We start from the raw sequence: 115343 nt of genomic DNA on the forward strand, positions 1-115343 counted from the left end.
AGACAAGATTTCTAGCGCATCGGCAGGAGTACCGGCGCGCTGGGCCAACTCCACAAGTCGTTCTACCTCAGCAGTTAAGAGGGCAAGTAGAACCGCACTCTTATCTCGGTAATGGTTATATAAAGTGGCGCGAGATACTTCAGATGCATCGGCAATTTCAATCATGGAAACATTAGAAATGCCGAACTGGGAAATTAGTTTCTTTGTTCCTTCGAGGATTGCACTCTCAGTACGGCGGTGTATCCCGCCTTGCAGTAGGTACTTAGGCTGCGTCGACAACAGAGAGCTTTGCACTTTCACGAGATGCGAGTTCGTGAGTTACTCCGGTCATGACCGAAGAGAGAGTCAGGCCGAGCGCTTCGCAGATTGCATTGAGAAGTTCAGAAGAAGCTTCTTTCTGTCCGCGCTCTACTTCCGACAGATAACCCAGTGAGACGCGTGCTTCCCGCGCGACATCGCGAAGAGTGCGAGATTGAGCTGTGCGAGCGTTACGAAGTGTGTGACCAACTGCTTGGCGTAGAAGAACCATGGCAACGCTCCTTTTGAATTTCATGAGGTACTAAGCGCTAAGGATACGCGCAAAGGTACCGATTGCGCTGGATATAGCGCCTTGGCGCACGCCATCGCGCCCGCCATCCAGGGTAAGCGTCAGGCTTTGATTGATGGGCCCACGAATTGCGATCCAGACTGTTCCTTCGCGCACCCCTTGATAATCCCCGGGGCCGGCTACGCCCGTTGTTGAAATCGCCCAGGTAGTTGCAAACTTATTCTTTGCACCCTCTGCCATTTCAATCGCAACCTCTTCACTGACTACTTTGTATTGATCAATGACTGATTGCCCAACACCAAGTTCGTGCACTTTCACATCTGTGGTGTAGGAAATGATGCCACCAAGAAAAACCGCAGATGCACCCGGCACCTGGGTAAGTGCGAAACCAAGTCCCCCACCAGTCAGAGATTCAGCAACGGAAAGTGTCTGACCACGGGAAGTTAAGGTTTCAATAATTGATTGCGCCGGAGATTGTGTGGCCATCTATTTAACCTTGCCTTTGCCCGCACTTGTGCGCCAGGCGTTGATGTATTCATAGGCACTGGTGAGTGTCAAAATGATTGCCACTGAGATAAATGCGAACTTAAACCAATCAAGGGAAGCTGGCAGTGGAAGCACGAAGAAGCCCACACCGAAACCCTGGAAGAAAGTCTTTAACTTTCCGCCCTTGCTGGCAGGAATTACACCATCTCGAATAACAAGTAAACGAAAAATTGTGATTCCGATTTCACGAGCGAGGATAAGTATCGTCATCCACCACGGAAAGCGGCCAAGGATGGAGAGTGAAATCATCGCCGAGCCAATCAGCGCTTTATCGGCTACTGGATCTAAAAAGGTGCCAAGGGCTGTGATGCGATTCGATTGCCGCGCCCACTTTCCATCAACAAAATCTGTGAGTCCTAAGAAGAAGAATATGGTCCAGGCAATTATTTGATTGCCAGCGTTATCTCCCCCATCAAGAAAGAGAAAGTAGACACCCACCGGAATAAAAAGAATTCGAGTAACTGTCAGCCAATTCGGTGTGATGAATGAAGGAATTCTCATTGTGCCTGCGCCACCAAATCTGCGCCCATCGATTCAATAATCACCGCATCGACATACTCACCGACAGCAAATGAGGTGCCAATAAATGATGTTGTGCCATCTACTTCAGGCCCTTGATGAGCCGCGCGTCCTTCTTGTAGTTCGGCATCTTCAATGAGAACCCGCACATGTTCACCGATGCGAGCTTGTGCGCGCACTGAAACCATTTCATCAGCTAGTGAAGACAGTGACTCTACTCTTTGGCGAATTACCTCATCAGCGACTTTATCCGGAAGATCTATCGCCTCCGTATTATCTTCATCGGAATATCCAAATACTCCCACTGCATCTAACTTTGCTTCCGTTATAAATTCAGCTAAATCGTTGTAATCGGCTTCGGTCTCACCGGGAAAACCAACGATGAAATTTGATCTGATTCCGGCCTCGGGTGAGAGTGCGCGGATTTGCGTGATCAGGTGTAGGAATTTTTCTGAATCACCAAAACGGCGCATCCGACGTAACACTGTAGGGCTTGTATGTTGGAAGGAGAGATCAAAGTAGGGCGCAACTTTTTCGGTCTCAATCATCGCTTGCAGCAGTGATGGTCTCATCTCGGCAGGCTGCAGGTAAGAAAGACGTACTCGCTCAACTCCAGAGATTTCGGCAAATTCATGAAGAATCTTCTCCATCAACTTGATATCACCGAGGTCCTTGCCATAACTCGTGGTGTTCTCACTGACCAGAAAGAGTTCACTCACGCCATTATTGGCCAGCCATGTGGCTTCTTGCAGAATCTCAGTCGGCCTACGTGAGATAAATGAGCCTCTGAAATATGGAATTGCACAGAAGGAGCAGCGACGATCACAGCCTGAAGCAATCTTTAGTGGCGCCCAGGGTGCATCTCCTAGCCGCTTACGAAAGAGCGAACCACCAGCACCGACAGCTGATGCAAAACTTTCATCGCGCGCAGCTGCGCGTTCAACTGGTGCGATGGGAAGTAGTGCGCGACGATCGCGCGGAACGTGTGGCGTATGCGCGTTACCGCTAATAATTGATTGCAAGCGTTCTGAGATATCTTGATAATCATCGAAACCTAGAATTGCATCTGCCTCCGGAAGGGCTTCAGCCAGCTCTTTGCCATAGCGTTCTGCCATGCAACCCACGGCTACAACTACCTTTGTGGTGCCATGACCCTTAAGTGAGTTCGCGGCATATAGGGCATCGATTGAATCCTTCTTCGCTGATTCAATAAAACCGCAGGTATTAACAACTGCGACCTCTGCAGATTCAACGTCTGCGACCAGGGTCCAGCCATCGGCGGCTAATCTGCCAGCGAGTTCTTCTGAGTCAACATCGTTACGGGCGCACCCCATAGTGACAATAGCTACGGTGCGAGACATGAAGGTGATGTTACAGGGTTATCGGTGAGAAATCTTAATTAGCGAAAGGTGCGACGGATTTCCTGATTCTGTCCGCCGAGCGGGCTCAATAATTTTCCATTATGTGTCACATCCACACCTGCCGGATTACTCAGGTAAATGCTGACCGAGGTGGCACCAGTGTAACTCTTGGTTTCACCTTGAAATATTGAACCTTTAATAACACTTTTGCCATCAACGACCACATTGATAAATGAATTACCTCGTGAGGCTTCTAGTACTAGTGAGACAGATCCGGTTGAAGGCGATGCTGAGGTGGAAACGGTAGGTGCCGGAGTTGGTGTGGCCTCTGGTGTGACTGAGGCAACCGGTGATGGTTTAGCAACAACTTCCGGAGTTGTGACCGAGGATTGATTTGATACTACGATCTGAATAGAACCAGCGACAACCAAGATGGCGATAGAGATAAGCGCCGGTAACTTCCACGATATTTTTCGAGCCTCACGAGGGATTGTTCCAACATTGTTATCAAGGAGCTGATCGTGAATACCTCTATGTTCTGATGAGTGCTCAGCGTTGTACATTTCAACAAAATAATCTGCAGCTAAACCAAGTCGAAGCGCAATATTTTTAAGGTGTCCTCTTGCGTAGATGTCGCCACCACAATGTGAAAAATCATTGAGCTCCATTTGCGAGATTAATCCGGCTCGCACACTAATCAGCGAGGCTAACTGATCTTTAGAAATGCCAGCAGCCTCGCGTTGATCGCGTAGTTCGCTGCCTGTGCTCATGAAGGTCCTTCATCAAAGATGCCAATCAGGTGACAAGTTTAACAACTTATTATTCCGGTTGAGAACAGATTTGGCTGGTGAAGATAATTCTCACCCGCAAAAACCACACCAAATTTACCTGCTGTTAATAGTCGCGAAGCGTGGCAAGCACAGAGTCAATCTCATCTTGTTTGACCAGGACCGTTCTGGCCTTGGAGCCTTCAGAGGGTCCTACGATTCCCCTAGATTCCATCAGATCCATCAATCGTCCGGCCTTTGCAAATCCCACTCGCAACTTTCGCTGCAACATAGAAGTTGAACCAAATTGAGTGCTGACAACTAACTCAACGGCTTGAATGAGTATCTCTAAATCATCGCCAATTTCTTTATCAAGATTCCTATTTACCTGTGCCACCTGTGTAACGTCATCACGATAACGTGGTGAAAGTTGTTTCTTAACATGGGTTGTCACCGCTTCAATTTCGCGCTCTGACACATAAGCGCCTTGGATTCTTATCGCACGGCTTGCCCCCATTGGGATAAAGAGCGCATCACCTTGGCCGATGAGTTTTTCAGCTCCAGGGCTATCGAGAATAACTCGACTATCGGCGAGTGATGATGTTGCAAAAGATAGACGTGAAGGAACGTTCGCCTTAATCAGCCCTGTGACAACATCCACACTTGGGCGTTGTGTAGCTAGCACTAAGTGAATACCTGCAGATCTTGCCAACTGTGTGATTCGCACTACCGATTCTTCTACTTCGCGCGCAGCAACCATCATGAGGTCAGCTAACTCATCGATGATCACAAGTAGGTACGGATATGGCTCAACGATGCGATCTGAGCCCGGAGGCGTCACAACTTTTCCAGCACGAACAGCCTTATTAAAATCATCAATATGTCTAAAGCCAAAAGTTGCAAGATCTTCATAACGAAGATCCATCTCACGCACAACCCAGGTGAGCGCGTCCGCTGCCTTCTTCGGATTGGTAATGATCGGAGTAATCAGATGTGGAATACCTTCATAGGCAGTGAGTTCCACGCGCTTTGGATCTATCAAAATAAGGCGCACATCATCAGGTGTAGCACGCATCAAAATCGAGGTAATCATGGCGTTAATCATGGAAGATTTACCCGCACCGGTGGCACCAGCTACTAATAAGTGAGGCATTTTCGCAAGATTTGCGCAGACAAAATTTCCTTCAACATCTTTGCCAAGTGCAACCAGCATTGGGTGGTGATCTTGCCCGGCAACGCTAGAACGCATGACATCGCCTAAAGCGACAATTTCACGATCGGCATTAGGGATTTCAATGCCGACCGCAGATTTACCCGGAATCGGGGAAAGAATTCGCACTTCGTTGCTGGCAACAGCGTAGGAAATATTCTTCGATAATGCGGTTATTCGTTCAACTTTAACCGCATTTCCCAGCTCAACTTCATAGCGCGTCACAGTCGGCCCGCGCATAAAGCCTGTGACCTCAGCATCAATTTCAAATTGTTTAAATACTTCAGTCAGTGAGGCCACAACAGCTTCATTGGCTTTGCTCTTCGCCTTTGCAGCAGGTCCTAGCTTGAGTAGATCATGTGAAGGCAGCTCATATTTGATATCACTGGTGAGCAAGAGTTGCTCAGGACGCCTATCACTTTTAGGCGCCTCTTTAAGTTGTGCCTCCAAAGGAGCTCTGGGAATCTCAACGGTGAACTCTTCATCGAACTCTTCTTCATCAATCTCATCTTCGGCCTGATTCCAGGCGACCACAGGTGATTCAAAAGGTGGTGTATCTGAAATCTCAAACTCATCCTTGCTCCGTGATGGCTTTTTAGACCAGAGCCAGATGAAGATGACTTTAAGTTTTATCCCCACCTTTGAAATTGGGGTGGCAGTGATAATGAGAAGCCCAAAGAGAAAGATTGCAATCAGAACTGGATAAGCAAGCAGTGATGTCATCAGAGCAACCAACGGCAACGCTACCCAGTACCCAAGTAAGCCACCGCCTTCTCTGATTGCAGTAGCACCTGTGGCATTTACTGCCCCAAGTGAACCGTTAAGCAGGTGTGCTAAACCTGTGGTGCTTACTAATAACGTGAGTGTTCCAATAGTTATTCGACCGGTGACATGAGCATCATCAGGTTTTCTAAAGAGTCGCACTGCAAAGTAGAGCAGAACAAGCGGTGCTAAAACACCGATGCGACCAAATGCCCCGTAGAAAAATGAATAGAGATTGCGTCCCACATAGTTATCTGCCTGAAACCAAGTTCCAGCCAATGCTGCCAGTGAAGTTAAAAGAACTAGGAGCGCAGCGCCATCTCGATGATGTTCTGGATCTAAATCTCGCGCACCCCGTGCAACGAATCGAACTGATGCACCTAAAGATTTAGCAAGGTAGTGCCAGAGTATGGCTAAGCCGCGACCGATGGAGCCCAGTGCTGAGCGTGCGGATGTGCTTTTCTTTTTCTTAGCCACACATTCAATCTTAGGTGGAGAGTTTTTTTAGCGAGCGTAGGCGCGCCGCTTAGACCTCAATGACTACCGGAACAATCATCGGGCGCCGGCGATGTTTTTGGCCTACCCATCCCCCAATGGTGCGACGCACAACTTGTGACAACTGATGCGTTCCATTGACTCCCTCTGCAACTGCAGCAGCTAGCGCCTTTTCAATCTGCCCTTTCACCTCATCAAAGAGTGCGATGTCCTCATTAAAACCACGCGCATGAATGTCAGGTCCGGCAACAATTTTTCCAGTTTGCGATTCGATCACCACAATGACAGAGATGAATCCTTCTTCGCCCAGAATCCTGCGATCTTTGAGAGATGATTCGGTGATATCGCCAACGCTGCCACCATCGACATAGACAAAACCACATGGCACAGCGCCAACAATTTCAGCGTGGTGATCTATCAGGTCGATAACAATGCCGTTTTCAATAATGAATGCGTTCTCGCGCGGAACACCTGATTCGATAGCTAGCTCAGCATTAGCTTTCAGGTGACGCCATTCTCCATGCACGGGGAGGGCGTACTTAGGCTTGACGATGTTGTAGCAATAGAGAAGTTCACCCGCTGCTGCGTGACCAGAGACATGCACCATGGCATTAGCTTTATGCACCACTTTGGCGCCCCATCGAGTGAGTTCATTAATAATGCGAAAAACAGAATTTTCATTACCTGGAATCAGTGAGGATGCCAAGATGACGGTGTCCCCTTCTCCCACTCTGATCTGGTGATCACCGTTTGCCATCCGGGAAAGGGCTGCCATCGGTTCACCTTGCGAACCTGTGCAGATCAGCACCACGTTATCGTCGTAGTTTTCTAACTCGCGGGCGTCAAATAAAATCCCTGAGGGAACGGTGAGGTATCCCATCTCTTGTGCAATCTTCATATTGCGAATCATCGACCGGCCGATAAATGCAACTTTTCTATTGTGCAGGGCTGCTGTGTCGATAACCTGCTGCACTCTATGCACGTGTGAGCTGAATGAGGCAACAATAACTCGGCGCTTTGTTGATGAGATTACTCGGTTAAGTGCCGGCATGATTTCTCGCTCAGATGGCGTAAATCCAGGAACGTCGGCATTGGTGGAATCAACCAGGAATAGATCAACACCCTCTTCACCCAAGCGGGCAAATGTTCGCAGATCTGTAATGCGACCATCGAGGGGAAGCTGATCCATCTTAAAATCACCGGTGTGAAGAATTGTTCCAGCACTTGTGTGGATGGCAACGGCAAGTGCGTCTGGAATCGAATGGTTAACGGCAATAAACTCTAATTCAAATGGTCCGACATCTTCGCGCAGTCCTTCTCGAACTTCGCGCATCAGTGGAGAAATTCGATGTTCTTTACATTTAGCAGCAATGAGGGCGATAGTAAGCGCAGAGCCATAGACCGGAATATCACCGCGTTCACGCAGTAAGTATGGAACTGCCCCGATATGGTCTTCATGTCCATGGGTAAGAAAGATACCGACCACATCAGCAAGGCGATCTCGGATGTAGGAGAAATCAGGCAAGATTAAATCAATTCCAGGCTGATTATCTTCCGGGAAGAGAACTCCGCAATCGACGATGAGTAACTTTCCATTTGTTTCATAGACGGTCATATTGCGACCGATTTCAGAGATTCCACCAAGGGCGACGATGCGAACTCCCCCGGCGGCTAGCTTGCTAGGAGTTCCTAAGTTCGGATGCGGGTGTTGAGTCATACAGCCAAATTATTTTTTCAACGTGATTCCACCAGCAATAAGATCTTTACGTAATTGTTCGATCTGTGCTTCGGTGGCATCAACGAGTGGCAGACGAGTAGTTCCTCCTGGGAGTCCCATGAGAGACATCGCTGCCTTGGTCAAAATTGCACCTTGTGTGCGGAAGGTTCCAGTGAAGACTGGAAGAAGTTTCTGATGAATCTCAAGAGCTTTGGTTGCATCGCCAGCAAACCAGGCATTAAGCATCGCTTTGAGGTCTAAGCCAACGGTGTGGCCACAGACAGAGACAAAGCCGACAGCTCCAACAGAGAGGAATGGCAAGTTGAGAATGTCATCACCGGAATAGACCGGAATACCTGAGCGCTTAATTACCCATGATGTGGCTGCGATATTTCCCTTGGCATCTTTGAGGGCAACAATGTTCTTCACGCTTTCAAAGAGTTTGACGATGGTGTCAGATTCGATTTCAACACCGGTGCGACCCGGGATGTCATACATCATGATGGGCAGATCAGTTGCGGCGGCTACTGCGCGAAAGTGCGCTTCGATTCCAGCTTGGGGAGGCTTGTTGTAATAAGGAGTAACCACCAGCAGCGCATCTGCCCCCGCATCTTGGGAACGCTTAGCTTGCTCAACCGTATAGGCGGTCTCATTATCGCCAGCACCGGAAAGAACACAGATTTTTTCGCCAACGACGCTCTTGACCACTTTGATGATCTCAAGTTTTTCTGAAGACTTTGTGGTGGGAGCTTCACCGGTTGTGCCATTGACTGCAATTCCATCATGTCCGGTATCAACAAGATGTTGCGCCAATGTGGCAACGCCATCCCAATCGATTGCACCATCACTATTAAATGGGGTCACCATTGCGGTGATTAATCGACCAAAAGGAGGCTGGATACTCATCCGCGCATCTTATCGCTTAAGGCGCAATACGACCAGATTTTTCAAAGGCTCCGTATGTCAAAGGCATCAATTTCGCGAACTCGGCTTCCATTTTTTCGGCAACCATCTCGATTTCTCGCTGCGGATAGCTTGGAAAGTGCGAACCTTCACGAGATGTGCGCAGGGATAAAAAGTTCATCAGTGCGCGTGCGTTCATGGTGACATACATAGATGAATACGTTGCTACCGGCAAAACAACTCGCGCAACTTCGCGGGCAACGCCAGCCTCTAACATCTTTACATATGACTCATAGGCAATGACATATGCATCCTTCATCGCCTTTACAGTTATTTCAAATTGCTCTGCTGTTCCATCTTCAAATGTGTAGGCACCAGTCTTACCCACCTGAATAAGTTTGCGCTCTTTCGAAGGAATATAGAAAACTGGCTTGAGTTCGCGATAGCGACCAGATTCCTCGTTATAGGAAGCGATGCGATGGCGCATAAATTCGCGGAAGACAAAGATGGGCGCTGAGACAAAGAAAGTCATCGAGGTGTGCTCGAAGGGTGATCCATGGCGTTCGCGAGCAAGATAATTGATGAGCCCAGCAGATCGCGCTGGATCTTCACCTATTTCATCTAGTGATTGCTCACCGGCGGTTGATACTCGAGCGGCCCAAATGACATCAGCATCACTTGCACTTGATTTCACGAGTTCTACCGATACATCGTCTCTATAAATTACGGTCTCAGACATGGTCGCACCTTATCTATCTACCCCCCTCCACTTGCTGCATATCTAGGGCAGAATGTCCGCGTGTCCAGAGTGAACCGCACCACCGCATCCCAAAGCTTGAGCGTCTCCTTGACGGTGGGCCTTTATGGAACTGCATTTGGCGCCGCCAGTATCGCCGCGGGGTTCTCAGTTCTGCAGACTTGTTTACTCTCACTTCTGACTTTCTCTGGCGCATCTCAATTTGCAGTAGTGGGCGTCATGGGCGCAGGTGGAAGCGCCATTGCAGGAATCGCAACAGCTTCACTTCTTGGTGTGAGAAATATGTTGTATGCACTTCGCATGGCACCTCTTTTGAAAGTCTCTGGATTGCGGAAGGTAATTGCAGCGCAAGTAACTATTGATGAATCAACTGGTGTTGCCTTAAGTCAAGAAAAACTAGGGACTACGGCGATGAAGCAAGGCTTCTGGTTAACCGGCGTTGGTGTCTATATCTTCTGGAACATCTTCACCCTATTGGGCGCACTCGGTGCGAAAGCAATGGGAAATCCCTCCGCCTGGGGCCTGGATGCTGCAGTTCCAGCCGCATTCTTAGGACTTGTGTGGCCAAGGCTGACAAATAAATTAGAACGGGCGCTAGCGGTGTGCGCACTTGTCTTGGCAGTCCTTCTCAGTCCGGTACTCAGCGCCGGTCTACCAATAATTTCCACCGTCGTACTTGCCGTGATTTTTGGCTGGAAGGTGCGCCGATGAACGCGCTCTGGATAGGTGTTATCGGTTCCAGCATCGCACTCTTTGCCCTGCGGTATTCAGGTTACTTGATCCCTGAGAAATTTCTGACAAACCCCCGAATGTTGCGCATTAATACCCTGATACCAGTTGCACTGCTCAGCGCCTTGGTCGGAGTTCAAACGGTGACTGAAAAAGGTCTCTGGGTTATTGATCAGCGCCTTGCCGGTGTTGCTGTGGCACTCATTGCACTACTGCTCAAAGCGCCTTACTTTGTTGTAGTGATATCTGCAGCTCTTACTTCCGCGCTTCTATATCGCTTCTAGATAATTCCCAGCGAAGTTAGCTTTGCCTTCAAATCATTATCTGATGGCTCTGTTAGGTGTGTGCCATCTGAAAAGACAAGCACTGGAATTGACTGCGCTCCCCCGTTGATCTCACGGACCTTGGCTGCTGCAGATTCATCTACTTCAACATCAATATGGTTTACCTGAACATCAAGCTCTTCTAAAAGTCGCTTGGAACGACGGCAGTCTCCGCACCAGTCGGCTCCATACATCGTGATATCTACAAGTGCCATGAGAGTTCTCCCCTACTTACATAAAGTTTTCCAGGCCGAAAGTCAGCCCTGGATGTGTCACAACTTTTCGCACTCCAAGGAGTACTCCTGGCATGAAACCTACTCTGTCTATCGAGTCATGTCGTATTGAAAGTGTTTCACCAATTCCACCGAGTAATACCTCTTGATGGGCAACCAATCCGCGCACGCGAACCGAGTGAACTGGAATATCTCCCACAGTGGCACCGCGTGCTCCATCTAAAGAAGTAGTTGTCGCATCTGGCATCACAGGTAATCCGGCTTCTTTGCGTGCAGCTGACATGAGTTCAGCTGTGCGGGCGGCGGTGCCTGATGGTGCATCAACCTTGTTGGGGTGATGTAGTTCAATGATTTCAGCAGATTCAAAGTACTTAGCTGCCTTTGTTGCAAACTCCATCATGAGCACTGCGCCAATAGCAAAGTTGGGAGCAATTAATACCCCTGACTTTGAGCTAGCCAGAAGAGACTTAATCTTGGCAATGCGGGCATCATCAAAACCAGTTGTGCCCACAACCGCATTGATGTTGTGAGAGATCAAAAATTCGAGGTTGGCCATCACTGAATCAGGTGTTGTGAAATCAACCGCTACCGCAGCGCCACTGTTAAGCAGAGCATCGAGTGAATCTCCAAGATCAAGTTGCGCAACGAGTTCTAGATCCTTTGCTTCATTGACCGCCTTTACTACCTCAGAACCCATGCGACCACGCGCACCAATGACTGCAACTTTGATCATCGCTTTAACACCTTTTCAAATTTCGCTTCATTTTTAAATGGACCGACAAGAGCAAGGGTAGGCGTTTTGACCAAGAACTCGCTGGCAATTTCGCGTATGTCTTGAGCGCTCACTCGGTCAATCGAGGTGAGAATGTCATCGAAATCCATCACTTGGCCATACACAATCTCATTCTTGCCGATGCGGCTCATGCGCGAACCGGTATCTTCCTGGCTCAATACCAGGGATCCACGCACAGCGCCTTTGGCGCGATCAATTTCTTCATGGGTCATCCCGTTTTCGGCAACATCACTTAAGACGCTGCGAATAATTTCGACGACTTCCACAGCCTTAGACGGGTTACATCCGGCATAAAACCCAATGAGGCCAGAGCCAGCAAATTGTTGCGCATATGAATAGACAGAGTAGGCAAGCCCACGTTTTTCACGAATCTCTTGAAATAGGCGCGATGACATGCCGCCGCCGAGGGCCGCCGAGAGAACTCCCATCGCAAAGCGACGTTCATCTGCCCTTGCAACAGCTTCCATCCCATAGAACATATGAGCTTGTTCGCTCTTTTTATACATCAGACCAACAGATTGTTGCTTTGAATTCTTAATCGGAATATTGGGGCGAATGACAGGGGCGGCCATGACATCAAGGAAGTTATCGCGCGACAGGGCTTGCTCAACCATCGCAACCACGCGCTTATGTTTGATATTGCCGGCCACAGCAACAACCAGATCTTGCGGTAAGTACTTCTTCTTATAGTAGTTAAAGACTGTGTTGCGAGACATCGCATTAATTGAATCAACGGTTCCTAGAATTGGTCGCCCGATGGGGGTATCGCCATAGTAGGTATCGCTAAAGAGATCGTGCACCAGATCACTGGGATCATCATCGCGCATCGCAATTTCTTCAAGCACTACCTTGCGCTCGGCATCGACATCTAGGGCTGAGACAACCGAGGAAGTGATGAGATCGCTGACCACATCGATTGCCATGGGTAAGTCAGTATCAATTACGCGGGCGTAGAAGCAGGTGTATTCCTTAGATGTAAAGGCATTCATCTCACCGCCGACTGACTCAATGGATGAGGAGATTTCTAACGCTGTTCTACTTGTTGTTCCTTTAAAGAGAAGATGTTCCAGAAAATGAGAAGCACCAGCCGTAGCCGGTGCTTCATCACGAGAACCTACATTGACCCAAATTCCCACAGCAGCGCTGCGTACTGACGGAACTTCTTCCGTGACAATCCGCAGGCCACTTGCGTGAACTGAGCGTTTAACTGACATCTACTTATTCAGCAGCTGGAGTCGATCCATCTTCGAGAACCGGAACCAAAGAGAGCTTGCCCTTTGGATCAATCTCGCCGATTTCAACCTGAATCTTGTCGCCAACCTTCATGACCTCTTCTAGGTTTTCAATGCGCTTTCCACCATGCATCTTGCGAATCTGAGATACATGGAGCAGGCCATCTTTACCTGGCATCAATGAGATGAATGCACCGAATGTTGCAAGCTTCACAACAGTTCCGAGGTATCGCTCTCCCACTTCTGGCATTTGTGGATTAGCAATCGCGTTAATCTGCGCGCGAGCTGCTTCAGCCGATGGCCCATCGGTGGCACCGATGTAGATAGTTCCATCATCTTCAATGGAGATATCTGCGCCAGTCTCATCTTGAATCTGGTTAATAATCTTGCCCTTAGGCCCGATTACTGCACCGATCTGATCTACTGGAATCTTCACCGAGATGATGCGAGGAGCGTATTGGCTCATCTCATCCGGTGTATCGATTGCTTCATTCATGACATCAAGAATTGCTAAACGCGCTTCCTTTGCCTGATGAAGGGCGCCAGCGAGAACTGAAGCTGGAATTCCATCGAGCTTGGTATCAAGTTGAAGGGCGGTAATAAAGTCCTTCGTTCCGGCAACCTTGAAGTCCATATCTCCGAATGCATCTTCAGCACCGAGAATATCTGTGAGGGCAACATATTCAATCTTGCCATCAACATCATCTGAGATAAGACCCATTGCAATACCGGCAACTGGAGCCTTTAGTGGCACACCAGCTTGGAGCATTGACAGTGTTGATGCACAAACTGATCCCATTGATGTAGATCCATTTGAACCAAGTGCTTCAGAGACCTGACGGATTGCGTAAGGGAACTCTTCGCGAGTTGGAAGTACTGGAATGAGTGCGCGCTCTGCAAGTGCTCCGTGGCCGATTTCGCGACGCTTTGGAGTTCCTACGCGACCGGTCTCACCAGTTGAATATGGTGGGAAGTTGTAGTTGTGCATATAACGCTTTGATGTCTCAGGGCTCATTGTGTCGAGCTGCTGTTCCATCTTGAGCATATTAAGAGTTGTCACACCGAGAATCTGGGTCTCTCCACGTTCGAAGATTGCAGATCCGTGTACACGAGGAATTACTTCAACTTCGGCAGACAAGGCACGAATATCACGAAGACCGCGACCATCGATACGGATCTTGTCACGCAATACGCGCTGACGAACAAGCTTCTTTGTCAGTGAGCGAAACGCTGCTGGAACTTCCTTCTCGCGACCTTCGAAGGCAGCTGAAACTGATTCCTTTGTCGATGCAGAGATTTCATCAATCTTTGTCTCGCGCTCTTGCTTGCCTGAAATTGTCAACGCCTTTGCCAGATCATCTTTTGCAGCCTTCTCAACTGCGGCAAAGACATCATCTTGGTAATCCAAGAAGACTGGGAAATCTGCAGTTGGCTTTGCAGCTACTGCTGCCAGCTTTGACTGCGCTTCGCAGAGAATGCGAATGAATGGCTTAGCTGCATCGAGTCCTTGCGAAACAATTTCTTCCGTAGGTGCTGCTGCGCCACCGGCGATGAGACCGATTGTGCGTGATGTCGCTTCTGCTTCCACCATCATGATTGCTACATCGTCAGCCGTTACGCGACCTGCAACGACCATATCGAAAACAGCTTTCTCAACCTGTGAGTGATTTGGGAATGCAACCCATTGGCCTTCGATAAGTGCAACACGCACTCCACCGATAGGACCTGAAAATGGCAGACCTGCAAGTTGTGTTGACATTGATGCTGCGTTGATAGCAATCACGTCATACATGTGGTCAGGATCGAGTGCCATTACTGTCACAACGATTTGTACTTCGTTACGAAGTCCCTTGATAAATGATGGGCGCAATGGGCGGTCAATCAGACGGCAGGTAAGAATTGCCTCTTCTGATGGTCGGCCTTCACGACGGAAGAATGATCCTGGGATCTTGCCAATTGCATACATCTTCTCTTCTACATCAACTGTAAGTGGGAAGAAATCGAATTGATCTTTAGGTGTCTTTGATGCTGTTGTTGCTGAGAAAATCATTGTCTGATCATCTAGATACACAGCTGCAGCTCCTGCTGCTTGCTTTGCGAGGCGTCCGGTTTCGAACTTAATCTCGCGCTTTCCGTACTTTCCGTTATCGATAACGGCTACTGCTGTCTTTACGTCTTGACCCTCCATGGGTCCTCCTTTGATTCGTTTGTTGCATATTCCAAGGTGCATGAGCACAGCTTGGAAGCGGTAACTACTCGCAGGGCGAAACGAATGAATCTTCGATCGAAGTTCACAGATGCAAACATCTGGAAACCACTACCGAGGACCATTAGTCCCCCGGCGGGTAGTTCTTACTTAATTAGCGACGGATTCCGAGTTTCTCGAGAATTCCACGGTAACGATTGATATCTGTCTTTGCGAGGTACTGCAAGATGCGACGACGCTGACCTACGAGCAACAACAGACCACGACGGTTGTGGTGATCATGTGGGTTGGTCTTAAGGTGAGTCGTAATGTCATCGATGCGACGTGACAATAAAGCGATCTGAGCTTCAGGGCTTCCTGTATCAGTAGCTGATGAGCCGTACTTCGCAATGATTTCTTTCTTTACTTCTGGTGTTAGTGCCATTGGTTGCTGTATTCCTTTTCATGTTAAGTACATCAGTACTGTTCAAGAGGCTTCCCGGTTTGAATCACGGGAAATCACTTTCTCGTTGGACAGGGCAAAGTTTACCTGTGGGGTGTGGATAAGTGAAATTGAGGCTGAATTGCCCTTATTTCTCGGTTAATTCGCGTGCTTTATCGCAATCCTTCTTCATCTGGACCAATAGCTCTTCCAAGCTATCGAATTTCAGAGTGGGACGTAGATACCAACCAAATTCAATGGATGCATTCTTGTCATAGAGCTCTAGCCCCTCTTGATCAAGTGCATACGCTTCAACTTGTCTGGCGCGTTCTCCTGCAAATGTTGGATTGGTGCCAATAGAAATTGCCGCCGGCCAGAAATTAATTCCCACCGTCAACCACCCGGCATAGACGCCATCGGCAGGAATAGTTTGTCCTTCAATGTTTCCTAAATTAGCTGTGGGATAACCAATTTCCCGCCCGCGCTTTTCACCATGCACCACAACGCCATCTAGTCGATGTGGTCGCGATAGAAGCGTGCGCGCTTCTTCAACTTTTCCTTCAATTACTAGTTTACGTATGCGCGAAGATGAGATGACCTCGGTATCTGCTTTGAGCTCCTGCACATCAACTGTGAAATTATGTGTGCGGCCCTCGGCGATAAGTGATTCAACATTTCCAGCCGCTTTGTGTCCATAAGTGAAATTCTTTCCCACCACCACGGTGCTGGCATGAAGCTGGCCGACTAAGACATTGGCGACAAAATCTTCGGGCGACATTGCAGCAAACTTCTCATTGAACTTCATGACTGCAACTTGATCAGCGTTATGAATCTTTAAGAGTTCAACCCGATCAGCCAAGGTTGTCAGCGAGGTAGGAACCTTTTCGGGGGCAAAGACAGTTGTTGGATGTGGATCAAAGGTCAGGGCAACGATGGCACGCCCATTTGCAATCTCTTTTGCGCGATTAAGCAGTTGTTGATGTCCCTTATGTACGCCATCGAATACCCCAATGAGTACAACGTTAGTCTCGGACATATTCCAATCTTGCCTTACCTAGTTCGCTGCCGCAAAGACAGCGATGGGTTTTGCATGTATTCCATCATCTTTGAGCAGTGCGATGAGTCGATTATCTGGTGACATCGCAGCAGTGATGGAAGTCGTGCCATTTTTCGACAGGGGCCTGCCAAAAGATAACTCTGTGACTTCTTCCAGAGTGAGCTCGCGTACAGAAAAAGTCACTCTGGCCACATCTGCAAGCTTTAGTGGTGTGAATTTCTGATCTTTCAGGTCTTGAAAAGAGACCGCATCTCTTTCGCTAAAGCCAGCAACTCGCGTGCGGCGCAAGGCGCTGAGGTGTCCACCAACTTCTAACGCCTCCCCTAAGTCGCGGGCAATGGCGCGAATAAATGTTCCGGCTGAGCAGGTGACTTCAATATCAACTTCAGTTGTGGCAGCTAAATGGCGAATTGCCAGAATATCTAGTTGCGAGATTGTTATTTTGCGCGACTCCAGTTCAAACTTCTCACCAGCTCGCACACGATCATAAGCACGCTCTCCGCCAACTTTTACGGCCGAGACAGATGATGGGCGTTGGGCGATGGTGCCAACCATAGTTTTTAACACTCTTGCAATCTCGCCATCAGTAACATCTGCTGCATGGGTAGTTGCAATCACTTCGCCTTCTTTATCATCAGTGATTGTTGAGCTTCCAAGAACGATTGTTGCTCTATAGGACTTATCGCCATCGGTGATGTATTGCAAAAGGCGGGTGCCATTTCCGAAACCTAGGACCAATACTCCAGTAGCCATCGGATCAAGTGTTCCGGCATGGCCCACTTTGCGTGTGCCCAGCGCTTTTCGCCCCACTGCTACGACATCGTGACTGGTCATTCCCCCAGCTTTATCTACAACCAGGAATCCATCTGTCATTAGTTATCAAATTTGTTTTCTACGACGCGTGGGACTTTATAGGCATCTTCCACCACTGGCTTTGCATTCTCGCGCGCTTTCGCAACTTCAGCATCAAGTTGGTGAACTCGCTCTAAAAGTGAGTCAAGTGCTTGGGCAGATTCTGGAAGTCCATCAAGAATGAATTCAAGTGATGGCGTAATGCGGGTGCCTAAATCTTTTCCCACAGCGCTACGGATCACACCTTTTGCAGATTCCAGAGCAGCTGCCGTTGCGGCGCGCTCATCATCTCCACCAAGGACGGTATAGAAAATAGAGGCGTTCTGTAGATCTCCGGTCACCCGCGCATCGGTAACAGTGACAAAGCCAAGACGCGGATCTTTAATCTTTGTCTCAAGCAGCTGTGCCACTACTACCTTGATGCGGTCTGCAACCTTCTGGCTGCGGTGTGAATTTCCCATTTTTTCTTTTCGAAGCGTTATGCGCGCTTCTTCTCACGCATCTCAAAGACCTGAATGATGTCTCCAACTTGAAGGTCAGCACCCTTGCCTACGCCGATACCGCACTCAAAGCCCTCACGGACTTCAGTGGCATCATCTTTAAATCGCTTGAGTGATTCGATAGTTACCTCTTCGGCAATGACTGCTCCACCACGTATGACGCGTGCCTTTGCATTTCGGCGAATGATTCCATCGCTGACGACCGAACCGGCAATAGTTCCAACCTTTGAAGATTTAAAGAGATCGCGTACTTCAGCGCTGCCGAGTATGACCTCTTCAAACTCTGGCTTAAGGAGTCCCTTAAGTGAGAGTTCAATCTCTTCGATAGCGTTATAGATAACTGAGTAGAAGCGAACTTCGACGCCTTCTTGATCAGCATAGATAGCAGTCTGTGGCTCTGGCTTAACGTTAAAGCCGATAACAACAGCAGTCGAGGCAGATGCAAGCGTGATATCACTCTTGGTAATTGCGCCAACGCCGCGGTGAATAACGCGAAGATCTACTTCAGCGCCAACATCGAGCTGCATCAGTGCATCTTCGAGTGCTTCCACCGAACCAGAAACGTCACCCTTAAGAATGAGGTTAAGAGTTGAAATCTTGGATTGCTCCATGAAGTCTTCCAGTGAGACCTTCTTGCGCGCCTTCGCCAATTGCGCATTGCGCTCTGCAGCTTGACGCTTTTCGGCAATCTGACGAGATGTGCGGTCATCTTCGGCAACTAAGAAGGTATCTCCAGCATTAGGAACGGATGTGAATCCGAGAACCTGCACTGGACGTGATGGTCCTGCCTCTTCGACCGTATTTCCATCTTCATCATGCATAGCGCGTACGCGACCAAATGATCCTCCGGCAACGATGGCATCTCCAACTTTGAGTGTTCCGCGCTGCACAAGAACTGTGGCAACTGGTCCCCGACCACGGTCGAGGTGAGCTTCAATGGCAACACCGCGAGCAACATCTAGTGCCACGGCGCGCAGATCAATAGCAGCATCTGCTGTGAGCAAGATTGAATCAATGAGTTCATTGACTCCGACACCTGATTTAGCAGAGACGTTTACGAAGATTGTGTCTCCGCCGTATTCTTCGGCAATCAAGTTGTACTCAGTAAGTTGCTGGCGGACCTTATCTGGGTTGGCGCCTTCCTTATCAATCTTGTTCACTGCCACCACGATTGGCACATCAGCTGCCTGTGCGTGGTTAAGTGCTTCAATCGTCTGAGGCATGATGCCGTCATCTGCTGCAACTACGAGCACTGCAATGTCAGTGACCTTGGCACCACGTGCACGCATAGCGGTAAAGGCTTCGTGACCTGGTGTATCAATAAATGTAATTGCGCGATTGACGCCATCGTGATCATGGTGAATTTGGTAGGCACCGATGTGCTGTGTGATGCCGCCGGCTTCTCCCTTAATCACTTCAGTCTTACGGACCGCATCAAGGAGTGATGTCTTACCGTGATCCACGTGTCCCATAACGGTGACAACTGGTGGCCGGGCAGTGAGATTTTCCTCGTCGTAGTCGCTCATTTCGGCAGCGAGATCGATATCAAATCCCTGCAAGAGCTCACGATCTTCTTCCTCAGGTGAAACAACTTCGATGACATATCCAAGTTGGGCACCGAGAATTTCAAATGTGTCGGCATCAACAGATTGAGTTGCAGTCACCATTTCACCTAGGTGGAATAGCGCTGATACCAACGCTGCTGGATCTGCATTAATTTTCTCTGCAAAATCTGCAAGTGATGAGCCACGGCGCATGCGAATCTTTGTCTTGCCATCACCGTGCGGAATAACTGCTCCACCTAATTGTGGAGCTTGCATATTGTCGAACTCTTCGCGCAGCGCCTTACGTGACTTCTGCTTACGCTTAGAAGATTTACTTGCATTCTTTCCAAATGCACCTGCAGTTCCGCCACGACCTGGACCGCGATTGGGAGCACCGCCGCCTGGACGTTGTGGACCACCAGGTGCGCCACCTGCTGGAGCATTCCCTTGTGAACGATATGGACCTGATGAAGTTGGTGCACCACCTGTGCGTGGTGGATAGTTTCCAGTTCCAGTTCCAGTTCCAGCACCTGGCGGACGTGCACCACCAGGACGTGCTGCAAAACCTGGACGAACAGAACCGGGACGAGCACCTGCCATACCGGCACGTGGTGCACCCGTTGAACCTGCTGGTCTTTGCGGTGGGCGAGGAACGCTGCCACCTGTTGAAAATGGATTGTTACCAGGACGCGGTGGACGTGGAACTGCCGCTCCTGATGAAAATGGATTATTTCCTGGACGTGGCGCACCAGGTGTGGCAGGAGTAGTTGGTGCTGTTGGACTCTGCGCCTCTGCAGTTGCAGCAGCCTTCGCTTCTTCGTGGGCAGTTGCAGCAGCATCACGCGATGCTTTGAGGGCTGCAAGATCTACGCCGAGTTCGGCAGCTAACTCTGCTGCAAGTTCTGGATTTACTTCAGCAGTTTTCTTGGAGGCGGCAGTTTTCTTCGCTGCAGCCTTCTTCACAGGCTTCTTCTCTTCTACCGGTTTAGCATCTGGGTATAGCGCAACTAACTTGCGCACAACCGGTGCTTCCACTGTTGATGATGCTGATCGGACGAATTCGCCCATTTCTTGGAGCTTTGCAAGGACTTCCTTGCTCTCCATACCGAGCTGCTTTGCTAACTCGTGTACGCGGACCTTTGACACATTTCTCCTGTCTTGGCCCGCATTAAAATTTGTGGGATGCGAGCCCTAGTTGTTCGACCTCATGATGTAAACGAGCTCATTTGAGTTTCATATCTTTCGCATCCATTTCAGTAATTGCACTCACGCGTATGCGCTTATGCGATGGCCCCAGTCTAGCGAATGAGGTGAGAAATCCCTATTTCACGCGGGAGTATCGGGGTGAATATCTATTCGCCAGCCGGTAAGTCGTGCGGCAAGACGGGCATTTTGTCCATCTTTTCCGATGGCCAGCGATAGTTGGTAATCCGGAACAATGACTTTTGCAGAACGAATTGATTCATCAACGATAGTCACACTCGTTACTTTGGCTGGAGCAAGTGCGTGAGCGACAAACTTAACTGGATCTTCATCCCAATCGACGATATCAATCTTCTCTCCATGTAATTCATTCATCACGGCTTGTGCACGAGAACCCATGGGGCCAATCAGTGAACCTTTCGGTGAAACACCGGCGCGGTGAGAGCGCACGGCAATCTTTGTGCGATGTCCGGCCTCTCGCGCAACCGCCATAATCTCAACGATGCGATCTTGTATCTCCGGAACTTCTAGTGCAAATAACTGCTTCACCAGTGCTGGGTGGCTTCTCGATAACATGATTTCTGGACCCTTAAGTCCTTGCTTTACCTCAACCACAAAACATTTGATGCGATCGCCATGGTTAAAGACTTCCCCAGGAACCTGCTCCTGCGGTGGAATGCGACCTTCTGTTCGACCCAGGTTAACATTGATCATCTTAGGATCACGCCCCTGTTGCACAATTCCGGAGATGACATCACCAACGGAGGCGGTGAACTCGCCAACGATTTCAGCATCGTTAGTTGCACGCATTTGAAGTTTAATCACTTGACGAGCAGTCGAAGTTGCGGTGCGATCAAAGCCCTCCACCTCAAGCACCTTCTCGGCAATGCGCTCTCCTAGTTCATTGAACTCGGGAACAAATATCGCAATGTCTCCGGTTTCGCGATCAAGGTGCACGCGTGCATATCGATTTGGCTCGAGCGTCTCGGAATACGCGGTGAGTACTCCGGCTTCAATTGCCTGGATTAGCTGCTCTAGTGGCATCGCTTTGGCATCGGTGAGTTGCTTGAGCGCCTCAATATCAACGCCCATTACTTGTCACTCTCTTTCCGGTTAAATTCAATTTCAACTGTTGCGCGCTTAATATCAGCTAGCGCAATCACAACTTCTTTTACTTCCTTCTTCTCCGTTACTGACAGCGTGAGCTCAGTTTCAGTATTGCCAGAGATTCGGCCAGTAACGACCTCACCATCATTGCGCACAACCTTCAGTAAGCGGTCAACGTTTTTCGCAAAGTGACGTGGTTTAGTTAGCGGGCGATCAACTCCTGGAGAAGTAACCTCCAGCGTAAATGGCGCTTCTCCCATAAAGGCGGCTTCATCGAGAAGTTCTGAGATGGCGCGTGAGACGGCGGTGACCTGATCCATATTGAGGGAACTTTGGCCATCAACGATGCAGGTAACAATGCGATGTTTGCCGGGTGATACAAGTAAGACTTCTTCAAGGAAAAATCCTTGAGCTTCAACTGCAGGTGTAACCAGTTGCGCTATTTGATCCGTGATTGCCATTTCTAGCCCTTCATATTTAATTGTTCTTAAGTTGTAGGGCAGATTTTATCAGTGGTTGACCACAAACTGTTAACTAGGGCAGGGTTGGTAGCAGGGCTGCGATTGCATCAACTGCGCCCACTACGGCAATCTCTGACTTTTCACCACCCTTGCGCACCCGAATTTCCACGTTCCCATTTTCCAGCGCCTTGCCCACAACGACAATGACCGGAATTCCAATCAGTTCAGCATCTTTAAACTTAACTCCTGGGCTAGTGCCGCGTCGATCATCTAACATCACAGATATTCCGCGCGCCTCTAGCTCGGCGCCAATCTTCTCGGCTGTCTCAAAAATATTATCCTCTTTACCTGTGGCAACAACATGCACCTTGGCAGGTGCAACTTCTACCGGCCAAGAAAGTCCGATCTCGTCATAACTCTGTTCGGCAATGGCAGCAACTGCGCGCGAGACACCAATTCCATAGGAACCCATGGTGACAACTTGTGATTTTCCATTTTGGTCGAGCACAGTGAGGTTAAGTGCCTGCGCATATTTACGACCCAGCTGGAAGATATGACCAATTTCAATAGCGCGATCAATTACAACTGGGGCTGCGCACTTAGGGCAAGCATCTCCTTGGCGAATCTGCGCTGCTTCCACGTAATGATCCACGGTGAAATCTCGACCGCTCACCACATTACGTGCATGCTTATCTTTAACATTGGCACCTGTTACCCACGCCGTGCCGGGAGCAATGCGCGGATCGGCATAGACAGTGATGCCATTCTTCTTTGCATCTTGCGGTCCGATGTAACCCTTCACAAGTCCTGGAAACTTGGCAAAATCTACCTCTTCAAATACTCGTAAGTCATTGACACCAACAAGATTTGCTTGCAATCGCTTGAGATCAACTTCGCGGTCACCCGGAACAAGAACTGAAATCGCTTTCTCATCAGCCAACAGCATCACGTTTTTAAGAGTCTTTGCCCCGTCATATCCCCCGCCGAACTTGGCATTAAGCAGTTCAACTAATGTGTCGATGGTGGGAGTGTTAGGTGAGTCAAAGACTTCTTGTGCCGGCACTGTCGATGCATCACCTGGTGCAACAACGGTTGTCACCGCTTCCACATTTGCGGCATAACCACACTTTTCACAAAGTACATAGGTATCTTCACCGGTTTCACACGGTGCTAAAAACTCCTCTGATGCCGAACCACCCATCGCACCTGATACCGCGCTGACAATGTTGTACTTAAGGCGCAGCCGATCAAAGGTTGCAATATAGGCAGCGCGATGGCGCATGTAGGAGTCAACGAGACCTTCATCGGTGAGGTCAAAAGAATAAGAGTCTTTCATGACAAATTCGCGCCCACGAATAATTCCAGAACGTGGACGAGCTTCATCACGATACTTGGTCTGTATTTGATAGAGCGAGAGCGGCAGATCCTTATAAGAGGAGTACTCACCCTTAACCATCAACGTGAACATCTCTTCGTGAGTGGGCCCTAGTAAGTAATCTGCACCTTTTCGATCTTGCAAGCGAAAGAGATCTGGCCCGTAATCAGTCCAGCGACCAGTCTGCTCATATGCATCTTTGGGTAGGAGTGCCGGAAAATGAACTTCTTGAAAGCCAGCCTTATCCATCTCTTGGCGAACAATGTTTTCAATATTACGAAGTGTGATGACACCTAGCGGGAGCCAGGAATAGACCCCGGCAGCGATTCGACGAATATATCCAGCGCGTACCAAGAGGCGATGACTTGGAACTTCAGCATCAGCTGGGTCATCGCGCAAAGTACGTAAGAAGAGAGTGGACATTCGCAACATAATGCGAACCCTACCGGAGGATTACGAAGTAGTGACGGAAGGTACTCCTGATGCAACGCCGGCGGCTTCCATCTCTTCGGCTAAGCGCATCGCTTCTTCAATCAGAGTTTCAACAATCTGTGCTTCAGGCACTGTCTTGATGACTTCACCCTTAACAAAGATCTGCCCTTTTCCATTTCCAGATGCAACACCAAGGTCTGCTTCGCGAGCTTCGCCAGGACCGTTGACGACGCAACCCATCACCGCAACGCGCAGTGGAACTGTCATTCCTTGCAAACCTGCCTGTACTTTCTCGGCCAAGGTATAGACATCTACTTGAGCGCGACCACATGATGGGCAAGAAACAATCTCAAGTTTACGCTGACGCAAATTAAGTGATTCAAGGATAGAAATTCCAACCTTTACTTCCTCCACCGGAGGCGCAGATAGTGAGACGCGAATAGTGTCGCCAATACCTTCAGCCAACAATATTCCAAAGGCAGTTGCAGACTTAATCGTTCCTTGAAAGATTGGACCAGCTTCTGTTACCCCGAGGTGCAGCGGATAATCACATTTGGCGGCAAGAATTCGATAAGCGTTGACCATCGTGACCGGATCGTGATGCTTCACCGAAATCTTGATATCGCCAAAGCCATGCTCTTCAAATAGTGATGCTTCCCAGAGCGCTGATTCAGCCAAAGCTTCTGGAGTTGCCTTGCCGTATTTTGCAAGCAGTCGTGGATCTAGCGAACCAGCGTTAACACCAATACGAATTGGAATGCCGGCATCTCCGGCCGCCTTGGCAACTTCTTTGACCTTGTCATCAAACTGCTTGATATTGCCAGGGTTCACACGAACGGCGGCGCACCCAGCATCGATAGCGGCAAAGATATATTTTGGCTGAAAGTGAATATCTGCAATTACTGGAATCTGAGATTTCTTAGCAATCTGTGCCAGTGCATCAGCATCATCTTGTGATGGCACTGCAACTCGAACAATCTGGCAACCAGATGCGGTGAGCTCTGCAATCTGTTGCAAAGTAGCATTGACATCTGATGTGAGAGTGGTGCACATCGATTGCACACTTACCTGTGATTCGGAGCCAACCCCAACCGAGCCAACTTTGAGCTGACGCGTCTTGCGACGCGGGTGCAGCGTTGGCGGTGGAGCACTTGGAATTCCGAGATCAACCATGATGCGTATTCTGCCCTATCTCGCGCAATCTTGCTCCTGATGGTGAGTAGTGTGCGCTAGAAGTTGATTGAAATTGGATTGATGATATCTGCCACAAGAAGTATCAACGTCAGCACAGCTAAGACGCCAAAGACAGCCATGGTGATTGGTGTCATGACATTGACATCGATACCGGCTGGACGAGGCTTCCTGCGAATGCGTGCAAAGAGGGCGCGGACTTCATCGGCAATTGCGATGGCCATATGACCACCGTCGAGTGGCAGAAAGGGCAGCAAATTAAAGAGACCAACGAAAATATTTAAGCTGGCAACGATAAGAATGAAGGTGGAAACTCGTTCATTGCTATTAAGGTTCTGCGAACTCACCGCATCGCCAGAAACTCGAGCTGCGCCCACTATTCCCACAAGGCCATCAGGATTGCGCTCTTCGCCCATAAAAGTTTGGCGAATAAGTTGTGGCACTTTAGAAGGAAGAGTAAAGAGTGATTTCACTGATTCTTTGGTCAGCGTGACCGTGGCTTTAGCAGAGGCAGATATCGCAGGAAAAAAGCTTTCTCGTTTGTTTCCGATCTGAGTGACCACGCCCAGCACATATCGCTTCTGCTCTTGGACATATTGCGGTGTGGCAGTGAGAGTAAGAACCTCACCTGCACGCTCGATGGTAAATCGCATCTGCTTGCCTTGCGACTCGGCAATCTTGCGCGAATCTAGATACCAATCCTTAACTTTCTGGCTATCTACTTCAATGATTTTATCTCCAGCTAGAAAACCTGCTTTGGAGGCGGCAGAGTTGGGAGAAACTTGGGCAATATTAGAAAGTAGAGCGGTGTAACCAACTCCAAAGAAGATGGTGAAGATGAGCAAGAAGCCAATCAGGAAATGGGCAAAAGATCCTGCACCTAAAACAATTAACTTCTTACCTGATGAGGCGGTAAAGAAAGCTCGCGATTCTTCCCCGGCCGGCATCCGATCAGTAGGTGTCATTCCTTCGATGCGGCAGTAGCCACCAGCTGGAATCGCCTTCACGCCAAATTCAGTCTCGCCTTTTCTAAAGGACCACAACTTGGTACCGAACCCTAGGAAGAATTCAGTGACCTTCATATTAAATTTCTTAGCGGTGATGTAATGCCCGAATTCGTGCACCATTACAGAGAGAAGTAGCGCAACTGCAAAAGCTGAAATTCCAAGTACTTTCATCACAGAGCTACTTTCTTCACTAATTCACTGGCTATCTGGCGAGCATCATCTTCTGCGGCACTGACATCTTCCAAATCGCGCAGAGTTGTGGCCACTGATGCCCGAAGGTGATCCACGCTCTGACTGACAATGGCGAAAATGTCGGTAAATGAGATCTGCCCATCGATAAATGCTTGCACGGCAACCTCGTTTGAAGCATTAAAAATAGCTGGGAGTCCTCCCCCAATTTCACCGCAGGTGCGAGCAAGTGCGACCGCTGGAAAACGACTCTCATCAATCGGAGCAAAGTTCCAGGTGTGAGAAGTACTCCAATCAATTGGCTTCGTCGCCCCAGGAACGCGATGCGGATGGCTGAGCGCCAATGAAATTGGCCCCTTCATATTCGGCGGTGATGCTTGGGCGATAGTTGAACCATCGATGAATTCGACCATGGAGTGCACCACAGATTGCGGATGAATCACTGCCTCTATCTGTGAATAGGCAATGCCAAATAAATAGTGAGCTTCAATAATTTCAAGTCCCTTATTCATCAGGGAGGCTGAATTAATTGTCACAACAGGTCCCATGGTCCATGTGGGATGGGCAAGTGCTTCTTGCAAAGTCACGGTAGACAAGTCGGCGCGATCACGAAATGGCCCACCACTTGCGGTAAGAACTAACTTAGAAATTTCAGATTTCTTCTCACCCATAAGCGCTTGCCAGATTGCAGAATGCTCAGAATCAACAGGAAGTATCTGATCATCTTTAGCGTGGGAAATCACTAAATCTCCGCCAGCAACAAGTGATTCCTTATTGGCAAGTGCCACCCGATTGCCCGCTTTGATTGCAGCAAGTGTGGGTCCTAAACCAATAGAGCCAGTAATTGCATTGAGCACAACATCGCAGGTAGTTGCCGCTATTTCAGTTGATGCGTTGAGGCCATCTACTACCTGCACTCCAGGTAGTCCCTGGCGAATAATCTCACCGTTCTTTGTTACACCCACTAGCTTCACAGCAAACTTCTTCGCCTGATCAATAACCAACTGCGGATGAGTTCCAGCTGAAGTGATAGCAACTACCGAGAAGAGCTCCGGATTAGCCTCAACTATCTCAAGTGCCTGAACGCCGATTGAGCCAGTGGAACCTAGGATGACAAGTTCGCGGGTCATGAAACTTTGCGTTTACGTGTTACCAGCTGCCCAACAATCACGATGGCAAGTGCGAGGAAGAACATGGCTGAACCAATCACATTTGCTTGTGCCGGAATTCCGCGGGCGGCAGATGTGTAAATGAACTTTGGAAAGGTCGTCATGGTGCCGGAGTTGAAGTTGGTAATGATGAAGTCATCGAAGGAGAGACTAAAGGCCAAGAGCGCAGCCGCTGCGATTCCTGGAGCCACCAAAGGCAGAGTAACTCTGCGGAAAGTTTCTCGTTCATTTGCATAGAGATCCATGGCAGCTTGTTCTAGTCGAGGATCCAAACTAGCAATACGAGCTTTGACTGTGACAACAACGAATGACATGCAGAAAAGAACATGGGCAATGACCGTCGGCCAGAATCCTGGATTGATTTGAAAGACAAGGAAGAGTGAGAGCAGCGAGGCTCCAAGAACAATCTCAGGGGTTGCCATCGGCAAGAAGATAAGTAGGTTCGTTGATGAACGACCCTTAAATTTATGACGACCAATAGCAAAAGCGATCATTGTTCCTAGGATTGTGGAAAAGATTGTGGCAAGTAAACCGATCTTGATTGAATTTCCTAGCGCAGTACATACTTCAGGTGCACCACACGGGTTCTGCCAATTAGCCCAGGTGAAACCCTTCCAGATGAGATTGCTCTTGCCAGAGTCATTAAATGAGAAGGCAAAGGTGTAGGCAACTGGAATAAAGAGGTAGGTGAAGGCAACCACCGCGTAGATGCGAAGTAAGTTACGGCCAAACCAGCGCGAGAGTGTGTTCATACCAGCTCCTCGGTTCCAGCTTTACGCACATAGACGGTAACCAGAATCAAGATCGAGACCATCAGCGTAAATGAGAGCGCCGAAGCCGTTGGGTAATCAACAATTTTAAAGTATCTGGACTCAATCACATTGCCCAGCATCTTTGTCTGCGGACTACCCAGAATTGCCGCATTCACATAATCACCAGCTGCTGGAATAAATGTCAGCAAAGTTCCGGCGACAACTCCTGGCATAGAAAGTGGAAGGGTCACACGGCGGAAAGTAGTAAAGCCATTGGCATAGAGATCACCTGATGCTTCAAGTGTACGCGGGTCAATGCGATCAATGGAGGCATAGAGCGGCAAAGTCATAAAGGGCAAGAAGTTATATGTCATACCCATGACCACCGCAAAAGCGCTAGAGGTCAGGGTCGTGCTCTCGGAAATGATTTGCAGCGAGCGAAGTGTGGGAACCACAAAACCTTCTTCGCCAAGAATTTGTTTCCACGCAATGGTACGAAGTAAGAAGGAGGTAAAGAACGGAGCGATAACAAGTACCAGCATCACATTCTTAAATCGTCCACCCTTAAAGGCGATGGTGTAGGCAAGTGGATAAGCAATTGCCAGCGCAAGCACAGTAGCGATCAGCGCATAAAGAAATGAGCGACCAAATTGCTCTCTATTTTCCACAAAGGCATCGAAGTAATTAGCAAAGCGCCAGGTCTGTTCGTACTCACCTGTATCTCCCCCACCCACCCGAGTCTGAGTAGAAGTCTGAGCAAGGTTAAATAAGGGAAGTATGAAGAAGATGAAGAGGAACCCCATCCCCGGAATTAACAGGAGATACGGGGTGCTGATCCGAAACTTTTTTACACCAGTCATTCTTCTTCTAAATCCTCTTCGGGATTTACTTCAGTTCCGGCTTCAGCATCATCATCGCCACGCAGGGCAAAGGTAAAGACAGGTTCCCAAGAAATGTTCACATTCTCACCCACGCTAAATGGTGCAACACCATCATCGTTTTGTTCAAAGACCATCAGCTCTTGTCCCCACGGCATCAGCACTTGGTATTGGGTGGAAACGCCAATATAGGAAACATCTTCAATCTTGCCGCCGGTGAGCACATTTCCAGAAGTTGATGTTTCAAGACGTGAAATACGAAACTTCTCTGGTCTGATGCCTGCCAAAATTGAGTTATCAACTGCATGTGAGCGATCTTTTTGCAGGGAAATCTTCTGACCAAAGAGATCAACTATTTGATTGGCTCCATCGGAGCCAGTGATACTTCCCTTAATCAGGTTTGACTGCCCAAGGAAGTTAGCCACAAATGCGGTCTTGGGATTGTCATAGAGTTCTGCTGGCGAACCCATCTGCTCAATTTCGCCCTCATTCATCACCGCGATGGTGTCAGCCATAGTCATGGCTTCTTCCTGATCGTGGGTAACGTGCACGAAGGTAATTCCCACTTCTTTTTGAATCCATTTGAGTTCAATCTGCATCTGGCGACGCAGCTTAAGATCAAGTGCACCCAGTGGTTCATCAAGGAGTAGCAGCGCTGGCCGGTTCACAATGGCGCGAGCAAGTGCGATGCGCTGTTGTTGCCCACCAGATAACTGAGTTGGTTTGCGTTGGGCCAAATGTGGAAGTTCCACTAGATCTAACGCCTTATTGACCGCATCATCGACATCTTTAATACCGCGCCGGCGAAGGCCGAAGGCAATATTTTCAAAGATGGTCAGATGTGGAAAGAGGGCGTAGTTCTGAAAGACGGTATTGATAGGACGTTGATACGGCTTCGTATAGGTAATGTCAGTAGCACCCAAAGAGATAGTTCCCTGCGTAGGTTCTTCTAGCCCCGCAATCATGCGAAGCGTCGTTGTCTTTCCACATCCTGATGGTCCAAGTAGTGCAAAGAATGAACCTTCGGCAATGATCAAGGACAAATCATTAACGGCCGTGAAATCACCGTAACTCTTTGTTAAGTGTGAGAGCCCTAGATCTCCTCGCGCAGAACTTGCCGCATCTGACACTTAGTTTCCGGCAGCCTTCTGGAAAGCTTCAGTCCAGGTTGTCTCTTCCGTTGGTGTTAGAGCACGGAATACCGAAAGGTTGGCCATGGTCTTAGCAGTTGGGAAGATGAACTCACTTGCTGCTAGATCAGGATCAATCTTCTCCATCTCAGCTTGGGCGCCCTTGACCGGACAGAAGTAATTCACATATGCCGCAACTTCTGCGGCAACTGCTGGCTCGTAATAGTAATTAATAAGCTTCTCCGCATTGGCCTTTGCCTCAGGGGTTGCAGTTGATGGAATCAACATATTATCGCCAGAGATAGTTCCGCCTGACTCTGGGATGGCAAAGTCAAACTTTCCTTCATTTTCTGACTTTAGAATAAACATATCGCCAGACCAACCAATGACTGCAGTGGCATCACCAGAGGTGAGATCCTCTGCGTATTCGTTGCCCTTAACTCCGCGAATCCAACCATCGGCAATCTTCTGCGCTAGGAAGTCAACGCCATTCATAAACTGTGCTTCGGTCACTGTCTGTAGGTTGACACCTTGGGCCATCAAGATAATTCCGATGGTGTCACGCATTTCAGAGAGCACCACAATCTTTCCTTTATTCGATGGTGAGAAGAGATCATCGAGTGTGCGAATGCCCTTTGGATTCTTGGTGGTGTTCCAACCAAAACCACCCATGATGCCTTGCCAGGTCAGTGAGTAATCGCGGTTTGCATCATAAGAAGGTGCGGCAAGTGTGTCGACGATATTGCTCTTATTTGGAATATTTGCGGAATCAAATTTCTGCGCATAGCCGAGGCGAATCCAGCGCCCTGCCATCCAATCTGTTGGGCAGACTAGGTCATATCCAATATCTTTCTTTAATTTAAGTTGAGCTTGAACTTTTCCAAAGAACTCATCATTATCGTTGTAATCTTCCAAATACTTAACATCAATGCCACTGTCCTTAATGAATGCCTGCAGCGTTGGATAATTCTTACCTGAGTCATCAACATCTAGGTAGAGCGGCCAGTTGCCCCAACGAATGGCGTTCTCAGAAGATCCACCACCGGAACCACATGCAGCGAGCGCACTTGCACCAGCTACTGCGCCAGCGCCAGCTAAAACGGCGCGACGCGAAACTTTAGAATTGATGATTGAACGTGCTTCTGGAGAGAGCGGTTTTTTAGCCATGGTTAAGGCTCCTTTTTGGATTGCCGGAATAAGGGACGGTTGAGCAGGGCCAATTATGTAACTCTTTGCCCCCTAGGCCAAATATAAATCGGTTAATTTCTGGTGATTTTCTCACCCGATTTATGCCCCTGATGCTTAAGCGTTGAGGTTGCTCATCACATGCTTGATGCGGGTGTAATCCTCAAAGCCATAGCTGGAAAGATCCTTGCCATATCCACTGCGCTTGAAACCGCCATGTGGCATCTCCGCCACCAGTGGGATGTGGGTATTAATCCAGACACATCCGAAGTCAAAGGCCTTAGCCATCCGCATTGCGCGAGCATGGTCTTTGGTCCAGACCGAAGATGCCAGGCCATAATCCACGCCATTGGCCATCGCCACCGCCTCTGCCTCATCGGCAAACTTCTGAATGGTAATTACCGGCCCAAAGATTTCAGATTGAATCAACTCATCGCTCTGCTTCAGATCTGCAATCACAGTAGGTGCGATGAAGTAGCCAGCCAAGTTTGTTGGCGCTCCCCCTGCCACAACCCGAGCATGTGATGGCACGCGGGAGATAAAGCCACTAACCCGATCAAACTGGTTCTTATTATTTACCGGCCCCACCAGGACATCTTCTGACGGCATACCCATAGCAATCTGATTTGTGGCTTGATCGGCTAATAACTTCACCATTTCGTCATACACCCCGGCTTGCACAAGCACGCGAGTGGCTGCTGTGCAATCTTGTCCGGCGTTAAAAAATCCTGCGATGGCAATTCCTTCTGCCGCAGATGCTAAATCAGCATCGTTAAAGACAACAACGGGTGCCTTGCCACCGAGTTCTAAGTGCACGCGCTTGAGTGACTTGGCAGCACCTGCTGCAACTTCCATACCTGCTCGCACTGAGCCTGTGATCGAGACCATTGCAGGTGTTGGGTGATCAACTAACTGAGCACCTGTTTCACGTTCTCCGGTAACAACGTTAATAACGCCATCAGGTAAGAACTCACTCATTATCTGTGCCATAAATACTGTGGATGCCGGTGTGGTATCACTTGGCTTAAGAACAACGGTATTTCCAGCTGCAATAGCTGGTGCCCATTTCCAGACCGCCATCATCATTGGATAATTCCATGGAGTTACTTGCGCGCACACACCAATAGGCTCACGGCGAATAAAAGAGGTCATCCCCTTCATATATTCACCAGCTGATTTACCTTCCAAATTACGAGCAGCACCGGCAAAGAAACGAATCTGATCCACCATCGGTGGAACTTCTTCCGATGCGGTAAGCCCCACTGGCTTTCCACAGTTTTCAGATTCGATGGCAACAAATTCATCCGCCCTGGATTCAATGGCATCGGCAATCTTGAGCAAAGCTTTCTGGCGCTCAGAAGGGGTGGAATCTCGCCAATCAAGAAAGGCGCTACTGGCCGCCTTCATCGCTTTATCAATATCTGCTGAATTCGACTTCGGTGCGGTGGCAAAAGGCTGGGCGGTTGCCGGGTTAATTAGGGTGGTGACTTCACCGGATGCGCTATCAACTGATTCTCCATTGATGAAATTCTGTAACTTCTTCACCTTTTATGCCTGACCCTTCGTTGCCCTAACCATCTGATCACCATGATCATATGGATGTTTTGTATACGCCTCTAGCCATCTAGCCACAGTGAATTTACCGGACTCGGTGTGCTCGCCAAACTTTTCCAGATCACTGACCTCTAGCCGCTTGATCAAATCTAGTGAACTTGCGCGAACAGCTGCATAGACAGTGATTGCATTTCCCACCGGTGCATCGAGATAGCCTAGCTTTGCTTCATTAGCCCACGCCGATTCGTCATAACCTTGAATTATCGAACCATCAGGTTCTGCAATGAGCCTGCGCAACCGAGCATATGACTGTGCTTCCGAATCTGCCATGTGATGAATACATTGGCGAGCAGACCATTCATTTTCTGCGTGCACATCCAACAATTCTGGAGTTACTGCTCGCGCTAAGTTAAGAAAATACTGACTGGCTGCCTCATAGGCCGCTGTTGCTTCTTTCATATCCATATCGGGATACTAGTTAAATCTTCTCCTTCTCGCTAGCGGCCAACTGACCACAAGCTCCATCAATTTCTCGGCCACGAGTATCTCTCACCGTTACCGGAACACCGTAAGACTCAAGAATTCGCACAAATTCAGCTTCATCTTCCCGCCTTGAAGCAGTCCATTTTGATCCTGGTGTTGGATTTAGCGGAATCAAATTCACGTGAGCATTGCGATTCTTCAGCAATCTTCCCAATAAATCTGAACGCCAAGATTGATCGTTGATATCGCGAATAAGTGCGTACTCAATCGAGTAGCGGCGACCCGTCTTCTTCTCATAGGCATCGGCTGCTGCAAGTACTTCACGAACATTAAACCGATTATTAATTGGAACTAGAGAATCACGTAGTTCATCATCTGGTGTGTGGAGCGAAACAGCTAAGGTGCAGTTAATTCCTTCATCCATCAGCTTTTCAATTCCTGGAACCAGGCCAACAGTTGAAACAACGACAGAGCGAGCAGAGATACCAAGTCCATCAGGGTTGGGGTCAGTGATGTTGCGCAGCGTGCGCACCACTGCGTTGTAGTTTGCCAGCGGCTCACCCATTCCCATAAAGACAATATTGGAAAGTCTTGTGGGTCCACCTGGCATCTCACCATTGGCACAGGCACGAGCTGCGGCAACGATTTGGTCTGTTATTTCTGCCGCCGATAAATTGCGAGTAAGGCCAGCTTGGCCCGTGGCACAGAATGGACAGTTCATGCCACATCCTGCTTGGGATGAAATGCAGACCGTTGTGCGATCGGTATAGCGCATCAATACTGATTCAACGAGAACTCCATCGTGTAGCTTCCACAAGTCTTTGCGAGTCATGCCACCATCGGTCGTGCGAGTGGTGACTAGCTCAATCATCTTAGGAGTCAGCGCATCAGCAATTACTTGGCGCTCGGCTGCCGGGATATCAGACCAATCATCGGGTGTGTGCGACAGATGAGAAAAGTAATGCGTTGCAACTTGGGCGGCGCGAAATGGTTGGAAACCAAGTTCCTTCGCCCATGCTTTTCTATCAGCCGGTGCCAGATCAGCTAAATGCTTGGGAGCCTTCTTGCGTTGTACTGGCTCATCAAAGACTAATTTCAACTCTGAATTAGTTGTCATAACAGACCTGAATCTTGCGCACGTCGCACAATTTCAAGTGCGAGCCACAAGGCAGGGGCGGCAAAGAGAACTGAATCGAGGCGATCCATAACTCCCCCATGTCCAGGCAGAAGAGTTCCCATATCTTTAATGGCAACATCACGTTTCAGTGCAGATTCAATGAGATCTCCGGCTGTTGCGGTAAAGACGGTGAGTAATCCGGCCAAAACGCCAATCCAGTATTCAGAGTCCATGATGAAGTGGAAGGCGAGTGCGCCACCGATAACTGTGAAGATGAGTGAACCAATGAGGCCTTCAACAGTTTTCTTCGGGCTGATGCGCGGTGCTAGCGGATGCTTGCCGAATAGCACGCCAGTGAAATAGGCGAAGGTGTCGTTGCAGGAAACGAGAATGACGAAGGTCATTACTCTTTCTAAGCCATTTGAAGGTCGGGCGAGCAGAATTAGAAAACCAGCAAGAAATGGTAGGTAGATCAGCGCAAGTGCGGAAGCGGAAGCGGTCTTGACGAAGTTTTCAGTTCCACGCGGTAGCAAGAGAACTAGTAATGCCGGGAAGGAGATTGCAGTAGCAACAGCTAAACCAGAGACTCCACCAAACCAGGTTGATGCACACAGTGCAGTGGAGGCGGTAGTTAAGGACCAGAGTGGAATGTGAATATCTACGGCCGTAAAGGCGCGATTGATCTCACGAATTCCGAGTACGACTGCGCCAGTAACTAGAACTGCGAAAAGAACTCGGTAGGTAGAAAGTGATAACCAGACAAGGAGAAGGATTCCCAGGCTGACCAGGATGGAGGGCAGAAGTTTTCGACCAGCGCGCTTATTAATAGCCTCGTTAATCGAATGTAAATCAGACACGGTAAGTGAGCCTCAAGGAAGTCTTAGACTTCTAGAAGCTCAGCCTCCTTATGCTTTAAAAGGTCATCAATCTTGGCCACATGATCTGATGTGATCTTCTCAAGCTCTTTTTCACCACGGCTTAAATCATCTTTACCGATATCGCCATCTTTTTCTAACTTCTCCATCAATTCTTTTGCCGTGCGGCGGATATTGCGCACGGAAATCTTTGAATCCTCCGCCTTAGTCTTTGCCACCTTGATGTAATCCTTGCGGCGCTCCTCCGTTAACTGCGGAAAGCTCACCCGAATCACTGCGCCATCGGAAGCTGGGTTAACTCCTAAATCTGATTCCCGGATTGCTTTTTCAATTGAGGCACTTGCTCCCTTATCAAAGGGAGAGATGATTGCCATCCGTGATTCCGGGATCTGAATAGAGGCAAGCTGTGAAAGTGGAGTGTAGGTACCGTAGTAATCGACCATGATCTTGTTAAACATGGCAGGGTGAGCACGGCCGGTGCGAATAGCGCCAAAGTCATCTTTGGCAACTTCCACAGCCTTATTCATCTTCTCGGTCGCTTCATGAAGTGCGCTGGTTACATCTGCCATGGTCTGTGCTCCTTATGTATCTCTCGTTCTAAGAAACGAGAGTTCCAATCTTTTCACCACGTACTGCGCGGCCAATATTTCCATTGGTCATCAAGTCAAAGACAACGATAGGCAGGTGGTTCTCGCGACATAAGCTAAATGCGGCAGCATCGGCTACTGCCAGTGACTTCTGCAAGACTTCATCATAAGAAATTGTGTCAAACATCGTGGCGCTCTTATCTTTACGTGGATCTGCGTTATAAACGCCATCGACGCCAGATTTAGCGAGTAAGAGCGCGCCGGCTCCGATTTCAAGTGCGCGCTGGGCGGCAACGGTATCTGTTGTAAAGAACGGCATTCCCGCACCAGCTCCAAAGATCACAACTCGACCCTTTTCCAGGTGGCGAATAGCACGGCGTGGAACATAGGGCTCAGCAACTTGACCCATCGCAATAGCAGTTTGCACGCGAGTATCAACGCCCTCTTTTTCAAGGAAGTCTTGCAGTGCTAAACAGTTCATCACTGTTCCGAGCATTCCCATGTAGTCAGCGCGTGAGCGCTCCATGCCACGTTCTGATAGTTCAGCGCCCCGGAAGAAATTACCGCCACCGACAACGATTGCTACTTGGGTGCCACTGCGCACTACATCTGCAATCTGTTTTGCCACATCTGCTAAGACATCAGGATCAACACCGATGCCCTTATTGCCACCGAAAACTTCGCCAGAAAGCTTAAGGAGCACCCGCTGATACGTTCCTCTTGTACCTGGCACTGGTGCTCCCTTCGCTCTACTTCGTTTTAAATCCTTGGGATTTAGTTTACTGACCTACGCGGAAACGGTGGAATGCCTTGACGGCGGTTCCTGCCTCATCGAGGATCTGCTTCACAGTCTTCTTGGCATCCTTAGCAAAAGCCTGCTCGATGAGTGAAACTTCCTTCACAAAACCGGTAACGCGGCCTTCGATAATCTTTGAAAGTGAAGCCTCTGGCTTACCTTCTGCGCGAGCTGTCTCCTCAGCTAGTCGACGCTCAGTGTCAATGAGGTCTGCTGGAACATCTTCGCGATTAACAAAACGTGGTGCAAATGCTGCGATGTGCTGTGCCACATCTTTACCCACTTCTGCTGCTTCCTTTGCAAGTGAGACCAGAACGCCAACCTGTGGTGGCAAATCTGGACTTGTCTTGTGCAGATAAAGCCCAACTGGACCTTGAATTACCGCAACGTTGCGAATTTCAATCTTCTCACCCAGAGTTGCATTTCCTTCATCAATCACAGACTGCACGGTCTTGCCGTTAGCCATGGTTGATGCCAGGAATGTTGCCACATCTGCTGACTTAGCAGAAAGCAGGTGCTCGATCATTTCATCGCCAAGTGCGATAAAACGCTCGCCCTTTGCCACGAAGTCTGTCTCGCAGTTCAGCTCTAGCATGACACCAACGTCACCTGAAACCTTTGCCACGACCAAACCATTTGAAGTTAAACGACCTTCGCGCTTAGTAACGCCCTTTTGTCCCTTAACTCGAATGATTTCAACAGCCTTGTCATAATCACCGTCTGCTTCATCAAGTGCCTTCTTGCAATCGAGCATTCCTGCTGCAGTTGCTTCGCGAAGGCGCTTTACATCATTTGCTGAATAGTTAGCCAATTTACTTATGCCTCCACTGGTGCATCGGTTGCTGGTGCTGATGCTTGCAGGATCTCTGTCTCAAGAGCTTCTGCTGCGGCAGCCTCTGCAGTTGCAACTGGAGCTGGCGCAGCTGCGGTGCGAGCCTTAAGGCCCTCAACAATTGCATCAGTGATCACACGAGTAAGTAGCTCGATGGAGCGAATCGCATCATCGTTGCCTGGGATCTTGAAATCAACTTCATCTGGATCACAGTTGGTATCAAGGATGGCAATGACAGGAATGCCGAGCTTCTTAGCTTCAGCAACCGCTAGGTGCTCCTTCTTGGTATCGACAACCCAGATTGCGGAAGGCAACTTAGTCATGTGACGAATACCGTCGAGGTTCTTAAATAGTTTTTCGCGCTCACGGCGAAGCACAAGAAGTTCTTTCTTTGTGAGCAAGAGGTCATTTGCGGTCTCAAGTGCTTCTAGTTCTTTCAGACGCTGAATACGCTTGTAGACAGTTGGGAAGTTTGTGAGCATTCCACCTAACCAGCGCTCTGTAACGGTTGGCATGCCAACGCGAGCTGCTTGATCGATGATTGGCTTGTGAGCCTGCTTCTTTGTTCCTACGAATAGGACGTGGCCACCCTTAGCAACAGTGTCCTTAACGAAAGCGTACGCAGAGTCGATAAGTGCAAGTGATTGCTGGATGTCGATGATGTAGATGCCATTGCGTTCGGTAAAAATAAAACGCTTCATCTTTGGATTCCAACGACGAGTCTGGTGTCCGAAGTGGACTCCGCTGTCGAGGAGTTCGCGCATTGTTACAACTGCCATGACGGCACGCTCCTTCTTAGGTTTTTGTGCACAGCACAAGAACCTGCTCGGTTAATGTCTTAACTATTTGCTAAGACCGTCGCACCTACAACGCCGACCATGTCTTTCGACTAGGACCGAAGTGGCTTGTATTCCCTGAAAAGTCAGTTCATACATAGATGCTGAGATGTCACCAGTTTCGCAACTGGTGCGGGGCAAATCTTACCTGCCGCCAAGGGGTGCAAAATCCACGCCTCATTCACTGCCTAAGCGCGAGGATGAGCCTGCTTAAAGGCTTTCTGCAATCTTTCCGTCGATACATGGGTATAGATCTGGGTAGTGGCAAGGGATGCATGGCCCAATATCTCTTGCACGGTGCGAAGGTCAGCCCCTCCTTCTAGCAGATGTGTTGCAGCTGAATGACGAAGTGCATGTGGTCCCATGCGCTCGACACCTTCTAGTGCTGAGAGTGCTTCATAGACAACGGTGCGAACTGTGCGCTGGTCAATACGCGCACCGCGAGCACCTAAGAAAACAGCTTGAGCTGAGCCACTTCTTGCAATTTCTTCTCTGCCATTTTTTAACCAATCATCTAACGCCTTCATTGCTGGATTACCCAGCGGAATCATGCGCTGCTTATCGCCCTTACCAATTACTCGTATCGTGTTGCGCTGATAATCGATATCGCCAAGATCTAGGCCACAGAGCTCTGAAACTCGAGCACCCGATGCATAGAGAACTTCGACGATGGCGCAATCACGCTTGGAAAGTGGACTCTCTTCTTCGGCCACGCGCGTGGCAAGTGAATCCATGGCAGTGCTGGCATCACTAACAGTAAGCACATCTGGCAGGGTGCGATGGCCCTTCGGTGTAGCAAGGGTTGCCCCTATGTCCTTACTTAAGTAGCCCTTCTTAGCAGCCCACTTAGTAAAGAGGCGGATTGAGACCGATCTGCGTGAGAGAGTTGTGCGCGCACCGCCAGTTACTTGTTGGGTTGCCAGCCATGAACGAATATTTGCAATCGTTACCACAGAAATATCTGCCACGCCTTGGCTAGCAAGGCTGTCAAAGAAACTAGTGAGATCCCCTAGATAAGCACGAATTGTGTGCACTGAAAGCGTGCGCTCTTTTTCGAGATGGGCGGTGTATTGCGCCATGATTTTCTCGAAGTGTGACATAGATTAAGAATATCTCCCGTAGTCACGATATCCCCGTCATAAACCGATGCGGATAAGCAACATTTGGACTACCGTGTGAAGGTGCGAATCCGGGTTTCTGAGTCTGTCTCTGTTCCATCTATTTCTCGCAGCGAGAATGGCTCAGTTGAACTCCTGATTAATACCGAACTCTCCTATGAAGATATCAAGGCATTCATGGGAGATTTACTCACCGATGACGAGTACCTGATTTTCTACACCTTATGGGCTGATGATCTATCAAAGCGAAGTTTCATTCCGATTGAAGGCACTACCGACTTCTTTATTGAAAGCCGTTCGTAAACTAACGCTTATCTAGTGCGCCCAAGACAATCAATAAAGTCTCAGGCGAAACTTCTAGAACCTCACATAGCGGTGCAATCACATCGATTGATGGCCGGCGATCATGTCGGAAGTAGCGCGAGATAGTTCCGCGATCGAGTCCCACAAGATTGGCAAATTCTTCATAGCTGCGAATATCTAATTTTTTAAGTCTTTGGGCCAGCCACTCGGATGACTCAGTCTTGGTATATCTCCTACTGAGCGTTCTGGTCATGGGTAAAAAGTACAGGAGGTAGTAGAAATATCTACTCCGACTTGCGACCCTGGCGTAGTAGACCAAAGGTAAGGGCATCTTCCAGCGCCATAGCCGAGGCGGCAATAACGTTCTCGTGCACACCCACGGTATTCCACTCACCCTTTCCATCTGAAGTTTCAATCAGAACGCGAGTAACTGCCCCCGTGCCCAGGCGACCTTCCAGGATTCGCACTTTATAGTCAGTGAGTTCAAGTGCGGAAAGTTCTGGGTAAAGCTGATTGAGTCCGGCGCGAAGTGCAGTATCAAATGCGTTCACCGGACCATTACCAACACCAGAACATGCGATCTCTTTGCCTAGGGCGGTAACTGTTACCTCTGCTTTTGTCAGAATTACATTGTTGGCACCGCGTTCAGTTGTGGTGAGCCAGTGATCAATGGTGAAAAATGATGGGCGCTTTCCGGTTGCTTCTTCACGTAGCAAGAGTTCAAAAGAGGCATCGGCTGCTTCAAAGGTGAAGCCGCGAGCTTCCATCTCTTTAACCCGCTCCACAACGCGACCGATTAGTTCGCGGTCGCCATTGAGGTCAACTCCGAGTTCCATGGACTTTAATTCAACTGAAGCACGACCTGCCATATCGGAGACCAACATCCGCATATCATTGCCCACAGATTCTGGATCTTCATGTTGATATAGCGCCGGATCAACTTTAATGGCAGATGCGTGAAGTCCGGCCTTATGTGCAAAGGCAGAGACACCGGTATAGGGCTGGCGTGGTGATGGCGAAATATTGGTTACTTCAGCAACTGCATGGGAGATACGAAATGCCTCACGCAGTGCGTTCTGGGGCAGAACTTCTTTCTTCTTCTTCAATTCAAAGTTAGCAATGATTGTGACCAGGTCAGCGTTACCTGTGCGCTCACCATAACCATTGAGTGTTCCCTGCACGTGTGTCACACCGGCCTTGACTGCAGCCATAGAATTTGCAACTGCGCAGCCAGTGTCATTGTGGCAATGGATACCAAGTCGAGCAGAAGATGCACCAAGAATATCGTGCACCACATCTGCAATCTCATCAGGCAACATTCCACCGTTGGTATCACACAGTGCAATCACATCGGCGCCAGCTTCAGCTGCCACGCGAACTACTTCTAGAGCGTAGGCGCGATTGGCACGATAGCCATCAAAGAAGTGCTCGGCATCAAGAAAAACTCGCTGACCTTCTTGGCGTAAGTGCGTCACTGAATCGCGAACCATTTCTAAGTTTTCAGCCAGCGTAGTCTTCAGCGCAAGCTCAACATGTCGGTCATATGACTTCGCCACCAGTGTTACGGCAGGGGCGCCTGAGTCACGAAGTGCGCCAAGTAATACATCATCGGCAGCTTTCACATTTGGACGACGGGTGGCACCGAATGCCACAAAGGTGGCGTTCTTAAGTTTTAGCTCTTTCTTGGCCAGTGCAAAGAATTCAGTATCTTTTGGGTTGGCCCCTGGCCAGCCGCCTTCAATGAAGCCAACACCAAGATCATCAAGATGGCGGGCAATAGTGAGTTTGTCGTGAACTGAAAGGTTTAAGCCTTCTTGCTGTGCACCATCTCGAAGGGTGGTGTCATAGATATGAAAGGCATCGCTGATGCTCACAGTGCAACCTTTTGCATCCAACCGTGCTTATCTTCCGTGGTGCCATGTTGGATTGCCAATAAATGATTACGAATCTGCATCGTGATTGCGCCAGGTTCGCCGTCGCCAGTTACCCAGGTGCCCATCGCAGATTTTGCTTGACCGACAGGTGAAACCACAGCTGCTGTGCCGCAGGCAAAGATTTCGGTGATCTCACCGGAAGTCACACCTTCACGCCAGTCATCGATAGAGAGCATGACTTCCTCTGTCTTATAACCAAGGTCTTTGGCTACTGAAAGAATTGAGTCACGAGTAATTCCAGGCAACAAAGTTCCGGTTAATTTAGGAGTTATCACAGTGGCATCGGCGCCTTTACCTTTAACAAAGTAGAGGTTCATGCCGCCCATCTCTTCTACCCATTTACGTTCTTTAGCATCAATCCACACGACTTGATCGCAACCTTCTTTTGCGGCAGCTTTCTGGGCAATCAGTGAGGCTGCATAGTTTCCGCCACACTTTGCCTCACCTGTTCCACCTTGAGCTGCGCGAACATATTCAGTAGAGATCCAGACAGAGACTGCCTTAGATGGATCAAAATATGCTCCTGCTGGCGTGGCGATGAGCAGATAGGTGGCCTTATTTGCTGGCCGCACACCGAGTCCAACTTCTGTTGCAATCATAAATGGGCGAATATAAAGCGCTTCTCCGATTTTTCCTGGAACCCAACCAGCATCTTGTTTAACAAGTGTGTGAATTGTTTCTAGAAATAACGCTTCTGGCATTTCCGGCAGTGCCAGGCGATTGGCAGATTTAGCAAAGCGTCGAGCATTAGCTTCTGGGCGAAAAAGTGCGATGCCGCCATCAGGTTGGCGATAAGCCTTCATGCCTTCAAAGATTTCTTGTCCGTAATGAAAGACTGCTGTTGCCGGATCGAGAGTTATTGGGCCGTAAGGCTTGAGCTCTGGCTCTTGCCATCCCCCACTTTCAGTCCACTCACATACAACCATATGGTCGGTGTAATACTTTCCAAAACCACAGTTGGCGACTTTTTCTTCGCGCTCTGCAGCAGGAACAGCGTGTGGATTAAGAGTGATCTTCATTTACTTCACCAATGCTGCTAACGCTGAGCCCACTTCAGTGGTGCTGCGCTTTGTAGTCCCACGTGATGCGAGATCACTTGCGACAGCCTTTTCAACATCGCGCGCCGCATCATTGAGTTTTAAGTGATCCAGCATCATTGAAATAGACATCACTGTGGCAGTTGGGTCAGCGATGTTCTTACCGGCAATATCAGGTGCTGATCCGTGCACAGGTTCAAACATGGATGGGAATTGACCTGTTGGGTTGATATTGCCAGAGGCAGCAAGGCCGATACCACCACAGATTGCAGCTGCGATATCGGTCAGGATATCTCCAAAGAGATTATCTGTGACAACCACATCAAAGCGCTCTGGGTTGGTAACAAAGAACATAGAGGCAGCATCCACGTGCAAGTAATCGGTAGTTACTGTTGGAAATTCCTTAGCAACTTCATTAAATGTGCGAGTCCAGAGACTGCCGGAACGAGTAAGCACGTTGTTCTTATGAACCAGGGTGAGCTTCTTGCGTTCACGTGCAGCGGCTCGTGCAAAAGCATCACGAATAACACGCTCTGCACCCCGTCGAGTATTGATCGACTCTTCCGTTGCAATTTCAGAAGGTGTGCCTTCAGCAAGCACTCCGCCAGCACCAACATATGGTCCTTCGGTACCTTCGCGAACAACGATGAAATCGATGGGCGCCTTGGTGGCAAGTGGACCTGTAACGCCAGGCATTAACTTTGCCGGGCGCAAGTTGATGTAGTGATCAAATGCGAATCTAATCTTTAGTAGTAACCCGCGCTCAAGAATTCCACTGGGAACAGTGGGATCTCCTATCGCCCCGAGCAAGATGACATCTGACTTTGCAAGCTCTGCCAAAACGGAGTCTGGAAGCACTTCACCAGTGCGATGCCAATATCCGGCACCTAAGTCGTAGTGAGTCTTGTTGAAGGTGACGTCGTACTTGGCAGCAATGACATCAAGGACTTTAAGTCCTTCACCGACAACTTCAGTACCGATTCCATCCCCGGCAATAACTGCAAGGTTAATTGTGCGCGACATTAATTCACCAGCGTTACTGATCGAACAATTTCGGCGCCAGTCTCTTTCTTCACAGATTCAGCAACCGCATCAGAGACAGCAGAATCAACGGTCAGTGCCATGAGCGCACTACCGCCGGCAGATATACGAGCAACCTGCATTCCAGCAATATTTATCTTCGCACTACCTAGTGCATTACCTACCGCACCAACTACTCCCGGCTTATCTGCATAACGCAAGAAAAGTAGGTTTTCAGTCGGTGGCAGATCTAGGTCAAAGCCATCGATAGCAATGATTTTCTCTACCTTGCGAATACCCATCAGAGTTCCATCAACGGTAATTGATTTTCCGTTGTTAAGAGCTGCGCGCAGTGAAATCATGCTGCGGTATTCCGGGCTATCGGGTGTTGTTGTGACAGATGAAGTAACTCCACGTTCTGCAGCTAGCCCTGGTGCATTCACATAAGTAACATCTTCGGCACCTGATGCAACGAGGGCTCCCTTAAGAGCACTGATTGCAAGAATAGAAGAGTCATGACCGGAGATATCACCTTTAACGATGATCTCCATGGAGACTGGGGTTTCACCAGCAATAGCAGTTGCTAGTTGCGCCATCTTCTCCACAAGTGGAAGTGACGGACGAATCTCATCGTGAATAGCTCCACCTTTAACGTTGACCGCATCAGGAACGAGTTCACCAGCTAGTGCCTTGCGAACTGAAACAGCAACGGCAATTCCAGCACGCTCTTGTGCTTCATCAGTTGATGCGCCAAGGTGCGGAGTTGCGACAACTTGATCTAATTGGAATAACGGTGAGTCAGTACATGGCTCGGTCACATAGACATCAAGTCCAGCACCGGCAACGCGACCTTCAACGATGGCATCATAAAGAGCGCTCTCATCAAGTACGCCACCGCGTGCAGCGTTGATGATGCGGACTTCCTTCTTAACCTTCTTCAGCGCTTCTACACCAATGAGGTTGGCAGTCTCTTTTGTCTTAGGAAGGTGAATGGTGATGAAATCACTTCGCTTAAGAAGTTCATCAAGCTCTACTAATTCGACTCCTAATTGCGCTGCTTTCGCTGGTTGCAAGTAAGGATCGAATGCAATGATGTTCATGCCAAATGCCTGCATGCGATGGGCGACGAGTTGTCCAATACGACCGAAACCAACAACTCCAAGAGTCTTTTCAAAGAGCTCGGCTCCGGTGTACTTAGAACGCGCCCACTTGCCATTGCGAAGTGCCGCATGGGCTGGTGAGATAAATCGAGCGGAAGCAAGCAATAACGAAATTGCGAGTTCTGCCGCTGAAACAATATTTGAAGTAGGTGCATTAACAACCATGACTCCGGCTGCAGTTGCAGCTGGAATATCTACGTTATCAAGACCCACACCTGCACGAGCAATAACTTTTAGACCCTTTGCACCAGCAATTGCCTCTGCATCCATCTTGGTCGCAGAGCGAATCAGAACCGCGTCCACTCCGGCGCCCAGTGCTGCCAGAAGTTCAGCGCGGTTTGCACCGTCGCAATTGCGAACTTCAAAGTCAGGTCCTAAGGCATCTAGTGTTGCAGCGCTGAGTTCTTCAGCAATTAATACAACGGGTTTAGCCACGCGCGGCACTTCCCTCTTTGTAATCATCCTTATTTGAGCTCTTAATCCAGGTGAACATCTTGCGAAGTTCGCGTCCTACGTTTTCAATGATGTGGGTTTCACCCTTGGCACGTAGCGCCTTGAATTCAACTCCACCGGCTTCTTGATCATCAATGAAGCGCTTAGCAAATGCACCAGATTGAATTTCAGAAAGGATTGTCTTCATATTCTCTTTCACGCGTGGATCAATGACACGTGGTCCTGAGACATAGTCACCGAATTCAGCAGTATCTGACACAGACCAGCGCTGCTTTGCAATTCCACCTTCATACATAAGGTCAACAATGAGCTTAAGTTCGTGCAGGCACTCGAAGTATGCAACCTCTGGCTGGTATCCCGCTTCCACAAGAGTTTCGAAGCCATACATCACTAGTTGGGAAGCGCCACCACAGAGAACTGCCTGCTCACCGAATAGATCTGTCTCAGTCTCTTCAGTGAAGGTTGTAAGAATTCCACCGGCGCGAAGTCCACCGATTGCCTTTGCATAAGAAAGTGTGAGCGGCCAGGCACTGCCAGTTGAATCTTGTTCCACTGCAACGATGACAGGAACTCCGCGGCCGGCTGCATATTCGCGGCGTACTAAGTGACCTGGTCCCTTTGGCGCAACCATGCAGATATCTACTTCTGCAGTTGGCTTGATGTAACCGAAACGAATATTAAATCCGTGACCAAAGAAGAGGGCATCGCCCTTTTTTAGGTTAGGCAAGATTGAATCTGTGTAAATATGACGCTGCAAGTGATCTGGTGCAAGGAGCATGATGACAGTTGCTTCCTTAACCGCTTCGGCAACGCTTACAACACGCAAGCCTTCTGCCTCTGCCTTTGCACGAGATGGTGAGCCCTCTTTGAGACCAACGCGGACATCGACACCTGAGTCACGTAGGTTCAAAGCATGTGCGTGGCCTTGTGAGCCGTAACCGATGATCGCGACCTTGCGACCTTGGATGATTGCTAGATCTGCATCGTCTTCGTGATACATCGTTGCCACGGTATTTCTCCTTTAGTAGTTTCTTGCTTAGTTTTGATAGTCGGGTTGGGTACTTATTACTTCTGGTTTGCTGCCGGTCAAGACTTCCTTAATTGAAATCACGCTAATTAACTTATCGAGCTGGGCGATTACCTGCTCAAGTGAGTGACCTTCCACTCCAACGACGATAACCATCTTGGAAATTGTTGGGTCTTGGGTTGGTCCCACATTGAGCGAATCAATATTGAAGGCACGACGTGAGAATAGTCCAGCCACGCGAGCCAAAACTCCAGGTGAGTTTTCAACCAGAACTTCGAGCGTGTGTTGGCGCCGGGAGGCAGTAGTCATTAGAGCTCCTGTGAATCCCAGTCGGGGGCGGTAGCCCGAGCGATCAAGATTTCGTCATTTGATGTGCCAGCGGCAACCATCGGCCAGACCATGGCATCGCGGTGAACGCGGAAATCTACGACAACTGGTTGATCATTAATTGACATCGCTTTTTCAATTGTCTTATCAAGATCTTCTGGGCGATCACAGGCAAGTCCCACGCAGCCCATTGATTCGGCAAGCATCGGAAAGTTAGGAACGCGCTTGGACTCAAGTGATGTATTTGAGTAACGACTGTCATAGAACAGGGTCTGCCACTGGCGAACCATGCCGAGAGATTCATTGTTGATGATGGCAACTTTGATAGGAATGTTATTTAGCGCGCACGTTACTAACTCTTGATTAGTCATTTGAAAACATCCATCGCCATCAATAGCCCAGACAGTTGTATCAGGTGCTGCAACTTTTGCACCCATGGCAGCAGGAACGCCATAGCCCATAGTTCCGGCGCCACCTGAGTTAAGCCAGGTGCGTGGATGTTCGTAAGAAATAAACTGTGATGCCCACATCTGGTGCTGACCAACACCGGCGGTGAAAATGGTGTCGGTGCCAGAAATCTGTCCAAGGCGTTGGATAACCAGTTGTGGTGAAAGTGAACCATCATCTGGAATATCAAAACCCAATGGATAAGTTGATTTAAGTGAATTCATCTGACGTAGCCAGGCGGTGAGATCAGGCTTGATCTTAGCAAGTGCTGCCTTCAACGCTGGAACAAGTGCCGCCATTGTTTCTCTGACATCGCCCACAACGGCAACATCAGCATGACGGTTCTTACCTATTTCGGCAGGATCGATATCAGCATGGAGAATTTTGGCGTTTGGCGCAAAGGTAGAGAGCTTGCCGGTCACGCGATCATCAAAGCGAGCACCTAAAGTAATAAGTAGGTCAGCTTTCTGTAGCGCAGTTACAGCCGCAACTGTTCCGTGCATTCCAGGCATTCCCATATGCAACGGATGTGAATCAGGAAAAGCTCCGCGCGCCATCAAAGTAGTGACAACAGGTGCACCAAGAAGTTCCACAAGTGCGCGAAGTTCAGCCGCAGCATTTGCCTTGATTACTCCGCCTCCCACATAGAAGACAGGCTTAGAAGATTGCGCAATGAGGGCTGCTGCATCAGTGATTGCCTGCGCGTTCGGTGTTGACTGAGGCTTGTAACCAGCTAAATTAATTGAGGTTGGCCAATTAAAAGTTGTCATTTTTTGCAGCGCATCTTTAGCAACATCGACAAGAACTGGGCCCGGACGACCTGTTGTTGCAATGTGGAAGGCTTCAGCGATAGCTCCAGGAATTTCGGCAGGATCAGTAATCAAATAGTTGTGCTTTGTAAATGGCATTGTGATGCCACGGATATCTGCCTCTTGAAAAGCATCAGTTCCGATTGCCGCAGATGGCACCTGACCGGTGATTGCAACAAGTGGCACTGAGTCCATGGAAGCATCCATTAATGGCGTTACCAGGTTTGTCGCACCTGGTCCTGATGTTGCAATACAAACACCGGCGCGACCAGAAACTTGGGCGTATCCAGTTGCAGCATGGCCCGCACCTTGTTCGTGGCGCACAAGAATGTGGCGAATTGTTGAATCATAAATTGGATCGTAAGCAGGAAGAATGGCACCACCAGGAAGTCCGAACATTACTTCAACGCCAGCAGCTTCCAAGCTCTTCACAAGCGCAGTTGCTCCAGTCATCGCTGTGCCGTTTGCTGTTGGAACATGTGTGGTCATCTTCGTACTCCTTTCCCTAATCTCATCGTGCTTAATCTTGTTAAATGAAAAAACCCTCAGATATCTGAGGGCGCGTGTGACGTGAAGGCACGCGCTATCGAATCACCACCACTGAAATAACTGACGAACGTGTTGATTGCATGCACCCATTATCCAACGCAGGTGCCGTGTGAGTCAAGAGGTGAGATGCAGGTCTCAATTTATGAGACAGCCATTGGGCCAGGCGCTAAATTTAATCGCAGACCGCACCCTTAGATGCTGACCCAACAAGCTTTGAATACTTAGCGAGAACGCCACGGGTGTACTTATGAGGCAGTGGTTTCCACCCCACTTTGCGCGCTTCCAGTTCTGCCACATCTACCAATAAATCTAGTTTTCGAGTAGCGATATCTATTCGAATGAGATCGCCATCTTTAATAAATGCAATCGGTCCACCATCAACTGCTTCCGGTGCAATGTGTCCCACACATAGTCCGGTGGAACCGCCCGAGAATCGACCATCAGTAAGTAAGAGTGTTTTCTTGCCAAGACCAGCACCTTTGATTGCGCCAGTAATCATTAACATCTCGCGCATGCCCGGTCCACCCTTAGGACCTTCATAACGGATCACAACTACATCACCTTCTTTAATTGTTCCGTTTTCAAGAGCATCCATCGCCAACTGTTCGCGTTCAAAGACCCGAGCTGGGCCTTCAAATTTTTCAACGCCAATCCCGGCTGTCTTACTGACCGCACCTTCAGGAGCAAGTGAGCCATCAAGAATTGTGATTCCCACATCTGTGGAAAGTGGCTTATCAATGGCACGCAATACTTCACCGTCAGCCAGTGGCGGCTTGATGTCAGCTAAGTTCTCAGCCATGGTCTTGCCGGTAACAGTTAGGCAATCTCCATGTAGATAACCAGCATCGAGTAAGACGCGCAAGACAACGGGAATTCCGCCCACACGGTCAATATCGGTCATGACAAATTTTCCAAAAGGTTTGAGATCTCCAATAAGTGGAACCTTGGAACCAATGCGATGGAAATCTTCCAGTGTGAGGTCAACTTCAGCCTCGTGGGCGATTGCAAGTAAGTGCAACACAGCATTAGTTGAGCCACCCAGCGCCATCAAGATTGTGATGGCGTTTTCAAAAGCTTTCTTGGTCAAGATATCGCGAGTAGTAATTCCTTTTGCAATCAAATTCACTACTGCCGCCCCAGATTGCTCGGCAAATGCATCACGACGACGATCTACTGCAGGAGGGGCCGCAGATCCTGGAAGTGCTAAGCCAATAGCTTCGGCAATACTTGCCATGGTGTTGGCGGTAAACATTCCACCACAAGCTCCCTCACCAGGGCAGATAGCCTTTTCAATTTGGTCTACGCGATCTTGGGTGATTAATCCACGAGCACAGGCACCTACAGCTTCAAAGGCGTCGATGATCGTGACATCTTTACCATCAACCTGACCAGGAAGAGTGGAACCGGCATAAACAAAGACTGATGCCACATCTAGGCGCGCTGCAGCCATCATCATGCCAGGAAGTGATTTATCGCAACCAGCAAATGTCACCATGCCATCGAGGCGTTCTGCCTGCATCACAGTTTCTACTGAGTCAGCGATTACCTCGCGCGAGACGAGTGAGAAGTGCATACCTTCATGGCCCATGGAGATTCCATCGGAGACAGAAATAGTTCCAAACTGCATTGGAAATCCACCAGCATCGATGATTCCTTTACGAGAAGCTTTAGCAAGGCGATCTAATGAAAGATTGCATGGGGTGATTTCATTCCAGGAAGATGCGATACCAATCTGAGGTTTCACCCAATCTTCATCACCCATTCCAACAGCACGTAACATTCCACGAGCTGGGGCGCGCTCTAATCCATCAGTGACAAGTCCGGAGCGAGGTTTCATCTTTGACATGAGAGAATTCTACCCTTACCAACTCGATTTGAGACCAGCCTAAAAACAATTAAAAGGAGACACTCCTGTGTCAAAGCAAGAAACCGATACGAACCTTGACCCAACTAGATGGCGCACGCTTTTCGTCGTAGCCATATCCCAATTGATGTTGATTCTCGATAGCTCAATTATGAATATTGCGATTCCAAGCGCCAAGGTTGACTTGGGAATCTCTGATGCCAATCAGCAGTGGATTATCACCGCCTACACATTGGCATTTGGTTCACTGCTGCTTCTGGGAGGCCGCATAGGTGACTTCATGGGACGTAAGAAGATCTTCATTATCGGACTCCTTGGATTTGCCGGTGCATCAGCACTCGGCGGTATTGCCTCAACACAAGGTCTGCTCTTTGCATCCCGCGCTTTACAAGGTGTCTTCGGCGCCCTACTTGCACCGGCCGCTCTTGCAATTATCTCTGTGACATTTACCGTTCCAAAAGAGCGGGCAAAAGCATTTGGTGTCTTTGGCGCGATCTCTGGCGGCGGCGCAGCTATTGGACTTATCGTCGGCGGCGTTCTTACTGAATACACATCATGGCGTTGGTGCCTTGGCGTCAATACTCCAATCGCTATCCTCGCAGCCATCTTGGCAGCCAAGTTTGTGCATGAATCAAAAGCTGCTGGCGATAAGAAATATGACATTCCTGGCGTTGTGACAGCAACTGCCGGTCTCTTTGCACTCACTTACGGATTTAATGAAGCAGCTCGTGAAGGCTGGACTGATTCCCTCACGCTCACATTTTTTGCCGTAGCAGTAGTACTGCTTCTGGCCTTTGTCGTTATTGAATCAAAGGTGGCAAGTCCGCTGATGCCTCTTCGCGTTATTACCGAACGTAATCGTGGTGGTTCATACCTTGGTTCACTTATTGTGGGAGCCGGGCTATTTTCAATGTTCCTATTCCTTGGTCTCTACCTACAAGTGATTCTTGGATACACGCCACTTCACTCTGGCTTTGCATTCTTGCCATTCTCTGTGGGCATCATCATCTTCGCTGGAGTTGCTTCCCAACTACTACCGAAGATTGGACCAAAGCCGCTCATGGTTCCGGGGCTTATCTTCGCTGGGATTGGGCTTTTGATGCTCACCCGCATCACACCTGAAACTGGCTATGTCACACACGTTCTTCCATCACTTCTCATCATGAGCTCAGGTATGGCACTGGTGTTTATCCCGCTGACATCAACTTCACTCCATGGCGTATCTGGTCGTGACACCGGTGTAGCAAGTGCCATGGTGAACACTTCTCAGCAGATTGGTGGATCACTAGGAGTTGCGCTGCTCAATACCATTGCGGCAACTGCAACAACTGCCTATGCAGCAACACATACTGAACTTGGAAAGATGGTTCAACCATTTGCTGTGACGCATGGATTCACCACTGCATTTAAAGTCAGTGCCGCGCTCTTATTTGCGGGCGCAATCGTGCTCTTCTTCTTTATCAATATTGGTAAAGAGTCACTCGTTGAAACTGAAGGCGCAGGCGCGCACTAACTAGTTACTAGCCTTGACCTAAGTGGCCAAGTAGAAGCTCGCGAACTCGCGCCGCATCTGCTTGGCCCTTTGTCTCTTTCATGACTGCGCCAATCAAGGCGCCAGCTGCAGGTAAGTGTCCCCCGCGTACCTTCTCGGCAGTTTCTGCTTGTTCAGCACAAACTTTCTCAATAGCGGCCATGAGCGCACCATCATCGTTAACAACTTTAATGCCACGCTTTGCCACAACTTGCGCTGGTTTTCCTTCGCCAGCGATAACGCCCTCAACTACTTGACGAGCAAGTTTGTCGGTGAGCTCACCTGCTGCCACCAGTGCGATAAGTTCGGCAACATCTGCTGGAGTAATGGCAAGTTCAGTCACCGCAATATTTTGATCATTGGCGATGCGCGATATCTCACCGAGCCACCACGTGCGCGCCTTGGTGGGGTCTGCGCCGAGTAATACTGTCGCTTCCACAATATCTAAAACATCGGCGTTAATCATCGCCTGCATCTCTTTATCAGGCACGTTCCACTCTTCTTTGATGCGCTTGCGGCGTAGTGATGGGCGTTCTGGCAAGGTTGCACGTAGCTCTTCAATCCAGGTGGCAGCCGGTGTGACTGGAAGTAGATCTGGATCTGGGAAGTATCGGTAATCCTCTGCTTGTTCTTTCGAGCGACCAGAACGGGTCAGGCCAGTATCTTCTTGGAAGTGACGAGTCTCTTGCTTAACTTTCTTGCCTTCATTGAGTAGCTCTGCGTGACGAATCATTTCACCACGGATGGCGCGCTCGACCGAGCGAAGTGAGTTCACATTCTTTGTCTCAGATCTGGTTCCTAGAACATCAGAGCCAATTGGTTTAAGTGAAACGTTGGCATCACATCGCAGTGAGCCTTGCTCCATCTTCACATCAGATACTTTCAGGCCTCGAAGGATGTCGCGGAGTTCTGCCACATAAGCCTTTGCCACCTCTGGTGCGTACTTACCTGTGCCAGGAACAATCTTGGTAACAATTTCAACTAGTGGAATTCCAGCTCGGTTGTAATCAAGTAGTGAGTAGTCGGCGCCATGAATACGACCGGTAGCACCTCCAACGTGGAGTGACTTTCCAGTGTCTTCTTCCATATGTACACGTTCAACTTCAATCCGGAATTGCTTCGGACCTTCATCAGTATCAATTTCAACATCGACATAGCCATCAAAACAGATCGGTTCGTCATACTGTGAAATCTGGAAGTTCTTCGGCATATCTGGATAGAAGTAATTCTTGCGCGCAAAGCGACTATATGGCGCGATTTTGCAGTTCAGCGCCAGGCCAATCAGAATCGTTGATTCAATTGCTTTCTCATTGACCACCGGCAGGGCGCCCGGAAGTGCTAAACAGACCGGACAAGTTTGGGTGTTTGGCTCTGCGCCAAACTCTGTGGCGCAAGAACAGAACATCTTGCTATGAGTATTGAGTTCAACGTGAACCTCAAGACCCAGTACTGGATCCCACTTAGCAACTACTTCGTCATATGTTGGAAGCGCCATTACTTGCCCCCTGCCAACACTGGTGCCTGGGAAAGAATCGGTGCGCCCCACTTTGCAAGCAGCGCTGCTTCCAGTGCTGCCCCGGCTTGATAGAGACGTTGATCTTGCATGGCAGGTGCCATGATTTGGAAACCAACTGGCAAATTATCTTCTTCGGCTAAACCTGCCGGCAGTGACATGCCACAGATACCAGCAAGGTTTACTGGAATAGTTGCCACATCACCTAAATACATTGCCATGGGGTCATCAACTTTTTCCCCAATTTTATAAGCAGTTGTGGGAGCTGTTGGCGAGACTAGAACATCGGCTTTGGTAAATGCCTTTGCGTAATCTTGAATGATTAAGGTGCGAATCTTCTGCGCACTGCCGTAGTAAGCATCGTAATAACCAGATGAGAGTGCATATGTTCCGAGGATGATGCGGCGCTTTACTTCGCGGCCAAAACCAGCATCGCGAGTAGCGCTCATAACTGCTTCGGCCGATGCGCCAGCTGCATCTCCTGTGCGAAGTCCGTAGCGCATCGCATCAAAGCGTGCCAAGTTCGAAGAACACTCAGAAGGCGCGATTAAGTAATAGGCAGCAAGTGCGTATTCAAAGTTTGGACAATCTACTTCCACAATTTCAGCTCCCAGGGAAGCCAGAACCTGCAGTGATTCATCGAAACTTGCTTGCACGCCCTTCTGATATCCAGCACCTTGTAGCTGCTTAATCACGCCAATCTTCATCCCTTTAACATCACCGCTCTTTGCCGCAGCAACTACTGCCGGAACAGGTGCGTTAATACTTGTTGCATCTTTTGGATCATGTCCTGCCATCACTTCATGGAGAAGCGCGGTATCTAATACGGTGCGACCAAAGGGCCCGGCTTGATCAAGACTTGATGAATATGCAATCAAACCAAAGCGAGAGACGGCGCCATATGTGGGGCGAACTCCGACGATTCCGGTAAGCGCTGCCGGTTGGCGAATGGACCCACCAGTATCTGAACCCACGGCAAGTGGTGCTTGAAAGGCAGAGACGGCAGCAGCTGATCCACCGGATGAACCACCAGGTGTGCGAGTTAAATCCCACGGATTAAATGTTGGGCCATAGCCAGAGTTCTCAGTCGATGAACCCATGGCAAATTCATCCATATTTGTCTTACCTAATATCACAAGGCCCGCATCTTTAAGTTTGCTCACAACTGTAGAGTCATAGGGCGGGCGCCAGCCTTGCAAAATCTTTGAGCCAGCAGTTGTAGGAACTCCGCGTTGTGCCAACACGTCTTTAAGGGCTAATGGAATTCCGGCAAGAGGTGAAAGCTTTTCGCCACCCTTACGTTTTTCATCTACCGCCTTTGCTTGGGCAAGTGCGCCTTCGGCATCAACATGTAAAAAGGCTTTCACTTGACCATCAACGGCCGCAATCTGATCAAGGTGTGCCTTGGTTAATTCAACAGCAGTAGTTGATCCATCTGCCAAAGCAGCGGCCATCTGGGTTGCGTTCTGGCGAATCATTCTGCCTCACCAAGAATTTGTGGAACGCGAAAACGTTGCTCCTCTTGTGCCGGAGCACCAGAGAGCGCATCTGTTGGCGAAAGACTTGGGAGCACAACATCTGGACGCGCAATATTTTCTAGTAGCTGTGGGTGCGATGTTGCTTTAACCCCGGTCAGATCAACCTCTTGAACTCGTGCAACGGCATCAAGAATCATTCCAAATTGGGAAGCAAGGCTTACTAGCTCTTCCTCTGTCATTTCAATTCGGGCAAGGCCTGCAAGTTTTGCGACATCATCGCGGGAGAGGCTGCTCATGTGCTGGAGTCTATAAAAGGTTTGGTTTAAGAGCGAATCTGGCCAGTGCCGGTAACAATCCAGGTAGTAGTTGTCATCGCCTCTAACCCCATTGGACCGCGTGCATGCAACTTCTGATTTGAGATGCCGATCTCTGCACCGAATCCCATTTGTTCGCCATCGGTAAATCGGGTTGAGGTATTGACCATCACCGCAGCGCAATCAGAGAGGGCGATAAACCGAGCGGCGACCGCTTTATCTTCAGTGACAATAGCTTCAGTGTGGTTAGTTCCGTATTGCGCAATGTGATCAGCTGCAGCATCAACGGAATCTACGACCCCCACATTCATCTCTAGCACACCATATTCAGTCGACCAGTTTTCATCCGTTGCAATAGTTGCTGCAATGTTGAACTTCTCGGCCACCTTCTGAGCAGTGACATCAGTATGCAAAATGACCCCAGCATCACTGAGGGCTCTAAGTGCAATTGGCAAGAATGTGGGAGCGATTGCCTTATGCACCAACAAGGTCTCTGCTGCATTGCAAACACTAGGCCGATGCGTCTTTGAGTTAATAAGAATTGGAAGCGCCTTTTGAATATCTGCAAATTCATCAATATAGACGTGACATACGCCAGCGCCAGTTTCAATTGTTGGCACCGTTGATTCATCAACGACCATGCGAATCAGCGCAGCGCTGCCGCGAGGGATGACAAGGTCTACTTTCCCACGAGCTGTGAGCAAGGCTTTAGTCGTTGCCCGATCTTCGGATGGAACAAGTTGAATCACTTCAGGTGAAATCTTTGTATTACTTAAGGCGTCGCGCATGACGTTGACCAAGATTTCATTGCTATTGCGCGCCGATGATGAACCACGCAAGAGCGCAGCATTTCCTGACATCAGCAGAATTACTGCGGCATCGACTGTGACGTTAGGACGTGCCTCATAGACCATTCCGATCACACCGAATGGAACCGATACTTGTTGCAGATGAAGGCCGTTAGGAAGCGTACTTTCACGAAGTGTAATTCCGAGTGGATCTGCAAGGGCTGCCACTTGGCGCGCTCCCCCGGCAATACCTTTAATGCGTTCTGCGGTAAGTAAGAGCCGATCCTGCATCTGCGGATGCATCTGCTCTTTGCGCGCATTCTGCATATCAATTTCATTTGCCGCCAAGATTTCGGCGCTCCGCGATTCAATTGCCTGCGCAATAACTTCAAGTGCCGACTTTCGCTCGGCACCTGTGGCTGTAGATAAAGTGCGCGCAGCGATACGGGCTTTCTTTGCCAGCTCAGCAATGATTGCTTCGGCGCTCATAGGAGTACTAAATCATCTCTATGCACAAGCTCGCGCTCGTATTCCGCGCCCAGTGATGCTGCAAGTTCCTTTGTTGAACGCCCTAGCATTTGTGGAATTTCAGATGAATCAAATGCAACGAGGCCACGTGCAATAACTTTGCCAGCTTCAGAAGCAAGTTCAACAGTGTCACCCGAAATGAACTCTCCTTCAACAGCTGTGACGCCGGCTGGAAGTAAGGACACTCCTCTTTCAAGAATTGCCTTCACTGCTCCGGCATCGAGAATAAGGCGCCCCTGTGGCGTTGAAGCATGCGCTAGCCATAGTAGACGTGAGGTCGCCTTCGAACTCTGCGGGGCAAAGAAGGTTCCATAATCTTCACCCGCGATTGCATGACCGCAATGTGCAAGAGATGTAAGGAGCATTGCAATTCCAGCACTGGTTGCAATGCGCGCTGCCTCTACCTTGGTCACCATTCCGCCACTACCCACACCGGCAGAGCCTGCTCCACCTAAGACAATGGTTTCAATATCTGACATTGTGGCGACATATCGAATTGGTTGTGCACCACTTTGTGTTGGTGGTGCGTCATAGAGCGCATCAATATCTGAGACAAGAATGAGTAAATCAGCATGGATAAGCAGTGCAACAAGTGCTGCGAGCCGATCGTTGTCACCAAATCTAATTTCCTGGGTTCCAACAGTGTCATTTTCATTGACAATCGGAATCACACCCAGTGAGAGCAATTTAGTGAGCGTTTGCTGCGCATTTTGATAGTGCGAGCGGCGCACAATATCTTCAGTTGTCAGCAGAACCTGGGAAGAGATAACACCATGGGCAGAAAACTTCTCGTGATACTGGGCAATAAGTAAACCTTGTCCGACCGAGGCCGCCGCTTGTTGGGTAGCTAAATCCTTTGGGCGAACTTTTAAGCCCAATGGCGCCAACCCGGCAGCAATCGCACCAGATGAAACAAGGAGTACATCGGCGCCGCGCTTTTTCAGTGAGTAAGCAAAGTCAACAATTTTTGCAACAGCGTGTGGATCTAACTCTGACCCAGCAGCACCGGTGAGAGATGACGAGCCGATTTTGATGACGATGCGCTTAGCGCTGGTTAAAGCCTCGCGGTTCACTTGTCATGGCTTTCTTCTTCGCTCTCTTCTAGTTGAGCTAATGATAACTTTATTTCAGGATTTGTTGGCTCTTCCACGTTATATTCCCATTGACGGGCAATTTCGTCATCTGAAAGTTTATCTACCTCAGGCTCAACTGCGCCCCATGCACCTTCAAGCCGTGAATCTTCTCCGCGGCGATGTAAGAAGCCAGCAAGTTGCTCAGCGCCGGCTTCAATAGTTGGCTCCCATTCAAAGACAACTTCGTTATCACCAGAACCAATGCGCACTTCAGAACCTGCAACTGCGCCCTTCTTAAAGAGTTCCTTCTCAACACCTAACTGCGCCAGGCGATCTGCGAGATAACCAATAGCTTCGGCATTCTTAAAGTTTGTCTGGCGCACCCAACGAACTACTTTCTGTCCGCGCACGCTAAAGGATCCATCACCATTGAGTTGCACTGAGAACCCAGAATCATCGACTGCAACTGGGCGCAAGATGATGCGCGTACGTTCTTCTTTCGCAGCTTCTGCTCGCTCGCGTTGCACAAGTCGAGCCATGGCATACATAAGTTCAGGTAAACCTTCCCGGCTTGCTGCAGATACTGGGTAAACCTCGTAACCTTTTTCTTTCAGCTGCTCCTGCACCATATCGGCCATCGCTTTGCCATCAGGTAAGTCAATTTTATTGAGCGCGACAATACGAACGCGATCTTCTAGTCCGCCATAGAGTGCGAGTTCATTTTCAATAGCATCCAAATCATCAACCGGATTGCGATCTGTCTCCAGAGTGCCGCAATCAAGTACATGCACAAGTGCGACGCAGCGCTCTACGTGGCGCAAGAATTGAAGTCCTAGTCCTTTTCCTTGTGATGCACCTGGAATAAGTCCTGGAACATCTGCCACGGTAAAGCGGGTATCGCCAGCTTGCACAACACCAAGATTTGGAACAAGAGTAGTAAATGGATAGTCGGCAATCTTTGGTCGAGCCGCTGATACTGCAGCGATAAGTGAGGATTTACCGGCGCTAGGAAAACCAACGAGTGCGATATCAGCAACTGATTTAAGTTCGAGTGTGAGTCTGCGTTCTTCACCTGGCTCACCAAGAAGTGCAAACCCTGGTGCGCGGCGCTTAGAAGAAGAGAGAGCTAAGTTTCCTAATCCGCCGTGGCCACCACGTGCAGCAAGAAATGTTGTGCCGATACCAACGAGATCTGCAATTTGTGCCCCATTTTCATCATAGACAACTGTGCCATTAGGAACAGGCATGATGAGATCTTCACCTGATACTCCATCTTTACGATCACCGAATCCTTGGTGACCTGATGTTGCTTTGCGATGTGGTGAGTGATGGAAATCAAGCAAAGTTGTCACAGATGAATCAACAACCAAAATGATGTCTCCCCCGCGTCCGCCATTGCCGCCATCTGGACCACCGAGTGGCTTAAATTTTTCACGCTTAACAGAGACGCAGCCGTCGCCGCCTTTTCCGGCAGTGGCAAAGAGAGTGACGCTATCGATAAATGTTGTCATCTCATCTGCCCTTTCTAGCTACTTGTTGAAATATTTGTTAAATAAAAAAGCGGACCGCGATAAATGCGGCCCGCTCTTTGTAGAGAAACCTTAATTAAACTGCAGGGACTACATTCACTACGCGACGACCGCGAGCGCGACCGAATTCAACTGCACCAGCTGCAAGAGCAAATAGTGTGTCATCTTTACCGCGTCCTACGTTCTTGCCTGGGTGGAAGTGTGTTCCACGCTGACGAACGAGAATCTCACCTGCATTAACTTCTTGACCGCCGAAACGCTTAATACCGAGGTACTGTGGGTTTGAATCGCGACCGTTACGAGTTGAGGAAACACCCTTTTTACTTGCCATTTATTTGCTCCCTTAACCCTTACTTAGCACCGCTGATTGCGGTGATCTTTACGCGAGTGTGCTGTGCACGAAAACCTTGACGACGGCGATGACCTGTCTTGTTCTTGTAACGAAGGATGTCGATCTTTGGACCCTTTACTTCGTCAATCACTTCGCCAGTGACCTTGATGCTTGAGAGAACCTTTGGGTCTGTTGTGACACTTGCGCCATCAACGACCAGAAGAGCTGGGAAAGAAACTGATGAACCAGCAGCAGCGTCGATGCGATCAACGGTGATGGTCTCGCCAACAGTTACCTTCTCCTGGCGTCCGCCAGCTTTAACGATTGCGTACATGCTCATTGCCTCAGTTCTTCGTGTAATAGTTTCAAGCTTGATTCACGCATAGAGCGCGTTCAGGCAGACGCTAAGGGTACGGATTTCATACCCCATGGGTCAAATTGACCCCTAAATTCACTTCATTTGTGAGGCTAGGCGGTGATGACCCCGGAGCTAGCGGCCCTGCGGCGGCGCTTTCCCTTGGGGGTAACGACTGCTTCAGCTTCTTCTGCTGGACTCTCATCATTTAACGTTTCATGAAATTCATGATCCGTTGCTGAATCTTCTTCAACATCTGGATGATGTGATGACTGTGAATTCACTTGTGGCATCGGTGCCTTCATCTTCACTGGATCCATATGCACATGAATTCCACGTCCATTACATGAGTCACATGTGGTTGAGAAGGCCTCAATCAGGCCTTGTCCCACACGCTTACGAGTCATTTGAACCAGACCTAGTGAGGTTACTTCAGCAACTTGATGCTTGGTGCGATCGCGACCCAGTGATTCAACGAGGCGACGAAGCACGGCATCGCGATTTGATTCAAGAACCATATCGATGAAGTCGATGACCACAATTCCACCTAAGTCACGAAGACGAAGTTGACGGGCAATTTCCTCTGCCGCTTCTAAGTTGTTCTTAGTCACTGTCTCTTCCAGGTTTCCACCCTTACCAATGAACTTACCTGTGTTCACATCAATCACGACCATAGCTTCGGTGCGATCGATAACAAGTGAACCACCTGAAGGCAGATAAACCTTGCGATCAAATGCCTTGGCCAACTGCTCCTCGACGCGGTAATCAGCAAATAGATCTCCGCTGCCTGAATACTTTTCAATCTTGGCCACAAGTTCTGGAGCGATGGAGCCTAGGTAGGAAGTGATTTCATCCCATGCTTCATTGCCCTGAATGATGAGCTTACGGAAATCTTCATTAAAGATATCGCGGATAACGCGCACGGCAAGATCTGGCTCTGAGAGCAGAAGTGCCGGTGCATGGAAGTTTGGATTTTCTGACTTCTGGAAAATATCTTCCCATTGCGCTTTCAGTCTTTCCACATCTGCGGTGAGTTCAACTTCAGAGACACCTTCTGCTGCTGTGCGCACAATTACGCCAGCAGTATCAGGAATGAGGTTTTTAAGAATTGCTTTAAGGCGAGTGCGCTCTGATTCTGGAAGACGCTTTGAGATTCCACTCATGCCACCGCCAGGAACATAGACAACATATCGTCCTGGAAGTGAGATTTGACTGGTTAGGCGTGCACCCTTTTGACCAATCGGATCTTTTGTTACCTGAACAAGAACAGGTTGACCAGTTTTCAAAACCATTTCAATCTTACGAGGTTGCGATTCAGAGATTCCGGCTGCATCCCAATTAACTTCACCAGCATAGAGAACAGCGTTGCGTCCCTTACCGATATCAACAAAGGCTGCTTCCATCGATGGCAGCACGTTCTGCACGCGACCAAGATAGACGTTACCCACATAGGAGACGTTGGCATTTCTATTGACATAGTGCTCAACCATCACATTATCTTCAATAACAGCAATCTGGATACGATCTCCGATTTGGCGAACAACCATCTCGCGATCAACATTTTCACGACGAGCTAAGAATTCGCCATCAGTAATAATGGTGCCGCGGCGACGATATGGCTCGCGGTATTCACGAGACTCACTGCGCCCACGATCGCGATCACGGCGATTGCGTGTTCCACGCTCTGTGCGCTCACGTGCTGGACGCTCTGATTTTTCACGAACTTCGCGAACTTTAACGATAGTGACAACACCATCTTCATCAATGACTTCACCTGGTGTGATTCCTTCACCAGTTGCACGACGGCGACGACGGCGACGATGTGTGCCACCTTCTGCCGAACCATCCTCGGAATCGCCAGAATCATCTGTACCTTCTTCAGAATCTAAATCATCCGTTGTTTGACCATCAACTTGTGGCTTGCGACGACCGCGGCCACCGCGACGGCGACGGCGATTGCGTCCGGTGCGGGAATCTGAATCTTCAGAGTCCGCATCCGTTGCCGCTGGTTCAGCGCTCTCTTTTGTTGGCGCTTGCTTCTTGGCAGCTTTAGTTGCGCGCTTTGGAGCAACAGCGTCTGACGGAGCAGCTTGAAAGACCGGAACTGGGATCGCGGCAGCTTTCTTACGCGATTTAGGAGCAGCCTCTGTATCAGGTGCTGCACTTTCTGCTCCATCTGCAGTTGTATCAACTGTGGGAACGCCTAATGATTTCTTACTTGATTTCTTAACCGCACGTTTGCGCGGTGATTTTGGCTCGATAGCCATGGCACCAAATCCTTTAGTGCGTACCTGCTTTTTCAATTAGCGATACGCAATCTCGTGGCCCAAAATGTTGCCATCTTGAGCAAAACTCATGTTTTAATCTTTTGTGTAGTCCGCCGCAGGCGCGATAAAGATCGCTGGCCGCGCTGAACTGTTGGCATAATTATGACAGATAAGTTGGTAGAAAACCTATTTTGAGCGTGAATCAGCCGCGCTGGCGGGCGTGAACATTCTGTAAAAGCCCGATTCCGATGAGATTGGCAAACATGCTTGAACCACCATATGACAGGAAGGGCAGTGGAACTCCGGTCATGGGCATCAAGCCCAAAGTCATACCAATATTTTCAAATATTTGAAAAGCGAACCAGGCAATAACTCCGGTGCAGACCAGCGTCCCGTAGGGGTCCGTCGATCGTCTAGCAATTCCAAATGCTCGCATGAGAATAGTGAGCAGCAGCAGAATTATTACTGAGCAGCCAACAAAGCCGAGTTCTTCACCGGCCACGGTAAAGATGAAGTCTGTCTGTTGCTCTGGCACAAACCTTCCATTTGTTTGTGGACCATTAAACAAGCCGGTACCAATTAACCCACCAGAGCCGACTGTGATCCGCGCTTGGCGTAATTGATATCCCGCTCCCTGTGTGTCAGCGTTAGGGTTAACAAAGGATTGCAATCGCTTGACTTGATAGTCGTTAACAATGCCAGTTTTCGTTGCGACAAATCCACCGATGACTGCCAGCAATATCAGACCGACAATCCACTTCATGGGAGCACCTGAGACCGCCAGGATTGTGACAACTGATGCGCTAATGATGAAGACCGTGCCCATATCTGGCTGACGCAAAATAAGAAGGATGGGAAGGGCGGCAACAGCAAGTGCTTTGAGAATATCGTTCGTGCTCGGTTCATCTGAGTTATGTGTGCGCTCGGATAACAACATGGAAATTCCAATAATGATTGAGATCTTTGCAATCTCAGCCGGTTGAATCTGAAAACCTGCCGGAAGACGTATCCACGCTTTAGCTCCATTAATTTCACTGCCCACTCCTGGAATAAGGACAAGAATTAATCCAAGAACGCCAAAGCCCCAGATAAAGGGGGTGTAGGCACGAAGCAGTCGGTAATCAATGATGGTCGTTCCCCAGGCAAGTGCTAAACCAATGACAATGTTAATGACATGTCGCTTGAGGTAGTACTCGGGATCAAGGCCGTTAGCTGAATACCAATCACGCGTAGCTGCATATACCAACAGGGTTCCGATAATGAGTAGTCCGCCGACTGCTGCGCTAAGGATTGGGTCAAAGCCGGAGAAGAAAGACTTACTTCGAGCCCGACGATATGGATTGCGATTGAGGAATGTACTCATGGCTTTGTCACCGGTAACCCCTTCTTCGCTTTTTCTGGATTCAAAATTGAGGCAGCCGGCTTCTTGGCCGGTGAGATACGAGGCAACTTAATCGGTGGTTTTCCTTTAGGGAATAACGCTAGTTCAGGTTTAACAATATTGCCTTGCACACCGAAGAGAGTCTCATAAATTTCTCGCACACCGACTCCTGATGTGCTTGCTCCAAAACCACCTTGACTGACCATCATGACAACTGCATAACGTGGCTTCTTAGCGGGAGCAAAAGAGGCATACCAAGAAGTATCAGCTTTCTGTGTTCCATTTGAGTTTCTTCCAAAGACTTGGGCGGTTCCGGTCTTACCTGCTGTTGGCACCGGAAAACGTGAAAAAATTCCAGCGGAGGTTCCGGTTAGGGTTACCTCTTGGAGTGCATCATGTAAGAAGGCGATCGTTTGCGCATCGGCTGAGATATCCCCCAACTCCTTGGGTTCAAAAGTTTTAATTACCTCTCCTTGCTGACTCACCACAGCTTTGGCGATGGTGGGTTGCCAGATTGTTCCGCCGTTAGCTATCGCTGCATACATTTGAGCTAACTTAATGGGTGTAATCACAGTATCGCCTTGACCGATAGAGAAGTTCACCGCATCACCACCACGAACTTTATCTCCGTCTACGCAATTTTCTTGCGCTAACTGAAGCAGGAAGGGGGTTTGCTGCGCCTTTGTTGCGCGATCTCTGTAGTTACAGTAGAAATCTTTATTCTGTGCATACCAAGTCTTCTTATACTCGCGGTCAGCAAGTCTTCCCGCTGATTCAGAAGGTAGATCTACACCTGTTCTTACCCCCACCTGAAAGCCCTTGGCAGCGCTAAAGAAGTGATCATTTGGGTTTGATTTAGGCCGTAAACCACCATCTCGCACCCATTCGTCATATGCGATTTGATACCAGATAGTGTCACACGAAATTGCGATTGCCTTCTTCATCGAAATCGTTCCTTGCGCCTTACTTTCGAAGTTTTGGAAAGCACGAGTTCCCACTTGCACTTCCGATGGACACGAATAACTCTTATTTAAGTCATATCCCGCAGCTTTTGCCGCCACTACTGAAACTGCTTTAAAGGTAGAGGCCGGAGCATAGAGTCCCTGTAGCGCCCGGTTCAGTGCTGGTACACCGTTGTCTTCGCTATAAAGCGCCTGTGCTTCTTTGATTGTCAGTCCACGTTCAAAAGCATTGGGATCAAAAGATGGATAAGAAGCTAGCGCAAGAACTTGACCGTTTCGAACATCAAGAACGACTGCGGCTCCGCCATCGGCTCGATATCCCATCGAACGTGCACGCTTTACTGCTCCCTCCAGCGCTTTTTCACTGGCAGCTTGAAGTCTGACATCTAAACTTGTCACCAAGTGATTGCCGGCAATCGGCTTCGTATCCTGACTCGTGTTCGTCACCGCTTCTTTGCGGTCAACGATAAAAGTTTTTATTCCAGGAACACCACGTAGGTATTCATCGTATTCGATTTCAAGCCCGGTCTTACCAATGTATTCAGAGCGGAAGTAGGTGCGCCCATTAGCACCAGAAAGATCTTCCTCTGTCAGTGGCCCGACATAACCCAGAACATGACTACCGGTGACACCTAGTGTTTGCGGGTAACTTCTAATTGCAACAGGTGTGGCAGAGATTCCGGGATATCGATCTGATCTTTCGACAATGCGCAGCGCAAGTGCTGGATCGGCAGATTTAGTAATAGGAATAGGTTGGAAACGTGAACCTGTCCAGCAACCAGCACGCACTCCCTTGGGTAACTCACCACATAAGCGCGTGCGCTGCCAGACATCAGCGTATTGAAGTCCTAATAATGTAACGAGCTTTCGTAGCACTGCTACGCCCTTATCAGGCAACTTATCAATCACGGTGCGATCAACAGTAATTGCTAGTGCAACCTTGCTCAGCGCCAGCGGAACGCCGGAGGAGTCAACAATAAATCCGCGGTTTGCCGGGGTGGCAACATCTCGACTTTGAATACTAAGTGCGGCATCGCGATAGGTCGGACCTGCTGCAACTTGAAGATAGAAGAGACGGCCAAGGAGTGCGACCATGAGTGAGACAAAAAATATTTGAATCACGAGCAAACTTAAGCGTGAGCGTTGGTTCATAGGAGTGATCTGGTTCCAAAGACATTTGCATGTATGTAGGCGAGGATTTTAAGAACCAGTGGTGAGACTATCGCCGTCCAAAATGCTGATCCCGCCAGTAGAAATGCGATGTGGGAAATACTTCCTAACTCTTGACCGAGTAGAAATCCAAGTAATAAGAAAACAAATTGACTAGCCACGACTCCCACGGTTGTTATCAGAACGATGTTAATGGGATTAGAACGGATGTTGTCATCGCCATAGCCTAAAAATGCAACGCCATATCCGGCCAAAATCAGAACAAGAGTCCAGTGACCCATAGGACCAGGAGAACTTTGCGAGAGATCCATCAAAATGCCGGCACCGAAACCGGTAAGAGCGCCAATTTCTGGCGTGCTCAGCGTTGCCCAGATCAGGGTGGAGATGAGAAGGAGTGAGAAACCACCGAGTGGCAATCTGAGTTGAGTAATAAAAGCTTCTTGCAATACATAGATAAAGAGAAAGATTGGGATAGAGAGAAGATATCTACGGATTGTCATAGTTCCATCATGGCTCTGTGCTGGTAGATGGTGATGGAGAAGGTGTTGCATAAATAGTCACTGTGGGAAGTGGAGTTGGGACTGGCTTGGGTGGTACCAATGCATCTCGAGGATCAGATTCCGGCTTTGCAATCACCACTGCGACAACGCCCAGTGTGGAGAAGTTGGCATAGAACCTTACTTCGGCAGTTTGGGTGACAGCGCCCGGTGAATTATCAACCGAAGTTACTTCCCCAATTGGTACTCCCGGAACAAAGGGGCGTCCGCTATCACTTCCGCGCGCAAGGAGTGCGTCCCCCGCCTTCACGGTTGTGGTGTTATCTAGCAACTGCAAAACGCCGATGCGAGAGCCTTGGCCGCTTAAGATTCCGATTTGTTCTGACTTTGCAATACGTGCACCAATTCTAAATGCTGGATCTGATGCAAGCTGGACGAGTGAGCTATCTGGGTAGGCAATCTTCACAACTCCAACCAGACCATAGCCAGAAATCACCGTCATGTTGCTACGAATTCCTGAACTTGTACCGGCATCAATAGTAATTGTCTGCGTAAATGATGTAGTGGGGCCTTGTGAAATAACTTTTGCATTAACAACTTTATATCCACCGCCACCAGCAAGATTCAGAACGCTCTTTAATTGCTTCAGTTGGGCATCGGCAGTCTTGCGATTAAGTAGAGTGTTACGCAGCGTCTCATTTTCAGCCTTGAGTTTCTCAATTTGGTTGCGGGTGCGCCCCAAGTGAGTGACATCAGATGCAAAATTACGAAATGGAGTCAGCGCCCAAGAGCCAAATTTTTGCACCGGAGTGAGAGCGGTCTGTGTTCCTGTGCGCACGCCACCAATTACTGATACGCCACGTAAATCCAAAGTAATCAGGAAGAGTGAAGTAACAATTAATACGATGATGAGTAAGCGACCGCGGTTGTCGCCGCCGTAGCGCACTGTTAACTACCTATCGACGAGGCTCGGAGATCAAAACCTTTTCAAGGGCTTCAAACTCTTCAATGCATTTTCCGGAGCCTTCAACGACGGCGTCCAGCGGACGGTCTGCAATGTGAATTGGCATTCCAGTCTCTTTACGAAGTCGCTCATCGAGTCCCTTAAGAAGTGCGCCGCCACCTGTAAGAACGATGCCGCGATCCATGAGATCTGAGGAAAGCTCTGGTGGGCACTTATCAAGGGTTGCCTTTACTGCGTTAATGATTTGGTTGACCGGCTCTTCCAGTGCTTTGCGAATTTCAGCAGCTGTGACGACGATGGTCTTTGGAAGTCCGGTTGCAAGATCGCGACCGCGAATTTCAGCATCATTTTCACCCTGAAGTGGGTATGCCGAACCGATAGCCATCTTGATCTCTTCGGCGGTGCGCTCACCCAAAAGTAGTGAGTATTCGCGCTTGGTCCAGTTAATAATCGATTGATCAAGCTCATCGCCGCCAATACGAATTGATAGCGCTGTCACGATTCCGCCCAGTGAAATCACGGCAACTTCAGTAGTTCCACCGCCGATATCAACAACCATATTTCCGGTTGGTTCGTGGATGGGAAGACCAGCACCGATTGCGGCAGCCATCGGCTCTTCAATGATGTAGACCTTACGAGCACCTGCGGCATAGCCAGCATCTTTAACAGCGCGCTGTTCCACACCGGTAATTCCTGAAGGAACACAAACAACAATGCGTGGCTTAGCAAGATAGCTACGACGGTGCACTTTTTGAATAAAGTAACGGAGCATGCGCTCGGTTGTGTCGAAGTCTGCAATCACACCATCTTTAAGTGGACGAATGGCAACGATGTTGCCAGGTGTGCGACCAATCATCTTCTTAGCTTCAAGTCCAACAGCTAAAATGCCGCCAGTATCTTGGTTAATAGCAACAACTGAAGGCTCATTAAGAACGATGCCACGACCTCGAACATAAACAAGGGTGTTTGCAGTTCCTAGGTCAACGGCCATATCGCGGCCTATGAATGACATTCTGTTAGACATTTATTTCCCCTCAAAGAAGATAGCTATTTCACGTGCAGCAGATTCGGGTGAATCAGAGCCGTGAACAATATTTTGCACAACCTTAGTTCCTTGATCGCGGGCAAGATCTCCCCGGATTGTTCCGGGGGCTGCCACTGTTGGATCTGTAACACCTGCCAATGATCTAAATCCCTCTATCACGCGATTTCCCTGCGCAACGATGGCAACAATGGGACCTGACATCATGAACTCAACGAGTGGTTCAAAAAATGGCTTACCTTGATGTTCGGCGTAATGCTTTTCAAGAAGCGCTCGATCTGCTTGCAACATCCGCATCGCCGCAATGGTGTATCCCTTGGCTTCAATACGAGCGATTACTTCGCCAACTAATCCACGCGCAACACCATCTGGCTTAACCAGGACGAGGGTTTTTTCTAGGCTCACAGGGGTCAGTCTATTAGGCGTCAGGAGTGCGTGTCGCCATCAGCGCAGCGCGAGCAGCCTCACCCTTGCGACCCACAATGATGGCGGCAATCCAGAGTCCCCCGAAAATCAGGCCCACGATAGCCATCGATGGCACTACCACGGCATAACCGATCATCAAGATTTGCAAGAGAGAGCCAAGAATCCACCCGGCTCGTTTCTTTAATAGCCCTGGGGTGAGAAGAAGTAGTATCGCAATAACTGCGCCAGCCACAATTGTAGAAGCCTCGTGATTATCTTTGGCAAGCAGCATGGCAAAACCCATGATGAAAAATTCCATTACCAATACTGCCGAACCTAGAACGCGCATTACTTATCTACCTTTGCAAATTTCTTTCTCAGAATTCTACGCGCATCCCCTGCTGTGACAACAGAGCCAGTAACCAAAATCCCGATGGTGTCATCACTCAGCGGCCGGATCGCATCCTTAATCGCCTTGTCCAGGGCGTCAGCTAACTTCTCGTGCGCAAAGACCCGATCATGTCCGAAGATTTCAATTGCTATCTTTTCTAGCTCCTCAATATTTGTTGAGCGCACAGAACTATTGGTCGTCACGATGATGGAATCCATCACCTGCTCAAGTTCCAGCAAAATCCCCCGAATATCTTTATCACCCATCGGCGCAACTACTCCAATAATTTCATCAAAAGTAAACTCACTTTGAATCGTCTCGGCAATCGCTGCAGCCCCATGCGGATTATGCGCCGCATCTAAAATGATGGTCGGATCCCGGTGGAGCACTTCACAGCGACCAGGTGATGTCACAGCGGCAAATCCCGCGCGCACCGCCTCGATATCTAACTCTTGGTCGCCAAAGAATGCCTCCACTGCCACAAGTGCGGCCGCCGCATTTGATGCCTGGTGTTTGCCATGCAAAGGCAAGAAGATATCTTCATACGTATCTTGAGCCCCGCGAATAGTTAACAACTGCCCGCCGACTGCAACCGAACGTGACATCACTGCATATTCAATACCTTCGCGCACAACATCTGCGCCCACCGATGCTGCTCGCTTGAGTAACTCTTTCGCCGCTTCCGGCTCTTGTTGGGCAAGAACAATGAAACCAGATTCTTTAATGATGCCCGCTTTCGTCTGCGCAATCTCGGCCAGCGTTTCACCCAAATACTCAGTGTGATCTAGGTCGATTGGCATCAGAACTGAAACATCTGCCAGAACAACATTGGTGGCATCCCACTCGCCTCCCATGCCTACTTCAATCACACCAACATCGATCGGATGCTCGGCAAAAGCAGCGAAAGCAAGGGAAGTGAGGGCTTCAAAGTATGAAATGGGATGTTCGAATTTCGAATCCATCATGTCAATGTATGCGGCGATATCGTTGTAAGAAAAGATCAGTGCTTGCGCATCAATTGGTTCACCGTTGATTGCAATTCGCTCCACAAAACTTTCCAGGTGTGGACTAGTAAATCGCCCCGTGCGCAGCCCCATCTCAAAGAGAAGTGAATCAATCATGCGCGATGTGGTGGTCTTTCCGTTAGTGCCACCAATGTGAATTGTGGGATAAGTAAGTTGCGGAGACCCTAGAACATCGACAAGTGCGGCAATTCGCTCCAGTGATGGCTCAATCTGTGTTTCTGGCCAGCGAGTGAGCAGCGCCTTCTCAATTTTATCGAGGTGCACTTGGTCCTCGGGGGTAATCTCACTCATTTATTTGAGCGCTGCAAGCTGGGCTGTGATGCGTTCGATATCACTTGTTGTCACGGCAAGTCTTTCTTTAATTTCCTTCACCACATCAGCCGGTGCCTTGGCCATAAATCCCTCATTGTTTAATTTCACTTCAGCTGTCTTTAGATCTTTTTGGGCAGTGGCAAGGTCTTTGGTAAGGCGGGTGCGCTCTGCTGCCACATCTACCGTGCCAGAGAGATCGAGTTCAACTTTGATTGCGCCAATTTCAACAGAAGCACTAGGAGTGAACTCAGTGAGTTCTAATTTAAGCAAGAATGCCATCGCAGTTGCATAGGCAGACACATCAGCCGGTGCAATAAATCGACCCGGAATCTTCGCACTTGGTTTCACACCTTGGTCATTACGAAAGCGGCGAACTTCGGTAATGACTTTTTGAAGTTCTCCCACAAGTGTTTCTGCCTTCTTATTGATGTGGGCAGGAGCTGATACTGGCCATTGCGCTGTGACAAGAGTTTCACCACCCGCAAATGTGGTCCACAGTTCTTCAGTAATAAATGGCATCACTGGGTGCAGCAGGCGGAAAAGTGTGTCCAGCACATGACCAAGCACGCGCTGGGATGCAGCCGCGTTGCCGGAAGCAAAAGCTTCCTTAGAGAGCTCGAGATACCAGTCGCAGAGGTCATCCCAGGCAAAGTGATAAACCACTTCGCAGGCACGAGCAAACTCATAGCGTTCAACTAAGTTGGTGTATTCAGCAGTTGTTTCACTTAAACGCGAAAGCACCCACTTATCGATCTCTGACAAGCTTTCCATTGCTGGCAACGCACCTTGAACAGTTGCCCCGTTCATCATCGCAAAGCGTGTTGCATTCCAGAGTTTGGTGGCAAAGTTACGAGAACCTGCAATCCAATCTTCGGCCAGGGCCTGATCTTTACCGGGATTTGATCCGCGGGCCAAGGTAAAGCGCAGCGCATCGGCGCCATACTTATCAATAAATTCAAGTGGGTCCACCACATTGCCGCGAGATTTAGACATCTTCTTGCCATATTGATCGCGCACCAGACCATGTAAAACGATGGTGTGGAAAGGTGGCACGCCATCCATAGCAAAGAGCCCAAACATCATCATGCGCGCTACCCAGAAGAATAAAATGTCATAACCGGTAACAAGAACACTCGTTGGATAGAACTTCTTCACATCTGCTGTGTTATTCGGCCAGCCGAGAGTGGAAAAAGGCCAGAGCGCGGATGAGAACCAAGTGTCTAGGACATCGGGATCTTGGGTATAACCAGCAGGTGCTTTTTCACCAGGGCCAACTACAACTACTTCGCCATTAGGTCCATACCAAACTGGAATTCGATGGCCCCACCAGAGCTGGCGTGAGATACACCAATCATTTAAATTATCGACCCAATCAAAGTAACGAGGTGCCAGCTCTTCCGGTTCAATCTTGACCCGCCCATCCCGCACAGCATCGCCTGCTGCCTTCGCAAGTGTTTCCACCTTTACAAACCATTGCTTTGATAGACGCGGCTCCACTGTTGTTTCACAGCGAGAGCAATGTCCAACTGCGTGAATGTAAGGACGCTTTTCGGCAACAATCCGGCCCAGCTCGCGCAGCTTTGCAACAACTGCCACGCGCGCATCAAAGCGATCCATGCCATCGAATTCTGTGCCCGTTCCATCCATCACACCGTGTTCGTTCATGATGACAACAAAAGGAACGTTGTGGCGAAGAGCCATTTCAAAGTCATTCGGGTCATGTGCTGCAGTGACCTTAACCGCGCCAGTACCAAAGTCTGGATCAACTAATTCATCGGCGATGATGGGAATCATGCGATTAACCAATGGCAGCATCACTTCGGTGCCAATCAGGTGTTTGTAGCGAGGATCATCTGGGTGCACAGCCACCGCGCCATCGCCCATCATTGTTTCCGGACGCGTAGTTGCAACGACAATGCTCTTCTCGCCATCGCCATAGCGAACTGAGACAAATTCGCCAGCATCATCTTGATGTTCAACTTCAATATCAGAAAGGGCGGTAAGACAACGCGGGCACCAGTTAATGATTCGCTCTGCCCGATAGATCAGCCCTTGATCAAATAACTTCTTAAATATTGTTAATACAGCCTGCGAAAGATTCTCATCCATTGTGAAAGCTTCGCGAGACCAATCCACGCTATCGCCAAGTCGCTTCATCTGTCCGAGAATTTGTCCGCCAGATTCAGCCTTCCACTCCCACACTTTCTTCACAAACTCTTCGCGACCTAAATCATGGCGAGAAAGTCCCTTGGTTGCCAATTGTTTTTCCACAACATTTTGCGTTGCAATTCCAGCATGGTCCATGCCAGGAAGCCAGAGCGCTTCAAAACCTTGCATGCGCTTCATGCGGGTTAAGCAATCTTGCAGAGTTTGATCTAGGGCATGGCCGATATGTAAATTGCCAGTGACATTGGGCGGTGGAATAACGATGGTAAATGGTTCTTTAGATGAGTTGGCATCAGCTGTGAAGTAACCAGCGTCTAACCACTTTTTATAGAGCGGGCCTTCGATTTCACTCGGCGTAAATGCCGGTGCTAGCTCGCGCTTTTCTAAAGACATGGAGCGCAGTCTAGTTTACCTTTACGCGCTTTTCTCCTCTGTGTTCTTCTCGCGACGAGAAGCGCGCTTAGCAATATCACCGGTACGTGGCAGCAAGGTGGGGGCTGCGCTATCTGTGATGCAACTCTTTTCGATGATTACCTTGGCGACATCTGTGCGGCTCGGGATCTCATACATGACCCCAAGTAATACTGATTCCATGATGGCGCGTAGTCCGCGTGCACCAGTTCCGCGAATGAGAGCAAGGTCGGCCACCGCTTCCAGGGCTTCCTCTGAAAATTCGAGTTCGACATCATCTAGGTCAAAGAGCTTCTGATATTGCTTTACTAGCGCATTCTTTGGCTCGGTAAGAATCTGCATTAGAGCTGGCTTATCAAGATTTTCAACGCTGGTAAGAACCGGCAGGCGACCAATGAATTCAGGAATCATTCCAAACTTGAGCAGGTCTTCTGGCATGACATCGGCAAAGATGTCTCTGCGATTCTTCTCCTCCGCGCTCTGAAGTTCAGCACCGAAACCAACACCGGCAGAGCCACTGCGTGATTCAATAATTTTATCGAGGCCAGCAAATGCGCCACCGACGATAAAGAGAACGTTTGTGGTATCAATCTGGATAAATTCTTGATGAGGGTGCTTACGACCACCTTGTGGTGGAACTGATGCAACTGTTCCTTCTAAAATCTTAAGCAGCGCTTGCTGAACACCTTCACCTGAAACATCGCGAGTAATAGAAGGGTTTTCAGATTTGCGAGCCACCTTATCGATTTCATCGATATAGATGATTCCGGTCTCTGCCTTCTTCACATCGTAATCGGCAGCCTGCAAAAGCTTGAGCAAAATGTTCTCGACATCTTCACCGACATAACCTGCCTCGGTAAGCGCCGTTGCATCTGCAATAGCGAAGGGAACATTGAGCATACGTGCCAGAGTTTGCGCCATCAGCGTCTTACCGCAGCCTGTAGGACCAAGCAGGAGAATATTTGATTTCGCGAGCTCGACTCCATCTTCATTGCGAGAATCTCCAGATTGCACGCGCTTGTAGTGGTTGTAGACAGCAACCGAAAGTGACTTCTTTGCCCGATCTTGGCCAATCACATATTGATCAAGGAAATCAAAGATGGCGTGTGGCTTAGGAAGTTCACTTAAACCAAGTGAGGAGGCTTCGGAAAGTTCTTCAACGATGATCTCATTACAGAGTTCAATACATTCATCGCAGATATAAACGCCCGGACCTGCAATAAGTTTCTTCACCTGCTTCTGCGTTTTGCCGCAGAAGGAGCACTTGAGGAGGTCGTTAGCTTCGCCAATTCGGGTGGACATGGGTGTAAGGATAGTTTTTATGGGTAAAAATTGCGCGTGAAATCAAGCCTGACTTTGTTCGCCTATAGGTGAATATGGCGGCAATTTCGACTTCATCTCTTTCACTCCCGGCACCAGAAGTACCAATGCGCAGATTGCCAGATGGAAAACAGCGACGCCGATGAGCAACTCTTTCTCGCCAAAGATATTCACCAGCGGGCCAACTAAAGCCATACCCAGTGGCATCAGCCCCATCGTGCCCATGTAATCCAAACTAAATACTCGTCCCTGATATTCAGCCGGAACCTCACGTTGCACAGATGTTGACCAGAATGCTTCCCATGGTCCCACTGAGAAACCGGCGAGCAGATAGGCAAAGAGAATTAAGGGCGCAGAAGAAGGAAATGCCAGAATAAGAGGGGCAAAGATAAATAGCCCCCACACAACGACTGAGACCAGCCCTTCGTTTTTCACCTTCCACTTAATAAAGATGACTGCAGATATCGCTCCGCCCACACTGAAAAGTGCCGCCGAGGCTGCATATACCGATGCATCACCAAATTCACGCTTGGTAATGACAGGAAGCAGAACGTTCTCCACACCGATAACAAGCATCAATTGCACAGATGCCATCACGATCATCGCGGCAATCCACTTGTAGTACCAGACCACTCGAACACCCTCTCGCAAATCTTGCACGAAGTGGTTTTTCACATTGTCATTTTTCGCAATCGGACCTTCATCAATACGAACCAGGATTGCTGCCCCCGTCAAAAAGAAGATGGAGCAGGCAACATAGGTTGCATGAGTTCCGAAGGCGACAAGCAGTGCTCCGGCAACACCAGGACCGGCAATCTGTGATGTACGAAGGGCAATTCCGCGAAGCACATTTCCAGCAGGCAACAACTGATCAGGCAAGATGCTGGGCATGAGTGCTTGCGCTGCCGGTGCGCCAAAACCATCAGAGATTCCCATCAACACCACAATCAGACCCAATATCCACATCGAAATCTGCGCGGGATCAATAAAGACAACTACTGAACCGATGACTGCTCGAAAACCATCGGCTGCAATCAGAACTGTCTTTCTAGGTAATCGATCAACAACAACCCCACCTACCGGAGAAAAGAGAACGCCGGAAAGAACTCGCGCGCCCAGAATCAGACCCAGGGTGGTGATAGTTCCACCGGCATCAAGGATGGTGACAGCAAGTGCGATTGGAAAGGCTGACATCGCAAGAATGGTCAGGATCGTTGAGATCCATAGGTTGCGATATGCCGGGTATGAAAAAAGAGCGCCGGGTTCGAAATATTTCTTTAGCATTTTCGAACCAGACGCCCCTTTAGTGAAATTGTGTGCTTAAGGCTTTGCCTTACGTGAAGCCATCACCTTATCGATGATTCCGTATTCCACTGCTTCAGCAGCCGTCAGAATCTTGTCACGCTCAATATCTTTCTCAATTTCTTCCACAGTCTTATTGGAGTGCTTGGCAAGCATGGTCTCGAGTAATCCACGCATACGAAGAATTTCACGTGCTTGAATTTCAATATCTGATGCCTGTCCGCCACCTTCTGATGAAGGTTGGTGAATCAAGATACGTGAGTGCTCAAGGCCATAGCGCTTACCTTTTGTGCCACCAGCCAAGATGATTGCGGCAGCTGATGCTGCTTGGCCAAGACAAATTGTTGTGATGTCTGGGCGAACAAATTGCATCGTGTCATAAATTGCGGTGAGTGCGGTAAATGAACCACCAGGTGAGTTAATGTAGATCGAGATATCGCGATCTGGATCCATTGACTCCAAAGTCAATAGCTGGGCCATCACATCGTTTGCCACAGTGTCATCAATTGCCTGACCAAGGAAGATGATGCGCTCTTCAAATAACTTTGTATATGGATCTAAACGCTTAAAACCGTAGGCGGTCTTCTCTTCAATTGTTGGAAGAACGTAGCGGTTCGTAATTTCTTGAATGTGCTTCATTACTTCTTACCTCCCGCGATTTGGCCTTCATTTGATGCGATGTGATCGATAAATCCATAGGCAAGTGCATCCTTAGCATTAAACCAATTATCGCGATCTGAATCAGCAATAATCTTTTCTAGCGGTTGCCCGGTGTGCTTGGCATTGAGTTCAGACATCGTCTGCTTGGTAATAGCCATCTGCTCTGCCTGGATCCGAATATCTGTTGCAGTTCCGCCGATGCCACCTAGCGGTTGGTGCATCAAGATGCGCGCGTTTGGTGTTGCATAACGCTTGCCAGGTGCACCAGCTGTAAGAAGGAATTGACCCATTGAGGCAGCCATTCCCATGGCAACTGTTGCAACATCATTTTTGATGTAATGCATCGTGTCATAGACGGCCATACCGGCAGTTACTGATCCACCAGGTGAGTTGATGTATAGGTAAATGTCTTTCTCAGAATCTTCAGCGGCTAGTAACAACATCTGCGCACAGATGGCGTTGGCCATCTCATCGCGCACTTCACCAGCAAGAAAGATGATTCGCTCACGGAGCAAGCGACTATAAATCTGATCGCCTAGTCCAAATGGCTCTGAACCAACTGAGCGCGCTACAGGCGTGTTCTCCTGTGGGTTAATAAAATCCACGTTTCATCCTTCCAATAACTTTCCCTTGTATTGACCTTAACAATTACCGCGCCATATTGCTTCCCAAATATGAGAGATAGGCGTCAAAAACTCTGATGTTCGCTTACGGCTAAAGCGTTACTCGGCTTCGGGCGCTGCTGGCTGACCTTGTGCTGGGCGAAGGGCTTCAAGATCAATCACTTGGCCGGACTTGTCGACAACTGAGACACGACCTAATACTGATGCAAGTGCCTTCGCGCGAGTAACCTCAGCAACTACCTGGCTAATTTGTCCAGCCTTTTGTAGCTCCTGTGCAAATTGCTCCGGACCCATTCCATAACGCTGTGACATGCGAATGAGGTATTCAGTAAGTTCAATTTCAGAGACTTGAACTTGCTCCACCTTGACAATGGCATCCAGTAAGAAATCAGATTTAATTGAGGCGCGAACCTGGCCATCTACTTCAGCGCGGTGTTCGGCATCTTCCATCCGAGATTCACCCGTAAGGTGCTCATTTACTTCTTCCAGCACAATCTCATCTGGAACTGGAATATCAAGATCTGCCAGTAACTTTTCAAGTAGTAGGTCGCGTGCTTGCGCGCCTTGTTCCATCTTCTTCACTCGTGATAAACGCTCTGCGATATTCGCTTTAAGCTCAGCTAAAGTATCGAATTCAGATGCAAGTTTGGCAAATGCATCATCAGCTGCAGGCAGCTCGCGCTCTTTGACTGCCTTCACAACAATATCAACATCGCCCTTTTCGCCATCTTTTTGACCAACGAGTTGGGTTGTAAAAGTCTTGTTATCCCCCGCGCTCATTCCAACGAGTGCTTCATCTAGTCCGTCAATCATGCGATTGGAGCCGACTTCATAGGAAATCTCATTCGCTTTTCCACCATCTACTTCAGCGCCATCAATACGGGCTGTGAGATCGATAGTGACAAAGTCACCAGATTGTGTGGCACGCTCAACTGAATTTAAGGTTCCAAAGCGAGCGCGAAGCTCATCTACCTGCTCATTGATATCAGTATCTGCAACAACTACATCATCTACTGTCACAGTAATCTTGGAAAAGTCTGGAAGTGTCACTTCTGGGCGCACATTTACCTCAACGGTAAAGATGAGCTTGTCGTTATCGACAAATTCCTTCACATCAACAGTGGGGCGTCCCACAACGAGCACATCATGCTCACGAGCAGCTTTGCCATAGAACTCAGGTAGTGCGGTATTAATCGCCTCATCAATTACCGTTCCACGTCCCACGCGCTGATCAATCATCGCAGCCGGAACTTTGCCCTTACGAAAACCTGGGATGTTTACCTGTGTTGCCACCTTCTTATATGCAGCTGCAACATGGTTAGTTAGCTCTGCATAAGGAACTTCAACTTCTAAACGAACGCGAGTGGCAGAAAGTGTCTCAACGGTGCTTTTCACGAAGTGCTCCTATTAGTTAATGACAGCTGTAATACTGTGAAGAAATTCTGGTCGGGGCGGGGAGATTCGAACTCCCGGTCTCCTGCTCCCAAAGCAGGCGCGCTAGCCACTACGCTACGCCCCGAGGCGCAACAACGGAGTCTAGAGTAATTTTTTACTCTGAGTTACACACCCTGTACGCTCATCCTTCGCACCACTCGCGGGTGTAGCTCAATGGTAGAGCCCCAGCCTTCCAAGCTGGCCATGCCGGTTCGATCCCGGTCACCCGCTCCATGTTTTTAGTTAATGATTCCGACCTTCTGGAGAAAAATCCGGCCCGAAAAAGTAACTCCCGATTCCGCGGAAGACTCTCCAGTTACGTCAATGAGATTTACTGTCAAAGATGAAACTGTGCCTGCTGTCTTAATGGTTCCAGTTATTGTGACTCCATACACAGTGCTTTTCCCAGCCAAAGTTACCAACTTTGAGCGAGACGCAGAAAAATTGTAGGTTGGAGTCTCCCCTGTTGAGCTAACTCCGGCTGCAAAATCTAGATATGTTGCTGAAGCTTCCCCCGTCAAGTAAATCTGAAAGAAGTATGACGAGTTAATAGCAAGACTTCCGAAGGCTGATGACGAAGCCACTCCAAGAGGGGTGCTTGTGTTTATTGTGAAGTTGCCAATTGATATTACTTTTACCTCAGACGTACCCGCAGACCCAGCAGTCCCTGTTTCCCCTTGTGCACCAGCTGCTCCCGTTAAACCAGTTGCACCTGTTGAACCTGTTGGTCCACTTGGGCCGATGCTTCCCGCAGCACCTGATGCTCCGGTTGCACCCGTTGCACCTGCAGCTCCCGTTGCACCTGGTGTTCCTCCACCTGAACCAGAAGATCCTGCGGCACCTGCAGGTCCGGCAGGTCCGGCTGCACCTGTTAGTCCACGTTCACCTTGTGGCCCAACTGAACCAACGCTATTTGCATTATTGGTGCCAATTTTTGCATCGGATCCATTCTTTCCATCACTACCTGTGACACCTGTTGCGCCAATAGGTCCTTGCAAGTTCTGTGGCAGTGGCCATTTACCTTTCGCTTTTGGTCCATAAATGAGAAGACTTCGGGTATCAATATAAAAATCGCCATTGATGCCCAGTGAAGTAATTGGCAGACCTTTGCCATTAAGAATTGTGTTTGGAATTGAGGCTGCTGTTCTACCGGCAGCACTTGCTGAAATCACTGATGTGGATGTTGTAAGAATTGCAATAGTAACTAGGACGGCTATTCGTGATGCTCTCACTGGTGACCCCTTCACACTAGGTTGTCCACCCAGTGTGAAGTGGCACCAGGCTTGCCAGAATCGGAGAATCCCCTACCAGCACACAGGAAGGGCGTGCGTGTAGGGGAAAAACTCACAGATTTCACATGAAAACTCGCATGAGCCTCGCAGGCTATCCAAGTATCTTTCTGAGCCTAGGACGCTTTAGTACAACCAAGTCGAGGCGAGGGCTTTGGCACAGAGCAAGAGAGTGGGGGCATGCGAATGTCAACAAAGAAAAGGATTGCAACAATTGTTATTACAACTGTTGCACTTACTGCAGGAACTGTTGGTGTTTCAACAGCCTCAACAAAAGCAACACGTATCTCAATTACCAATCCAAGTGCTAACGGTGTCAAGGGTCCTCGAGGGATAGACCTTGCCGCCACACTTTCCGCACTTGTCACAAAGGGCACAATCACACAAGCACAGGCAGATGCAATCATTGCCGCGGCTGATGCAGCCAAGGTAGCTGCAGAAGCAGCCCGTGCTGCAGCCCGTGCTGCAGCAGAACTGGCTAAGCCTTTGAAGGCTGAAAAGATGGCAGAGCTTGCACTGATCTCAACAACAATCGGTATCGACTCAGCAACCATCAAGTCGCGCCTTGCCGCAGGAGAAACTCTTGCGACAATCGCGGGGCCTAAGAAAGATGCGTTGATTGCGGCACTGGTTGCAGATGAGACCAAAAGAATCGATGCTGCGGTCACAGCTGGGAAATTAACTGCCGCACAGGCAACATTCCTTAAAGATCGCCTCGTCGCTCACATAACTGAAGAAATCAATGAAGTTCGCACCGCAGGACCAAAGGGTGGCTTTAAAGGTGGATTTGGGCACAAGGGAAAAGGTGATTTTGAGAAGGCTCCAAGAATGCCAGCTCCAAGAGCAACAACTGCGGCAATCGCATAACTAGTTCAAATATGTAGTACCTCCTTGGGTAAAAACCCCGCCATGCGAAAGTGTGGCGGGGTTTTCACATGCCCGCCCCCGCACATGCTTAAATTGCGCATGCGCATTCACATCGGCAGCGATCACGCCGGCCTTGATTTCAAGAACGAATTGATTACACACCTCGTTGTTAATGGCCACGATGTGACTGACCACGGGCCCTATGAATATGACGCACTCGATGATTACCCAGATTTCTGCATCCCATGCGCCGAAGCTGTGGCTAAAGATTCCACCTCACTGGGAATAGTTCTCGGTGGTTCCGGTAATGGTGAGCAAATTGCGGCCAATAAAGTCAAGGGCGTGCGTGCTGCACTTGTGTGGAGCATCGAGACCGCCAAACTTGCCCGCGAACATAACAATGCAAATGTGATTTCCTTAGGGCAAAGGCTTCATGATGCGGATTTTGTAAAGCAGCTCATCGATACCTTCATCGCAACAAAGTTTCCTGGCGATGAACGCCATGTGCGCAGAATTGATAAAATCAGTAATTACGAAGTAACAGGTGAGATTTAAGCCTTAAAGTATCGAAGATCAGTTACTTGATGATCTTTAGTTATGCCTTGCCCCTCAAATCGCGTGACTGGTCTCCATTCAGGGCGCGCTACTACTCCCCCGGTAAATAAGGTGCTGGGCGTGAAAACTTCTTGAATATATTCGGCATAGGGCACCCAATCAGTTGCAATATGGATATAGCCGCCTGCTTTAATCTTGGGGTGAATAAGTTTTAAGAATTCATTGTTCACAATGCGCCGCTTGTTGTGGCGCTTCTTCGGCCATGGATCAGGAAAGAAGAGATGAATCGCATCTACTGAATTATCGGCAATCATGGTTTTCAGGATCGGGTGGGCATCGCCTTCAATAATTCTCACATTGCTTAATGCAAGTTCTTCAATTCGGGCCATCAATTTTCCAATGCCTGGCTTATGAACTTCAACTGCAATAAAACCGGTATCAGGAAAATCTCTGCCGATCAGGGCAGTTGCCTCGCCCATGCCGAAGCCGATCTCGAGAACTATTTTCGACGAGTCTGGAAAGAGGGCTGGGATTTCAATAAAATCTTCGGAGTACTGCATTCCATAAATCCCCCAGTATTTATCCAGGGCGCTCTGCTGTGGAGCGGTGATGCGAGACCCACGTAAGCGGTATGTGCGTACCGAATCTTGTTCCATTGCACAATCCTAACCTCTGACGAATCACCGAGTTGGTGGTTGGATATGCTCTCTTGCATCATGCACTGAAGGAGCACCCGTGCCAGGCACAAATATCAAGCAGGTAGAAGCCACCGAACGTTCGGCAATCATTAAGGTTGCTAGCTATGCCATTGATTTAGATCTGACTACTGGTGCGGAAAACTTTCGGGTAAAGACCACGGTGAAATTTGCTGGTCTTAAACCAGGTGCAACTACCTATATCGATTGCGTGGGTGCGCGGGTAATAAGTGCCAAGCTCAATGGCGCAGATTTTGACCCACGCTTTGATGGCGAGACTATTTATCTTCCAGCCCTTGCGGCAGAGAACATTCTTGAGATCGAACATGATGGTGTGTATTCCAATTCTGGTGAAGGCCTGCACCGATTTGTCGACCCAGCCGATGATGAGGTTTATCTCTATACCCAGTTTGAAACTGGCGATGCCCGCCGCATGTATGCCTGCTTTGATCAACCAGATCAGAAGGCGACATTTGCGATCAGCACCATCACTCCTGACCACTGGGAAATAATTTCAAACTACGCAATCGAATCAACAAAAGATCTAGGAAGTAAGAAGAAATTCACTCAGTTTGCTACTTCGCAAGTGATCTCTACCTACGTCACCGCCATTGTGGCCGGTGCCTATACCTCTGTGCACGATGAATACAAAGGTGAGAAGACGATTCCACTGGGCATCTATGCCCGTAAATCATTTTTTAAGCACGTTGATGCAGCGAACATAATTGAAGTCACCAAGCAGGGCTTTGCCTACTTTGAGAAGACTTTCGGTCTCGCCTATCCATTTGGAAAGTATGACCAAATTGCGGTCGCCGAATATAACTGGGGCGCCATGGAGAACGTGGGCTGTGTTACTTTCCATGAAGATGTCCTGATCTTTAGATCTAAGGTCACAGAGCGAAACTATGTAAGTAGGGCAACAACTATCCACCACGAGATGGCGCATATGTGGTTTGGTGACTTGGTCACTATGCAATGGTGGAATGACTTATGGCTCAACGAATCTTTTGCCGAATGGGCTTCCTATCAATCGGTCAGTGAATCAACTAAATACACCGAAGCCTGGACTGAGTTCAATTCACTACGTAAGAACTGGGCATATCGCGTAGATCAGCTCACCACAACGCACCCAATTGCTACCGAGATGGAAGATCTGGACGCTGTGCGCACCAATTTCGATGGCATCTCATATGCCAAGGGTGCTTCCGTATTGCAACAACTTGTGGCACATGTGGGCCGAGATAATTTCATTACCGGACTTCGCCGCTACTTTGCTAAGCACGCCTTTGGTAATACAACTCTCAAAGATTTAATTGATCAACTCGAAGCTGCCTCCGGGCGCGACCTCACTCCATGGGTTGCAACCTGGCTGCGCACCGCAGGTGTGAACACACTGCGCCCAGTGATTGCACTCAATGGCGATACCTACGCATCACTTTCTATCAAACAAGAAGTGCCAACCATGCCGGTGGGCTCTACTGAACTTCGCCCCCACAGATTGCATGTGGGTCTCTTTGATATTCAAGGCAGCAAGCTGGTGCGGCGCACAAGTGTGGAACTCGATGTTGCCGGCGCACTGACTGAAGTCACCGCATTTGCTGGCCAAAAATGTGCTGACCTAGTTCTGATCAACGATAAAGATCAGAGCTATGCAAAGTTGCGCTTTGATGAACGCTCCATTGCAACGATGAAGAGCCACCTAGGCTCACTCGATGATTCCTTAGCCCGTGGACTTATCTGGGCATCGCTCTGGGATTCATGTCGTGATGGCGAGCTCTCAGCAACTGATTACATCGCTATCGCACTGCCCGCTTTGAAAAATGAATCAGATATCTCGATTGTCAGCGCCACTTTGGGTCAGATTGATACTGCGCTCTGGGCATATGCCCATCCATCACACCGTGCGGCACTTCGCTTGCAAGTGGCAACTGCCATCGAATCATTTCTTGATGTAGCTGAGTCCGGTAGCGATCATCAACTGCAATTTGCAAAAGGCTTTGCCAACACTGCAATCACTCCAGCGCAACTAGAGCGCATCAAGGCCATTCTTGGCGGCTCAATCACTGGGCTCACCATCGATGCTGAACTTCGTTGGTTCCTATTCATTTGTGGCGTCAAGCACGGGGTATTTGGTCCTGCTGATATTGAAAAGGAATTGGCACTAGATAAGACAGCGCACGGCAAGCAATACGGTGCGATGGCTTATGCGCAAATTCCAACTAAAGATGCCAAAGCCAAGGCATTTAGCTCGATTACTACCGATGATTTATCGAACACGATTCATTCCTTTAAATGCCGAGGATTTAACGATCCGCTTCATACAGAAATCTTGAGCGACTTCGTTGATCAGTATTTTGATGTACTGCTCAAAGTCTGGGAGACTAAAGGCTATGAAATTGCTGAAACCACAGCGACTCTGCTTTTTCCGTCCTGGGTCATTAGCGAGGCAACTGTGAAAAAGGCCCAGCACTGGCTAGATGTCACAGGTAAAGATGCATCGCATTCGCTACGCAGAACGATTCTTGAATCACGCGATGCCATGGTGCGCGCGCTAAAAGCACAGGCTGCCGATCAGTAATTACTCGATATGAGTAATAGAAGAAGTGCTCTTACTCTTTTTCTTTTCGCCCGTAAGCGCCCATGAAATAAGTGAAATAAGAAGAAATAGTCCAACTGGAGCTGCCACAAAATAAGTGAAAGTTTCTACGGCCGTTAATCCTTCACCCGGCATCGCACCTGGCTCTTGGTTAATCATGAGCAGTTGAGAAAGCATTGGCAGAGTCTATGCAGTTGCGGCAGCGACGCCAAATGGCTCTAGGTATGGCAGCCAACGATTTTCGGTGCGACCTGTTCCGAGAATTCGCCAGGCAGCGCCCACTGGTTCGCGCGGTAGCGTGCGAAGTCGCCAACCAAGTTCTTTCAGTGGCTTATCAGCTTTGACATGGTTGCACTTATGGCAGGCACTTACGACATTCTCCCAATTGTGACCGCCACCACGAGAACGTGGAATGACGTGATCAATAGAAGTTGCTGGCGCTGTGCAATAGACGCAGCGTCCACCATCTCGCGCAAAGATTGCCCGACGCGAAAGTGGAACTGCATGACGATAAGGAATCTTCACAAATTTATTGAGACGAATTACTGATGGGAGCTCAATCTGACCATGTGCAAAGTGCAAGACGGTTCCAGATGCTTCAACCATAGTGGCACGGTTGTTCAGAACGAGAATGAGCGCACGACGATCAGTGACAACACCCAATGGTTCGTAGGTGGCGTTGAGAACTAATGAGCGGTTCATCTCTACCTCGGTTCCAGCACGTGGCTCGCACTGATTGGGCAATTTTGTACTAAAACTCTCCAGGACGGGGGCATTTTGTGGTGAAGTTTTAGTAAAGATTTCACTACCCTTAATGCCTATGAACGAGCGCACACAGGCAATCTGGGATTGGTTTAACGGAGCCCCCTTTCGCATCCTCGTCATCTTTATCATCGCCGCTATCGGCCATGTAATCGGCCACCGGGCCATTTCACGGGCCATTGGGCGCCTGGCAACAGCTGACCTAAAGCCTGGGCCAGGAACGGCAAAACGTCAGGCAGAACGCGCCCGCACAATTGGTACCGTCTTTAGCTCAACCTTTAACGCCGCGATTTGGATTATCGCAACCGGAATGATTCTGGGTGAATTCGGATTTAGTTTGGGGCCTGTTCTTGCCTCTGCCGGTGTGATTGGTGTGGCAATTGGACTCGGAGCGCAAACATTGGTGCGCGATGTAATCTCTGGAATCTTTATGCTCGTTGAAGATCAATACGGGGTTGGCGATGACATTCGCGTGCAAGATATTGCCGGACGAGTAGAAAAAGTTGGCCTTCGTATTACCGAGGTGCGCGATGCTGATGGTGTGCTCTGGTTTGTTCGAAACGGTGAGATTTTATTGGTGGGAAATAAATCTAAGCAGGGCTAATCCAGCTGATTAACTAGATGGTTTGCTGCTCCCTCTAGGTATCTCCACAATTTATCTTTTTCATCTTGGCCAAGTGATGTTCCATCAACTGCCAACTTCATGCAGCCAATCCAAGCATCGCGCGCCTCTTGATTGATATGAAAACCGGCATGGCGCATGCGAAGACGCGGATGACCACGTTCTTCTTGATAAGTGCTTGGTCCGCCCCAATACTGTTCTAAGAACATCTGCAATCTGCGGGCCGCACCCAGCATATCTGATTCTGGATACATCGGGCGCAACACGGGATTGACTGCCACGTGGGCATAGAACTGTGAGACCAAGTCGGCAAAGAAAGCTTGCCCGCCAAAGAGCTCGTAATAATTTGTAGTATCGCGCTCCATCAACTTCTCAACTCTGCTGAAGTTTTTCCTTTGGCGATCTGCAATACGGCAAAAGCACTGATGATGCACATGATGGCGGCGATGTAGAAAGAGAGTGCATAGTCACCAAGTTTTACCCGCAATACCGCCGCACCCAGGGCGGCAATCGATGCCCCCACTTGGTGACCCACAAAGACCCAACCATAGACAACAGTTGAACGCTGGGGACCAAGGACAATGCGACAGAGAATAAGAGTGGGTGGAACGGTGGCAATCCAATCAAGGCCATAGAAGATTACAAATACCAATGTGGATGGATGAATGGTGCTAAAGAGAATAGATGGTAATAAAAAGAGGGAGAGACCGCGCAGGCCGTAGTAGAAGAAGAGCAATTTACGGGGATCGTACTTATCTGTCAGATACCCAGAAAGAATTGTTCCAATCACATCGAAGACACCAACCAATGCCAACAAGCTAGCAGCGACAGTTGTGCCCATACCGTGGTCGTGGGCTGCTGGAATGAAGTGTGTGCCAATGAGTCCGTTGGTGGAAAGTCCGCAGACAAAGAATGAGCCAAAGAGAATCAGGAAGTTTCTATCTTTCGCTGATTTAACCAAGGTATCAATGGCTAAGCGACCTGCCGGCATTTCACTAGCAACTGGTGGTTGCCAATCTTCCGGCGCTCCATATGGCTTCATGCCTAAGGCTTCTGGTTTCTCTTTCAGGAAGAGAAAGATGAATGGAATCATGAGCGCAGATGCAGCGCCCACAGTGATGGAGATGCTCTTCCAACCGTAAGTGATCGCAAAGTGCGAGAGCATGGGAAGGAAAACTAATTGACCAGTTGCTGTGGCAGCGGTCAGCGCTCCCACCACTATCCCTTTGCGGGCAACAAACCAACGATTAGCAATCGTTGCAGCAAAGACCAGAGCCATAGAGCCAGAGCCGACACCAACGCCGATGCCCCAGAGCGCCCACAAGTGCCATGGTTGAGTCATAAATATTGTCGAACTTGCACTTGCTGCTACCAATGCAAGTGCAGTCATCACAACTTTGCGCACAGTAAAGCGTTCCATCAGCGCCGCCGCAAAGGGTGCTACCAAACCAAAGAGAAGTACGTTTATTGAAATCGCTAACGAAATTTGCGAACGAGACCAGCCAAAAGCTTCTTCCAAGGGAAGAATGAGCACAGTGGGTGCAGATCTAAACCCGGCTGTTGCAACGAGGGTGAAGAAGGTGACAACTGCTGCAATCCACCCGGGGTGAATCTTTCGCTCTTGCATTATTTAAACCTACTAATCCTTGAGGTAGCGATTAAGGAATTCGCGCTCTTGCTCCGAAATTGGACGAGACTTCTTTGTCTCCAGCGAAACCATCACTTGCACTGACTTCATCTTGGCATGGACCACACCATCGGTGCCCAGCAATTCATAGCCGACGACAAAAGATGTGGTGCCAATGGAGTCGACCCATAGCTTGAGATCGTAGAAACGACCGCCTTCGTAGATAGGCACGATGTAATCAATCTCGTTGCGGGCAACAACCATCTCCATCAGTGTGGGCATCTCACCTTTTGTAGAGTATTGGTAGTAGGCCCATTGATAACGAACTTCTTGAATGTAGGTCAGATACTTTGCATTATTGACATGGCCAAAGGCATCGATGTCATCCCATCGCACATATTGCTGCCCCGAATAAATCATTAGCGGGTCAGCTTTCGATAGGTAGCGCGATGCGGACGAGCTGCATCCGCACCCAATCGGGCAATCTTGTTCTCTTCATAAGATTCGAAGTTTCCTTCAAACCAGAACCACTTTGAGTCACCTTCATAAGCCAAGATGTGAGTTGCTACCCGGTCAAGAAACCAACGATCGTGTGAGATCACAACAGCGCACCCTGGAAATTCCAGAAGTGCGTTTTCAAGTGAGCCCAGTGTTTCGACATCAAGATCGTTTGTTGGCTCATCAAGAAGTAAAAGATTGCCACCTTGCTTCAAAGTAAGAGCAAGGTTTAAACGGTTACGTTCTCCACCAGATAAAACTCCAGCAGCTTTTTGTTGGTCAGGGCCTTTAAATCCGAAGGCGGCAACGTATGCGCGCGATGGCATTTCAACTTGTCCTACCTTCATGAAATCAAGGCCGTCTGAGACCACTTCAAAGAGTGATTTCTTTGGATCGATTCCACCACGGGACTGATCCACGTAGGAAATCTTTACCGTCTCACCAATCTTTACTACTCCGGAATCTGGTTCTTCTAGACCCAGAATGGTTTTAAAGAGCGTTGTCTTACCGGCGCCGTTAGGCCCAATAACTCCCACAATTCCATTGCGTGGCAGAGTAAATGAGAGATCATCGATAAGAACGCGATCGCCAAAGCCTTTAACTAAATGCTCTACTTCAACAACAATGTTTCCAAGACGCGGCCCTGGTGGAATCTGAATCTCTTCAAAGTCCAACTTACGCATTTTATCTGCCTCTGCCGCCATCTCTTCATAGCGAGCAAGACGGGCCTTTGACTTAGCTTGGCGACCCTTTGCATTCTGGCGAACCCAATCGAGTTCTTCCGTCAGACGCTTTGCGCGCTTGGCATCTTTCTGACCTTCAACTTTTAGACGTGCTGATTTTGTCTCTAAATATGTGGAGTAGTTACCTTCATAGGGATAGGCGCGGCCACGGTCTAGTTCTAGAATCCACTGCGCCACGTTGTCCAAGAAGTATCTATCGTGCGTGATCGCTACCACGGTGCCTGGGTACTTACTTAAATGCTGTTCTAGCCACAACACTGATTCAGCATCGAGGTGGTTAGTTGGCTCATCTAGCAGAAGAAGATCTGGTGCTTCCAAAAGCAATTTACATAAAGCAACGCGGCGTTTTTCGCCACCAGATAAAACTTTGACATCAGAATCAGGTGGCGGACAACGCAGTGCATCCATTGCTTGCTCTAGCTGTGAATCAAGTTCCCAGGCATTGCGGTGATCGAGTTGCTCTTGGAGCTCGCCCATTTCGGCAAGTAACTTGTCATAGTCAGCATCAGGGCTGGCCATTTCCTCTGATACTTCATTAAATCTGCGCACCATTTCCATGGTCTCAGCCACACCCTCTTGCACATTTTCAAGAACGGTCTTCTCTTCATTTAAATGTGGTTCCTGCAAGAGAATTCCGACGGTGTATCCGGGAGATAGGTAGGCCTCACCATTGGAGGGCTGTTGCAAACCTGCCATGATCTGAAGAACTGTTGACTTACCAGCACCGTTGGGACCGACAACACCAATCTTTGCTCCAGGTAAGAACATCAAGGTAACGTCGTCGAGAATTACCTTTTCACCATGCGCTTTACGCGCCTTCTTCATCGTGTAAATGAACTCAGCCATAGTCGCAAACCTTACTGGGTACAATTGCCTCATACGACCCTGCAGGCGCCTGTAGCTCAGTCGGATAGAGCAACCGCCTTCTAAGCGGTAGGTCGCAGGTTCGATTCCTGCCAGGCGCACAAAAAATGGCAGTAAAAAACCCGGACCATCACTGGCCCGGGTTTTCTATTTGGAGATTATGAAGAACGTTATGCGATCTTCGCTGTGAGCTTCAGGATTGCCTTACCAAGATCTGATGTCTTGTCGATAGCAATCATTGGCTCTGTTGTTACAGTCTTGATGCAATCAAATGCCATGTATTCAACCTGGCGCTTTACTGCAGCTGCTTTTTCAGCTCCGTAGTTTGTCTTTACCATTGCATATGTTGGTGCGGTGAATGGGTACGCTGCTGCCGCAGTTGTGTTGTAATTCCATGTAACGATACCTGTTGCATCGTTAAGTGCTCCAGCTGCGAACATCGCACCTGCACCGAGTGCATCAGGAGCAACTGTCTTACCTGCACCGTTGATGATTAGTGCTGACTTCAAGCCAGGATTTGATTTAACAAAGCTTGCCTCAACGTAGGTGATTGAGTACTTCTGCTTAGCATTTGCTGCAGAAATTGTTGCAGATGATGAGAAGCCCTGGAATGAGCCCGCAAGTTTTGAGATATCGGTTGGATTGGCTGTGGAGAAAACAGTGTTTCCGGTCTTGGTCCAAATTGTTGGAGCCGCCCCGTTAAGTGCACGAGTGAAGTTATCTGTTGTTCCTGAACCAGTTGAGCGATAAAGAACTGTGATTGGCTTATCTGGGAGTGTGAATGGAACGCTGAGTTTGCGGTAGCTCTTGACTGTAGGAGCACCATCTTTATCTAGAACTGGCTTGCCGTTCTTGACTTCGTAGACAGGAATTTCACGTACGCGTGCATTATCAGCAACGATTGCTGGGTCATTCCAACGTGTGATCTGACCTGCGAAGATTTTTGCAACTGTTGGGATAGACAATTGAAGTTGCTTAGAGGTGTTCAAGTTGTATGAGATGGCGATTGGCCAGATTGCAGCCGGAACATGAAAGACTGTTGAAGGCGCGGTTGTGTTTACTGCATCTGAGTAACCAATATCAACAGTTCCTGCGTTGATGTTGGCGATACCTGTGCTTGAACCAGCTGAACCATTGTATGTGAATACATCGCTTGATGATGTCTGGTATGCGGTCTTGCACTTTTCGATGAAGTTAGAAACGGATGACGCTCCGCTTCCTGTCAAGTTAACTGCAAAAGCTGAAGGCGTGATAGCAACAACTGCTGCTACAGCAACAACAACTGCCTTTGATAATGTATTAAAACGCATGGTTTGCCTTTCGTAGATGAATAACCCATTGGTTAACGGAGAATATTCACGAAGGAGAGAAACTGCAGGCAATCAATAGGTAAACGGTCGGTAAACTAAATATGAAGGCTTAAAGCGGCTTAACCGAAGCGTCCAGTGACGTAGTTCTCTGTTCGCTCATCGCGCGGGCGAGAGAAGATCTCATTGGTTGGGCCAACTTCAATCATCTGCCCCGGACCGCCATCAGATAGGAAGAAGGCTGTGTAGTCAGAGACACGAGCAGCCTGCTGCATGTTGTGGGTAACAATGACGACCGTCATTGACTTGGAAAGCTGTGAGATTGTCTCCTCGATGCGAAGGGTTGAGCCTGGGTCAAGTGCTGAACATGGCTCATCCATGAGCAATACCTTTGGCTTCACCGCAAGTGCGCGCGCGATACATAGACGCTGCTGCTGACCACCTGAAAGCCCACCAGCGTGTGCACCAAGACGATCCTTTACTTCATTCCAAAGACCGGCTCGAGTTAGGCACTCTTCCATCAGTTCATCTGGGCTCGAGGTCTTAATTTGAGCAAGCTTGAGTCCGGAAAGTACGTTCTCACCAATTGTCATTGATGGGAAAGGATTTGGCTTTTGAAAGACCATACCAATTTGCAGACGGATCTTTGTAACATCGATGCCTGGCTCGTAGATATCTTTTCCATCAAGTAACACTTGCCCGGCCATTGAAGTCTTAGGGATAAATTCGTGCATGCGGTTTAGGGTGCGAATAAAAGTTGACTTACCGCAACCGGATGGACCGATGAGTGCGGTCACAGTACCGGCAGAGAAATCTAGTGAGACGTCGGCAAGTGCGTGATGCTTATCAAACCAGGCGTGGACGCCACGAGCCTCTAGGCCCGTACCAAGTGGTGATGTACCGGCCACTTTTTTGTCAGCTCGGGCCGCTGCCACTGCAGATAGTGAAGAAGGAGTTGTGCTCTCTATTTTCTCACTCATGGTTATTCCATCCTATTGATTCATTGATTGAGTTATACATTTTTCATCGATTTCTTACCAAAGATTCGTGCTGAAACGAAAATCACTAAAACAACAACTAGCAGAACAAAAATAGCGCTCCATGCACGTTGGATAGATTCCTCAGCACCTCCATTAAGGCCGCTCCAGATAATTACCGGAAGAGCTGAGTTCTGGCCCACGAAAGGATTGAAGTTAAATGCATCAAAGACTCCCACTGTGAACAACAGAGGCGCTGTCTCGCCGGCGATACGAGCCACTCCGAGAATTACAGCTGTGATCAATCCACTGCGTGCCGCAGGCACAACAACGAGAGCCACTGTTTTCCATTGCGTGGCTCCCATCGCGAGTCCTGCTTCGCGTAAGTCTTGCGGGACCAGGTTAAGAATTTCTTGGGCGGTGCGAGTGACGGTTGGAACCATTAAAATTGTGAGTGCAAGTCCACCAAGAAAAGCCGAAGGTCGAAGCGGTGTATTCAAAATAATCGCCGCATAGATAAAAAGCCCCGCAACAACTGAAGGAACGCCAGCCATTGCTTGAATTAGGAATTCAATAAATTTTGCTGCTTTCCCTTTAATTTCGGTGAGGTAAAGAGCGGTAAGAATTCCCATTGGAACCGAAATAATGATTGCAATAGTTATGAGTAGCAATGTCCCAAAGATCGCGTGTGCAATTCCACCGTTGCCGATGGGATCAAACATGGATGCATTTCGCATCGTCTCAGTGAAGTATTTAAAGTTCAGGCCAGCGACTCCACGCGAGATAACTGACCAAAGAATCGAAGAAACTGCCATAAGCACCATGAATGCACCAAAGAAAGCGAGCTTCTCAGCCAGACCATTTCGAACGCCTTTAGATCCAGATTTTCTCAATACAAAGACTGAATCAATCGCTAGCCAGGTGATGAAGAAGACAAAAAAGTAGGCAATCTTTCCCTTCATGGGAGTACTGGCAACGATCGCAAATGTAGTCAGGGCGGCCAGCAAGACAGACGTCAGTGTCATGGCGCGATCGCGTGGAGTCGCTGCCCACGGTTTCATTGGGGTTACGGTTGAAGTGCTCATTTAGCGACCTGATTTCACTGTCTTATTTACGATGGCATTTGCGATGAAGTTAACGAACAATGTAAGCACGAATAGCACTAAGCCAGCCGCAATTAGTGCGCTTACTTCAGTTTTACCTGCTTCGCCGAATTTCTGAACAATCATTGAGGCGACGTTTCCACCTTGTGTATAAAGAACCTGAAAGTTTGTTCTGTAAACAATATTAAGAACCGAGAAGACAGCAACCGTCTCGCCGAAGGCGCGACCAAGTGCAAGCATGGAACCACCGACGACACCGTTTGCTCCGAAGGGAAGTACAACGGCGCGAATCATTCCCCACTTCGTTGCGCCGAGTGCATACGCTGCTTGCACCCGCTCTAGTGGAGTTTGCGAAAAGACTTCGCGGGATATTGAAGTGATAATCGGAATAATCATTACTGATAAGACAATTCCTGCAATGAACGGCGAGCGTGAAAATATAGGTTCTGGCACATCAAATATATAGATCCACCCAAGCCACTTGTGAATGAGCTGCGCCCAATACTCAGCCATAGGCATCAAAACGAAGTAACCCCAAAGTCCATAAAGGATGGATGGGAATGCTGCCATAAGATCAATCACGGTGATAAGAAGTTTCTTAACTCCCTCAGGTGCATAAAAAGTTAGAAAGAGCGCGGTTAGCACCGCTAGCGGGACAGCTATGAGAAGAGCGATGAAAGAAATAACAACTGTTCCCACAAGCATCGCTTGGAGGCCAAAGTTCGCTACTTCTTTTCCAGACTCGTCGATAAAGACATTCCACTCAAAACTTGTGATGAAACTGAAGCCTTGCTCTTTTAGCGCACTAAATCCTTGCTGAAATAGGAATAGTGCAATCAGTGCGAGAATCACGAGTGCTGAGAAGCTAAAAGCGGTAACAATGCCGCGGAAGATTTGATCCGAAACGCGAGGCTTGGTCGTAATCTGGCGCGCCTGCGGAATTACCTTCGTAGGAGCATCAATTGACATGTGGGAATCCTTCAGGCAGGCCATGTAATAAAGAAGGATTCATGGTTAACAGCAGGTGAACGGACCCTGAATTATCGCTCCACCCCCATAACCCTTACCCTTGCGCCTATGGCCACCGAACTCCCCCATCTGATCTGGATTGATTGCGAAATGACCGGGCTGGATCTGGCCACCGATGCCCTAGTTGAGATTGCTGTCCTGGTCACTGACTCAGAGCTGAACATCATCGGAGACGGTATTGATCTCGTCATTCAGGCTACCCAAGAGCAACTGAGCGCCATGGGCGATTTTGTGCGCCAGATGCATACGAGCTCAGGCCTGATCACCGAGATACCCAATGGCATCTCGATTGAAGATGCTCAGATGCAGATACTTACTTATCTGCAAGCAGCTGGATGTGAGCCAGGCAAATCACCACTAGCCGGAAACTCAGTCTCGGTAGATCGCAACTTCATCGCTCGTGACATGCACGCACTTAATGAGTATCTGCACTATCGCACCATCGATGTCTCATCGATTAAGGAACTTGCCCGCCGCTGGTATCCGAAGACTTACTTTGCCGCCCCAGCCAAGACCGGTAATCACCGCGCACTGGGAGATATTCGCGATTCGATTGCCGAATTGGCTTACTACCGCCAGAGCGTATTTATCCAAAGCGAGCCGGGGCAGGTAAAGTAGCCTCTGCACAGCACATGGTGGGCGTAGCTCAGCTGGTAGAGCACTCGGTTGTGGTCCGAGATGTCGCGGGTTCGAGCCCCGTCGTTCACCCCAAGTTCTTTAATCCCCACTACATCACTTACTAAGCACAGGGAGTCCATTCTTATGATCTTCGATGTTGTTGTGGAAATTCCAGCGGGATCTCGTAATAAGTATGAAATCAATCATGAGACTGGCGAAGTTCGCCTAGATCGCATGCTCTTCACCGCAACTCGCTTCCCACACGACTACGGCTTTGTGAAGAACACCCTTTCTAATGATGGTGATCCACTCGATGCACTCATCATGCTTGATGAGCCCACCTTCCCTGGTTGTGTTGTCTCTTGCCGCGTTATTGGAATGTTTCGCATGACCGATGAAAAAGGTGGCGATGACAAGTTGCTCTGTGTCGCAGCCGGAGATATTCGCAAGAACAATTTAAATGATCTGCCAGATGTTCCTATCTATGAACTCGATGAAATCAAGCACTTCTTTGAGGTCTATAAAACACTAGAGCCAGGTAAAGAAGTTCACGGTGGTGATTGGGTTGGCCATGAGGCAGCTGAAGCTGAAATTCAAGCGTCCTACCAACGGTATAAGGAGACCCATTAACAATGCCGGAGATCAATAGCGGTGATACCGCATGGGTTTTAGCAAGTGCAGCACTAGTACTTTTCATGACTCCAGGTTTGGCAGTCTTTTATGGCGGCATGGTCCGCGCGAAATCAGCGCTAAATATGATGATGATGTCATTTGCCGCAATCGGCATCACAACAATCATTTGGGTGCTCTATGGATACTCACTCGCCTTCGGTCCATCACAAGGTGGCCTCATTGGAAACCTTGATCACATAGGTCTGGCTTCCACCATTGATCAGGTAACTGGCGCTGAGGGTCACCAAATTCCAGTACTTGCCTTTGCTATGTTCCAACTTACCTTTGCCATTATTACTGTGGCACTTCTCTCTGGCGCTATTGCCGACCGCGCCAAATACGGTTCCTGGGTTCTCTTCGTTGGCATCTGGATCACACTCGTCTATCTACCCGTTGCCCACTGGGCATTTGCCGCCCAGAACGGTGAAGGCGGATGGATCATCGACAAACTTAAAGCGCTTGATTTTGCTGGCGGCACAGTTGTTGAAATTAACTCAGGTGCGGCAGCACTCGCTCTCGCACTTGTTCTCGGAAGGCGCGATGGATTCAGACGCGATCCAATGCGACCACACAATATGCCGTTGGTTCTTCTTGGCGCCGGCATGCTCTGGTTTGGTTGGTTTGGATTTAATGCCGGCTCTGCTCTCTCTGCCGGCTCCCTTGCTGCAACTGCGATGATCAATACTCAAATTTGCACAGCAGCTGCTGCCATGACCTGGATTGCCTATGAGAAAAAGCGCGATGGCAAAGCCACAACTCTCGGTGTGGCATCCGGTGCTATCGCTGGCGCTGTTGCCATCACACCAGCGTGTGGTTACTTAAATCCGCTAGGTGCACTCATTCTTGGTCTGATTGCCGGTGTTGTATCTTCCTGGGCTGTCTCACGTAAATATAAGTTTGGTTACGACGATTCACTCGATGTGGTCGGAGTCCACGGTGTTGGTGGAATTCTCGGAATGCTTGCAATTGGTCTGATTGCAACGCTAACTGCTAACGCTGCTGGCGCCGATGGACTCTTGGTTGGCGGCGGAACCACACAGCTAGGACGACAAGTAGTCGCGATTCTCGTAGTCGCTGCCTTCTCCTTCACAGCTACCTGGATCATTGCCACCCTGATTCAAAAGACTATCGGCTTCCGTGTTTATCGCGACGATGAACTCAACGGCCTGGACACAACATTCCATGCTGAATCTGCCTATGACATCACTGGAAATTCAAACCGTTACTAGTATTCGATAACTAAGAAAAGAGAACAGAATGAAGCTCATCACCGCAATCGTTAAGCCGGCAAAGGTCGATGACATCAAGGTTGCGCTGCAAGCAGCTGGCATCGCTGGCATGACAGTCTCAGAAACTCGTGGCTTTGGTCGCCAAAAGGGCCACACCGAGATCTATCGCGGCGCCGAATACACAGTTGATTTCATTCCTAAGGTGCGCATTGAAGTACTCGTTGATGATGGCGAAGCACAATCCATTATTGACGTCATCGTAAACACGGCAAGTACCGGCTCCATTGGCGATGGCAAGCTCTGGGTTACCAACGTTGAGCAAGTAATTCGTATTCGCACCGGCGAGCGCGGCGGCGACGCTCTCTAACTATCCAACCGGCACTTGCTGGGTTGGACACTGAGCCAAGATTGCTGACATCGCAGCTTTTTCCGGAGCTACAACCCATAACGAATACTTCGCTTTCACCGCAATCTGTTGCGCCACATAAGCACATCTAAAACTCTTCAGCGGTGGCACCCAAGTTGCCGCATCGCCATCACTTTTCTGTAGATTGAGTCTGCCTTTGACGGCAAAGAGATTCAGTGGGTCATTTGCAAGGGCAGTTCTCTGGGCGATGCTTAATTTAAATGCACCTGTCTGCCAAGAATTAGATAGCGCCACCACATGATCAATCTGCACCTCCATGCTGCTCACATCACCGCGCACAAAGTTGATCATCTCCCCTGAGTATCTATCGATGAGAGTTCCGGAAAGCACCACGCAATTGCGCGTTTTGGGCTTATAGATAACCGATGTCATATCTCGTTTCAAGATATCGTTTCGGGTATCGCACCCATTGCGATCAACATCAGCCCAACTCTGCCCGAATTCAGCTCTGGAATATCCGGTCTTTGGAGCACGCCCCTTTACTGGCAATGTCTCCAGAACTGCCAGCGCAACCCCTGGCGCACTCTCTGCGGCGCTAGCAGGCGGTATGGAAATCGCCAATACCCCAGCAGAAATCAGTAGCGCTATCTGTATTTCCCAGCGAGACATTTGACTATCTTCTCCCCTGTGAGGTGGTTAGACAAGGCGCGCCTCGCTGGTAGGGTCTGCTCTGCATTTAAGTGTTTACGCACTTAAATGGGTTGTTAGCTCAGTTGGTAGAGCAAGGCACTCTTAATGCCTGGGTCGGGGGTTCGAGTCCCTCACAACCCACTTAGTTCGTTATTTGCTGAACTTTGGCAGATGTAGATCGAATTGGATTGAGATGACACGGGTAAGCATCACTACTACTCCCCCAATGATTGCCGCCAGATTATCTGCAACGCTGAGTTGATGCAGTGCAACAAAGGTAATCGCTCCCATGAGTGCTGACGTGCCAATCGTTTCGCGATGGAGTAAGACCGGCTCTAGCTGACAGAGAATGTCTCGTAATAGCCCGCCCGTCACAGCTGTAATGACTCCCAAAAGAATTGCCGCATACCAGGCAACGTTTTCTTCAAAGGCGAGCTGTGTTCCAGAAAGTGTTGCCACAGCAAGGCCAAAGGTGTCCATAATGAGTAGCGTCTTACCAATATGTGTGACACGCCTAAAGACCAGGGTAAGAACTACAGCAGCAATAATGCTGATAACAATCCAGCCATCTGTGATCCAGATCGGAGTCAGGCCAAGAAATACATTTCGAAGGGTGCCACCTGATACTGATGCAATCGCTGCGATGAATGCGATGCCACCATAATCAAGTCCCTTATCTGCAGCCACCCGAGCCCCTACAAGTGCGAAGACAAAGGTGGAGAGCAGGTCCAGGATATGTAGCAAGGTCATGGCTATAGCCTAGAGAAGGCCACGGGAAAGAGTGCCAACCTTTTACCCCTGTATGAGCCCATTCTTATATAAGTACTCCGCTGATTCCAGAATGCTTACCTGCGCCGGAATAAAGCTGATTCCCAGCAATCGCTCGGCCTTGGCATGGCTAATGATGAGTGGCTTACCCAGCATTGCCACGACTGACTTAATTGCCGGGTCAAAGAGTGAGAGGAACTTGATTAAAAGATTGGGTGCAAGTGCGGTCTTGACCTGACTCTGTGGGTACGTTGATTTGAGAAGCTTTGCAATCTCCATAAATGATTTGGTCTCAGAAACAGATAAAATCCGCTCCCCTGCAGTAGCGGTAACTTTGATGGATTGCACGTGCATGCGCGCAACATCTTTGACATCTACTATCGGCATGCGCAGATCAGGAACCATCGGGTCTTTACCTAGGAGCAATCTTTCCACCAAGGAGATGGAAGACCCAAAATTGTTATCTAACGGAGCGCCCAATACAAGTGCTGGGTTAATCACTGTGAGCTCAATTTCAGGTGCTTGGTTCTTAATGAAATCCCAAGCAGCTTGTTCAGCTAAAGTCTTGGAGCGTATGTAGGCATCTCTGCCGGCCGGATGATTCAGATCAGTCCACATGCTTTCGTCATAGGCGTTAGCCCCTGCCGGTAAATCACGAGCATAAATTGCTGCCATCGAAGATGTGAGAATCACTCGGGTAATACCAGCAGCTTGTGCGGCGCGAAGAGCGCGCAAGGTCCCATCGACTGCCGGGCGAATAAGTTCATTCTCATCCTTTGGTGACCCAAGTGGGAAGGGAGAGGCGGTGTGCATAAGTACATCAATACCCACTAACGCTTGGCTCCACCCTGCATCTTTTTCCAGATCAAGTTCAACAAATGAAAGCTTGCTAGCAAGATCGACTTCAGGTGAAAGGTGTGGGGCAACTGCGTTACGCACTTCATCACCTTTACTGAGCTTGCGCACCGAAGCACGCACCGTGTATCCATCGTTGAGTAGTTGTAGGGCGATGTGTTTGCCGATGTATCCACTGGCACCAGTAAGTAAAACCGTTGTCATAGTCAAGAACCTGTTCCTTGAAGCGGGAGAATGTAACTTCATAGAATCCTATTCGAAAGGGTGACGACTGCACAAAACCGCAAATACATTCCATTTACATCACATTTTGCTCATTTATGCGAATACCACGGTGGCCCTTCCGTAGAGTACGACCCATGCCTAAAAGCGTTGGACTCTCAAAAGATAAGAATTGGTGGCGCCAAGCGGCCATCTACCAGATCTACCCGCGTAGCTTCGCCGATTCAAATGGCGACGGCATCGGCGATCTCAAAGGTGTTACCTCGCGTATTTCATACTTAAAATCATTGAGCCTTGATGCGGTCTGGTTAAGTCCTTTTTATCCATCGGCGCTATCAGACGGTGGCTATGACGTTGCTGATTATCGTGATGTAGATCCACGGCTTGGAACGCTGGCAGATTTTGATGAGTTACTTGCCGAGCTACACAAAGTAGGAATCCGAATATTTGTCGATATCGTTCCTAACCACTCATCTAATTTGCATGTGTGGTTTAAGGAAGCAATCGAAGCTCAGCCTGGCTCTAAAGCGCGCAATCGTTACATCTTCCGAGATGGAAAAGGTGAAAATGGCGAGCTGCCACCTACTGATTGGGTTTCACACTTTGCACCGAGTGCCTGGACCCATGAATCAGTAATGGGTGGAAAAGGTAACCAGTGGTACATGCATTGGTTTGCACCAGAGCAACCAGACTTCAACTGGGATAACCCAGAAGTGGAGAAAGAATTTCTTAAGACACTTGAGTTCTGGGCTGATCGCGGTGTTGATGGGTTTCGCATTGATGTGGCACACGCACTGAAGAAAGATCTCTCTGAACCACTTCGTAGCCTGCCGGTCTTTGAAACCCTAGAAGAACGAGGTAATAAGGGCAAGGGAATCTTGGCCGACCGTGATGAAGTCTTTAAGATCTATAAACAATGGCGCAAACTATTTAATCAGTATGACCCGCCACGAGTTGCCGTGGCAGAAGCATTTGTGCACCCAGAGCGCCTTCCGCTCTATGCCAGCACGAAGACTTTGGGGCAATGTTTTGATTTCCGTTTCATTGAGACCCCCTTTGAAGCAGCTGCATATAAGGAGAGCGTGCAAGATGCGCTGGAGCTTGCCCTAAAGAACAAATCTTCTTGCACATGGACACTTTCAAACCACGATCAAATCCGCCATGCAACAAAGATGGGTCTTAATTCAGCGGTAGACCGTCGTTCATGGATGCTCTCCAATGGAACTTCTCATCCGCTAGATATGGCTTCTGGAACACAGAATGCACTTGCGGCAACGCTATTTATTTTGGCTCTTCCTGGTAGTACATATATGTATCAAGGTGAAGAGTTAGGTTTGCACGAAGTCACTGATATTCCAGCAAGTCAGATTCAAGATCCACAATACCTACGCAATAACAAAATGGATAAGGGGCGAGATGGGTGCCGAGTGCCCCTACCGTGGCAGAAATCAGGTTCTTCTTTTGGTTTTGGAACAGGCGGTGCACACTTGCCGCAACCATCATGGTTTGCAGATTACTCAGTTGAAGCAGAAGAGAATGATCCGAACTCGGCGCTCTCCATTTATCGCATCGCACTGGGACTTCGTAAATCACTGATTACTGAAGAAAAGATAAAGTGGCATAAGTCTGGCAATTCTTCCGTCTTGCACTTCTCACGGCCAAATGGCTGGCATTGCATCACCAACTTCCGTGGTGAAAGTTATCCAATGCCTAAAGGGGAAATTCTCATCTCTTCCCACCCACTTACCGACGGCAAAATTCCGGCCGGCACCACAGTTTGGCTTAAGAAATAAAACTATTTCTTTAAGCGACACCAATAATGTCGACTGAAAAGACAAGAGTTTCATTGGGACCAATAGGTCCAGAACCGGCTGCGCCATATCCCATTTCTGGTGGAAGTATCAGCAATCTACGTCCGCCCTCTTTGGCACCAGGCAAACCTTTCTGCCAACCTTCAACTACCCCCGCTAACTGAAATGTTGCTGGCTGGCCGACCCATGATGACTCAATGATTTTTCCAGTTGACCACGCCATGAGTGTGTAGTGAACAGTCAAAGTAGATGTCGGGAGAACTTCTTTCCCGGTTCCAACGATGATGTCTTTGGTAGTGAGCTCTGTTGGCGCGCTACCTTCTGGCTTTGAAATTGTGGGAACTTCCCCTGCTACTGCAGAAACTACTGGCAGCACTGTTGCACCTGACATCTTCTCTCCTTCGGTAACGTTGAGACCAACTAGGACGGTGAGTCCTACGAGTGCGGCGGCAATGACGCCGGCTATTGCTTTGCGAGTGGTCTTATTAATTTTCTAACTCCTTAATCAGGTTGAAATCTCCGCCACCGAGTTGGCCTTGATCGCGATACATCTCTAACTTTGCCCGGGTATCGGCAATATCTAGATTACGCATAGTTAACTGCCCAATGCGATCTGTTGGTCCAAAGGCAGCATCTTCAGTGCGCTCCATCGATAACTTATCTGGGTGATAACTCAAGGCAGGTCCGGTTGTATTGATAATTGAATAGTCATCACCACGGCGCAGACGAAGTGTGACTTCGCCGGTAACAGCCGATGCCACCCAACGTGTGAGTGATTCACGGAGCATCAAACTCTGTGGATCAAGCCAGCGTCCTTCATAGAGTAAGCGACCCAGTCTGCGACCTTCAGCATGGTAATTCGCAATCGTGTCTTCATTATGAATTGCAGAGATGAGTCGCTCGTAAGCGATAAAGAGCAGCGCCATTCCTGGAGCCTCATAGATTCCACGAGACTTAGCTTCGATAATTCTATTTTCTATCTGATCACTCATTCCAAGGCCATGGCGACCACCAATTTTATTTGCTTCATTCATGAGAGCCACGACATCGCTAAAGCGTTGGCCGTTAATTGCCACTGGGCGACCCTGCACGTACTCAATCTTCACATCTTCAGATGCAATAGAAAGTGATGAATCCCAGAACTTCACGCCCATAATAGGAGTAACAATCTCAATGGAGGCATCGAGGTTCTCTAAATCTTTCGCCTCATGGGTTGCTCCCAAGATATTTGCATCAGTTGAATAAGCCTTCTCAGTGCTGTCGCGATAGGGCAGATTGTTGGCAACTAACCACTGTGACATCTCTTTGCGGCCACCGAGTTCGCGCACGAAATCAGCATCGAGCCACGGCTTATAGATTCGTAGATTGGGATTTGCAAGCAGGCCGTAGCGATAGAAACGTTCGATGTCATTGCCTTTATAGGTAGAACCATCTCCCCAGATTTCAACCTTGTCATGCAACATCGCACGAACCAGCAGCGTTCCGGTTACAGCGCGGCCAAGTGGTGTTGTATTGAAATAGGCCTTACCACCAGAGCGAATATGGAAAGCTCCGCAGGCAATAGCAGCAAGACCTTCCTCAACAAGTGGGGTCTTGCAATCAACAAGTCGTGAAATCTCTGCGCCATATTCTTTGGCGCGAACTGGAACTGAATCAATATCGGTCTCGTCATATTGGCCAAGATCTGCGGTGTAGGTGCATGGCACCGCACCTTTTGCGCGCATCCAGGCCACAGCGACCGATGTATCGAGTCCGCCAGAGAAGGCGATTCCGACTTTTTCACCGATAGGAAGTGATGCAAGGACTTTGGACATAGTGCGAAGTCTAACCTTTGATCAGCGTTGCTAGCGCAGGTTTAACTTTCCAGAGCGCCAGCATCTCGTCATATCTCTGCTTTTCTGATGCGTCCACCCCTGCACCGGTCTTTACTGCGCGAATCATGAGATTTCTGGGGGTGTGCTCTCCCCCAATAAATTCAATCGCCTCTACCCGATAGCCACGCAATTTCATGATCTGCATCCGCAGGCCATCGGTGAGTAAATCTCCCAGGCGTTCTTTCATAATTCCGTTACGGGTAATGATCGACCACGGCTGCGGAATCTCGTTCATCTGTGCCTGAATATCATGGTGACAACAAGGTGCTATCAAAGCCAGCTTGGCATCAGAATTAATCGCCCACGCGATTGCATCATCAGTTGCGGTATCACATGCATGAAGTGCGATGGCGATGTCAGCAGATACAAGAGTGGTATCTGCAATTTCTTCGGCTCGGAACTCGATACTCGAAGAGATTCCTAATTGCTGAGCAATTTCATTGTTGCGATCACGCGCTGCTGTGCGCACATCAATACCGATTACTTTCACTGGCATGCCTTGACTACGTAGATATTGATGAGCTGCAAATGTTAGATAAGCATGGCCACAACCAAGATCGACGATTGTCAGGGGCTTGGCAGCTGTGGGTTGGGCGATATGCCCCGCCTTGATTGCACTTGTGAGTGTTGGGGTGAGTAAGCGCAAGAATTCTTCTACCTGCTTGTATTTATCTGACTTACTCGCTTTGAGATTGCCCTGAGCATCAGATATGCCAATTGCAATGAGATAGGGATCAGATGGGTCAAGTAAGCGCGACTTACTGCGATCGTGTGAAAGCTCTTGTTCGCGCTCGGTGGATTCGCGGTGGATTAGTGCTTCACCCTTTTTCGTAATTCGAACACTGATTGATTGGTGAGTCTGTTCCAGCAGAATATTGGCATATCCAGAGCGCAGTAATTCGCTAAAGGGTGCTTGCCCTACTTCATAATTCTTCGTTGTCATTTGTCGACCATCGCTGTGACTGACTTGTATTGCCATCGAATCTTTAATCATAACGGGTCGCAGATCGATGCGCTCGTGCGCAGTCTGCATGTTTCTGCGCCGACCCGAAAGGACGACTCTGACTAAGGAGTTGGTATCACTAAATTTCTCGGTGAGCTCAACAAATACATCTTCGAGATTGGCATCGCTCACAGGGCTAAGTTTAGTCTTTAGCTAAAGGAAGGCTCGCCACTACCGCCAAGCCGCCCAGGGCGCTCTTGCGTAGCGAGAAAGTGCCGTTCAGTTTTTCAATAACGGCAGACATGATGCTCATACCCAACCCCGAACCACCATTTTCGCGGGAGCGAGACTTATCAAAGCGATTGAGTGAGCGAATATTCTCAGCGTAAGCACCCTCAGGTAATCCTTGCCCAGCATCTTCAATCATAATCAGGACGTTCTTTCCAGATTTACTACATGTGATTGTTACCGCAGCATCTGCACTGGTGTGGCGCATGATGTTGGTAAAAGCATTTTGGATAAATCGAGAGAGATAATCTCTGGAAGCCACTACCGCCAAGTCATTCTCAATTTTTAAAACTACCTTGCGCCCAGGATTAAGAGTCGTGAAGTCAGTGCCATGAGCACTTAATAACTCACTCACATCCATTTTTTCGATATCTCGGCTTCCGCTCTCACCTAGTTCGGCAAGAAGCAGTAAATCTTGAATCAGATTCTCCATCCGATTGATTTCAGTTCCCACGCGAGTAAATGCACGATCTTGATCTTCAGCCGTTACCAGCTGTTTCTTACTCAGCATCTCCACATAGCCTTTGACCACGGTAAGTGGGGTGCGCAATTCATGAGATGCATCGCCCAGAAATTCCTGCATACGAGCAAGGGATGCATATTCATCTCGGCGGTTAGCTCGCCTAAAGAAGAAAAAGAGCAATACTCCTGCGATGAGATCGACAAAGAAAGTAACAACTCCCAATGCACGGAGATTGACCTCAAAGTGTTCATCTATCGCGTTAGTGGATCGGGCAATGAGTAGGAAATCTTTCTCATCAAGGCGCACTGCTCGCAATTGATAGGGATCACCAGATTTAATTGATACCGGGCGGGCGGTTGCTTTTTCAATGAGATCTTTCGTAGGGGCTCCTAGATAACTCAAAGAGGACTCACGAACTACAGTCTCTTGACCCTCCTCGGTTAAAAGCGTCAGCGTTGCATTAAGAGTGAGCTGCTCAATCGCAAAGAGAGCTGCGCCAATTGATTGCTCTGGGTTATCTATCGCCTCTTGTGCCACAAAATCGAGTGAGGCATTTACCTCAGATAATTCCGCGCTGCGAGTGTGAAAAGCGGAGTAGCTACCGATTCCCAAGGTGACTACTGTGACCAGCAAAATTGTGAATATGCTGGTCCTTGTACTGTTTGAGATCTTCAACTCTTCTCCGTAAGAAGTTGGAAGCCGACCCCTCTAATCGTCTTTATACCTTCATATCCATCGCGATGTAATTTCTTTCGCAGGTAGGAGATATAGGTATCTACAACTGTGCTCTCAGATTCGAAGGTGATTCCCCAGACCTCATCTAGCAAATAAGTCTTGGTCAATACCCGCCCCTTGCTTTCGAGCAAAACATGCAGCAGGCGAAATTCGGTCGGAGATAACTCCACTACCTCACCGTTGAATGTGACTTGATGAGAGTCGTTATCGAGTTTGATAGGACCGCTGCTTAAGCTCGAATCAGAAGTGACTGTAAATTGAGTTCTTCGCAAGATGGCTCTTACCCGAAGTACGAGTTCTTCCAGACCGCGCCAAGGTTTTGTCACATAGTCATCGGCACCCAGAGTTAAACCACGAGTAATGTCGGCTCGGTCACCGCGCGCACTTAGCATCAGTGCAGGAGTGTTATCGCCTGTACTTCTGATGCGTTCAATAAATTCAAAGCCATCCATCATGGGCATATTGATATCAACCACAAGCAGATCTGGTTTGGTTGTGCGAAGCAAAGTAAGGGCAACCATGGCATCAGCTGCCACGACAGTTTCAAATCCAGCAAGTTTGAAGGCATCGGCGAGCACCTCGCGGACTCCGACTTCGTCGTCAATAATCATGATGAGTTGGCTCATGCGCCCAGCCTTTCACGCAATTCCCACTTTTTCTACCACTTCACGCCCATGCACACGAAACCGCTAGGTGATTCACAGAAGATTCACACCACCTCTTTAATACTATTAAGCCATGAGAAGAGGCATATCCGCAGTGGTTATCTTCACTCTCTGCTCATTCTCTTCTTACTCTCAATCTGCTACAGCAGATCAACGGACACCACCTCCTATTCCTTCAGGAGTCCTTGAGCAGTTCCAACGAGACATGGATGCGTTTAGGGCAGCGATGACGCTTCGTGACCAGCAAATGCGTGAGATAAACCAGAATTTCTATTTGGCTATTAATCAGGCAAATCAAGATGCTCGATCTGCCATGCAAATTGCAAGCAAGCCAGAGCAAAAGATTTCTGTCATTACAGTAAAGAAAGGCGCAGTCGCGGCAGCGATTAACGCTAGAGAGAGTGCAATCATCGCACTTGGCCAACCGCCTATGCCCCCAGTAGATCCAATGCGCGTGCAGAAAAATTCAGCGAAACAAAAAGAGAGGCAAGAAAAGAAAGAGAAACAATTCCGCTAGTTACTCTTTCACATCCACTTTCATAGTGCGCAAGGTGTGACGATCATGGCTCTTCTCGCGTTCATGTATTTTTCTAATTTGTAGTTCAATACTCTTTATTGCATCATCAAATGCCGCCACATCATTAAATGAGGCAGCCTCTGCTCGCAGTAGCGGACCTGAACCGTGTGAAGTAATAACCACCTTATGAGAATGTTTTCCCTGTCGCGGGTTTGCCTCATGCAGTACTTCCACTTCAATGCGGTCTATCGTCACACTAAAGCGATTCATAGAGAGTAATTTCTCTTCTGCTATCGATGAAAAGTCACTAGCGAGTTCTGCATGGCGAGGATGAATGATGATTTTCATTTCAATAGCATCCCACTACAGGGGTGAAAATGTAAGAGTAGATTTAGCTGGAGAGTGGCAGCAGATAAACAACTAATGTGAGGACTGCAGCTAACGAGAGTGATTGAGTGAGAATGACCACTGCAGTCTTTCGATCGGCTGCAAGGGCTGCTTTATCTTGCACGCGCGAGAGCTGACCCAGCTTGCCGAAATTAAATGTTCCCATCAGGCCGTATGCGAGACAGAATTTTCGTTTCGATTGCACCCAGCCAATTGATGCCACAGCCAGGGGAATAAAGATTCCTAATCGAAGCGAGGGTTCGGCACTTGTTGAGATAAATCCAATAAGCGCGCTCACGCTGAGAGCGCTTCCAATAATGGCAACTATTTGGCGGCGGCGAATTTCTCCGGTGCCAATATTGCAAGACCCAGCTACATACTGGTTGTCAGACATTTACGCTTCTTCGAATTCGTCTTCGTCAATCCAAGCATCAGTTTCATTCTCATCTTGTTTTTCAACCCAGGATAGAAATGATCCAACAGCGCGGAAGGCAAGAAGTGCAACAGTGATTGCCGCAAGGGTTCTTCGGAGCGCTTTCATATGGCTAAAAATACTCCACTTTGAATCAAAGTGCGCGCTTTACCCCTTGGTCAGTGCAGTGTCGATATCGTGCCAGAGGTCATCGATATGTTCGCATCCCACTGAAAGACGGATGAGATTCTCCGGCACGCTATGGCTCTCGCGTTCCCATCGGCGCCGGCGCTCCCACGTGGTTTCAACGCCCCCCAGACTTGTTGCATTGGCAATCAGAGTTGATGCATCACAGATAGCTTCGGCTTGCTCGGCGCTAGCGCCAGCTTGGAATGAAACAACTGCACCAAATCCGGGATAGCGAACATTTTTCACTGCAGGGTGATCAGCTAACTTCTTTGCCAAGATGGCCGCACTTTCTTGGGCACGGTTAAATCGAAGCGGGAAGGTACGAAGTCCGCGCAGACCAAGCCAGACTTCAAAAGGACCGGCAACGCCACCTAGAGTTGTGCGGGCTTCAATGAGGCGGGTATGAAGCGCAGGATCCTTCACCGAAAGTGAACCCAAAATTACATCACTATGGCCTGCTAGATATTTGGCTACTGAATGCATGACAATATCAGCGCCAAATGTCAGCGGCTTTTGATTGAGCGGTGTTGCAAAAGTATTATCAAATCCCACACCCAAATTACGCTTCTTCGCTTCGCCAATGATTACTGCTACTTCAGCAACATTTAACCCAGGATTGGTTGGTGATTCCACCCATAAGAATGCGGCGCCCTGTAATTGGCTAATTACTTCTTTGGTATCTGTAATATCTACAAAGCGAACTTCAAGTCGTCCTTCGGTGTGATAACGCTTGAGCAGTGACATGGTGCCGCTATAGCCTTCATGTGAGGCAACCACAGGTGCTCCGTGTGGCAAGAGCGAAAAGACGGCAGTGATTGCCGCCATCCCTGAGGCAAAGACCAACGTTGACTGTGCTTCTTCCAGTGCCGAAATTGCATTCTCTAAGTCATGCCAGTTTTCATTTCCGAAGCGGCCATAATTAATGTCACCACCTGCACGGTATGTGGAGTTCAGCGAGATGTGTGTATTTAACCCGGCGCCCGGCGCTGCTTGCGGACGCCCTGCTGAAATTGCAAGAGTCTCCGGGTGCAGGAACTTATCGGTCATGGGTACAGAGTAATCGCTTAACTGGAGACTTGCGAAGGAAATGGGACTCCCGTACTTGAATGACAGTCATAGCCATTGGGATTCTTCGCTAAATATCGCTGGTGGTACTCCTCGGCGAGATAGTAAGGGATGCCTTGCGCGCTCTTGATCTCGGTAACAATCTCGCCAATACCTTTTCGGGAAAGTGCTGCCTGATACACATCGCGTGTTGCCTCTGCCTGTAGCAACTGAGAATCACTCGTTGTAAAAATCGCACTCCGATACTGGGTTCCGATATCTCCACCTTGTCGGTTCAGTGACGTCGGATCATGCATCACCCAGAACTCTTCTAGTAATCGTCTATATGTGACCTTCGTTGGATCAAAGCTCACTTCCACAATTTCAGCGTGGCCGGTAACTCCTGTGCACACTTGTTCATATGAAGGATCTGGACGTGCTCCACCCATATAGCCAACACTTGTCTGTAGTACTCCAGGAATATTCCACAATCTGCGCTCGGCGCCCCAGAAACAACCTGTTGCAAAATATGCTTTCTCGGTATCGCTCATAGTCAGATAATCTACCCTTCTACCTGCGCCCCCGTAGCTCAGGGGATAGAGCACTGCCCTCCGGAGGCAGGTGCACAGGTTCGATTCCTGTCGGGGGCACTAGCACCAACTGCGCTCAATCTTTTCATAACGCAAAGAGCGCAAGAGGGATATAAATCACTACAAAGTACGAAATCTTTTCGCCTTCCTTCTTGTTTATCTTTGTAGTAACAGGGAGAATTAACCTCTTGCACGCATGAGTTGTGCACACATTTATATCTAGAATTGAAAGGGGTGAGCCATGGACTGGAGACATCAATCTGCGTGTCGTGATGAAGATCCTGAGCTCTTCTTCCCCGTTGGAAATACTGGCCCTGCAATTAGCCAGATTGAAGAGGCTAAGAAGGTATGTAATCGCTGCATCGTAAAAGATCCATGCCTTGCTTGGGCGCTGGAATCAGGTCAAGATGCAGGGGTGTGGGGCGGGCTGTCAGAAGATGAACGCCGCGCCCTTAAACGTCGCGCAGCTCGTAACCGTGCTCGCTTGATAGATAACGGACTCTCCTAACCACTAGTTTTTATCTAGTGTTGGGAAAAACCAAGATCGCTTTCGTCTGTACTTGATCAGAGACCAATGAGAGTGTGCCGCTGAGTTCATTTTCAGTCAGCGTGCGCACAATTTGCAGACCAAGGTTTGGAGATTCAGCGACATTAAATCCTTCAGGTAAGCCCACACCATCATCTGAAATGATCACTTGAATATCTGAATTCCCTGAATCAACATGAATTCCGAGCACTGAACCCTCCTCAGCTAATCCGTGTTCGAGGGCGTTATGAATGAGTTCGGTAATGACTAGGGCTAGCGGTGTTGCAATTCGTGGGTCAAGTGAGCCAAAGGTGCCGGTTCGTTCGATACGCAATTCATTCATACGAGGACTCAGCTCTAGCGCATGTGTGACCAGGCTATCTAGCACCTGATCAAATCCCACTGATGCATCGGGGGTATTGGAAAGAGTTTCATGTACCAAGGCTATGGAGGCAATACGACGAACCGCCTCGTTAAGTGCCGCACTCGCGTTGGGATCATTGATTCGGCGGGCTTGCAATCTAAGCAGAGCTGAAACAGTCTGCAAATTATTCTTTACTCGGTGATGAATCTCGCGAATAGTCACATCTTTTGTTACTAGTTCTCGCTCACGTCTGCGAATCTCAGTGACGTTATTAAGTAAAACAATTGCACCAATCCGGTTTTCACCTTGAATTAGTGGCAGGACGGTAAATGAGATAGTTCCACTCGCATTTTCAACTTCAACTCGTTTCAGTGATTTACCTGTAAGTGCCCCAGCGATACTCTCTTCTTGGGCATCGGCACTGTGTTGCGCAAGTGATTGCGCAAGAGTTCCAAGCTCAATGCCTTCAACTTCCTTTACCCACCCTAAGCGGCTAAATGCTGATTGTGCATTCGGACTTGCATAGGAGACAACACCGTTGACATCAAGGCGGATTAATCCATCACCCACTCGCGGTGCCGGGTCAAAAAGTGAACCTGCATCTGGGTATGGAAAACTTCCTTCCGTAATCATTCGATATAAGTTATGTGCAATCTCGCGATAATTAAGTTCAAGGCGGCTGGGTTGGCGCATGAGTTCGGCATTTCTATGGCGCGAAATAACAGCAACCACAAGGCCATCAACTAAGACTGGGATTGTTTCCTCTTTAACCGAGAACTCCCCCATCGGTTCTGGTTCTGTGTCTCTTACAATCTCAGCACTAGCAAGTGCTTGATCTATATATTTGCGCTGCCCATGGGAGATTTCATCTCCAATGACATCAAGTGGAAATAGAGTTGCGGCAGTTGTGGGTCTGATGTGCGCAACTGCAACGTATCCGGTGGGCCAGCTCTTAAAATCTTTGCGCAGTGGAACCCAGAGAATGAGATCGGCAAAAGATAAATCTGAAAGAAGTTGCCAATCGGCAATCAGTTCTCGCAGGCGGTGGATTTGAATGTCGGTGAGCGGACTTCGCTCTTTCACAAATTCTTCAATCGATGCCATATTACGAATCCTTACGAAAGCCACGTTGCCAAATTGCTGGCAATCTCTTGTGTGGCAAACCAGGTCAGTTCCTGACCATCAGCTGAAACTTCAAAACAGCATTGCACGTAATCCCACAGCAGAGGTGCAGAAAGTGAGATTGAGAGTTCATGCTCTGCTTCAATGATTGATTCAGGAACTTCCAGAGCTAACACACAGGCAGTACCAACAGCAGAACCAAGTAGCTCCACTGAATCTTCAGCTGCAATCAGTGACAGGGTGTATTCGACTTCTTCTTCATCGAGATCGCTATTGCCAGATATAAATGTCGGGGTAGCTGCGTAGGCATCACTGACATCGAACTCTCCTGATTGGAGAAATTCTTGAATTTCAGAGGCGGTAACACCAATGTATGCACGCATGTGCCTAGCCTATAAGAAGTTAACCCTCTACCTCACCGGCCAAACAGGCAATGCTCTTGCGGAGCAGGCTTCGATCATTGGATTCATAGAGTGATGTCTGCTCATTTTCAGCCATTGCTATCGAACGCGAATCTGCCGGATACGCAAGAATTTTCTTAGGGCCAATCGTCCTTGCACCCGCCAGAAATGCTTCGTCATAAATTGCGCCTCTCTTACCTGGAGCCGACATGGCCTGCACAAAAGAGATTGCGGGCTTCATTGAATTTTGTGAGAGAGCTTGTGAAATCTTGCGAACTCGCTCGACTCCCACTCGGTTAGATTTTGCGATGATCCATAATTCATCTGCCTGCGAAGTGACCCACACCAAAATCTCACCAGTCCAGCGTTGGCCTCGAAGTACTTGCGCAAGTTCGTTGATCACACCGGAATCGATGATGATGTAATCAAACTCCGTCTTAGCAGTGTCCAATAGCGCAATAGATTCAGCGGTATTCTCTTGAGTGACTTCCAGTGCCCACAGATTATTGGCAATCTTTTGAAAGCTCTTTGCAGAGTTCAACCCTTGTTGCCCTAAGAGAATTGCAATAGCTGGAGAAATAGCATTTGCATCAATGATGAGAACTTTCTTTGCTAAAAGACTAAGTTCAGTTGCGATGTTAATACTTAAGGATGTGCAGCCAGCGCCAGCATGGGCAGCTGCAATTGCCAGGACATGGGCTCGAGTTTGCTGGGGAATCGGCTCACTGACTCTGAGCATCGGTCTTCTCATCGAACCGCGAATCATCGCAATCAACTCGAGGGCAACGCTGGGCTGGGCAAAGGAATCTGGAAATTGACGCAGATCTGCATCGCTTTTTCGAAAGATGAAGATTCTCATCCCGCTATTAGTGAGTTTGTGAAGAGACTGGGGATCAATCCCCTCTAAATCTGTGGAGATGAGTAATACATCTGGTTGTGTCTCTAAACCCTGCAAAAACTCATTGAGTGATACCCAATCCAGTGCGCGATATAAGACGCTCCATCCTTGGCTAAATAAGGTACTTGCCGCAAAGCTTTCAAAGTCAGAACCATGAATCGCTGTGACCGCACTAGCGTGTTCTGACTTAGCCATGTGTTTGTACGGCAACCAAACGACCGCTAGTGGTCGCCGCTAATACGTCAGCAATGAATTCACCAGCTACTGACACTGTCATTGCCACTTCTCCCCCGAAATTTGATCCTTTCCTATCGATTGAAACTACGAAGACGCTTCCGAGGATGAAGGTGGGCGCCTGCAAGCTTTCGCCATTCTTTTCATCGTGTAACTGATAGAGGCTGACAATCTCTCCAACACCGACTTGTGATGGAATATCTACCGCGCGCATATTCAGAGAAACCTGCTTTTGTCTGGCAGAAATTGATTGGTTAGTCAGTGCATCGACTTCAATTAATTCTCCTGCGGCAATGATGCGGCGTGAAATCAGGCCGGTGGGATCAATATCTGCAGATACATACCTTCCCCGAGCTGACCCCAGGGTGACTGAGATGAGATTAAGGTCAGTGCTCTCAATAGATGTTCCTGATGCAATCGGCCTACTTGCCACCCAATATTTCTCTTTCTGATTTGCGGCAACCGACATTAGAAAAGAAGCCAAGAGCGCTGCTATGAAAAGTGAGATAGAGAGAATGAATCGTGTGTTCTTCTGCTTCCTAGGGACCATGGCGGCAGCGTAAAAGGGGGTAAGAAACCGGATCTCGCCTTTTGCACAGTACAGCGAAAGGATGAGCGCATTTCATCTTTCTAGCCGATTACTGCATGAGCGACTGACTCCACTGTGCACCCATGACAACAGATACCTACACGCAACCCATTCCACGCACTAAGCCTTTTCTACAATTGATTTCAAGCACCGAAGATCCTGCACTCTGGAGCCATCCAGTTCTAGATTTATTTGCTCCCCCCACACCCGTCATGCCACCACAAGTGGCAAGGCTCTACCTAGTTCCTTCTACCTTCGGGGAAGAGATTGAACCGGATGAGATGCCAATTCCATCTTCGGCCACAGATCTGCCAGATTTACATCAGTGGACGATGAAGTTCATTGTGAGCATCCTTGAAATTTGGGCCGGTCGCAGGCAACCAGCGCAATTGATTCGTTCATGTCATCGGGTGATCTATATGGAGCTGCTGTGCAAGACTGGAAGTCAGAGTGAGATTGGAAAGATTAGAAGTATCCATCAATCAGAGCCACTAGATGGCATTTGTGAATCAACGGTGACGGTCAGATTTGGAAATCGACTTCGCGCAATTGTTATTCGCTTTGAAGGTGTTGACGGACGTTGGCTCTGCACCGCTCTGCGTTTGCTCTAAAGTGAATTAGGCAGCGCCGTGGCAGCGCTTGAATTTCTTGCCAGAGCCACATGGGCATGGGCTATTACGCGAGACTTCATTAGATGTCACAACACCATTTTCATCTGCTGCGGTGTAACGAAGTGGAGCCGTATTTGCCGGCTTGTCATTAACACCGCGTGCTTTGACTTCTGAGCCATCGCCTTCGATTGTTACTTCGACGTTAAAGACAAGGCTGGCTAACTCTTCTTTAATACCATCCATCATGGCCGAGAAGAGTTCAAAACCTTCACGCTGATATTCAACCAGAGGATCACGTTGTGCCATCGCACGCAGGCCGATACCTTCTTGCAAATAATCCATCTCATAGAGATGCTCGCGCCATTTACGGTCAAGGACAGAGAGCAGTACTTTGCGCTCTAATTCGCGTAAGACTTCTACTCCTAACGCTGCTTCACGCTTTGCATATGCGGCAACGGCATCATCGAGAATTCGAGTCTCTAAAATCTCCACATCCAGAGCTGATCGTGAACCAAACTCCTTCTCTAAATCTTGTGGCGTAAAGGAGATCGGATAAATAAGTTTGAGAGCTGCCCAGAGTTGATCAAGATCCCAATCTTCGGCATAACCCTGGGCTGTTGCCACCTGAACGTATGCGCTCAAGGTGTCCGCCATGAAATCACCCACTTGGCTTCCAATATCTTTACCCTCAAGTACTAAGCGGCGTTCTGCATAAATTACTTCACGCTGGCGGTTCATGACATCGTCATACTTAAGAACATTCTTACGGATTTCAAAGTTCTGCGCTTCCACCTGTGTCTGGGCTGAGCGAATTGCGTTGGAAACCATCTTTGATTCAATTGGTTCATCTTCCGGTAAGCCAGCTGCTCCTAATACACGTTCAACAATTCCAGAATTAAATCTGCGCATCAAATCATCTTGCAGTGAGAGGTAGAAACGAGATTCACCAGGATCGCCTTGACGTCCTGATCGTCCACGGAGCTGATTATCGATACGCCTGGACTCATGTCGCTCAGTTCCAAGAACATAGAGCCCACCGAGTGCGACAACTTCTTCATGCTCCTTGGCAATTGCAGCCTTTTGCTTTGCAATCTCTGCCGGCCAGGCAGCTTCATATTCAGTTGCGTTATCTACCGGTGAAATTCCCTTGCGCTGTAATTCGAAGTCAGCCATAAACTCTGGGTTTCCGCCCAGCATGATGTCGGTTCCGCGTCCTGCCATATTTGTTGCAACAGTAACGGCGCCTTTAGTTCCAGCGCGAGCAATGATTGC

General features: G+C 48.9%; 115 protein-coding genes, 6 tRNA genes and 1 pseudogene (2 of these 122 running past the window's edge). 21 read left to right on the plus strand and 101 right to left on the minus strand.

Going from position 1 to position 115343, the window contains the following annotated elements; genetic code table 11:
- The 10 genes from A1sIIB142_RS04055 to thyX all read right to left on the minus strand — a co-directional run.
- Positions 1-279 carry the 5' portion of a TetR/AcrR family transcriptional regulator gene (locus A1sIIB142_RS04055; protein WP_223299169.1) on the minus strand. 249 nt of this gene lie to the left of the window's left edge, so only the first 279 of its 528 coding nucleotides appear in the window; the start codon lies at positions 277-279; the stop codon falls past the left edge of the window.
- Entirely contained in the window at positions 263-529 is a 267-nt protein-coding gene (locus A1sIIB142_RS04060; protein WP_095693780.1) for a helix-turn-helix domain-containing protein, read from the minus strand. The genes A1sIIB142_RS04055 and A1sIIB142_RS04060 overlap by 17 nt, the downstream gene beginning before the upstream one ends.
- Positions 530-559: 30 nt before the next feature.
- A complete protein-coding gene (locus A1sIIB142_RS04065; protein ID WP_095693781.1) occupies positions 560-1033 on the minus strand; it encodes a CinA family protein in 474 nt (157 codons plus the stop codon).
- Positions 1034-1594, minus strand: a complete 561-nt coding sequence (gene pgsA / locus A1sIIB142_RS04070) for a CDP-diacylglycerol--glycerol-3-phosphate 3-phosphatidyltransferase (RefSeq protein ID WP_095693782.1) — start codon at positions 1592-1594, stop codon at positions 1034-1036.
- Positions 1591-2973 (minus strand): 30S ribosomal protein S12 methylthiotransferase RimO, encoded by a 1383-nt coding sequence (gene rimO, locus A1sIIB142_RS04075; RefSeq protein ID WP_095693783.1) that lies wholly within the window; start codon positions 2971-2973, stop codon positions 1591-1593. The genes pgsA and rimO overlap by 4 nt, the downstream gene beginning before the upstream one ends.
- A gap of 38 nt (positions 2974-3011) precedes the next feature.
- Positions 3012-3743: a helix-turn-helix domain-containing protein gene (locus A1sIIB142_RS04080; RefSeq protein ID WP_095693784.1), complete on the minus strand. Its 732-nt coding sequence runs from the start codon at positions 3741-3743 to the stop codon at positions 3012-3014.
- A gap of 124 nt (positions 3744-3867) precedes the next feature.
- Complete coding sequence (locus tag A1sIIB142_RS04085) at positions 3868-6189, minus strand: FtsK/SpoIIIE family DNA translocase (RefSeq protein WP_190283248.1); 2322 nt, start codon at positions 6187-6189, stop codon at positions 3868-3870.
- 49 nt (positions 6190-6238) lie between these two features.
- Positions 6239-7924, minus strand: coding sequence for a ribonuclease J (locus tag A1sIIB142_RS04090; protein WP_095693785.1), 1686 nt, complete (start codon positions 7922-7924; stop codon positions 6239-6241).
- A gap of 9 nt (positions 7925-7933) precedes the next feature.
- Positions 7934-8830: a 4-hydroxy-tetrahydrodipicolinate synthase gene (dapA, locus tag A1sIIB142_RS04095; RefSeq protein ID WP_095693786.1), complete on the minus strand. Its 897-nt coding sequence runs from the start codon at positions 8828-8830 to the stop codon at positions 7934-7936.
- A 16-nt stretch (positions 8831-8846) separates the two neighbouring features.
- Positions 8847-9566 (minus strand): FAD-dependent thymidylate synthase, encoded by a 720-nt coding sequence (thyX, locus tag A1sIIB142_RS04100; protein ID WP_095693787.1) that lies wholly within the window; start codon positions 9564-9566, stop codon positions 8847-8849.
- Between the two features lie 60 nt (positions 9567-9626).
- Between thyX and A1sIIB142_RS04105 the strand changes: the two genes are divergently transcribed.
- Positions 9627-10295: an AzlC family ABC transporter permease gene (locus A1sIIB142_RS04105; RefSeq protein ID WP_223299170.1), complete on the plus strand. Its 669-nt coding sequence runs from the start codon at positions 9627-9629 to the stop codon at positions 10293-10295.
- Positions 10292-10597: an AzlD domain-containing protein gene (locus A1sIIB142_RS04110; RefSeq protein WP_095693789.1), complete on the plus strand. Its 306-nt coding sequence runs from the start codon at positions 10292-10294 to the stop codon at positions 10595-10597. The genes A1sIIB142_RS04105 and A1sIIB142_RS04110 overlap by 4 nt, the downstream gene beginning before the upstream one ends.
- On the opposite strand, the gene A1sIIB142_RS04115 is transcribed toward A1sIIB142_RS04110, so the two are convergent.
- From A1sIIB142_RS04115 to A1sIIB142_RS04250, 28 genes are all read right to left on the minus strand, one after another.
- The gene (locus A1sIIB142_RS04115) at positions 10594-10851 is read right to left on the minus strand and encodes a glutaredoxin domain-containing protein (protein ID WP_095693790.1); all 258 of its coding nucleotides are present in this window, start codon (positions 10849-10851) and stop codon (positions 10594-10596) included. The two genes, A1sIIB142_RS04110 and A1sIIB142_RS04115, sit on opposite strands and share 4 nt — an antisense overlap.
- A 16-nt stretch (positions 10852-10867) precedes the next feature.
- On the minus strand, positions 10868-11602 hold the full coding sequence (gene dapB / locus A1sIIB142_RS04120; protein WP_095693791.1) for a 4-hydroxy-tetrahydrodipicolinate reductase: 735 nt from the start codon (positions 11600-11602) through the stop codon (positions 10868-10870).
- Positions 11599-12876 carry a M16 family metallopeptidase gene (locus A1sIIB142_RS04125; RefSeq protein ID WP_095693792.1) on the minus strand — a complete coding sequence of 426 codons (1278 nt, stop codon included), beginning with the start codon at positions 12874-12876 and terminating at the stop codon, positions 11599-11601. The genes dapB and A1sIIB142_RS04125 overlap by 4 nt, the downstream gene beginning before the upstream one ends.
- A 4-nt stretch (positions 12877-12880) precedes the next feature.
- The gene (locus A1sIIB142_RS04130) at positions 12881-15082 is read right to left on the minus strand and encodes a polyribonucleotide nucleotidyltransferase (protein WP_095693793.1); all 2202 of its coding nucleotides are present in this window, start codon (positions 15080-15082) and stop codon (positions 12881-12883) included.
- Positions 15083-15254: 172 nt separating this feature from the next.
- Entirely contained in the window at positions 15255-15524 is a 270-nt protein-coding gene (rpsO, locus tag A1sIIB142_RS04135; RefSeq protein WP_095674990.1) for a 30S ribosomal protein S15, read from the minus strand.
- A 145-nt stretch (positions 15525-15669) separates the two neighbouring features.
- Positions 15670-16557, minus strand: a complete 888-nt coding sequence (locus tag A1sIIB142_RS04140; protein ID WP_095693794.1) for a bifunctional riboflavin kinase/FAD synthetase — start codon at positions 16555-16557, stop codon at positions 15670-15672.
- Positions 16558-16575: 18 nt separating this feature from the next.
- Complete coding sequence (truB, locus tag A1sIIB142_RS04145) at positions 16576-17451, minus strand: tRNA pseudouridine(55) synthase TruB (RefSeq protein ID WP_095693795.1); 876 nt, start codon at positions 17449-17451, stop codon at positions 16576-16578.
- Positions 17451-17891: a 30S ribosome-binding factor RbfA gene (gene rbfA, locus A1sIIB142_RS04150; RefSeq protein ID WP_095693796.1), complete on the minus strand. Its 441-nt coding sequence runs from the start codon at positions 17889-17891 to the stop codon at positions 17451-17453. Before rbfA ends, truB begins: the two co-directional genes overlap by 1 nt.
- Before the next feature lie 17 nt (positions 17892-17908).
- A complete protein-coding gene (gene infB, locus A1sIIB142_RS04155; protein WP_095693797.1) occupies positions 17909-20620 on the minus strand; it encodes a translation initiation factor IF-2 in 2712 nt (903 codons plus the stop codon).
- A 180-nt stretch (positions 20621-20800) separates the two neighbouring features.
- Positions 20801-21769: a transcription termination factor NusA gene (gene nusA / locus A1sIIB142_RS04160; RefSeq protein ID WP_095693798.1), complete on the minus strand. Its 969-nt coding sequence runs from the start codon at positions 21767-21769 to the stop codon at positions 20801-20803.
- The gene (gene rimP, locus A1sIIB142_RS04165) at positions 21769-22245 is read right to left on the minus strand and encodes a ribosome maturation factor RimP (protein ID WP_095693799.1); all 477 of its coding nucleotides are present in this window, start codon (positions 22243-22245) and stop codon (positions 21769-21771) included. The genes nusA and rimP overlap by 1 nt, the downstream gene beginning before the upstream one ends.
- Before the next feature lie 73 nt (positions 22246-22318).
- Positions 22319-24052 carry a proline--tRNA ligase gene (locus A1sIIB142_RS04170; RefSeq protein ID WP_095693800.1) on the minus strand — a complete coding sequence of 578 codons (1734 nt, stop codon included), beginning with the start codon at positions 24050-24052 and terminating at the stop codon, positions 22319-22321.
- A 21-nt stretch (positions 24053-24073) separates the two neighbouring features.
- A complete protein-coding gene (gene ispG / locus A1sIIB142_RS04175) occupies positions 24074-25228 on the minus strand; it encodes a flavodoxin-dependent (E)-4-hydroxy-3-methylbut-2-enyl-diphosphate synthase (protein ID WP_190283294.1) in 1155 nt (384 codons plus the stop codon).
- 53 nt (positions 25229-25281) lie between these two features.
- Positions 25282-26421 (minus strand): M50 family metallopeptidase, encoded by a 1140-nt coding sequence (locus A1sIIB142_RS04180; RefSeq protein ID WP_095693802.1) that lies wholly within the window; start codon positions 26419-26421, stop codon positions 25282-25284.
- A complete protein-coding gene (gene dxr, locus A1sIIB142_RS04185; RefSeq protein WP_095693803.1) occupies positions 26421-27569 on the minus strand; it encodes a 1-deoxy-D-xylulose-5-phosphate reductoisomerase in 1149 nt (382 codons plus the stop codon). The genes A1sIIB142_RS04180 and dxr overlap by 1 nt, the downstream gene beginning before the upstream one ends.
- Positions 27566-28360 carry an ABC transporter permease gene (locus tag A1sIIB142_RS04190; protein ID WP_095675002.1) on the minus strand — a complete coding sequence of 265 codons (795 nt, stop codon included), beginning with the start codon at positions 28358-28360 and terminating at the stop codon, positions 27566-27568. The genes dxr and A1sIIB142_RS04190 overlap by 4 nt, the downstream gene beginning before the upstream one ends.
- Positions 28357-29220, minus strand: a complete 864-nt coding sequence (locus A1sIIB142_RS04195) for an ABC transporter permease (protein ID WP_095693804.1) — start codon at positions 29218-29220, stop codon at positions 28357-28359. Before A1sIIB142_RS04195 ends, A1sIIB142_RS04190 begins: the two co-directional genes overlap by 4 nt.
- Positions 29217-30368 carry an ABC transporter ATP-binding protein gene (locus A1sIIB142_RS04200; RefSeq protein ID WP_095693805.1) on the minus strand — a complete coding sequence of 384 codons (1152 nt, stop codon included), beginning with the start codon at positions 30366-30368 and terminating at the stop codon, positions 29217-29219. Before A1sIIB142_RS04200 ends, A1sIIB142_RS04195 begins: the two co-directional genes overlap by 4 nt.
- A complete protein-coding gene (locus tag A1sIIB142_RS04205) occupies positions 30369-31535 on the minus strand; it encodes an ABC transporter substrate-binding protein (RefSeq protein ID WP_095693806.1) in 1167 nt (388 codons plus the stop codon).
- A gap of 135 nt (positions 31536-31670) precedes the next feature.
- Positions 31671-33098 carry a gamma-aminobutyraldehyde dehydrogenase gene (locus A1sIIB142_RS04210; protein ID WP_095693807.1) on the minus strand — a complete coding sequence of 476 codons (1428 nt, stop codon included), beginning with the start codon at positions 33096-33098 and terminating at the stop codon, positions 31671-31673.
- Positions 33099-33101: 3 nt separating this feature from the next.
- Positions 33102-33572: a DinB family protein gene (locus A1sIIB142_RS04215; protein WP_095693808.1), complete on the minus strand. Its 471-nt coding sequence runs from the start codon at positions 33570-33572 to the stop codon at positions 33102-33104.
- A gap of 13 nt (positions 33573-33585) precedes the next feature.
- Entirely contained in the window at positions 33586-34707 is a 1122-nt protein-coding gene (rlmN, locus tag A1sIIB142_RS04220) for a dual-specificity RNA methyltransferase RlmN (protein ID WP_095693809.1), read from the minus strand.
- Complete coding sequence (locus tag A1sIIB142_RS04225) at positions 34704-35564, minus strand: phosphatidate cytidylyltransferase (RefSeq protein ID WP_095693810.1); 861 nt, start codon at positions 35562-35564, stop codon at positions 34704-34706. Before A1sIIB142_RS04225 ends, rlmN begins: the two co-directional genes overlap by 4 nt.
- 23 nt (positions 35565-35587) lie before the next feature.
- Entirely contained in the window at positions 35588-36151 is a 564-nt protein-coding gene (frr, locus tag A1sIIB142_RS04230; protein WP_095693811.1) for a ribosome recycling factor, read from the minus strand.
- A 28-nt stretch (positions 36152-36179) separates the two neighbouring features.
- On the minus strand, positions 36180-36902 hold the full coding sequence (pyrH, locus tag A1sIIB142_RS04235; RefSeq protein ID WP_095693812.1) for a UMP kinase: 723 nt from the start codon (positions 36900-36902) through the stop codon (positions 36180-36182).
- Positions 36903-36948: 46 nt separating this feature from the next.
- A complete protein-coding gene (tsf, locus tag A1sIIB142_RS04240; protein ID WP_095675011.1) occupies positions 36949-37776 on the minus strand; it encodes a translation elongation factor Ts in 828 nt (275 codons plus the stop codon).
- 5 nt (positions 37777-37781) lie between these two features.
- The gene (gene rpsB / locus A1sIIB142_RS04245) at positions 37782-38576 is read right to left on the minus strand and encodes a 30S ribosomal protein S2 (protein ID WP_095684864.1); all 795 of its coding nucleotides are present in this window, start codon (positions 38574-38576) and stop codon (positions 37782-37784) included.
- A 245-nt stretch (positions 38577-38821) separates the two neighbouring features.
- A complete protein-coding gene (locus tag A1sIIB142_RS04250) occupies positions 38822-39733 on the minus strand; it encodes a tyrosine recombinase XerC (protein WP_095693813.1) in 912 nt (303 codons plus the stop codon).
- 81 nt (positions 39734-39814) lie between these two features.
- Here A1sIIB142_RS04250 and A1sIIB142_RS04255 point away from each other — a divergent pair, with 81 nt between their 5' ends.
- Positions 39815-40054, plus strand: coding sequence for a hypothetical protein (locus A1sIIB142_RS04255; RefSeq protein ID WP_125898850.1), 240 nt, complete (start codon positions 39815-39817; stop codon positions 40052-40054).
- 1 nt (position 40055) lies between these two features.
- On the opposite strand, the gene A1sIIB142_RS06590 is transcribed toward A1sIIB142_RS04255, so the two are convergent.
- From A1sIIB142_RS06590 to ilvD, 9 genes and pseudogenes are all read right to left on the minus strand, one after another.
- Positions 40056-40307: a helix-turn-helix domain-containing protein gene (locus A1sIIB142_RS06590; RefSeq protein WP_190279055.1), complete on the minus strand. Its 252-nt coding sequence runs from the start codon at positions 40305-40307 to the stop codon at positions 40056-40058.
- Positions 40308-40338: 31 nt separating this feature from the next.
- Positions 40339-41928 carry a citramalate synthase gene (gene cimA / locus A1sIIB142_RS04265; protein ID WP_095693816.1) on the minus strand — a complete coding sequence of 530 codons (1590 nt, stop codon included), beginning with the start codon at positions 41926-41928 and terminating at the stop codon, positions 40339-40341.
- Positions 41925-43007 carry a branched-chain amino acid aminotransferase gene (locus A1sIIB142_RS04270; RefSeq protein ID WP_095693817.1) on the minus strand — a complete coding sequence of 361 codons (1083 nt, stop codon included), beginning with the start codon at positions 43005-43007 and terminating at the stop codon, positions 41925-41927. The genes cimA and A1sIIB142_RS04270 overlap by 4 nt, the downstream gene beginning before the upstream one ends.
- Positions 43008-44048 carry a 3-isopropylmalate dehydrogenase gene (locus A1sIIB142_RS04275; RefSeq protein WP_095693818.1) on the minus strand — a complete coding sequence of 347 codons (1041 nt, stop codon included), beginning with the start codon at positions 44046-44048 and terminating at the stop codon, positions 43008-43010. It lies immediately after the preceding gene.
- Positions 44048-45667: a phosphoglycerate dehydrogenase gene (serA, locus tag A1sIIB142_RS04280; protein WP_190283249.1), complete on the minus strand. Its 1620-nt coding sequence runs from the start codon at positions 45665-45667 to the stop codon at positions 44048-44050. Before serA ends, A1sIIB142_RS04275 begins: the two co-directional genes overlap by 1 nt.
- A complete protein-coding gene (gene ilvC / locus A1sIIB142_RS04285) occupies positions 45633-46658 on the minus strand; it encodes a ketol-acid reductoisomerase (RefSeq protein WP_190277037.1) in 1026 nt (341 codons plus the stop codon). The genes serA and ilvC overlap by 35 nt, the downstream gene beginning before the upstream one ends.
- A gap of 90 nt (positions 46659-46748) precedes the next feature.
- Positions 46749-46994: pseudogene (gene ilvN / locus A1sIIB142_RS04290) on the minus strand (acetolactate synthase small subunit); the annotation flags it as partial.
- Positions 46994-48757, minus strand: coding sequence for an acetolactate synthase large subunit (locus tag A1sIIB142_RS04295; RefSeq protein ID WP_095693820.1), 1764 nt, complete (start codon positions 48755-48757; stop codon positions 46994-46996). The pseudogene ilvN and the gene A1sIIB142_RS04295, both read right to left, overlap by 1 nt.
- A 232-nt stretch (positions 48758-48989) precedes the next feature.
- The gene (gene ilvD, locus A1sIIB142_RS04300; RefSeq protein WP_095693821.1) at positions 48990-50663 is read right to left on the minus strand and encodes a dihydroxy-acid dehydratase; all 1674 of its coding nucleotides are present in this window, start codon (positions 50661-50663) and stop codon (positions 48990-48992) included.
- Between the two features lie 67 nt (positions 50664-50730).
- Between ilvD and A1sIIB142_RS04305 the strand changes: the two genes are divergently transcribed.
- Positions 50731-52194 (plus strand): MFS transporter, encoded by a 1464-nt coding sequence (locus A1sIIB142_RS04305; RefSeq protein ID WP_095693822.1) that lies wholly within the window; start codon positions 50731-50733, stop codon positions 52192-52194.
- Between the two features lie 7 nt (positions 52195-52201).
- On the opposite strand, the gene gatB is transcribed toward A1sIIB142_RS04305, so the two are convergent.
- From gatB to A1sIIB142_RS04425, 24 genes are all read right to left on the minus strand, one after another.
- The gene (gene gatB / locus A1sIIB142_RS04310; protein ID WP_095675024.1) at positions 52202-53707 is read right to left on the minus strand and encodes an Asp-tRNA(Asn)/Glu-tRNA(Gln) amidotransferase subunit GatB; all 1506 of its coding nucleotides are present in this window, start codon (positions 53705-53707) and stop codon (positions 52202-52204) included.
- Entirely contained in the window at positions 53707-55203 is a 1497-nt protein-coding gene (gene gatA, locus A1sIIB142_RS04315; RefSeq protein WP_095693823.1) for an Asp-tRNA(Asn)/Glu-tRNA(Gln) amidotransferase subunit GatA, read from the minus strand. The genes gatB and gatA overlap by 1 nt, the downstream gene beginning before the upstream one ends.
- Positions 55200-55499 carry an Asp-tRNA(Asn)/Glu-tRNA(Gln) amidotransferase subunit GatC gene (gatC, locus tag A1sIIB142_RS04320; protein WP_095675026.1) on the minus strand — a complete coding sequence of 100 codons (300 nt, stop codon included), beginning with the start codon at positions 55497-55499 and terminating at the stop codon, positions 55200-55202. The genes gatA and gatC overlap by 4 nt, the downstream gene beginning before the upstream one ends.
- Before the next feature lie 26 nt (positions 55500-55525).
- Entirely contained in the window at positions 55526-56794 is a 1269-nt protein-coding gene (locus tag A1sIIB142_RS04325) for a glutamate-5-semialdehyde dehydrogenase (RefSeq protein WP_095693824.1), read from the minus strand.
- Positions 56791-57906 (minus strand): glutamate 5-kinase, encoded by a 1116-nt coding sequence (gene proB / locus A1sIIB142_RS04330; protein ID WP_095675028.1) that lies wholly within the window; start codon positions 57904-57906, stop codon positions 56791-56793. The genes A1sIIB142_RS04325 and proB overlap by 4 nt, the downstream gene beginning before the upstream one ends.
- On the minus strand, positions 57903-59417 hold the full coding sequence (gene obgE, locus A1sIIB142_RS04335; protein ID WP_095693825.1) for a GTPase ObgE: 1515 nt from the start codon (positions 59415-59417) through the stop codon (positions 57903-57905). Before obgE ends, proB begins: the two co-directional genes overlap by 4 nt.
- A 94-nt stretch (positions 59418-59511) precedes the next feature.
- Entirely contained in the window at positions 59512-59766 is a 255-nt protein-coding gene (gene rpmA / locus A1sIIB142_RS04340) for a 50S ribosomal protein L27 (protein WP_017954955.1), read from the minus strand.
- 19 nt (positions 59767-59785) lie between these two features.
- Positions 59786-60100 carry a 50S ribosomal protein L21 gene (gene rplU, locus A1sIIB142_RS04345; protein WP_095675030.1) on the minus strand — a complete coding sequence of 105 codons (315 nt, stop codon included), beginning with the start codon at positions 60098-60100 and terminating at the stop codon, positions 59786-59788.
- A gap of 134 nt (positions 60101-60234) precedes the next feature.
- A complete protein-coding gene (locus A1sIIB142_RS04350; protein WP_095693826.1) occupies positions 60235-62388 on the minus strand; it encodes an Rne/Rng family ribonuclease in 2154 nt (717 codons plus the stop codon).
- Between the two features lie 202 nt (positions 62389-62590).
- On the minus strand, positions 62591-63751 hold the full coding sequence (rodA, locus tag A1sIIB142_RS04355; protein WP_095693827.1) for a rod shape-determining protein RodA: 1161 nt from the start codon (positions 63749-63751) through the stop codon (positions 62591-62593).
- Complete coding sequence (gene mrdA, locus A1sIIB142_RS04360) at positions 63748-65883, minus strand: penicillin-binding protein 2 (protein WP_095693828.1); 2136 nt, start codon at positions 65881-65883, stop codon at positions 63748-63750. The genes rodA and mrdA overlap by 4 nt, the downstream gene beginning before the upstream one ends.
- Entirely contained in the window at positions 65880-66452 is a 573-nt protein-coding gene (gene mreD / locus A1sIIB142_RS04365; protein ID WP_223299171.1) for a rod shape-determining protein MreD, read from the minus strand. The genes mrdA and mreD overlap by 4 nt, the downstream gene beginning before the upstream one ends.
- Positions 66409-67344 (minus strand): rod shape-determining protein MreC, encoded by a 936-nt coding sequence (gene mreC / locus A1sIIB142_RS04370; protein ID WP_095693829.1) that lies wholly within the window; start codon positions 67342-67344, stop codon positions 66409-66411. The genes mreD and mreC overlap by 44 nt, the downstream gene beginning before the upstream one ends.
- A gap of 10 nt (positions 67345-67354) precedes the next feature.
- Positions 67355-68386, minus strand: coding sequence for a rod shape-determining protein (locus A1sIIB142_RS04375; protein WP_095693830.1), 1032 nt, complete (start codon positions 68384-68386; stop codon positions 67355-67357).
- Positions 68387-68809 (minus strand): nucleoside-diphosphate kinase, encoded by a 423-nt coding sequence (ndk, locus tag A1sIIB142_RS04380; protein ID WP_095675037.1) that lies wholly within the window; start codon positions 68807-68809, stop codon positions 68387-68389.
- A 13-nt stretch (positions 68810-68822) separates the two neighbouring features.
- Positions 68823-69158, minus strand: a complete 336-nt coding sequence (locus A1sIIB142_RS04385) for a DUF4233 domain-containing protein (protein ID WP_095675038.1) — start codon at positions 69156-69158, stop codon at positions 68823-68825.
- Positions 69158-70516 carry a bifunctional folylpolyglutamate synthase/dihydrofolate synthase gene (locus A1sIIB142_RS04390; RefSeq protein ID WP_095693831.1) on the minus strand — a complete coding sequence of 453 codons (1359 nt, stop codon included), beginning with the start codon at positions 70514-70516 and terminating at the stop codon, positions 69158-69160. The genes A1sIIB142_RS04385 and A1sIIB142_RS04390 overlap by 1 nt, the downstream gene beginning before the upstream one ends.
- Entirely contained in the window at positions 70517-73096 is a 2580-nt protein-coding gene (locus A1sIIB142_RS04395) for a valine--tRNA ligase (RefSeq protein ID WP_095693832.1), read from the minus strand.
- Between the two features lie 21 nt (positions 73097-73117).
- Positions 73118-74416 carry an ATP-dependent Clp protease ATP-binding subunit ClpX gene (gene clpX, locus A1sIIB142_RS04400; RefSeq protein WP_095693833.1) on the minus strand — a complete coding sequence of 433 codons (1299 nt, stop codon included), beginning with the start codon at positions 74414-74416 and terminating at the stop codon, positions 73118-73120.
- 42 nt (positions 74417-74458) lie between these two features.
- Entirely contained in the window at positions 74459-75718 is a 1260-nt protein-coding gene (locus A1sIIB142_RS04405) for an MFS transporter (RefSeq protein WP_095684886.1), read from the minus strand.
- 36 nt (positions 75719-75754) lie between these two features.
- The gene (locus A1sIIB142_RS04410) at positions 75755-76375 is read right to left on the minus strand and encodes an ATP-dependent Clp protease proteolytic subunit (protein WP_095675043.1); all 621 of its coding nucleotides are present in this window, start codon (positions 76373-76375) and stop codon (positions 75755-75757) included.
- A complete protein-coding gene (locus A1sIIB142_RS04415) occupies positions 76375-76992 on the minus strand; it encodes an ATP-dependent Clp protease proteolytic subunit (RefSeq protein WP_190279106.1) in 618 nt (205 codons plus the stop codon). Before A1sIIB142_RS04415 ends, A1sIIB142_RS04410 begins: the two co-directional genes overlap by 1 nt.
- Before the next feature lie 126 nt (positions 76993-77118).
- Complete coding sequence (tig, locus tag A1sIIB142_RS04420) at positions 77119-78414, minus strand: trigger factor (protein WP_095693834.1); 1296 nt, start codon at positions 78412-78414, stop codon at positions 77119-77121.
- Between the two features lie 48 nt (positions 78415-78462).
- A tRNA-Pro gene (locus tag A1sIIB142_RS04425) sits at positions 78463-78538 on the minus strand.
- A 75-nt stretch (positions 78539-78613) separates the two neighbouring features.
- On the opposite strand from A1sIIB142_RS04425, the gene A1sIIB142_RS04430 reads away from it, so the two are divergent.
- Positions 78614-78687, plus strand: a tRNA-Gly gene (locus tag A1sIIB142_RS04430).
- 5 nt (positions 78688-78692) lie between these two features.
- On the opposite strand, the gene A1sIIB142_RS04435 is transcribed toward A1sIIB142_RS04430, so the two are convergent.
- Positions 78693-79685 (minus strand): collagen-like domain-containing protein, encoded by a 993-nt coding sequence (locus A1sIIB142_RS04435; RefSeq protein ID WP_190277038.1) that lies wholly within the window; start codon positions 79683-79685, stop codon positions 78693-78695.
- 243 nt (positions 79686-79928) lie between these two features.
- On the opposite strand from A1sIIB142_RS04435, the gene A1sIIB142_RS04440 reads away from it, so the two are divergent.
- Positions 79929-80609, plus strand: coding sequence for a hypothetical protein (locus tag A1sIIB142_RS04440; protein WP_190277039.1), 681 nt, complete (start codon positions 79929-79931; stop codon positions 80607-80609).
- Between the two features lie 99 nt (positions 80610-80708).
- Positions 80709-81164 (plus strand): ribose-5-phosphate isomerase, encoded by a 456-nt coding sequence (locus A1sIIB142_RS04445; protein WP_095675500.1) that lies wholly within the window; start codon positions 80709-80711, stop codon positions 81162-81164.
- On the opposite strand, the gene trmB is transcribed toward A1sIIB142_RS04445, so the two are convergent.
- Positions 81161-81820, minus strand: coding sequence for a tRNA (guanosine(46)-N7)-methyltransferase TrmB (gene trmB, locus A1sIIB142_RS04450; RefSeq protein WP_095675046.1), 660 nt, complete (start codon positions 81818-81820; stop codon positions 81161-81163). The two genes, A1sIIB142_RS04445 and trmB, sit on opposite strands and share 4 nt — an antisense overlap.
- A 79-nt stretch (positions 81821-81899) precedes the next feature.
- On the opposite strand from trmB, the gene pepN reads away from it, so the two are divergent.
- Positions 81900-84437 carry an aminopeptidase N gene (gene pepN, locus A1sIIB142_RS04455; protein ID WP_095675047.1) on the plus strand — a complete coding sequence of 846 codons (2538 nt, stop codon included), beginning with the start codon at positions 81900-81902 and terminating at the stop codon, positions 84435-84437.
- Here the strand turns inward: pepN and A1sIIB142_RS04460 are convergent, their stop codons facing one another.
- Both A1sIIB142_RS04460 and A1sIIB142_RS04465 read right to left on the minus strand, forming a co-directional pair.
- Positions 84438-84632 (minus strand): hypothetical protein, encoded by a 195-nt coding sequence (locus A1sIIB142_RS04460; RefSeq protein ID WP_095675048.1) that lies wholly within the window; start codon positions 84630-84632, stop codon positions 84438-84440.
- 9 nt (positions 84633-84641) lie between these two features.
- Positions 84642-85157: an HNH endonuclease gene (locus A1sIIB142_RS04465; protein ID WP_095675501.1), complete on the minus strand. Its 516-nt coding sequence runs from the start codon at positions 85155-85157 to the stop codon at positions 84642-84644.
- A 118-nt stretch (positions 85158-85275) separates the two neighbouring features.
- On the opposite strand from A1sIIB142_RS04465, the gene A1sIIB142_RS04470 reads away from it, so the two are divergent.
- Positions 85276-85821 carry a mechanosensitive ion channel family protein gene (locus A1sIIB142_RS04470; RefSeq protein WP_095693835.1) on the plus strand — a complete coding sequence of 182 codons (546 nt, stop codon included), beginning with the start codon at positions 85276-85278 and terminating at the stop codon, positions 85819-85821.
- Here A1sIIB142_RS04470 and A1sIIB142_RS04475 read toward each other — a convergent pair.
- Genes A1sIIB142_RS04475 through ettA form a run of 4 tightly spaced genes read right to left on the minus strand, consistent with a single transcriptional unit; the run spans position 85818 to position 89553 of the window.
- Complete coding sequence (locus A1sIIB142_RS04475) at positions 85818-86204, minus strand: globin domain-containing protein (protein ID WP_095693836.1); 387 nt, start codon at positions 86202-86204, stop codon at positions 85818-85820. The two genes, A1sIIB142_RS04470 and A1sIIB142_RS04475, sit on opposite strands and share 4 nt — an antisense overlap.
- Entirely contained in the window at positions 86204-87466 is a 1263-nt protein-coding gene (locus A1sIIB142_RS04480) for an MFS transporter (RefSeq protein WP_095693837.1), read from the minus strand. The genes A1sIIB142_RS04475 and A1sIIB142_RS04480 overlap by 1 nt, the downstream gene beginning before the upstream one ends.
- Before the next feature lie 12 nt (positions 87467-87478).
- Positions 87479-87886, minus strand: coding sequence for an acyl-CoA thioesterase (locus A1sIIB142_RS04485; RefSeq protein ID WP_095675052.1), 408 nt, complete (start codon positions 87884-87886; stop codon positions 87479-87481).
- Positions 87886-89553, minus strand: a complete 1668-nt coding sequence (gene ettA / locus A1sIIB142_RS04490; RefSeq protein ID WP_190277040.1) for an energy-dependent translational throttle protein EttA — start codon at positions 89551-89553, stop codon at positions 87886-87888. The genes A1sIIB142_RS04485 and ettA overlap by 1 nt, the downstream gene beginning before the upstream one ends.
- A gap of 45 nt (positions 89554-89598) precedes the next feature.
- Between ettA and A1sIIB142_RS04495 the strand changes: the two genes are divergently transcribed.
- Positions 89599-89672 (plus strand) — tRNA-Arg (locus tag A1sIIB142_RS04495).
- Between the two features lie 69 nt (positions 89673-89741).
- Here A1sIIB142_RS04495 and A1sIIB142_RS04500 read toward each other — a convergent pair.
- The 4 genes from A1sIIB142_RS04500 to pstC all read right to left on the minus strand — a co-directional run bounded on the left by A1sIIB142_RS04500 (position 89742) and on the right by pstC (position 93927).
- Positions 89742-90881, minus strand: a complete 1140-nt coding sequence (locus A1sIIB142_RS04500; protein ID WP_095693838.1) for a substrate-binding domain-containing protein — start codon at positions 90879-90881, stop codon at positions 89742-89744.
- A gap of 119 nt (positions 90882-91000) precedes the next feature.
- Positions 91001-91858 (minus strand): phosphate ABC transporter ATP-binding protein PstB, encoded by an 858-nt coding sequence (gene pstB, locus A1sIIB142_RS04505; RefSeq protein ID WP_095693839.1) that lies wholly within the window; start codon positions 91856-91858, stop codon positions 91001-91003.
- 32 nt (positions 91859-91890) lie between these two features.
- Complete coding sequence (gene pstA, locus A1sIIB142_RS04510) at positions 91891-92940, minus strand: phosphate ABC transporter permease PstA (protein WP_095693840.1); 1050 nt, start codon at positions 92938-92940, stop codon at positions 91891-91893.
- Positions 92941-93927, minus strand: coding sequence for a phosphate ABC transporter permease subunit PstC (pstC, locus tag A1sIIB142_RS04515; RefSeq protein ID WP_095693841.1), 987 nt, complete (start codon positions 93925-93927; stop codon positions 92941-92943).
- Positions 93928-94035: 108 nt separating this feature from the next.
- Here pstC and orn point away from each other — a divergent pair, with 108 nt between their 5' ends.
- The 5 genes from orn (at position 94036) to A1sIIB142_RS04540 (ending at position 96873) form a co-directional block, all read left to right on the plus strand.
- Positions 94036-94605 carry an oligoribonuclease gene (gene orn, locus A1sIIB142_RS04520; RefSeq protein ID WP_095694153.1) on the plus strand — a complete coding sequence of 190 codons (570 nt, stop codon included), beginning with the start codon at positions 94036-94038 and terminating at the stop codon, positions 94603-94605.
- A 17-nt stretch (positions 94606-94622) separates the two neighbouring features.
- Positions 94623-94698 (plus strand) — tRNA-His (locus tag A1sIIB142_RS04525).
- A 51-nt stretch (positions 94699-94749) separates the two neighbouring features.
- Positions 94750-95235: an inorganic diphosphatase gene (locus A1sIIB142_RS04530; protein WP_095684897.1), complete on the plus strand. Its 486-nt coding sequence runs from the start codon at positions 94750-94752 to the stop codon at positions 95233-95235.
- A 2-nt stretch (positions 95236-95237) separates the two neighbouring features.
- A complete protein-coding gene (locus A1sIIB142_RS04535) occupies positions 95238-96506 on the plus strand; it encodes an ammonium transporter (RefSeq protein WP_095693842.1) in 1269 nt (422 codons plus the stop codon).
- Between the two features lie 28 nt (positions 96507-96534).
- On the plus strand, positions 96535-96873 hold the full coding sequence (locus A1sIIB142_RS04540; protein WP_095693843.1) for a P-II family nitrogen regulator: 339 nt from the start codon (positions 96535-96537) through the stop codon (positions 96871-96873).
- On the opposite strand, the gene A1sIIB142_RS04545 is transcribed toward A1sIIB142_RS04540, so the two are convergent.
- A complete protein-coding gene (locus A1sIIB142_RS04545) occupies positions 96874-97542 on the minus strand; it encodes an HNH endonuclease family protein (RefSeq protein ID WP_095693844.1) in 669 nt (222 codons plus the stop codon). It lies immediately after the preceding gene.
- 89 nt (positions 97543-97631) lie between these two features.
- Between A1sIIB142_RS04545 and A1sIIB142_RS04550 the strand changes: the two genes are divergently transcribed.
- Positions 97632-97704, plus strand: a tRNA-Lys gene (locus tag A1sIIB142_RS04550).
- Between the two features lie 9 nt (positions 97705-97713).
- Here A1sIIB142_RS04550 and A1sIIB142_RS04555 read toward each other — a convergent pair.
- On the minus strand, positions 97714-98313 hold the full coding sequence (locus tag A1sIIB142_RS04555) for a trimeric intracellular cation channel family protein (RefSeq protein WP_095684909.1): 600 nt from the start codon (positions 98311-98313) through the stop codon (positions 97714-97716).
- 42 nt (positions 98314-98355) lie between these two features.
- Entirely contained in the window at positions 98356-99390 is a 1035-nt protein-coding gene (locus A1sIIB142_RS04560) for an NAD-dependent epimerase/dehydratase family protein (protein WP_223299172.1), read from the minus strand.
- A 155-nt stretch (positions 99391-99545) separates the two neighbouring features.
- Between A1sIIB142_RS04560 and A1sIIB142_RS04565 the strand changes: the two genes are divergently transcribed.
- Entirely contained in the window at positions 99546-101201 is a 1656-nt protein-coding gene (locus A1sIIB142_RS04565) for a glycoside hydrolase family 13 protein (protein WP_095693846.1), read from the plus strand.
- A 10-nt stretch (positions 101202-101211) separates the two neighbouring features.
- On the opposite strand, the gene A1sIIB142_RS04570 is transcribed toward A1sIIB142_RS04565, so the two are convergent.
- From A1sIIB142_RS04570 to A1sIIB142_RS04590, 5 genes are all read right to left on the minus strand, one after another.
- A complete protein-coding gene (locus tag A1sIIB142_RS04570; protein ID WP_095684912.1) occupies positions 101212-101610 on the minus strand; it encodes an FKBP-type peptidyl-prolyl cis-trans isomerase in 399 nt (132 codons plus the stop codon).
- A 94-nt stretch (positions 101611-101704) separates the two neighbouring features.
- Complete coding sequence (gene argG / locus A1sIIB142_RS04575; protein WP_095684913.1) at positions 101705-103033, minus strand: argininosuccinate synthase; 1329 nt, start codon at positions 103031-103033, stop codon at positions 101705-101707.
- Between the two features lie 10 nt (positions 103034-103043).
- The gene (locus A1sIIB142_RS04580; RefSeq protein ID WP_223299173.1) at positions 103044-104228 is read right to left on the minus strand and encodes a class I SAM-dependent methyltransferase; all 1185 of its coding nucleotides are present in this window, start codon (positions 104226-104228) and stop codon (positions 103044-103046) included.
- A gap of 10 nt (positions 104229-104238) precedes the next feature.
- The gene (locus tag A1sIIB142_RS04585; protein WP_095693847.1) at positions 104239-105462 is read right to left on the minus strand and encodes a sensor histidine kinase; all 1224 of its coding nucleotides are present in this window, start codon (positions 105460-105462) and stop codon (positions 104239-104241) included.
- Positions 105459-106148, minus strand: a complete 690-nt coding sequence (locus A1sIIB142_RS04590) for a response regulator transcription factor (RefSeq protein WP_095675077.1) — start codon at positions 106146-106148, stop codon at positions 105459-105461. The genes A1sIIB142_RS04585 and A1sIIB142_RS04590 overlap by 4 nt, the downstream gene beginning before the upstream one ends.
- A gap of 112 nt (positions 106149-106260) precedes the next feature.
- On the opposite strand from A1sIIB142_RS04590, the gene A1sIIB142_RS04595 reads away from it, so the two are divergent.
- On the plus strand, positions 106261-106704 hold the full coding sequence (locus tag A1sIIB142_RS04595) for a hypothetical protein (protein ID WP_125898852.1): 444 nt from the start codon (positions 106261-106263) through the stop codon (positions 106702-106704).
- Here A1sIIB142_RS04595 and hpf read toward each other — a convergent pair whose 3' ends face one another.
- Genes hpf through msrA form a run of 5 tightly spaced genes read right to left on the minus strand, consistent with a single transcriptional unit; the run spans position 106705 to position 109287 of the window.
- Complete coding sequence (hpf, locus tag A1sIIB142_RS04600) at positions 106705-107052, minus strand: ribosome hibernation-promoting factor, HPF/YfiA family (protein ID WP_095675079.1); 348 nt, start codon at positions 107050-107052, stop codon at positions 106705-106707. It lies immediately after the preceding gene.
- 43 nt (positions 107053-107095) lie between these two features.
- Complete coding sequence (locus A1sIIB142_RS04605; protein ID WP_095684917.1) at positions 107096-107485, minus strand: hypothetical protein; 390 nt, start codon at positions 107483-107485, stop codon at positions 107096-107098.
- Positions 107486-107632 (minus strand): hypothetical protein, encoded by a 147-nt coding sequence (locus A1sIIB142_RS06595; RefSeq protein ID WP_190277042.1) that lies wholly within the window; start codon positions 107630-107632, stop codon positions 107486-107488.
- 39 nt (positions 107633-107671) lie between these two features.
- Entirely contained in the window at positions 107672-108739 is a 1068-nt protein-coding gene (locus A1sIIB142_RS04610) for a trans-sulfuration enzyme family protein (RefSeq protein ID WP_095693849.1), read from the minus strand.
- Positions 108740-108756: 17 nt separating this feature from the next.
- Positions 108757-109287, minus strand: a complete 531-nt coding sequence (msrA, locus tag A1sIIB142_RS04615; protein WP_095693850.1) for a peptide-methionine (S)-S-oxide reductase MsrA — start codon at positions 109285-109287, stop codon at positions 108757-108759.
- 27 nt (positions 109288-109314) lie between these two features.
- Here msrA and A1sIIB142_RS04620 point away from each other — a divergent pair.
- Positions 109315-109386, plus strand: a tRNA-Arg gene (locus tag A1sIIB142_RS04620).
- A gap of 181 nt (positions 109387-109567) precedes the next feature.
- Positions 109568-109834, plus strand: a complete 267-nt coding sequence (locus A1sIIB142_RS04625; RefSeq protein WP_095675083.1) for a WhiB family transcriptional regulator — start codon at positions 109568-109570, stop codon at positions 109832-109834.
- A 10-nt stretch (positions 109835-109844) separates the two neighbouring features.
- On the opposite strand, the gene A1sIIB142_RS04630 is transcribed toward A1sIIB142_RS04625, so the two are convergent.
- From A1sIIB142_RS04630 to A1sIIB142_RS04645, 4 genes are read right to left on the minus strand one after another with little or no spacing between them, the layout of a single operon-like run.
- Positions 109845-111320, minus strand: coding sequence for a sensor histidine kinase (locus tag A1sIIB142_RS04630; RefSeq protein ID WP_095693851.1), 1476 nt, complete (start codon positions 111318-111320; stop codon positions 109845-109847).
- Positions 111321-111331: 11 nt separating this feature from the next.
- Entirely contained in the window at positions 111332-111721 is a 390-nt protein-coding gene (locus A1sIIB142_RS04635) for a DUF6912 family protein (protein WP_095693852.1), read from the minus strand.
- Between the two features lie 19 nt (positions 111722-111740).
- Positions 111741-112832: a CpaE/TadZ family protein gene (locus A1sIIB142_RS04640; protein ID WP_095693853.1), complete on the minus strand. Its 1092-nt coding sequence runs from the start codon at positions 112830-112832 to the stop codon at positions 111741-111743.
- The gene (locus A1sIIB142_RS04645) at positions 112825-113421 is read right to left on the minus strand and encodes a flagella basal body P-ring formation protein FlgA (RefSeq protein ID WP_095693854.1); all 597 of its coding nucleotides are present in this window, start codon (positions 113419-113421) and stop codon (positions 112825-112827) included. Before A1sIIB142_RS04645 ends, A1sIIB142_RS04640 begins: the two co-directional genes overlap by 8 nt.
- 122 nt (positions 113422-113543) lie before the next feature.
- Between A1sIIB142_RS04645 and A1sIIB142_RS04650 the strand changes: the two genes are divergently transcribed.
- A complete protein-coding gene (locus A1sIIB142_RS04650; RefSeq protein ID WP_095693855.1) occupies positions 113544-114071 on the plus strand; it encodes an Rv3235 family protein in 528 nt (175 codons plus the stop codon).
- 6 nt (positions 114072-114077) lie between these two features.
- On the opposite strand, the gene secA is transcribed toward A1sIIB142_RS04650, so the two are convergent.
- On the minus strand, positions 114078-115343 hold the final stretch of the coding sequence (gene secA / locus A1sIIB142_RS04655) for a preprotein translocase subunit SecA (protein WP_095693856.1). It continues 1407 nt past the right edge of the window; 1266 of the gene's 2673 nt are visible here — the last part of the coding sequence; its start codon lies beyond the right edge, outside the window — the gene reads right to left on this strand; it ends in the stop codon at positions 114078-114080.

It is taken from the genome of Candidatus Planktophila versatilis, from assembly GCF_002288345.1.
Taxonomy (GTDB): domain Bacteria; phylum Actinomycetota; class Actinomycetes; order Nanopelagicales; family Nanopelagicaceae; genus Planktophila; species Planktophila versatilis_A.

Coding starts and splice junctions, on each gene's coding strand:
- A1sIIB142_RS04470 (WP_095693835.1), top strand. CDS start 85,276: ATGAACGAGCGCACACAGGCAATCTGGGATTGGTTTAACGGAGCCCCC.
- A1sIIB142_RS04485 (WP_095675052.1), bottom strand. CDS start 87,886: ATGATTTATTCGGGGCAGCAATATGTGCGATGGGATGACATCGATGCC.
- rimP (WP_095693799.1), bottom strand. CDS start 22,245: ATGGCAATCACGGATCAAATAGCGCAACTGGTTACACCTGCAGTTGAA.
- A1sIIB142_RS04630 (WP_095693851.1), bottom strand. CDS start 111,320: ATGGCATCGATTGAAGAATTTGTGAAAGAGCGAAGTCCGCTCACCGAC.
- rpsO (WP_095674990.1), bottom strand. CDS start 15,524: ATGGCACTAACACCAGAAGTAAAGAAAGAAATCATTGCGAAGTACGGC.
- A1sIIB142_RS04475 (WP_095693836.1), bottom strand. CDS start 86,204: ATGGAGCGCGATACTACAAATTATTACGAGCTCTTTGGCGGGCAAGCT.
- A1sIIB142_RS04385 (WP_095675038.1), bottom strand. CDS start 69,158: ATGCGCGTTCTAGGTTCGGCAGTATTGGTAATGGAATTTTTCATCATG.
- A1sIIB142_RS04465 (WP_095675501.1), bottom strand. CDS start 85,157: ATGAACCGCTCATTAGTTCTCAACGCCACCTACGAACCATTGGGTGTT.
- gatB (WP_095675024.1), bottom strand. CDS start 53,707: ATGGCGCTTCCAACATATGACGAAGTAGTTGCTAAGTGGGATCCAGTA.
- A1sIIB142_RS04190 (WP_095675002.1), bottom strand. CDS start 28,360: ATGAACACACTCTCGCGCTGGTTTGGCCGTAACTTACTTCGCATCTAC.
- pstC (WP_095693841.1), bottom strand. CDS start 93,927: ATGTCAATTGATGCTCCTACGAAGGTAATTCCGCAGGCGCGCCAGATT.
- dxr (WP_095693803.1), bottom strand. CDS start 27,569: ATGACCCGCGAACTTGTCATCCTAGGTTCCACTGGCTCAATCGGCGTT.
- A1sIIB142_RS04060 (WP_095693780.1), bottom strand. CDS start 529: ATGGTTCTTCTACGCCAAGCAGTTGGTCACACACTTCGTAACGCTCGC.
- A1sIIB142_RS04535 (WP_095693842.1), top strand. CDS start 95,238: ATGCCGGAGATCAATAGCGGTGATACCGCATGGGTTTTAGCAAGTGCA.
- A1sIIB142_RS04275 (WP_095693818.1), bottom strand. CDS start 44,048: ATGTCGCGCACAATTAACCTTGCAGTTATTGCCGGGGATGGAATCGGT.
- rpsB (WP_095684864.1), bottom strand. CDS start 38,576: ATGGCAGTTGTAACAATGCGCGAACTCCTCGACAGCGGAGTCCACTTC.
- rplU (WP_095675030.1), bottom strand. CDS start 60,100: ATGTACGCAATCGTTAAAGCTGGCGGACGCCAGGAGAAGGTAACTGTT.
- hpf (WP_095675079.1), bottom strand. CDS start 107,052: ATGAAAATCATCATTCATCCTCGCCATGCAGAACTCGCTAGTGACTTT.
- dapA (WP_095693786.1), bottom strand. CDS start 8,830: ATGAGTATCCAGCCTCCTTTTGGTCGATTAATCACCGCAATGGTGACC.
- A1sIIB142_RS04090 (WP_095693785.1), bottom strand. CDS start 7,924: ATGACTCAACACCCGCATCCGAACTTAGGAACTCCTAGCAAGCTAGCC.
- ilvD (WP_095693821.1), bottom strand. CDS start 50,663: ATGTCAAAGATGAAACCTCGCTCCGGACTTGTCACTGATGGATTAGAG.
- A1sIIB142_RS04080 (WP_095693784.1), bottom strand. CDS start 3,743: ATGAGCACAGGCAGCGAACTACGCGATCAACGCGAGGCTGCTGGCATT.
- ettA (WP_190277040.1), bottom strand. CDS start 89,553: ATGGCTGAGTTCATTTACACGATGAAGAAGGCGCGTAAAGCGCATGGT.
- obgE (WP_095693825.1), bottom strand. CDS start 59,417: ATGACAACATTTATCGATAGCGTCACTCTCTTTGCCACTGCCGGAAAA.
- A1sIIB142_RS04395 (WP_095693832.1), bottom strand. CDS start 73,096: ATGTCTTTAGAAAAGCGCGAGCTAGCACCGGCATTTACGCCGAGTGAA.
- gatA (WP_095693823.1), bottom strand. CDS start 55,203: ATGATTCGCCAGAACGCAACCCAGATGGCCGCTGCTTTGGCAGATGGA.
- A1sIIB142_RS04570 (WP_095684912.1), bottom strand. CDS start 101,610: ATGTCAGGTGCAACAGTGCTGCCAGTAGTTTCTGCAGTAGCAGGGGAA.
- A1sIIB142_RS04375 (WP_095693830.1), bottom strand. CDS start 68,386: ATGTCTAACAGAATGTCATTCATAGGCCGCGATATGGCCGTTGACCTA.
- A1sIIB142_RS04545 (WP_095693844.1), bottom strand. CDS start 97,542: ATGTCTCGCTGGGAAATACAGATAGCGCTACTGATTTCTGCTGGGGTA.
- rodA (WP_095693827.1), bottom strand. CDS start 63,751: ATGAGTACATTCCTCAATCGCAATCCATATCGTCGGGCTCGAAGTAAG.
- thyX (WP_095693787.1), bottom strand. CDS start 9,566: ATGTCTGAGACCGTAATTTATAGAGACGATGTATCGGTAGAACTCGTG.
- mreD (WP_223299171.1), bottom strand. CDS start 66,452: ATGCAACACCTTCTCCATCACCATCTACCAGCACAGAGCCATGATGGA.
- A1sIIB142_RS04610 (WP_095693849.1), bottom strand. CDS start 108,739: ATGACCGATAAGTTCCTGCACCCGGAGACTCTTGCAATTTCAGCAGGG.
- A1sIIB142_RS04480 (WP_095693837.1), bottom strand. CDS start 87,466: ATGCAAGAGCGAAAGATTCACCCCGGGTGGATTGCAGCAGTTGTCACC.
- A1sIIB142_RS04110 (WP_095693789.1), top strand. CDS start 10,292: ATGAACGCGCTCTGGATAGGTGTTATCGGTTCCAGCATCGCACTCTTT.
- A1sIIB142_RS04195 (WP_095693804.1), bottom strand. CDS start 29,220: ATGACTGGTGTAAAAAAGTTTCGGATCAGCACCCCGTATCTCCTGTTA.
- A1sIIB142_RS04445 (WP_095675500.1), top strand. CDS start 80,709: ATGCGCATTCACATCGGCAGCGATCACGCCGGCCTTGATTTCAAGAAC.
- A1sIIB142_RS04555 (WP_095684909.1), bottom strand. CDS start 98,313: ATGACCTTGCTACATATCCTGGACCTGCTCTCCACCTTTGTCTTCGCA.
- A1sIIB142_RS04540 (WP_095693843.1), top strand. CDS start 96,535: ATGAAGCTCATCACCGCAATCGTTAAGCCGGCAAAGGTCGATGACATC.
- A1sIIB142_RS06595 (WP_190277042.1), bottom strand. CDS start 107,632: ATGAAAGCGCTCCGAAGAACCCTTGCGGCAATCACTGTTGCACTTCTT.
- A1sIIB142_RS04390 (WP_095693831.1), bottom strand. CDS start 70,516: ATGAGTGAGATTACCCCCGAGGACCAAGTGCACCTCGATAAAATTGAG.
- A1sIIB142_RS04140 (WP_095693794.1), bottom strand. CDS start 16,557: ATGTCCGAGACTAACGTTGTACTCATTGGGGTATTCGATGGCGTACAT.
- A1sIIB142_RS04560 (WP_223299172.1), bottom strand. CDS start 99,390: ATGACAACGGTTTTACTTACTGGTGCCAGTGGATACATCGGCAAACAC.
- rimO (WP_095693783.1), bottom strand. CDS start 2,973: ATGTCTCGCACCGTAGCTATTGTCACTATGGGGTGCGCCCGTAACGAT.
- A1sIIB142_RS06590 (WP_190279055.1), bottom strand. CDS start 40,307: ATGACCAGAACGCTCAGTAGGAGATATACCAAGACTGAGTCATCCGAG.
- dapB (WP_095693791.1), bottom strand. CDS start 11,602: ATGATCAAAGTTGCAGTCATTGGTGCGCGTGGTCGCATGGGTTCTGAG.
- A1sIIB142_RS04350 (WP_095693826.1), bottom strand. CDS start 62,388: ATGGCTATCGAGCCAAAATCACCGCGCAAACGTGCGGTTAAGAAATCA.
- trmB (WP_095675046.1), bottom strand. CDS start 81,820: ATGGAACAAGATTCGGTACGCACATACCGCTTACGTGGGTCTCGCATC.
- A1sIIB142_RS04460 (WP_095675048.1), bottom strand. CDS start 84,632: ATGCTTTCTCAACTGCTCATGATTAACCAAGAGCCAGGTGCGATGCCG.
- A1sIIB142_RS04325 (WP_095693824.1), bottom strand. CDS start 56,794: ATGAGCGCCGAAGCAATCATTGCTGAGCTGGCAAAGAAAGCCCGTATC.
- A1sIIB142_RS04130 (WP_095693793.1), bottom strand. CDS start 15,082: ATGGAGGGTCAAGACGTAAAGACAGCAGTAGCCGTTATCGATAACGGA.
- A1sIIB142_RS04595 (WP_125898852.1), top strand. CDS start 106,261: ATGAGAAGAGGCATATCCGCAGTGGTTATCTTCACTCTCTGCTCATTC.
- A1sIIB142_RS04500 (WP_095693838.1), bottom strand. CDS start 90,881: ATGCGTTTTAATACATTATCAAAGGCAGTTGTTGTTGCTGTAGCAGCA.
- A1sIIB142_RS04295 (WP_095693820.1), bottom strand. CDS start 48,757: ATGACCACACATGTTCCAACAGCAAACGGCACAGCGATGACTGGAGCA.
- msrA (WP_095693850.1), bottom strand. CDS start 109,287: ATGAGCGATACCGAGAAAGCATATTTTGCAACAGGTTGTTTCTGGGGC.
- A1sIIB142_RS04205 (WP_095693806.1), bottom strand. CDS start 31,535: ATGGCTAAAAAACCGCTCTCTCCAGAAGCACGTTCAATCATCAATTCT.
- argG (WP_095684913.1), bottom strand. CDS start 103,033: ATGTCCAAAGTCCTTGCATCACTTCCTATCGGTGAAAAAGTCGGAATC.
- A1sIIB142_RS04125 (WP_095693792.1), bottom strand. CDS start 12,876: ATGTCAGTTAAACGCTCAGTTCACGCAAGTGGCCTGCGGATTGTCACG.
- A1sIIB142_RS04410 (WP_095675043.1), bottom strand. CDS start 76,375: ATGAAGCACATTCAAGAAATTACGAACCGCTACGTTCTTCCAACAATT.
- pstA (WP_095693840.1), bottom strand. CDS start 92,940: ATGAGCACTTCAACCGTAACCCCAATGAAACCGTGGGCAGCGACTCCA.
- A1sIIB142_RS04170 (WP_095693800.1), bottom strand. CDS start 24,052: ATGTTGCGAATGTCCACTCTCTTCTTACGTACTTTGCGCGATGACCCA.
- A1sIIB142_RS04065 (WP_095693781.1), bottom strand. CDS start 1,033: ATGGCCACACAATCTCCGGCGCAATCAATTATTGAAACCTTAACTTCC.
- ilvC (WP_190277037.1), bottom strand. CDS start 46,658: ATGTATCACGAAGACGATGCAGATCTAGCAATCATCCAAGGTCGCAAG.
- A1sIIB142_RS04215 (WP_095693808.1), bottom strand. CDS start 33,572: ATGGATATGAAAGAAGCAACAGCGGCCTATGAGGCAGCCAGTCAGTAT.
- pgsA (WP_095693782.1), bottom strand. CDS start 1,594: ATGAGAATTCCTTCATTCATCACACCGAATTGGCTGACAGTTACTCGA.
- A1sIIB142_RS04405 (WP_095684886.1), bottom strand. CDS start 75,718: ATGCTAAAGAAATATTTCGAACCCGGCGCTCTTTTTTCATACCCGGCA.
- rlmN (WP_095693809.1), bottom strand. CDS start 34,707: ATGACAACTAATTCAGAGTTGAAATTAGTCTTTGATGAGCCAGTACAA.
- A1sIIB142_RS04115 (WP_095693790.1), bottom strand. CDS start 10,851: ATGGCACTTGTAGATATCACGATGTATGGAGCCGACTGGTGCGGAGAC.
- A1sIIB142_RS04565 (WP_095693846.1), top strand. CDS start 99,546: ATGCCTAAAAGCGTTGGACTCTCAAAAGATAAGAATTGGTGGCGCCAA.
- A1sIIB142_RS04635 (WP_095693852.1), bottom strand. CDS start 111,721: ATGCGTGCATACATTGGTGTTACCGCCTCTGAAATTCAAGAATTTCTC.
- orn (WP_095694153.1), top strand. CDS start 94,036: ATGGCCACCGAACTCCCCCATCTGATCTGGATTGATTGCGAAATGACC.
- A1sIIB142_RS04250 (WP_095693813.1), bottom strand. CDS start 39,733: ATGTCACACTTCGAGAAAATCATGGCGCAATACACCGCCCATCTCGAA.
- serA (WP_190283249.1), bottom strand. CDS start 45,667: ATGATTACAAAGAGGGAAGTGCCGCGCGTGGCTAAACCCGTTGTATTA.
- A1sIIB142_RS04640 (WP_095693853.1), bottom strand. CDS start 112,832: ATGGCTAAGTCAGAACACGCTAGTGCGGTCACAGCGATTCATGGTTCT.
- clpX (WP_095693833.1), bottom strand. CDS start 74,416: ATGTCCACCCGAATTGGCGAAGCTAACGACCTCCTCAAGTGCTCCTTC.
- mrdA (WP_095693828.1), bottom strand. CDS start 65,883: ATGAACCAACGCTCACGCTTAAGTTTGCTCGTGATTCAAATATTTTTT.
- pstB (WP_095693839.1), bottom strand. CDS start 91,858: ATGAGTGAGAAAATAGAGAGCACAACTCCTTCTTCACTATCTGCAGTG.
- rbfA (WP_095693796.1), bottom strand. CDS start 17,891: ATGGGAAATTCACACCGCAGCCAGAAGGTTGCAGACCGCATCAAGGTA.
- truB (WP_095693795.1), bottom strand. CDS start 17,451: ATGACAGATGGATTCCTGGTTGTAGATAAAGCTGGGGGAATGACCAGT.
- nusA (WP_095693798.1), bottom strand. CDS start 21,769: ATGGGCGTTGATATTGAGGCGCTCAAGCAACTCACCGATGCCAAAGCG.
- A1sIIB142_RS04270 (WP_095693817.1), bottom strand. CDS start 43,007: ATGAAGATCACTCTTAATCCACACGCTGTTCCTGCTGCAGAGCGCGAA.
- gatC (WP_095675026.1), bottom strand. CDS start 55,499: ATGAGCAGCCTCTCCCGCGATGATGTCGCAAAACTTGCAGGCCTTGCC.
- rpmA (WP_017954955.1), bottom strand. CDS start 59,766: ATGGCAAGTAAAAAGGGTGTTTCCTCAACTCGTAACGGTCGCGATTCA.
- A1sIIB142_RS04180 (WP_095693802.1), bottom strand. CDS start 26,421: ATGAAAGTACTTGGAATTTCAGCTTTTGCAGTTGCGCTACTTCTCTCT.
- A1sIIB142_RS04645 (WP_095693854.1), bottom strand. CDS start 113,421: ATGGTCCCTAGGAAGCAGAAGAACACACGATTCATTCTCTCTATCTCA.
- A1sIIB142_RS04440 (WP_190277039.1), top strand. CDS start 79,929: ATGTCAACAAAGAAAAGGATTGCAACAATTGTTATTACAACTGTTGCA.
- A1sIIB142_RS04650 (WP_095693855.1), top strand. CDS start 113,544: ATGACAACAGATACCTACACGCAACCCATTCCACGCACTAAGCCTTTT.
- A1sIIB142_RS04605 (WP_095684917.1), bottom strand. CDS start 107,485: ATGTCTGACAACCAGTATGTAGCTGGGTCTTGCAATATTGGCACCGGA.
- A1sIIB142_RS04530 (WP_095684897.1), top strand. CDS start 94,750: ATGATCTTCGATGTTGTTGTGGAAATTCCAGCGGGATCTCGTAATAAG.
- frr (WP_095693811.1), bottom strand. CDS start 36,151: ATGGCAGATGTAACCAGCGCACTTCATGAAGCGACCGAGAAGATGAAT.
- A1sIIB142_RS04625 (WP_095675083.1), top strand. CDS start 109,568: ATGGACTGGAGACATCAATCTGCGTGTCGTGATGAAGATCCTGAGCTC.
- A1sIIB142_RS04590 (WP_095675077.1), bottom strand. CDS start 106,148: ATGAGCCAACTCATCATGATTATTGACGACGAAGTCGGAGTCCGCGAG.